This window comes from Rhizobium grahamii CCGE 502, assembly GCF_000298315.2.
Lineage (GTDB): Bacteria > Pseudomonadota > Alphaproteobacteria > Rhizobiales > Rhizobiaceae > Rhizobium > Rhizobium grahamii.
In genome coordinates this window covers 1-111642 of record NZ_AEYE02000008.1, presented here as the reverse complement: position 1 = coordinate 111642, position 111642 = coordinate 1, and the positions used below count along the sequence as shown (strand labels likewise).

Sequence of the window (111642 nt, the reverse complement as noted above, 5' to 3'; positions counted from 1 at the left end):
ACTCGGCGCTCATCACGCGATCGATCACGCGCAGCCGATCGCGGCACAGGTCGCAGCGCTTGGACTTGGCGATCCCGGCTTTGTGTTTTCAACGACGAACACCGACCAGCACATCAAGGAGATCGTGGAAGTGATCGCGCCGCAGGGCCGCTTCGCGCTGATCGACGATCCGAAGACGCTCGACATTATGCCGTTCAAGCGCAAGGCCGCATCGATCCATTGGGAGCTGATGTTCACACGGCCGTTGTTCGGCACCCCCGACATGATCGAGCAACACAAGCTGCTCGGGAAGGTCGCCGAGCTCGTCGATGCCGGCAAGATCCGCACGACGCTTAGCGAGACGCTAGGCCCGATCAATGCCGCGAACCTGAAGAAGGCGCATGCAATGATCGAAAGCAGGCGGACGAAAGGAAAGCTTGTCCTCGAAGGTTTTTAACACCAGTCGTCGACCGGCGGACAGTGCCAAACCGGGTGCCGCGCCTAGGGTGCGGCATTCTGGCACCAAGCACCTCAAGCGCTTGACTTTTTTGCCGATTGAGACCACCTACAACCTTACGCGGATTACGTCCGTTTTCCGCGGATATCAACGGAGCCATCATCACGATGCCAAGCGACAGTAGCGGTCGATTGCCTTTGCCGTACGCGGCCCTCGTGCGCTGACCTGACTCTGTCTGCTCGCCCGTTGGACGCTACGGCGGATCGACGGAAAGGCGAGCTTATGAACATCAATCGCTTCCCATTGCGGGCGGGCCATGCCGCTCGTTTCTTCAGCAGCGACCACCTCGGACTGATCACCACGGCCGAGCGTGTCGAGCAGCTGAACACACTCGAAATATCCGAAGCAGCAGCAATCCTGGTTACGCTGCCGCAGCAGAAGGCCGTGCGCATTCTCGGCCGTCCCGAGTTGCATCACGCAGCTACGATCCTTGCCGACATGCCGGCCGAGCACGCCGCGCGCCTCTTGAACGCCTTGGCGAACGACCGTGTCGCCGACCTCTTTCAGGAAATGAACGAGGAAGCTCGGGCCCATCTCTTTTTACGGCTCGACCGCACGACCTGTCTCGCCGTCCAGCATCTGATGGGCTACCCGCCCCGCACGGCTGGCAGCATCATGACGACGGAGTTCGTCAGCGTACCGGAAACCTGGACGGTCGAGCAGACGCTGGAACATGTGCGCAAGGTCGAGCGGTCGCGCGAGACGGTCTATGCCATCTATGTGCTCGATGCCGTCAGCCGCGTGCTGACCAGCGTCGTCACGCTCCGCCGCCTCATCACCGGCGATCCCGGTGAATCCGTGCTGACTGTTGCACAGAAGGAAGGGGTTGTGCGTGCCGATCCGCTGATGACGCAGGAAGATGTCGCCCGGCTGATCCGCAAGCACAATCTGCTCGCCCTGCCCGTTGTCAGCGATGATGGCCACATGCTCGGCATCGTCACGGTCGACGACGTCATCGACACGATGATCGCCGATCAGACCGAAGACGCCCAGAAGTTTGGCGGCATGGAAGCGCTCGGTAAGCCCTACATGAAGATCGGCTTCGCCGGCATGATTCGCAAGCGTGCAGGCTGGCTCTGCGCCCTGTTCCTCGGCGAAATGCTGACGGCAAGCGCCATGCAGCATTTCGAAGGCGAGCTGGAGAAGGCGATCGTGCTGACCCTGTTCATTCCGTTGATCATGAGCTCCGGGGGGAATAGTGGGTCGCAGGCAACATCGCTGATCATCCGCGCACTCGCGCTCGGCGAACTCAAGCTCTCCGACTGGTGGCGGGTACTGCTGCGAGAACTGCCGACCGGCATCGTGCTCGGAGCGATCCTCGGTCTCGTCGGCTTCGTCCGCATCCTGCTCTGGCAGAATATCGGGCTCTATGACTACGGCGAGCACTGGGTCCTGGTCGGTGTGACGATCTTTGCGGCATTGATCGGCATCGTCACCTTCGGCTCGCTGGCTGGCTCGATGCTGCCCTTCATCCTGCAAAGGCTGCGGCTTGATCCGGCAAGCGCTTCGGCTCCGTTCGTCGCGACGCTCGTCGATGTGAGCGGGCTGGTGATCTATTTCTCGGTCGCGCTGCTGATCCTCAGCGGGACGCTGCTGTAAGAATGAAGCGGGGCCCGATCGGCCCCGTTTTTATTTCGGCTCCGGCAACTTCAGCGCTCCGTGGGTTTTCATGCTTCGAATGGCGAAGTTCGAGCGGATGTCGCTGACATTCGGCAATGTCAGCAGCGTGTCGGTCAGCAACCGCTCGTAGGCCGCCAAATCCTCGACCACGACCTCCGCCAGGAAGTCTGCCGTTCCAGAGATCAGAAAGCACGAAACCACTTCCGGGATGGCGAGCAACGCCGCCTCCTGCGCTTGCGCGTTCTCGCGGCTGTGGTGGGCGACCTTGAGTTCGACAAAAACCGTCAAGCCGAGACCGACTTCCTTGCGGTCTATGTCCGCACGGTAGCCGCGGATAACACCCGCCTTTTCGAGATTGCGGATTCGACGCAGACACGGTGACGGCGACAAATTGACCTTCTCGGCAATCTCGACGTTGGTTGCCCGCGCATCCTCCTGCAGGCACTTGAGGATCGCCAGATCGAATTTATCCAGATTTGGCATGATCGACAAAATCCTCGTATCATTTTGGCAGATAGTTGCTCAGCGTACTATTTTGGCGGCATAGATAGCAAGGACATGCCTCGCCATTTCCGCCTATCTTTCTCTCAACCGGACAGCCTCCGGACGATCATGAGAGGAGAGATCGATGAGCGCCGTAACCTTCACCAACAACGAGAAATCCACCTCGACGACAGTCGGATATACCGGCGCCGTCGTCACGGTTCTGATCTGGGCCGCATGGATCCTCGCGACCCGCCACAGCGCAGCAACGCAACTTACCACGATCGATATTGGTCTAATCCGCTACGGCATTCCGGCATTGGTTCTGGCACCTGTCTGGTTGAAGATGGGACTGCTGCCGAAGGGCGTGCCGGTCGGGCTGCTCGCCACGATGGTCGCCGGCGCGGGCGCGGTGTTCTTCCAGCTGACCACGTCCGCCATTCACTCCACGCCGGCTTCGGCTGCGGGTATCCTGCTCGGCGGCTCGATGCCGCTCGCCACCGCGCTCATTGGCGTTCTTGTCTTCCGGGAACGGCCGGACCCCATGCGTGTACTCGGTCTTGTCGCAATCGTTGTGGGCGTGGCCATCCTGCTGGTCTGCAGCCTCGCCGGCGCGGCTCTACCCTGGAGCAGCTTTGCCCTCTTGCCGATGGGAGCAATTCTTTGGGCAAGCTACACGCATGCCTTCCGCCGCTCCGGTCTGACGGCTCTGCAGGCCAGTGCGCTCATCGCCATCTGGTCCTTCCTGATCCATGTCGGCCTCGCGGTCATGTTCGGCACCTCGATCGCCAGCGCTCCATTAACCGAAGTCGGCCTGCAGATCCTGAGCCAAGGCATCCTGTCCGGCCTTGTTGCGACTGTCGCCTATGGGCTTGCTGTTCATGCACTGGGCGGCACACAGGCTGCCGCCTTTACGGCGATCACACCGGTGCTCGCAACGATCGGCGGCGGCATGCTGCTTGGGGAGGAGATCGGTACCGCAGAGATTGCAGCTGCCGTTATCACAGGCTTCGGCGTGGCACTCTCGACCGGCATCGCTTCGCGCCGGTAGCTCGGCGCACATTCGGGTCGGCGATCACTCCGCCGGCCCGTCTCCGGTTTTTGGCAATGCACTTGCCTCTTCGCGCTGGCGATTGTCGCCTCAAAGCGCAAGAACCATCGCAACCCGCCGTTCCGGATCCATCCCGACGGCGAGTTCGTGATCCAGCTTTTTCTGCAGGAACTGCGGCACGGCCTCCGCCGTCGACAACGTAAAGCCGAGAGAAGCGTAGAAGGGAGCATTGAAGGGAACGTAGCGATCCGTTGTCAGCGTCAGAGCCGGCAGCCGGCGCGCCTCGGCGATCTCGACTGCAGCCCCCATCAAACGCCGCCCAATTCCCTTACGCTGCCATTCCCGGCAGACGTCCAGTTCGATGACATAGAGCGTACCTTCGATCTCCTCCGCCGCTAGAAAACCGACCGGACGATCACCATCATCGACGGCAACGAGCAGCAGGCCCGCATCGAGCGACCCTTGCAGCACATCCGGCGGTAGCGCGTGCGCTTCCCCGACCACGCCAAGCGCCTCCGCCAGCGTTGCGAAGGCGTCGATTTCGACCTCGGTCAGGCGCGGCAGTTCATCGAGACGCGCCCGCCGTATGATGCAGGCGCTGCTCATGCCGGCCTCTTACATATTCGGGTAAACAGGGCCCTCGCCGCCCTGCGGCGGCACCCAGTTGATGTTCTGGTTGGGATCCTTGATGTCGCAGGTTTTGCAGTGGACGCAGTTCTGGGCGTTGATGACAAAGGTTTCCTTGCCGTCCTTCTCCACCCACTCGTAAACACCGGCCGGACAGTAGCGGGTCGAAGGACCGGCATAAATGTCGTGCTCGGACGAGACCTGCAGCGCCATGTCCCTTACCTGCAGATGCACCGGCTGATCTTCCTCGTGGTTGGTGTTCGACAAGAACACCGAGGACAGACGGTCAAAGGTGAGAACGCCGTCGGGTTTCGGATAGGCGATCGGCTTGTGCTGAGAGGCCGGCTCCAGCGACGCTGCGTCCGTCTTGCCGTGCTTGAGCGTGCCAAAGATCGAAAGGCCGAAGAGCTGGTTGGTCCACATATCGAGACCGCCGAGCGCCACGCCGACCGCCGTGCCGAACTTTGACCACAGCGGCTTGACGTTACGCACTTTCTTCAGGTCCTTGCCGATGTCGCTTGAACGCCAGTCGTTCTCGATCTCGACCACCTCATCATTGGCGCGACCAGCGGCGATCGCGGCGGCGATCCGGTCCGCCGCCATCATGCCCGACAGCACCGCGTTGTGGCTGCCCTTGATGCGCGGCACGTTGACGAAGCCGGCCGAACAGCCGATCAGGGCGCCGCCGGGGAAGCTAAGCTTCGGCACCGACTGATAGCCGCCTTCGGTGATGGCACGCGCGCCGTAGGAAAGCCGCTTGCCGCCCTCGAAAGTGGTGCGAATGGCAGGATGCGTCTTGAAGCGCTGGAACTCCTCGAAGGGATAGAGGTAGGGGTTCTTGTAGTTCAGATGGACGACGAAGCCGACGGCAACGAGATTGTCTTCCAGATGATAAAGGAAGGAGCCACCACCGGTCTTCATGCCGAGCGGCCAACCGAAGGAGTGCTGCACGAGGCCTTGCTTGTGGTGCTCAGGCTTCACCTGCCAGAGTTCCTTGATGCCGATGCCGAACTTCTGCGGCTCATGATCCCGCGACAGATCGAACTTGGCAATCAGTTGCTTGGCGAGCGAACCGCGCACGCCTTCCCCGATCAGCACGTACTTGCCGAGCAGTGCCATGCCGCGGGTGTAGTTCGGGCCAGGCTCGCCGTTCTTCTCGATGCCCATGTCGCCGGTGGCCACGCCAATGACCGCACCGTCGTCGCTGTAGAGCACTTCGGTCGCGGCAAAGCCCGGATAGATCTCGACGCCGAGCTCTTCCGCCTTGGAGGCGAGCCAGCGACAGACGTTTCCGAGCGAGACGATGTAGTTGCCGTGGTTGCTCATCAGCGGCGGCATCAGGATGTTCGGCAGCCGCACAGAGCCGGCCGGACCGAGCACCAGGAAGTGATCATCGGTCACCTCGGTCTTGAACGGGTGGTCGGCTTCACTGCGCCAGCCGGGCAGCAGACGATCGATGCCGATAGGATCGACCACGGCACCCGACAGGATGTGCGCGCCGACTTCAGCCCCCTTTTCGAGCACGACGACCGACAGCTCCGGATTGACCTGCTTCAGACGGATCGCGGCCGACAATCCTGCAGGACCGCCACCGACGATCACAACGTCGAATTCCATGCTTTCGCGCTCGGGCAGCTCAGTCGTATCGGTCATCATCCATCTCCGCTTGGCCGACATTGCGGCCATATTCCCCGTGATGGGGTTATCTCTTGTCAAAACAGGGGCGTATTGTCGAGCCGGGAAACGACAGCGAATCCCCCAATTCGCGCAACAGCATTTCTAGGACCAAATAATTATATGCCGTTTACGTAAACGTCAAACGATAAACAAATGACGGACACCGCTTTCGTCTCCGGTTGTAGCGCCGTATAGAGAGAGGAACGATTGGAGGAATTTGGGCATGGATCTCGGCATCAAGGGTAGACGCGCGCTGGTGCTGGCGTCGTCGCGCGGATTGGGTTATGGCATCGCCGTGGCTTTGGCGCGGGAGGGGGCACACGTTCTCCTATGTGGCCGCAGCGGCGAGACGCTGGAGGCGAACTGCCGTGCCATCAATGCTGAAGGAAACGGTAAGGCCGATTGGATTTGGGCTGACCTTTCCGATGAGAATTTCGTGGAAACAGTGACCGCCGCAGTACAAGCCAAGCTTGGCGGGGTCGATATTCTAGTCAACAACAGCGGCGGCCCGACGCCGGGAACGACGCAGGATATGACGTCCGAGAAGCTGGAAACCTATTTCTTTTCGATGGTTCTGCGGGTCATTGCGCTCACCAACGTGCTTTTGCCATCCATGAAGGAACAGGGCTGGGGACGTATCCTCACCGTCGCATCATCGGGTGTCATTGAGCCCATCGGCAATCTGGCCCTTTCAAACACGCTACGCCCCGCTCTCGCCGGCTGGAGCAAAACGCTGGCAACAGAGGTCGCGCGCTTTGGAATCACATCGAATCTCCTGCTTCCCGGCAGCATTCTGACTAGCCGGACCGATGACCTCGATGGAGCCGCCGCCAAAAGAACCGGCAAAAGCCTCGAAGAAATCCGCGCGGTAAAGCAAGCTGCGATCCCCGTCGGCCGCTACGGAACGGTCGAAGAGTTTGCTGCAACCGCCGCTTTCCTCTGCAGCCAGCAGGCGAGTTACATCACCGGCAGTCTTGTGCGCTGCGATGGTGGGGCGGCGCGATCCGTCTGATCGAAAAGAAGAAATAGCAAAAGTGTGGGCAGCGGCACATCGCTGATGCTCAATAAATGTCCTTCAGCACATTCTTTCATTACAAAAATTTAAGCCATTATAACCACTTAGTGATGGTCGGTTCGGCAATTGTGTCTTTTTTGCGCCGTAATAAGCGTGGTTCAATAGAGCCTCGATTTCCGCGCAATTTGCCCCAACCCGGTCTCGCTTATGAAGAAACTATTTGTCACGGTCTGCATCCTCGCTGCTGCCAGCGTCGGCGCATGGCAATACAGGGAGCGCATCCCTTATCTTTCGCAATTTTTACCCAAGGCCGATACCGCCGATGGTGGTCGCCAAACGACAGGCGATGCATCGCAGAAGTCCGGTGATCAGAAGAACGGCGGCAAAGGCCGCAATCGCAACGGCGGACCAACATTGGTCAAGACGGTCGCAGCGGTGAAGACTACCCTGCCCCGGGACGTAACGGCTTCTGGCTGGGCCGACGCGGATGACAACACGACGATCGCCGCCCAGGAACAGGGCATCGTTACAAAGATCCTCGCGTCGGATGGAGCCACCGTCAAACAGGGAGATCTGATCGTCGAGCTTGATGCCCGCACCGCCCAGGCAACGGTCGACAAGGACAGCGCCATGGTCGTCCGTGACCAGGCAACCCTGGCGGAATCCGAAACCGCGCTGGCACGCGCCAACGACTTGCTGACGTCAAAGGCCGGCACGCAGCAGAGCTATGATCAGGCAAAGGCGGCACGCGACACGGCAGCGGCTACTGTCGAGGCCGACAAAGCAGGACTGGCCGCCGATCAGGTACTGCTGGAGCATACGGATATCCGCGCTCCGTTCGACGGGCGCCTCGGCGATATCTCGGTAAGCCCTGGCGCCTTCGTGAACGCCGGCTCGGCGATCGTAACGATCGCAAAATATGATCCGATCTATGTGAAGTTCCACCTGCAGGAGCGCGACCTCCGGCAACTGAAGCTTGCCCTCGCCGCAGGGCCAGTGGACGTCAGCACAGTTCCCCAGTCCGACAAGGCAAAACCGCGCCAGGGCCATATCAGCTTCTACGACAACACCGTGGATCCGGCATCTGGCACTATCCTTGCCAAGGCAAAGTTCGAGAATGCTTCCGGTGCGCTGTGGCCCGGACAGTCAGTCAACATTGTGGTCCACTTCAACAACAACGAACAGCAGGTCGTAGTCCCGACCGTTGCGGTGAGCCCCGGTGCGGACGGCTTCTTCGCAATTGTCGCCCGCGATGGGAAGGCGCGCGTGACGCCTGTCACCGTGGCGCGTGCAAACGGCGGCTTCACGGCGATCTCGGACGGCCTCTCGGAAGGCGACCACGTCATCATCGAAGGACAGGCGCAGCTCGTCGATCAGCAGCCGGTCAAGGAACAGTTCGACGACAAGGCATTGAACGTTGCCTCCGCGGCCCGAGCCGCAGGCAAGACCGAAATCATCACAGCGGGCATGGAAGAATGATACCGAATTTCTGTATCCGACGTCCTGTCGCAACGACGCTGCTTGCCATCGGCGTCGTGCTTGCCGGCCTTGCCGGCTATCAGCTCGTGCCGGTGGCAGCACTGCCGCAGGTCGATTTCCCGACGATCAATGTGTCGGCCGCGCTGACCGGCGCTTCGCCGCAGACGATGGCGACGTCGGTCGCCACGCCGCTGATCAAGCAGTTCCAGACCATTCCCGGCATCAGCGAGATCAGTGCAACCAACTCGCTCGGCAACACCAGCATCGTTCTGCAGTTCGACCTCAACCGCAGCATCGATGCAGCGGCGGCAGACGTTCAAGCGGCGATCTCGCACGCGACCCGCCAGCTACCGGATAACATGACGACTCCGCCGAGCTATAGGAAAACGAACCCCGCCGACGCGCCGGTCATGTTGCTTGCGGTGCAGAGCGACACCATGCCTCGTAGCAAGCTAGACGAGATCGCCGAGGACATTATCTCCCCGTCCCTTTCGACGCTTCCCGGCGTCGCTGAGGTTTCGGTCTTCGGCGCGCAAACCTACGCGGTGCGAGTTGAAGTCGATCCCAACAAGCTTCTCAACCGCGGCATTGGTATCGATACCGTCAACAAGGCGCTGGTCGCGGCCAACAGTCAGGTTCCTGTCGGCTCTCTGCAAAACGATACACAGAGCATGACGATCAATGCGAATACTCAGCGGACCAATGCCGATGAATTCCGGACACTCGTCATTGCCAACCCGAACGGCGCGCCGATCCACCTCGGCGATGTCGCCGACGTGCAAGACAGCGTCGAGAACCAAAATACCGGCAGCTGGTATGACGGCAACCGCAGCATCATCCTCGCCATTCAGCGCCAGCCCGATGCCAATACCGTGGAGGTCGTTGACGCAATTAGAGCGAAGCTGCCGGGTCTGCACGCAGAGATTCCCGCCTCTGTTTCAACAAAGGTCATGAACGACTCCGCCCAGCCGATCAAAGATGCGATCAGCGACGTGAAGTTCACGCTGATGCTGACGATCGGCCTCGTCGTCCTAGTCATCTACCTCTTCACCGGCCACCTGACGGCGACGATCATTCCCGGCCTTGCCGTGCCGCTATCGCTCATTACCACCTTCGGCATGATGTATGTGCTCGGCTACAGCATCGACAACATTTCGCTGCTCGGATTGACGCTTGCGGTCGGCCTCGTCGTCGATGACGCGATCGTCATGTTGGAAAACATCCTCCGGCACGTCGAGGAAGGCATGCCCGTACTCGACGCGGCGATCAAAGGTGCCGGCGAGGTCAGCTACACCATCATTTCGATGTCGGTGTCTCTGATAGCCGTCTTTATCCCGATCCTGTTGATGGGCGGTGTCGTCGGCCGCATCTTCAACGAGTTCGGCATGGTCGTTGCAATCGCGATTGTCGCCTCTGCAATCGTTTCCCTCACGGTGACGCCGATGCTAGCATCACGGCTAGGCAGCGGCCACGATCGGCCGCCCTTCTTCATCCGCTGGTTCGATGCCGGTTTTGAACGAACCCTCCGAGGGTACGAGCGATCGGTCGGCTGGTGCCTGAAGCATCGTCCAGCCATCCTCGCCCTGTTCGTGGCGTCCATCGGCCTGACCGTTTATCTCTTCATGACGCTGCCATCGAGCTTCTTCCCCACCGAGGACATCGGTCGCCTGAACATCTCGACGCGCGCTCGTCAGGACATCTCCTATCCCGCCATGCAAGCTCTGCAGAACCAGGCGGCAGAACTTGTGAAGCAAAACCCTGCCGTCAACCACGTGATGTCGATCGTCGGCGGCAATGCACGCAGTCCGCTGAACAATGGTACGATGTTTGTCGAGCTCAAAAACAAGGATCAGCGTCCGCCGCTTGACCAAACGTTGCGGGAGTTGCGGACGAGCATCGGCAAGATCCCTGGCCTTCAGGCGTACATAACGCCTCAGCAGAGCCTGCGCTTCGGCGGTCGCCAAACGGCGAGCCAATATCAGCTGGTCGTTCAGGCGCTCAGCGCCGATCAGACGAACGTCTGGGCGAACAAGATCCAGCAGGCAATGCGTGCCGACCCGCGTTTCACCGATGTCGCTTCGGACGCGCAGAACAATGCGCTGCAAGCCAATATCGTTGTCGATACGGAGAAGGCGGCGGCCTACGGCATCACAGACGGACAATTGCGGACGACGCTGCAGGAAGCCTTCGGCGGTTATACCGCTGCACAGATCCAGTCGACCGGCGACAGCTATGATGTGATCGTGGAATACGACACGAGCAAACCGTGGGACGATCAGAAGCTTCAGGAAATCCGCGTTGCCTCCGACAGCGGCGCTCTGGTTCCACTGTCGAACTTCGCGAAGGTGCAGCGCACGACGGGACCGGTGACGATCAACCAGACCGGCCAGCTTGTCTCGACCACCATATCTTTCAACCTGCCGGCCGGCGAAGCGCTGGGCGATGCCACAGCGGCAGTCGATCAGATCAAAAGGGACATCAACATGCCAGCGGACGTCTTCACGTCCTATGGCGGCACCGCGCAGATTTTCCAGCAGTCTCAGGGCAACACTCCACTGCTGATCCTGGCGGCCGTCCTGACGATCTACGTCGTGTTGGGTGTCCTCTACGAGAGTTTCATCCACCCGCTGACAATCCTTTCCGGTCTGCCGGCAGCGGCACTCGGCGCGTTGCTGGCGCTGAAGGTGATGCGCTTCGATCTTTCGATCATCGCGCTCATCGGCCTGCTGATGCTGATCGGCATCGTCAAGAAGAACGCGATCATGATGATCGACGTGGCGCTGGAGAACCTGCGCTCCGGCAACGGCATGTCACCATCGGAGGCGATCCACGAAGCCTGCGTGCGGCGTTTCAGGCCGATCATGATGACGACCTTCTGCGCCCTCCTCGGCGCGCTTCCGATCGCGCTCGGGACAGGCGCAAGTTCGGAACTGCGTCAGCCGCTCGGCATTGCCGTCGTCGGCGGTCTTGTCGTGTCGCAAGCGCTGACGCTCTTCATCACCCCGGTCATCTTCGTCGAAATGGGCAGGCTGAGCGATTGGCTGCTCAGCTTCGGACGCAAGAAGACGACCGAGCACGACGAAGAAATGCCTCAGGCGCTGGCCGCCGAGTAACAGAAATGCGGGCGCCAATGGCGCCCGCAGCATTTTTCGTTTCAAGCCTTGAATAACGACGCCCCCTGTGGCATCACGCGCCTCCTTGAATTCGGGCGCGCCATTTCCGCGCCTTTGCGGAGGCTGGCCTCCGATCTCAAAACACAATCGGCAAGATGAGGTGCGAGCATGGCTCAGGCGCTGGGATTCGACTTCGGCACAACGAACACGGTATTGGCCACGGCCGACGGGCAGACAACACATTCGATGGCCTTCACCAGTGCCGCCGGCAGTGCCGACAGCATGCGCACCGCCCTATCCTTCATGAAGGATCGGCAACTCGGCGCGTCCGCGTTGAAGGTCGAGGCCGGCCACGCCGCCATCCGCCAATTCATCGACAATCCCGGCGATTGCCGCTTTCTACAGTCGATCAAGACCTTCGCGGCAAGCGCTCTCTTCCAGGGCACTCTGATCTATGCGAAACGTCACAGCTTCGAGGATCTGATGGAGGTGTTCATCAGGCGCCTGCGCAACTATGCCGGCGACAACTGGCCGTCCGAGGTCAAACGCATCGTTACCGGTCGTCCCGTGCATTTCGCCGGTGCGAATCCCGATCCTGCGCTGGCGACCGAGCGCTACAACGAGGCCCTATCGCGCTTCGGCTTCCCGGAGGTTCACTACGTGTATGAACCCGTCGCTGCCGCATTCTATTTCGCGCAGAATCTCAAGTCCGACGCCACGGTTCTCGTTGCCGACTTCGGCGGCGGTACGACCGACTATTCTCTTATCCGGTTTGAAACCGTGGCCGGTAAGCTGACCGCCACCCCGATCGGTCATTCGGGTGTCGGGATCGCCGGCGATCATTTCGACTACCGCATGATCGACAACATCGTTGCCCCGCAGATCGGCAAGGGGAGTCATTTCAAAAGCTTCGACAAGATCCTTGAAGTTCCAACCAACTACTATTCAAGCTTCGGCCGCTGGAACCAGCTCTCCATTTTCAAGACATCACGGGAATTCGAGGATCTGAAGAAGCTGGTGCGCACAGCCCTTGAGCCCGAAAAGCTCGAGACCTTCATCGATTTGGTCGACCACGACGAGGGTTATCCGCTCTATCAGGCCGTATCGGCGACGAAGATGGCGCTGTCGGGCGCGGACGAGGCCGCATTTGATTTTGCACCTCTCGGTCGCGGTGGTCACCGGACAATCCGACGGGCTGACTTCGAAAGCTGGATTGCGGATGACCTCGCAAGGATCGAAGCTGCGCTCGATGACGTCCTGGAAAAGACAAACACGACGTCTGATATGATCGATAAGGTGTTCCTCACCGGCGGCACGTCGTTTGTGCCCGCCGTGCGCCGCATCTTCACCGAACGCTTCGACAATGGCCGGATCGAGACCGGCGGCGAGCTTCTGTCCATCGCGCACGGCCTGGCACTGATCGGCGAACGCGAAGACATCATGCAATGGACGGTGCAATAGCTCTGCTTGCGGCCCGCGTGCTCTTTCATTGACACCTTGGCTTCGCTAAGGTTGGCATCATGATCTCCGTCAACGAACTCTCTCCAGGCGAACTCGCGGCGCTCCTGCATTTCCATGCGGAAGCCGGTGTGGAATGGCTGCTCGAGGAGGAAGCTGTCGATCGCTTTGCCGAGTTCGATGCGATGAAGGCGGCACGACGGAACGCAGCCGCCGCCCCACGGTCCGAATCACGGGAGGCCTTGCCGCGTGCAGTTGCTCAAACGGCACAGAAGAGCACCCTCGCTCCAGAGCGCCCCGCGCCGCGGCCGCAACCTTCGATTCCCGACGGCGAGGCCGTGCAGCAGGCACGCTTTGCGGCTGAGAGCGCCCGCTCGCTGCCGGAGCTGAAAACGGCAATCGAGGCATTCAACGGTTGCAATCTCAAGCACAGCGCCCGCTCGACGATCTTCGCCAGCGGAGACGCGACAAGTGGGATCATGGTGATCGGTTCGGCACCTGGAGCCGACGATGACCGTGAAGGTCAACCCTTCGCCGGTCGACCGGGGCAACTGCTGGACAAAATGCTCGCGGCGATCGGCTTGCAGCGTGATGCCATCTTGCTGACGCAAGTTATTCCTTGGCGCCCGCCGGGCAATCGCATTGCGTCCACCGCTGAGATGGATATCTGCCGTCCGTTCATCGAGCGGCAAATTGCGCTTGCCGCACCGAAGGCAATTCTCGTGCTTGGCAATTTTGCAGCGCGGGTGTTTTTCGGCGAGAGCGACACGATTCACGGGCTGCGCGGACAATGGCGGGAGATCGCGGCCGAAAACCGCACTATCCCTGCGATCGCTACGTTGCATCCGCAGGATCTACTGACGGCACCGGTCAACAAGCGCTTGGCCTGGAACGATCTTTTAGCTTTTCAAGCGAAGCTTGCCGAACTCTAATATGCTTTCAAAATAGGCAAATCTAAATCTTTTATGAATAACCCATGCGATTTTCACATACCTGTTGTTCATTCTAATCCATTGAAAAGCTCATGCTGCAGTGCAATATTTCAGTGTGTCTTGGGAGGAATCAACAGGAACCAAGGCAATGACTACACGTTTTCGTCCTATCCACTGTGGGTTTGAAACCCTTCGCCTTGCCACCGAGCAGGGCCGCACAACGCAAAGCTACAGCCGCATCGGCTTTGCCACGAACGAGCAAATGGTTGCTCGCGGCACTGGTGCGAGCGGACGCATCGCCCGTCCCGCCGCGATCTTTGCGGATTTTCAGCAGTACTAAGGTCGAGGCTGGCATCTGCTGGCCTCGTGCCCTGCTGTCTGACGACGAAGCTTTTCGTTAGCCCTTCGCAGCAGGTTGCGACTTATTGTGTCTACTGCGTCGCCCAATGGAACGCCTCATCGACATACGCGAACTTGATGGCCTGCCACTGGCTGTACTGCTCCAGGAACGAGCGCGAGATCCAAAGCACGGGCTTTTTGCCGCCAGCCTCCCATCCGAGGCATCCCTGCTGTGCTGCCTTGACAAGAAGTCGCTGCAGGTGTGTGCGCGAGATCAGAAAATCGGCTGCCAGGGCGCGGCTGTCAACATGACCAACGACCAAACGCTCCGTATCATTTCCCGCCAGATCGACACGTGAAATAAAGTGGTCGACGATCAGCCCGCCAGCATCGTTCCACAAGAAAAGCGCCACATGCTCCGCGGGCTCCCTCCATCGCGGATCCTGAAGGCAGTTGCGCGCGATCCGCGGCTGAAGAATCCGAATCAATTCCGGACGGGCTTCAACATGCGCCACCCGGCTCCCACCATCGAGCAGATCAAGCCCCCCCAGGTTCGATAGCAGCCACCCAAACATTGCCTGATGACTGATTTCCGCCGGCTCGAACTGGCGGGGCCGCCGTCGCTCCGCACCAGGCTCGTAGGCGATGAAGCGGTACGTGAAGAGTTCGTCGATGAAGCTCAATACAGTGTTGCGGCTCGCTACCTTGCGGGAGGTGATCTCGCGCGTCAGCCGGACAGCGGTAAAGCCAGACGTCGAGTCCGCAGGATCTCGCTCCATTGCAAGGGCGTAAGCAGTTTGCGTCAGCAACCAGCGCTGCTGGGACGCGAGCAGTCGCGCCACTCGCGGACCGGCGTCGAACATGCCGCGCATGCGCCCCGCGTGAAAGCGGATGGCGTCAATGAATTTCGGGTTCGCGACCAAGTCTTCTGCACTGAAAGGCATTTCTCTCCCGACGCATGCTCATTCGACGTCGTCACTGCTCAGGACAAGGCGGGACGGTCAATTCGTAACATGCGCATTCGCGAATAAATGAAGCTTCGTCAAGTTCATAACGCACGATAAGCGTTCGAATAGCGTTCGAATTTCTCGCGCATTGCGAGAAAATCTCAGCTCGGCGGCCGCAATGTTGAGACGAAGCTGTCCTCATGAACCGGCTTGCCGCGCCGCCCGTCGCTCCAGATTTAGCTGGTGTTCGCGGTAGATGATGAATATCCCCGCAGCGACGACAATCGCCGTGCCAAGCAGCGTGGCGCCACTCGGCACATCACCAAAGACAAAATAGGCAACAACGCCGCCGATGACGATTGATGTGTACTCGAATGGCGCAACCGTCGAGACGTCCGCATGCCGATAGCTCTCAGTCAGCAGGATCTGCGCTACACCACCGCAAAAGCCGGCCGCAACGAGAAACAATTGCGGCTTCATATCAAGAACCTGCCAGCCGAACGGAACCGTTACGAGTGAGAATACCGTGGCTGTGATCGAAAAATAGAGAACAATTGTTGCCGTTTTTTCTTCCTCGACCAATCGCCGCACCTGAATCATCGCCATGCCGCCGAGTACCGAGGCCAGCAGAACGGTGATCGCCCCGATCGCCTGTTCGGCGTGAATGCCCCCCTCGCGAAAGAGCGTGAGCTTCGGCCAAGATATGATGGCCACGCCCACCATACCGAAAAGCACTGCGCTCCAGCGGTAGATTCGCACAGTCTCCCCGAGAAACAGCGCCGCAAAAATCACCGCGACAAGCGGCATTGCGTAGCCGAGTGCAATGGCTTCCGGCAGTGGCAAGTGCAACAGCCCGTAGAAGCCTAGCCCCATCGATATGATGCCGAGCGTTCCCCGCTTCAAATGTCCGATAGGATTGGCCGTGTAGAACGCCGACCGCAACTGCCCTTGATAGGCGAGGTATCCCATGATCGGAAACAGCGCGAAAAACGAACGGCAGAAGGTCACCTGCCCCGGCTGGATGTCGCTGCCTGCAAGCTTGATGAAGGTCTGCATTGCCAGAAAGACGATGACCGAACCGACCTTGAACGCAATGCCCCTCATCGGGTTTCCGATAGCCGATCGCATGTCTTGAACTCTTGGATTGCTATTTTGATGCAGGAGGACGCGCCAGACTCGACGCACCGAGACTGTGACAGCCGTCGCATTGAATGAACAGACAGAAAATTGGAAAACTTGCGAACCTCCCATGAAGCAATGCCCTGCGACGCCGCGCTCGCACCCGTAGTGACCTCAAAATCCCGTTTGTCGATTCACCCAAATATAGCCGGCTCCAGGGCTTTCAAATCTTCCTTTGCCGCGATTTCGCTTTAAGTTTGGTTCAGACTTTAATGTAATCATGCCCGTCAAAATTTGTGGCGGAGTACTTACTCTGCATACGAAGCACTCACCCGCTCAAGGCCTTCAGGGAACACCATGCGTACAGATACCGGCCAGGTCATCAATCTGGCAGACTACCAGCCCACCGACTTCGTTCTGGAACGCGTGGATCTTACCTTCGAACTCGATCCCACTGAAACCAAGGTTGAGGCGCGACTAATTTTCCATCGCCGAGAAGGCGTCGATCCCAAGGCGCCGCTCGTACTCGACGGTGATGAGTTGACGCTCTCCGGGCTGCTGTTCGACCAGATGGAAATGCCGGCAGATCAATACACCGTCACGCCTGAAAGTCTGACCGTCCGCGCCCTGCCGGCATCCGAGCCCTTTGAACTGACGATCACCACGATCATCAACCCCGAGGCCAATACCCAACTGATGGGTCTCTATCGCACCGGCGGTATCTATTGCACCCAGTGCGAAGCCGAAGGGTTCCGGCGCATCACCTATTTTCCCGACCGCCCCGACGTTCTCGCGCCGTACACCGTCAACATCATTGCCGACAAGGCCGCCAATCCGCTGCTGCTGTCGAACGGCAATTTCCTCGGTGGCGCCGGCTATGGCGAAGGTAAGCATTTTGCCGCCTGGTTCGATCCGCACCCCAAGCCAAGCTATCTATTCGCACTGGTCGCTGGCGATCTCGGCGTCATCGAAGACACGTTCACGACGGTGTCCGGCCGCGAGGTAGCCCTGAAAATCTATGTCGAGCACGGCAAGGAGCCACGCGCCGCCTACGCGATGGACGCGTTGAAGCGCTCTATGAAGTGGGACGAGGAGGTCTTCGGACGCGAATATGATCTCGACATCTTCATGATCGTCGCCGTCTCCGATTTCAACATGGGCGCCATGGAGAACAAAGGTCTCAATGTCTTCAACGACAAGTACGTCCTGGCCGATCCGGAAACGGCCACCGACGGGGACTATGCCAACATCGAAGCGATCATCGCCCACGAATATTTCCACAACTGGACGGGCAACCGCATCACCTGCCGCGACTGGTTCCAGCTGTGCCTGAAGGAAGGACTGACCGTCTATCGCGATCACGAATTCTCGGCCGATCAGCGCTCACGCCCCGTCAAGCGCATCGCGGAGGTCCGCCACCTGAAGTCCGAGCAGTTCCCGGAGGATGCGGGTCCGCTCGCTCATCCGGTGCGGCCCACGAAGTATCGCGAGATCAACAACTTCTACACTACCACTGTTTACGAGAAGGGTAGCGAAGTCACGCGCATGATCGCGACGCTGCTGGGCAGGGACACCTTCAAGCAGGGTATGGACCTCTATTTCGACCGGCACGACGGCCAAGCCGTGACGATCGAGGACTTCGTCAAGTGCTTCGAGGACGCCAGCGGGCGCGACCTCACGCAGTTCTCGCTCTGGTACCATCAGGCCGGCACGCCGCTGGTCACGGCGTCGGGCGCCTATGATGCGGTCGCGAAGACTTTCAGCCTTTCGCTGGAGCAGATGATCCCGGCGACGCCCGGTCAGTCTGACAAGAAGCCGATGCACATCCCCTTGAGCTTGCAGCTCTTCGCTGAGGACGGAGCGGCGATCACGCCGACTTCCGTTGACGGTGCGGAATATACCGGCAGCGTCCTGCATCTCACAGAGCGTACGCAAACGGCAGTATTCCACGGCACCAAGACGCGGCCTGTAGTCTCGATCAATCGCAGCTTCTCGGCGCCTATCAATCTCCATTTCGATCAGTCGCCTGCCGATCTGGCGCTGCTTGCCCGCTACGAGACGGACCATTTCTCGCGCTGGCAGGCCCTGACTGGCCTTGCCCTTCCGAACCTCCTCAACGCCGCACGTGATGCCCGAGAAGGAAAGTCAGTCAGTTCCGAAACAACCTTCATCGACACGCTCGTTGCCGCAGCCGCCGACGAAAGCCTTGAGCCGGCCTTCCGCGCCCAAGCCTTGGCCCTGCCGAGCGAAGCCGATATCGCCCGCGAGCTTGGGGGCAACAACGATCCAGATGCGATCCATGCCGGGCGCCAGGCGGTGATGAAGCAAGTCGCTGACGCCGGACGTGATACGTTCCTCGCGCTCTATGACTCCATGACAACGCCGGGTGCCTTCAGCCCGGACGCGACCAGTGCCGGTCGCCGCGCTTTGCGCAACGCCGCGCTGACCTACCTGTCATATGCCGAAAGCTCGCCGGCACGCGCGAAGACTGCTTTCGATGCTGCCAACAACATGACGGATCTGTTACATGCATTGACGCTTCTTGCGCATCGCTTCCCGGACAGCCCGGAAGCTGCCGAAGCGCTGTCGGCCTTCAAGGATCGTTTTTCAGAGAACGCACTGGTCGTCGACAAGTGGTTTTCTGTCCAGGCCACCATACCGGGTGCCGACACGCTCGACCGGGTGCAAAAGCTGACGGAGAACCCGCTGTTCAAGAGGACCAATCCCAACCGCGTCCGCTCGCTGATCGGCACCTTTGCTTTTGCCAATCCAACCGGCTTTGGCCGGGCCGACGGCGAAGGCTACGCCTTCCTAGCCCGTGAGATCCTCGACATCGACCGGCGCAACCCTCAGTTGGCGGCCCGCATCCTGACATCGATGCGGTCCTGGCGCTCTCTGGAGCCAGTTCGACAGGACCACGCCCGCGCCGCCCTGTTGGAAATTGAACGGACCGCGGAGCTCTCGACCGACGTTCGCGACATCGTCGAGCGCACCCTCAAGGGATGATTTGCCGTCGGATTGCCGCTGCGACGCTCGCAGCGGCAATCCGGCCGCTATAGAAAATTCAGCATCTTGAATCAGTTAACAAATTTTTACCTTTTCCTCTGGACAAGGCGAATCACCAGTGATTCATTGAGTTAGTTCCAGCGAGCGGCGCTGCGAATCACACGAGGGATCAAGGCTGAAGAGATGATGAACGTGCGGCGGGCAACCGCAGCCGAGGGACGGCTGCGTGTCGATTTCGACGGCCTCCTGGCCTGGCGGGACAGCTTTTCAGCTCGACGCTCCACCGTTTCTTCCTCGTCCTCGCGCAACCTGTCACAGGTCGAAATCGTCCTGAAGCGAATTATTCCGATCCTGATCGTAGCCTTCCTTACGGTTGTAGCGGCATCGCACTTCTTCGGAATGGTTTCCGAATACGGCCGCACGGAAGCCGCCGCCCGCCATTCCACAGCGCTTGCCGCCGCAACCGCTGCTGCGGCTTTCGCCGACGCCAACCAGATATTCGAGACTGCGGATGTGATGCAGGCCCAGGCGCGCCTAGCACGGTTCCTGCCGCAGGACCGGCTGGACGACGACGCCTTCGTGCTGCTGGTTCAGCCAAGCGGCAAGGTGTTTGCGGCAACCGCCGCCGGCTCGGCTTACCTCGGTGCCAGCGTCGGTGATTTCTTCGCCGAAGTCTCGGCAGTTCGCCGGTTCGGCGATCGCGCCGGCGTCATCGAGACAACGATCAGCGGGCTTCCGCACTATGCGGAAATCACCCTCATCGGAAACTCCGGCGGATATGTCATAGCGGCGACGTCCCTTGAACGGATCAGCCAGCTTTGGAGAGATGAGGTTACGCTCAATGTAACTCTATTTGCTGGCATCTCGTCGATTCTGCTCGTCATTCTCTACGCCTACTACATGCAGGTGAAGCGCGCCCGCGACGCCGACGACATTTTTCTGGAGTCGAACCTCCGCGTCGAGACCGCACTGTCTCGCGGCCGCTGCGGGCTTTGGGACTTCGATTTCGACCGCCGCGAGTTCTACTGGTCGCGCTCGATGTACGAGATGCTTGGCCTTTCCGGCTCCGACCGAACAATGTGCTTCAGCGATGCAGCCCGTCTGATGCACCCGGATGACGGCGGCGTCTACGAAATCGCCCGGTCGATTGTCCGCGGCGATGCCGGTCAGGTCGACCAGATCTTTCGCATGCGCCACGCCGGCGGTCATTACGTCTGGATGCGCGCCCGCGCCCAAGTGATCCGCACGAATTCCGGCCGCGTCCACATGATCGGCATTGCGATGGACGTGACCGAGCAGCATCGTCTCGCGCAGCGTTATGCCGAGGCCGATCAGCGGCTGGCGGACGCCATCGAGTGCACATCGGAAGCTTTCGTTCTCTGGGACAAGAACGACCGCCTCGTGATGTGCAACGCGCACTTCCAGCAGGCCTATGGCCTCCCCGATAGCGTCCTGGTTCCCGGCACCGAGCGCAGCGTCGTCAACGCCGCCGCCGCGCGTCCCGTGATCGAACGCCGGATCGCCGATGCGGATGGCTCCGGCTACTCGCGGACGACCGAGGTGCAGCTTGCCGACGAACGCTGGCTGCAGATCAACGAGCGCCGTACGCGCGACGGCGGCATGGTTTCGGTCGGCACCGATATCACGCTGTTGAAGCGCAATCAGGAACGCCTGCGCGATTCCGAACGCCGGCTCATGGCAACGATCGGTGACCTCTCCTCGTCCCGCCAGACTCTGGAAAGTCAGAAAGCAGCGCTCTCTGTCGCGAACTCCAACTATCTGGTCGAGAAGGAACGCGCCGAAGCGGCCAACCGGGCAAAGAGCGAGTTCCTGGCAAACATGTCCCACGAACTTCGCACGCCGCTCAACGCCATCCTCGGCTTCTCGGAGATACTTCAAGACCAGATGTTCGGCCCGCTCGGCTCATCGAAGTACAATGAGTATGCCCGCGACATCCACGACAGCGGCAAGCATCTTCTCAACGTCATCAGCGATATTCTCGACATGTCGAAGATCGAAGCCGGTCATATGAAGCTCGAGTGTGAAACGATCGATCTTGCGCCGCTGATCGAGGAAAGCCTTCGTTTCACGGCAATCCCTGCCGCACAGAAGAACATCTTCGTGGAACAACGCATTTGTGATGGCATGCGCCTGACCGCCGATCGCCGCGCAATGAAGCAGATCCTGCTTAACCTGCTTTCCAACGCAGTGAAGTTCACCAACGAAGGCGGTCGCATCGCCGTGCGGACGCGCCGCACCAACAGCGGTGTCATGCTGACCATCGCAGACACCGGCATCGGCATCCCCCGCGCCGCACTCGGCAAGATCGGCCAGCCTTTCGAGCAGGTGCAAAACCAGTACGCGAAGAGCAAAGGCGGCTCTGGCCTCGGCCTTGCGATCTCGCGGTCGCTGACGACGCTGCACGGGGGCAAGATGAAAATTCGGTCGCGCGAAGCGATCGGCACCGTCATTTCGCTGCACATCCCGAACGACGCCCGCTAAGACTTCACCACCGTCTGGAATATCTTCCTGACGGCTTTCGAGAGCCGTTTGATCTCTCCCTCCAGCGTCTTGATATCAGGGCAATCGCCGGCCCGGGCAACAAGATCAATGAGGCCGGCCGGTGCCTCCTTCGGGTCGAACAGGCCGTCGATGCAGAGCCGAATGAGCTGTGAAATATCGGTGTAGAGCGAAAGCGCCGCCAGGCAGAGTTCCATTTCGCCGCGGTCCATCAGTTCCGCGCCGATAAGCTTCACCTGTCCCGCGGTATTGAAATCATCGTCCTCAATAGCGATGCCTTTGGTGGAGGCCATCAGCCGCAGATATTGCGCGATGAATTCGATGTCGATCAGTCCGCCCGGGATAAGCTTCAGATCCCAGATGCTCGCCGGCGGCTTTTCCTGCTCGATCAGGGCCCGCATCTCGGACACATCCTTGGCAATCTTCTCCGCGTCGGCCTTCGAAAGGAGCACCTCAGCGATGATCCGTTCGGCCTCCTTGATCAATTCTTTGTCGCCGCACACAAGGCGGGCCCGCGTCAACGCCATGTGCTCCCAGGTCCAGGCTTCCTCACGCTGATACTTCTCGAAGGAATTGATGCGTGTGGCGACCGGCCCCTTGTTTCCCGAAGGTCTGAGGCGCATGTCGACCTCATAGAGCACGCCCTCGGCCATCGGCGCCGAGAGCGCCGAGATCAGCCGCTGAGTCACGCGGGTAAAATAGCGTGTCGCGTCGAGCGGCTTGGGACCGGAGGATTCAGCGGCCTCGTCGTCGTAGTCGTAGAGCAGGATGATATCGATGTCGGAACCGGCAGTGAGTTCGAAGCTGCCGAGCTTCCCCATGCCGACGACAGCCACGCGGCCACCCGGGAAATCTCCGTGGGCCGCCCGGATCTCCTTCATGACGGCATCGAGCGCAGCCTCGATGACGAGGTCGGCCAAATGCGTGAAGGCGCGGCCGGCCATGGCGCCCCGGATCGCACCGGTTAGCAGCCGGATGCCTATGAGAAAACGCTGTTCGTCGGCGAAGATGCGCAGCCGATCGAGCACCTCTTCATAGTATCGCGCAGGCGCGAGGAAACTGCGGATGCGTTCGGCAAGGTAGGCGCGCGTCGGCAGTTCCGCCATCAGACCGGGATCGAGCATACCGTCGAAGACATGCGGCTTGGCGGCAATCACTTCCGCCAGCTTCGGAGCCGAGGACATGATGTTGACGATGAGCGACAACAGCGCCGGATTGCTGCCGAGAAGGGAAAACAGCTGAATGCCTGCGGGTAGGCCCGAGAGAAAGCTGTCGAAGCGCAGGATCGCCTCATCGGCGCGTTTACTTTCGCCGAATACGCGGAGCAATTGCGGCGTTAGTTCCGTCAACCGTTCGCGCGCCTCCACGGACTGCGTCGCCTTGTAGCGACCGTAGTGCCATGTGCGGATGACCCGAGAGATGTCGGAGGGCCGTTCGAAGCCTAGATTGCGCAGTGTCTTCAGCGTATCGGGATCATCGCCCTGGCCGGTGAAAACCAGATTGCCGGTTTCCGTGGAAAGCTTGGTCTCCTGTTCGAACAAGCGCGCATAACGCCGCTCGACCGTCCTGAAGACCTCAACCAAGCGGGCGGCGAAACTCGGCGTATCGTCGAACCCCATCATGAAGGCGATGCGCTTCAGATCAGTCTCGCTCTCAGGGAGGAGATGCGTTTGTTCGTCGTGCACCATCTGAATCCGATGCTCAACGTCACGGAGGAACCAATAGGCCTCTGTCAGTTCATCGCGCGTGTCCTCATCAATCCATTTCGCCTTTGTCAACTCAGCAAGCGTCTCTTCGGTGCCGCGGCAACGCAGCGCCGCCATCCGGCCACCGGCGATCAGCTGTTGCGTCTGCGCGAAAAACTCGATCTCGCGGATGCCGCCGCGGCCGAGCTTCACATTGTGCCCCTTCACCGCTATCGCGCCATGCCCCTTGTGAGCATGAATCTGCCGCTTGATGGAGTGAATGTCGGCGATTGCCGCGTAGTCGAGATATTTGCGAAAGACGAACGGAACCAACCCGCGTAGAAACTGCTCGCCCGCGTGGATATCGCCTGCCACGGCGCGCGCCTTGATGAAAGCGGCACGCTCCCAGTTCTGCCCCCTGCCCTCGTAGTAAATCATCGCCGCGTCGACTGGGATCGCAAGCGGCGTCGAGCCTGGATCAGGCCGCAGTCGCAGGTCGGTACGGAAGACGTATCCATCCGCTGTGCGCTCTTGCATGATCCTTACCAGCCGTCGCATCAATCGCGGGAAGATCTCGATCGCGTCGTCGGGATCCGGGACGATCCCTGCCTGTTCGTCGAAGAACACGACCAGATCGATATCGGAGGAGTAGTTGAGCTCCGAGGCTCCAAGCTTGCCCATGCCAAGGACGATTACCCCTGACCCCTCACTCGGAGCGGCGACATTCTTAAGCGTGACCTTGCGGCTTTCGTGAGCCGCGAGCAGGAGGTGGTCGATCGCCGCGGCAACGGACGCCTCTGCAAGCCGACTCAGCCACGCGGTGGTCACCCGACCGTCGAATATCCGGGCGAGATCCACGAGGGCGACAAGAAAAGCGACCTTGCGTTTGATGACCCGCAAACGGCTCATCACGTCGGCTTCGGTCGGCAACTCACCAGTTGCTCCCGGCTTCCAGCAGGCCCTCGCTTCAGCGATCAGCGCTTCGATCTGCGGTTCCAGAGGTTCCGAGATCGCGGCGGAAAGGATCGCGGTGTCGATATTCGCAATGTCACGCAGATAGGGAGACAGGGTGAGCGCGGCTGTGATGAAGTCGCGAAGGGCGCTGTCCGCTTTAAGGATCTCGGCCACGCTGGGCTCGCTTTTGCCGATCCGTTGGAGATCAGCCTGCGCGAGCTTAAGTTCGCTCTTGTTCAGCGGCTTCAAGAGCCCTTGGGAGACATCAACGAGGCTATGCTTGGAACTCGTCAGCATGCACCCTCCTGGCGACCAGATCGGAAAAACGCCGGGGAGAATCACAGCAACTTCCGGCAATTACGATCTAAGGTAGGGCCTGCGGAGGCGATGGCCAACACCGAATTCGATCCGCAGCGGTCGTGCTCCGGTGATGTTACTTCGCTGGAAAGATCATGCTGACAGTGAGACCTCGCCTCTCCTGATTTTGCGGATCGGTATCGGACAGTTCCAGCTTCCCGCCGTGCAACTCCATAACAGCTTCGACCAGGGAGAGGCCGAGGCCGGTGCCGGGCTTGGAGCGGCTCTCATCCAGCCGCACGAAGCGCTTCAGCACATCTTCCCGTTTTTCCGCGGGAATGCCTGAGCCACGATCGGCGACGGAAAGGCAGACGCCGTCGCTACGGCGGAGTAGCTTCAGCGTGATATCGCCATGGCCCTCCGCGTCCGAGGAATACTTGATGGCATTGTCGATCAGATTGAAGATCGCTTGACCAATCAGTTCGCGGTTACCCTGTACCTCGATATCGGTCTCGATCGATGACGTCAGTGCCAGCCCCGCCTCGTCGGCGACCGGTTCGTAAAGTTCGGCGCTATCTGAAACGATGGCCGAGAGGTCAACCGGCGACATTTCAGCGGCGACAGAACCGGCTTCGACGCGCGAAATCATCAGCAGGGCATTGAAGGTGCGGATCAACTGGTCGGACTCGGAGATGATCCCCTCAAGCGCGACACGTCGAACCTCGCCGTCCGTGGTGTCCAGCGCATCGGCAGCCTTATTGCGCAGCCGGGTCAGCGGCGTCTTCAGATCGTGCGCAATATTGTCGGATACCTGCCGTAAGCCTTCGTTCAGCTTCTCGATCCGCCCAAGCATCGCATTGAGCGAGGCCGACAGGCGATCGAACTCGTCGCCGGAGCCGCCGACGGGAAGACGCTGCGAGAGATCGCCGGCCATGATCTTCTTGCTCGCATCGGACATGCGGTCGATCCGCTTCAGGGCGTTTCGCCCGATACCGAACCAGATGATGATGGCGCCGAGGCCCATGATCGCCAGCGCGATCATCAACGCCTGCCGCACCAGTCCGCGGAAGGCCTCCGGCTCGCCGAGGTCGCGGCCGATCAGCAGCCGCAATCCATTGTCCAGCACGAAGATGTTGGCGACTGCCATGTGTCGTCGGCTGAGACCGCTCTCGGCGTAGCGCTGGTACATGAAGGGCAAGGATGTCCACCCCTCCTCATCCAGCACGCCAGGCTGCACGGATGCGACGTTGCCGGCGAGGATATCTCCGGAAGGGCCGGCGATGATGTAGAGATTGGCGCCCGGCTGGCGGGCACGGCGTTCCATCGTCCGCAGGAGGAGGTTCATGCCGCCGGCGTCATAGGCCCGCTTCACCTGATCGACTTCCTGCTGAACTGCTTCGCGGATCTGGTTCGTCAGAAGCCGCTCGGACATTGCCGTGACATAGAAGACCAGCGTCGCGGCGCAGATGGCGAAAAGCAGGATATAGAGTGCCGAAAGGCGGACTGCCGTGGACTTGAAGAGAAACCAGAAACGGTTCATCCCTCGTCCTTGATCATATACCCCGCGCCGCGAATGGTCTTGAGAAGCGGCTGGCTAAAGTCCTTCTCGATCTTCGACCGCAGCCGCGAGACGTGGACGTCGATGACGTTGGTCTGCGGATCGAAGTGATAATCCCAGACGTTCTCGAGAAGCATCGTGCGAGTGACGACCTGGCCGGCGTTCTTCATCAGATATTCGAGAAGACGAAACTCGCGCGGCTGCAGCGGTATTTCCTTGCCGCCGCGGCGAACCTCATGCGCAAGTCTGTCGAGCTCAAGGTCGCCCACACGATAGACGACGTCCTGGTCCGGCGTGCCCTTGCGGCGGCCGAGCACCTCGACACGGGCGAGAAGCTCACTGAACGCGTAGGGCTTTGGCAGATAGTCATCGCCACCTGCCCTGAGGCCGGTCACACGGTCGTCGACCTGACCGAGAGCGGAGAGAATGAGAACGGGCGTATGGATACCCTTGCGGCGCAATTCGCTGATGACGGAGAGACCGTCCCGACGCGGCAGCATGCGATCGATGACGATCACATCGTAGGTGTTTTCCGAGCCCATGAAGAGCCCGCTTTCGCCATCGCTTGCGTGATCGGCCACGATGCCAGCCTCACGAAACGCCTTGGTGAGATAGACCGCTGCTTCCAGGTCGTCTTCTATGATCAGAATCTTCATGCGGCCGACATTACCCGCCGGTTGCGTTTCGGCAAGGCTCAAAGCTTCGTCCTGTCGTACAGAGGTCATTGCAATCATCCCAGGGATATTGGCGAAAGGAGCCGCGCCCAGAAGGCGCGGCTCCCACTCTGTCAGGGTTGGGAGGATTAACCCTGGCCGTTGATCGGAAGGGCGACGAAGCGGCTGCCGTCCTTCGACTGGATCTGGAAGAGCGCACGAGTGCGGCCATCCTTCTTTGCCTGGTTCAGGACCTTGACGACATCGTCGGCATTCGAGACTTCCTGGTTGTTGACCGAGGTGATCTTCTCGCCTTCCTTGATGCCCTTGTCGGCAGCGTCGGAGTCCGGATCGATACCGGTGATCTGCAGACCCTTGCCGTCTTCGGCAGGACCAACCGTCAGGCCGAGATCAGCGAGCGCCTTTTCCGAAGCCGGAGCCTGGCTTTCCGGTGCCTGATCGCCGTCATCAGCGGAAGCATCCTTCTGTTCAGCAGGCAGGGTTCCGAGTTCGACCGTCAGGGACTGCGCCTTGCCGGAGCGCCAGACGGAGAGTTCGACCTTCTTGCCGGGCGTCATCGCGCCGATGCGGCGGCTGAGATCACGGGCATCCTTGATGGTTTCGCCGTTAACCGCAGTCACGACGTCACCTGCTTTCATGCCAGCCTTCTCGCCAGGAGTACCCGCCTGAGCGGAAACGACCAGCGCACCATTCGCCTCGGAAAGGCCGAGCGAGTCAGCGATGTCCTTGGTCACCGGCTGGATCTGCACGCCGAGGTAGCCACGGGATACCTGGCCGTCCTTCATCAGGTCAGCAACGACATCCTTGGCTGTGGAAGCCGGGATGGCAAACGCAATACCTACACTGCCACCGGACGGAGAGAAGATCGCGGTGTTGATGCCGACGACTTCGCCGTTGAGATTGAAGGTCGGGCCACCGGAGTTACCGCGGTTCACCGCAGCGTCAACCTGCAGATAATCATCATACGGACCGGAGCCGATGTCGCGGCCACGGGCCGAAACGATACCAGCGGTCACCGTACCACCGAGACCAAACGGGTTACCGACCGCGACAACCCAGTCGCCGACGCGAACGCCATTGTCATCCGCCCAGTTGACGTAAGTGAACTTTCGGCCCTTGCCATCGACCTTGAGGACGGCGAGGTCAGTACGCGGATCCTTGCCGATCAACTTGGCATCGAGCTCAGTGCCGTCCTTCATCACTGCAACGAATGCGGCGCCGTCGGAAACGACGTGGTTGTTGGTAACGATGTAACCATCCTCAGAGATGAAGAAGCCGGAGCCCTGTGCGACCGGGCGCAGACGACCCTTGCCATCCTGCGGGCCATGATGGCCCTGCGGACCGCGGCGACCCTGCTGGCCCTGCTCACCGAACTGGCGGAAGAACGGCTTCAGAGCATCCGGAAGATCATCGAAGCCTCGGCCGTTGAAATCGAACGCGAAGCCATTGGCGTCATCATCGGACACCGGGTTGACACGGTTTTCAACACGCACGGAAACAACTGCCGGCGAAACGGCATCGACGACGTTCGCGAAGCTCGGAACGGACGGCGCCTGAACCTTTACGGCTTCTGCATAAGAACGTGTGATTTCGAGGGGAATACCGGTCGCAAGCACCGCAGCGGCAAGACCCGCGACGGTCGAAGCCTTCAGCGCGGTATTGAGCGACGGAGCTTTGATATTCTTGAACATGAGTGGCACCTTCTTTGACTTCAACATCTACAGGATCGTTAGTGATCGGATCGGTTGATGACCAAAGATATAGGACGACACACCTTACTGCGAACTGTCCGAGCGATGAAAAATTCGTAATGTGCAACAGAGGCGCTGCGATCGGAAGCAGCACTCTCGCCCTCGACTAATGCGCCCGAAGCCGATAATCCTCCTTCCTACAACCGGGAGGACGAGACAATGACCCATGTGGTCACGGGGGAAGATTTTGCGCCGGATACCGCCGCACTTGCCGCCGTCATCTTCGGGGTCACTGCGTTTGCCGTTGCGCAGGGCCTGACCTATCCGCTGATTTCCCTTGTCCTCGAGCATCGCAATGTTTCGCCGAGCCTTATCGGCTTCAACGCAGGTTGTTTCGCGGCCGGCCTTGCCGTTGCAACCTTTGCGGTGACGTGGCTGTCGCGAAAGGTGCGCGGCGATCGCCTGATCGTCGCCGGCTTGATCGGTTGTGCCGTCAGCCTCTCCACCTTCGCGACTTTCGATATTTTCTGGGTGTGGTGCATCGCCCGCTTTTGTCTCGGCTTCTTCGTCAGCCTGATTTTCATGCTCAGCGAGGCCTGGCTCAATACCGCCTGCCCCGATCGCCTGCGCGGGCGCGTTTCCGGCCTTTACGGCGCCGGCATGTGCGGCGGCTTTGCAGCCGGCCCGCTGGTAATCCCGATCTTTGGCACGGAGCAGGGCTTTGCCTTCGCGCTGCTTGCCGTCTACGTCGCCTGCGTCGCCTTCCTGACGATCATCCTCACTCGGAGAGCCCGGACACTTCCCGAGCAGGCGGCATCGGGGGCGCTCTTCACCTTTGTCAGAAGCGCGCCAATGCTAATCTGCATGGTGGTCGCGTTTGCTTTCGCTGATATTGCCGCGATCTCGGCCATGCCTGTTTATTTCGTCCGCCTCGGCTATTCCGAGGCGTTTGCCGCGATCAGCGTGACCGTGCTTGCGCTGCCGACCGCCCTTGCTCAGCCGGTCGTCGGCTGGTTTCTCGACAAGACCTCGCGCTTCGGCGTCGCCATCTGCTCCGGTGTGCTTGCGGGGCTAAGTTTCATCGCCATCCCGTTTCTTCAGTCGCAGGCGGCGATTTTGGTGATGTTCGGCATCATGGGTGCGGCGAGCTTTTCGCTTTACACCTGCGCCTTGACGCTCCTTGGCGAGCGCTATGCCGGCGACACGCTTGTCGCCGGAAGTGCAGCCTTCGCCCTTGCTTATGCCGTCGGCAGTGCTGCGGGCTCATCCTCCGTCGGCGCGGTGATGGACCTATATTCCCCCTCGGCAGGGCCAATCGCGGCCGGCAGTGTGGTTCTGGCGTTCACAGCGGTGCTTGTTGCGTCCGTGGTGCGTAACCGCCTGCGCGGACGGCTCTATTCGTCGAGCAATTGACTCAGGCGAGCCTGCTCTTCGGCGGTCAGCTTGGAGCCCGTCGGTCTGCCTGCCCTCTTTCGCGCGAAGACGATCAGCGAGATACCGCCTGCGATAACAAGCAGGATCGGCGCGCCCCAAAGCAGGATCGTTTTCGTTTCAAAGCGCGGCTTCAACAGCACGAACTCGCCGTATCGCGAGACGATATAGTTCACGACCTGCTCGTCGGTATCGCCACCGGTCAGCCGCTCACGTACCAGCAGGCGCAAATCCTTGGCAAGCTCGGCATTGGAGTCGTCGATCGACTGGTTCTGGCAGACCATGCAGCGCAGTTCCGCCGAAATCGCACGGGCCCGCGCCTCGAGCTTCGGATCGGCGAGAACCTCATCCGGATTGACGGCAAAGGCCGGAACGGAGGAAAGAAGCACTGCCAGCACGAGCAAGATACGCCGGATCATTCTGCCGGCTCCATCCCCGGACGCGCGGGCTTTGCTCTTCGGCTGGGCGCGCCGACGCGCAACCGGCGATCGCTCAGCGAAACGAACCCGCCGATCGCCATGATCACTGCTCCACCCCAGATGCAGAGGATGAAAGGCTTCCACCAGATGCGCACGACAATGCCGCCATCGTTCGTCGCGTCCCCGAGCGACATGTAGAGTTGGCTAAGGCCGAAAGTCAGGATCCCGGCCTCGGTCGTCGGCATCTGGCGCGCTGTGTAGACCCGCTTCGACGACCAGACATCCGCGACCTCGACACCGCCACGGCTGACGGTGAAGTGACCCCGCTCCTCGCTATAGTTCGGTCCGGTCGCCGGCTTCATACCGTCAAAGCGCACGGAGTAGCCTCCGGCCTCAACGGTCTGGCCGGGCTTCATCTCGACGACATGTTCGCTTTGGAAGGTGGTGACCGTGACGATGCCGAGGACTGCAACGCCGAGCCCGGCATGAGCGAGCGCCGTCCCGAACGCCGAGCGTGGCAGGCCGGCCAGACGCTTCCAAGCAACGGACGCAGCAACCTTGCCCACGCCAGCCCGATACCAAAGATCAGCAATCGCCCCGAAGACCAGGAATAACCCCGCGGCCAGCCCAACCGCGGCAAGCACCGGGCCGCCGTGCTCGACATAGAAGAACGCGACTGCGGCAACGAAGGCCAGGATCGCGACCAGATAGAGCCGCTGCAGAACAGCGAGCAAGTCACCGCGCTTCCAGGCCATGAGCGGTCCGAAAGGAACGATGACCAGCAGCGGTGCCATCAGCAAGCCGAAGGTCATATTGAAGAAAGGCGGTCCAACCGAGATCTTATCGCCGGTCAGCGTCTCCAGCAGCAGCGGATAGAGCGTGCCGGTCAGGACGGTGCCGCAAGCGACCGTCAGAATGAGATTGTTCAGGACAAGCGCCCCTTCGCGAGAGATCGGCGCAAACAGGCCGCCCGCCGAGAGCAGCGGCGCGCGAAACGCGAACAGTGATAACGCCCCGCCGATGAAGATCAACAGGATGCACAGGATGAAGACGCCACGCGAGGGATCGCTGGCAAAGGCGTGCACCGAGGTCAAAACGCCCGATCGCACAAGAAAGGTGCCCATCAGCGACAGCGAGAACGTCAGGATGGCGAGCAGAACCGTCCAGATCTTCAGGGCCTCGCGCTTTTCCATGACAAGCGCCGAATGCAACAGCGCCGTCCCGGCAAGCCAAGGCATGAACGATGCGTTCTCGACTGGATCCCAAAACCACCAGCCGCCCCAACCGAGCTCGTAGTATGCCCAGTACGAGCCCATTGCGATGCCTAGCGTCAGGAACGTCCACGCGGCCAGTGTCCAGGGGCGCACCCAGCGCGCCCAGGCTGCATCGATCCGTCCTTCGAGGAGAGCTGCCACGGCAAAGGAAAAGCAGACCGAAAAGCCTACGTAGCCGAGATAGAGCAGCGGTGGGTGGATCGCGAGGCCAACGTCCTGCAGAACGGGATTGAGGTCCTTGCCCTCGGCAGGCGCCGGATCCAGCCGCATGAACGGGTTGGAGGTGAGAAGGATGAACAGAATGAAGGCGACCGATATCCAGGCCTGCACAGAAAGCACATTCGCCCGTAGCGTGTCGGGCAGGTTGCGCCCAAAGGCGGCAACCAATGCGCTGAACAGCACCAGGATCAGCAGCCAGAGCATCATCGAGCCTTCGTGATTGCCCCAAACCCCGGAAAACTTGAAAAGCAACGGCACCAGCGAGTGCGAATTTTCCCAGACGTTCGCTACCGAAAAGTCGGAGACGACGTGAGCGTAGGTCAGCACAACGAAGGAGAAGGCCACCAGCGCGAACATTGCGAGGGAGCCGACGGAGGCCACATCCATCATCGCGCGGTCAAGGCGCTTTGCACCGATAATCGGAACGACGGAAACGATAAGTGCTGTAGCAAGCGCCAGGATGAGCGCGTAGTGGCCGATCTCGATGATCATTGCACTGCTTCCCCTTCTTTCCAAAGGCCTTGCGCCTTCAGCTTGTCGGCGACTTCCTTCGGCATGTATTTCTCGTCATGCTTGGCGAGGACCGTATCGGCCGTGAATACGTTGCTGCCGGTTTCGAAGCGGCCCTCGGTTACCACTCCCTGCCCCTCGCGGAAAAGATCCGGGAGAATGCCGGTATATCGCACCCAGACGAGATCGCCGGTCGCGTCGGTTACCGCAAACTGTACCGTCGATCCGGCGCCGCGGATGATGCTGCCCTCGCCGACCAGACCGCCGAGCCGGATCCGGGTTCCCGGCGGCACCGGGTTCTTGGCTATATCTGCCGGCATGTAGAAATAGGCGACAGACTGGCTAAAGGCGAACATGACGAGCAGCACGGCGGCAATGATGAAACTCATCCCGCCACCGATGATTGCCAAGCGCTTTTGCTTGCGCGTCATTCCGTCGTCCCTTCCGTCGCGATATCGAGCTCTCGCGCGAGCGCCAGCAGTTGTTTTCCCTGCTCGCTGCTGGCCGGAAACGCTGCCAAGCCGCGTTTCAAGGCTCCAACCGCACGATCCTTGTCCTTCAATACGACATAAGAGCGAACGAGCCGCAACCAGCCTTCCAGATTGTTCGGGTCTTCGGTGAGCTTGGCATCGAGACCTTCCACCATGCCCTTGATCATTTGCTGCTGATCGCCGGCGTTCATACCCTCGGCAGCCGCAACGTCTGCCGCAGTCGGATTGCCCGGAGCGTTCGGGGCCGCGCCGCCGTTCTTGGCGATATGCTCGGCGACCAGCGGCAGCCATGGCGCATCGTCGGGCGACTGCTTGGCGAGCGCCTCGAAGGCTGCCTTGGCATCAGCGGTCCGACCGGCCTGTTCCAGGCCGAGCGCCAGATAGAACCTTGCCTTCGGATTGTCCTGCTGCAGCTGAAGCGACTGCTCGAGCACCTTCCGCGCATCCTCGGTGACGACGCCGTTTGAGGTCGCCATCAGCGTTTCGGCAAGCCCGTCGAGGCGCGCGGCGCTTGGGCCGAGCAGGCGGATGGCATTCCGATACGCATTCTCGGCATCGGCAACGCGCATGGTGTTGAAATAGATCGGGGCCAGAACGTCCCAGCCCTTGCCGTCATCGGGATTCTCCGCCAAATGCCGCTCGGCCTTGGCGACCAGGATCGTCATGTCGTTGCCTGGGTTCTCAAGTCGGGCTTCCAGCGGCTGAGACGGCAAATCCGGTCGCCCCACCAGAACGTAAAGACAGAGCCCCACGATCGGCAGAAGAAGCAGGACAAAGGCTTCTGCCAGACGGTGATGCTTTGAGAGCTTGCGATCGTCGGTCGGGGCGGCCGAAACGGTAATCAGGCGCCGGCCGATTTCGGCACGGGCATAATCCGCTTCGTCGGCCGAAATCAGCCCGCCAGCGAGGTCGCGATCGAGTTCCCGCAACTGATCGCGATAGACGGCAGCCTCCCCCGCGCGCGCGTCATCGACCGCTTTTGCTCCACGCAAAAGCGGATAAAGCAATATGGCGGCAACAACCGCCGTCAGAACGGCCACAAGAATCCAGAAAAGCATAGCCGCCAAATACTCGAAGCAAACGTCTATTCCAATAAGCAAAGCCGCAATGACAATTATTTGAGGCGTTTGGCCGCAACTTATCGCGAGCCATCAATTCTACAGCAGCTTAGCCAAGGGGCGACCAGCTGCCGTTATCGTTTCGGCAGGCCACACCTCGCGCGACCGTCTCCTTGCCATCGATGGTGACGCTGTGGGTATATTGACGGCAATTTTGCGAGCCCACCTGGTAGGGCGCAGCCGCGACCACCCTGCCACTGACGTTGCGTCCGCTCCAGACGACCGGCTGCCCCACAGCGGCGCCCTCCAGAGCGCGATATTCCGCCTCAAGCGCACGCTGACGGTCGCTGCTGCTGAGTTCCACACCGCTGCGAGCGATGATACCGCCTTGCAAGGCTGAAATATAGGTCGCCGAAGCTGGCGGCTTCCTCGAGAAAAGACCGCCCGAGCTGCTTTTCGTCGACTGGCACCCGGAAAGCGTCATGGCGACGAGAAGCGAGGAAACGATCATGCCTTGCGAACGTAGCATCATTCAGCCGAACCAGAACCAGGTGTCAATCAACGCAGCCACACGCGCACCACGCGGTGTCGGCAACAAGGCAAAGCATGCTATGCAAAGGCCTGGGTCTATGTGACATCAAGCAGTTGCTCACGCAACATCCTTTGTGATGCCCGGCAAAATAAGGCGGGCCTTCAGCCCCTGCCATTCGCCGCGGGACAATTCGAGCCGCCCTTGGTACTCGTTGGAAATCTCCGTCACGATCGAAAGTCCGAGCCCCGTACCGGGTTTGCTTTCATCCAGCCGCTTGCCACGCTTCAGCGCCTCGCGAATCTGATCGGGCTCCAGCCCCGGTCCGTTGTCCTCGACGACGAGCTCGACCCAATGGCGACGTCCGCTGCCGTCCGCGCCCTTCACCTCATCAGGCGCCTCTGAAACGGAGAGGCGAACCTTGGTGGCAGCAAAGCGAGCGGCGTTCTCAAGCAGGTTGCCGACGACCTCTTCAAGGTCCTGCTGTTCCATCGCGACCGCGAGGTGCGGCGGTGTCACGGTCAGTTCGAATTCCTTGTCGACGTTCAAACGTCGCATAACGCGCACGAGCCGTTCAAGGGCGGGCTCGGCATCGGTGCGGGCGAGCACGGATTCGCGCTGCGCTGCAATGCGGGCACGGTTCAAGTATGATTGCACTTGCCCTTGCATCGCCTCCGCCTGGCTGCGCACCAGATCTCCGTGCGAGCGCTCCAGCACGCGTGCCTCGTTGAGCAGCACCGCGATCGGTGTCTTCAGAGAATGCGCAAGGTTGCCGACCTGCATGCGCGCCCGCTCGACGATACGGCGGTTGCTGTCGATCAGAGCGTTGACTTCGTTTGCCAGCGGCAGGATTTCGCGCGGAAAATCGCCCTTCAACGCCTCGCTCTCACCGGCGCGAATACGCTCAAGCGCCGCGCGCGCCTTGTCGAGCGGCTTCAAGCCATAGAGAATGGCCAAAGCGTTGACGATCAGACTGCCGACGCCGAAGCCAGCCAACGCCAGGTAGAGACTGTGGGAGAAATTGCGGACGTCATCCTCGACCACGTCGACGTTGCCGCTGACGCGGAAGCGCGCGGCACGACCGTCGGTATCTAGCACAACCTCGGTTTCAGCAACCTGAATCCGGTTCCCCGAGGCATCAGTCACCTGATAGTAGCGCTCATAGTTCTTGTCGAAGGGCGCTTCGAGAACGGACGGAACAGGGATCGAAGCCGAACCAAGCGAGGGTGAGACCAGTGGTTGCGCGGTGTAAGTGCCGAGCGGCTCTACGAGCCAATACCAGCCGGTCTTCGGCTGCGCGAAGCGGAGGTCGCCGAGCTGCGGACTGCCGTTCAGCGCCCCTTGGTCGCCGATCGTCACGGAATTGACGACGTTGTAAAGCTGGGCGCGCAGCAGGTCTTGAAAGCCGCGCTCAGCGCTTTTCCGGTAAAGCGTCGAGATCAGCAACCCGATGACGACAAGCGCGACGGTCGACCAGATCGTGGTCAGCAGCAGAACGCGCGCAGTAAGCGACTTAATTCGCATTTTTCGGCGCTTGGATGCGGTAGCCAAGCCCGCGCACCGTTTCGATCAGATCAACGCCCATCTTCTTGCGAAGGCGCCCGACGAAAACCTCGATCGTATTGGAATCGCGATCGAAATCCTGGTCGTACATGTGCTCGACCAGCTCGGTGCGCGAAACCACTTCGCCCATATGGTGCATGAGATAGGAAAGCAGCCGGTATTCGTGCGAAGTGAGCTTCAACGCGACGCCATTGACTGTCGCCTTCGAGCTCTTGGTGTCGAGGCGCACCGGGCCGCAAATGATCTCGGAGGACGAATGCCCCGCCGCGCGGCGGATCAAGGCACGGATGCGCGCCAGCACTTCCTCGACGTGGAAAGGTTTGGTGACGTAATCGTCGGCACCGGCGTCGATGCCCGCGACCTTGTCGCTCCAGCGGTCGCGCGCGGTGAGGATCAATACCGGCACGCCGCGCCCTGCCCCGCGCCACTTCTCGAGCACCGTCACGCCGTCCAGTTCCGGCAGGCCGATATCGAGAATGATTGCGTCATAAGGCTCGGTATCGCCGAGGAAGTGGCCCTCCTCGCCGTCAAAGGCCTGATCGACGACGTAGCCGGCTTCCTTCAACGTGTCGCTGAGCTGCCGGTTCAGGTTGACATCGTCTTCGACTACCAGAATGCGCATCGGTCCGCTTTGCTCCGCTTGATCTCTTAGGCGTCTAGATAGGGCGATTCTGCCTACATCGGAACCTTGACGGTCACTTTACGCGGGCGCTGTCCGTTGCCTTGGACGAGGACGGTGATAATGCAGCTATCGCCCAGAGGCTGGACGGAAAGGAGCTGTCCTCCCGTTTTCTCCACAACCTCGCGTGCGGCCTCGCTGCAATCGCCTGCAACGCGCACCGTCAGGGTACGCGGATTATCCGGTGAGGGCGACGTTACCGCCAGCCCTGCGGCTAGCGCTGCGACGCTCAAGGGAGAGGCCATGTGCAATGCTTTCAATGGATACCAACTTGGCCCAGACTATGTACTCAAGCCACCTGAATGGCAAATGAATGCCTTGTAATCCCTGATGTTTAGAACAGTTTTGAATTCGCGCCACGCGTGTTCAAAAATGTGGGTCGGCGAACGATGTCTTCCGCTCGCCGCGCCGGCTTTAAGGGGCGGATTTGATCGCCGCCTTGGCAGTGACACGCCCGTAAACGGCAAGCAGGCCACCCAGCGCGCCGGCTATGTTGACGACCGAGTCGACCAACTGGCTCTTGTCTGCCGCAGCAAGGTCGATGCCGGCAAAATGCAACACGGATGCGACGATCGAGATCAGCGCGCCCCAAATGGTCTTCGAACTGTACCAATCCTTCAGATCTATCATCTTCTCTCCTTCACGATGAAATTTAGAAAGCACATGTCACGCGTGCAGGAATGCCGAGCGGCACGCGTTCGCCCAGTTGCCGAATGCGCAGGCTGAGACTGTTTTGCGGTTGTCCGAAATCGGCAAGTTCGTAGGCGGACGGATAGATCCACTGCGCCCTGTCGGATTCGTTCACTCTCAGAACGACGTCGCCATCCAGAATTTCGACGCGGTACCGCTCGAACGGCTCGTCGAGGGGAATATCGGCTGCGAGCCAACTGTCGGCGCTGTCGCGCCCGCGCCTGATCCAGGTGATCTTCACGCCGTTGTCGCCGCGTGCGCATCGGATGTGGACGGGGGCAAGCGGCGTCTGCGCCCGCAAGCCGCCCTCGAAGGCGAAGGGACCTGTCTTCCCCGTTGATGAGGCCGTTTCGGCGATCCAATTCAATCGCAGGCCCATTTCGTCGCTGCCGAGGCCAAGCGGTTTCACCGCCTCGTCGAGCAGCACGACGGCCGATCCGGCTGCTGCCCCGGAAAGCATCGCGTCCTCTGTGCCGGCAAGCGCTCGCAACAGGCCGCGCAGCGCCCAACGCCCGCTCGCTATCTCCTCGGCCTCGCGAAACGCGAGGACCTCCCAGGCACCGCTCGCCGACAGGGCCGCCAGAAGGTTAGCGCCGTTCAGGACTGAAGTCGCAGGTGCCGAGGCGAGGCCGCCATAGGGCAGATCGAGTTCAAGCGGTCGCGACCAGTCAAAGCGGCCGAGAACCCCTGCAGCAAGCGCACTTGTCAATGTGCCGATCCGCGCCGGCCGATCGAGCAGCACCCTACCCTTGTAACCTTCGCTCGTAGGAGACGACGACAGCCCGACCGTTGTCCACGGTTTTGCAAAGACTGCGCCCCGCGCATAGCTCGACGGATCGTTGCCATCGAACCGCGGCAGGTCAATCAAGTGGACGATCGGGGAAAACAGGTTCGAGCCGCCCTCGCCGCTCGGCTTTCCGGCGGCAATCGTCCCCGCCGTAATGCCGAAAGACGAGGCGAATTCGCGCGCCTCCACCCGGCGTGCCTCACCATCCTCGACGCGGCTGATCAGGAACTGGCCCGGTAGTCCGGGCAGCGCAATTACGTCGCCAGTCTGGATACGCACCTCATTCGGCGGCAGGGAGAACCGGATGGACCGCCGGGCAACGCGATTGTCGCGCAGCAATGCCTCGGCGGCGGCAAGCGCCGTCTCCTCGGGCATGACGGCATTGAGGTCCTGCTGAATGATCCGATTTGTCGATTGCGACACGCGATGGGAGCGAGCGCTTGCCTGCTCGTAATCGAGGTCGGGATTGTAGAAGCTCAGCAGGGCTTCAGCCGCAAAATCACTGTCATGACCACGCGCTTCCTGCCATAGCGGCTCGTCTTCGCGGTCCACAAGAATTTCGACCGGCAGCGCCGGCAGGCTCGCCCGCATGCGCGACCGGAAGCGCAGACGCCCCGCATCCTCGATCGCATCGATCTGAAACGCTTCCAGGAGCGGTTCGATCAGCCTGCGCGCGGATGCGATATCCCCCTGCACATATCCCAACAGATCGCCGCTCACCTCAGACACGTCGAAATCGTCAAAGCCGTGATCTCGCAGCAGAGCAGCCACCACCTCAGCCAGCGTGCCGCTGCCGAGCCTGCCGTTCAGCCAATGTCCGATACGCCAGTTGGCACCGTCGTTCCATGTCGAGGTATTCTGTGGAAAGGCCGGAAAGGGCCGCGCGTCCCACGACCAGACGAAAAGGTGCGCCGGATCGACCATTCCGGCCGGAGGACCGCCACTGCCCCACCACGTGTGATGGGCCTCCAGAAAACGCCGCTGCATGGTGTCGGCGCGCGTTCGGTTGGAAAAGTAGGGGACAGCACTTTCCGCCGACTTCGGATCGGCAAAGATGTTCGGTTGGTTCGCGCCCTTATCGATGGCACCGCAGCCTAATTCGGTGAACCAGACAGGTTTGCTGCGCGGAAGCCACTTTGTCGGCGTCGGGATTTCCACGCCGCCGATCCGCTCATGATGCGGATCGGACCACCAGCCCGCGATATCCTTGTAGCGGAAAACCCAAGGCTTTCCGACAAACCCGTCCGAAATCGGACTACGCTGCCTCGCCCGGCGAGCCGCATCGCTCGCGTAATACCAATCGAAACCCTCGCCTGCAGTGATCGCGGTGGTCAGCGCCTGGAAGTCATCGCCGGTCCGGAAACCATCAGGATTGGCGTTCGCGAGATCGTCGTCCCGCCAGTCCGCCAGTGGCATGTAGTTGTCGATGCCGATGGCATCGATCGCCGGCGACGACCAGAGCGGATCGAGGTTGAAATAGACGTCGCCGCTTCCATCCTGCGGATGGTAGCCGAAGTATTCGCTCCAATCGGCACCGTAAGTCAGCCTCGTCGCCGGCAGGAGCGACTTCACATCGGCTGCGAGAGCCGTTAGCGCCGCGACGAACGGGAAGCCGTTGGCTCCATCGCGCACCTGCGTCAGCCCGCGCAATTCCGATCCGACAATGAACCCGTCGACACCACCAGCCGCCTTGGCCAGTTGCGCGTGGTGCAAGATAAAGCGGCGGTAGCTGGCCTCGCCGCCACTGTAGGCAACACGCTGCCCGTCGACGGAAAAATCTGTTGCCTGCGTCGCCCCTGTGAAGGCAGACAGCTGGCTTGCGGCTTCGCTCGTTCGGTCCACAGTTCCCGCTTGGCCAATCGCCGGATGGCAGGTGATCCGTCCGCGCCAGGGATAGGCAGGCTGAGCCGAAGCCCCATAGGGATCCGGGAGGCTGTTGCCGGCTGGAATATCCATCATCACAAAGGGATAGAGGTAGACAGCAAGCCCGCGAGCCTTGAGATCGGCAATTGCCGAGACAACACTCGCGTCGTCGGGCGTGCCGCCGTAGGCGGGACCGCCGCCGCTCCTGCTGACCAGGTGGGCGGTTCCGCGCGAGTAGCCGGAGAGCGACCATGGGCTGCTTTCGTTGCGCGCCGACACTTCCACGCCCGGCAGGATCTGACATTCGCCCGCACGCAGGTCGGTCCCGAACCATGAGACGACAAGCGCAACACGCTCGAGATTCGGGCAGAGCGCCGTCAGCTCGTCGATCGAGACCTCCCAGTCGGTCAGCCCCTGCAGGCTGTTGCGGTTCAGGACTCGCGCGCTGCCTGCCCCGGTGCTTTCGGAGACGGCGACGGTGCGATAGCCATGCTCGGTCGCGCCCGGGATGATACAGACAGCCTTGATCTGGTTTTCCAGCGTGCCGATCGGGCGGACCACCTCGAACTGCAGCAGCGGGATGCGGTTGCCATAGGCATCCAACGGCAGCCGCTCGAAAACGACGTATGCAAGTCCACGATAGGCCGGCGCCATACCCGCGCCCTGCTTGGCCTCGATCAGGGGATCCGGCTGCTGCTCGCGGTCGCCGGAATAAAACCGCATTTCGATCCGCGTCAGATCCAGTTCCTTGCCATCCGCCCAGACGCGGCGAACCCGGGCGACGGGTCCCTCGCAAAGCCCGATCGCCAGATTGGCAAAGTAGCGAAAGGTCTCGACCCGCGGTCCGCTCGACGACTTTCCGCCCCTGCGCTCGCTGGTCACCTGCTCCTCGAAACGCGTCGCCCAGATCAGTGTGCCGCCAATCCGGGCCGTTCCGTAAGCCCTGTTGATCGCCGTCCCTTCGTCTGCGCCGGGAATGCGCGCGGTCGATAGGTGTGCCCCGCGAACGGTCGATCCGCGCGAAAGCAACGCATGATCGACAACGCTTCCGGCGAGCGCGCCGGCTGCGCGGCCGATGATGGCGCCAACCGGGCCGAAGACGCTGCCGAGCGCCACGCCGGCCGCCTGAAACAGAAGTGTTGCCATGAACCACCGGAAAATGAAGAGGAATTGCCGGCTTCAGCCGGATACGGAGCAACGTTCGGGAAAGCGAAATACAGCCACAATCCGCCTGCGCCAGCTCGGCACCAGCGGCGAACAGACGACCGAAGCCTGCTCATAGGCATGGATGAATTGCCGTTCGCCGGCCAGAATGCCGGCATGCTTCGCCGCCATATCCGGCCGCCAGCGGAACAGCAGCACATCGCCCGGCTGCGCTTGCGTCAGCGGCAGCGGCGTTCCGAAGTGCTTCAGCGCCGCCGCCACCAAGCGATCCGTGCCGCTTCGCTCGGCCCAGTCGGGCGCATAGGGCGGCGGGAGCTCTGGTTCCCCGCCATAGACCTCCCGCCACACGCCACGGATCAGGCCGAGGCAATCGCATCCAACGCCCTTGGTCGACGCCTGGTGGCGATAGGGCGTTCCGATCCAGCTCTCGGCGGCGTTCACCACATTCTCTGCAACGGGTCTCATTTGAACAGCGGGCTCCCGTCGTGAACGGTCTCGCCATCGGCGTAGGTATAGGCGAAGTCGGCGCCGGGTATGTGGGGGAATCCTTTGAAATTCAAATGGTTGGAAAACTTTGTTCGGCAGGTGGCAAAAGCCTTGTCGCATCCTGCCGTCAACCGGACCCGGTCGCCGACGTCAGGCAGGACGGTCAGCGGCAGCCACAATGTCACCTCGCCTTCCGTATCAGAATACGACTCGGCGATCCCGCCTTGCCCCTCGGCTACGCCATCAAGAAAAGCCAGTTCCCCGAAACGGAAGAAGCCGTCGCCCATGCTGCCGATACCGGACACTTGGATGTGGCTTTCATCGCGCACCAGCGCCACGATGCCTTCAGCGCGAAATTGCGGTTGGGCCAGATCGACATCGCACCTGCCGTCCCCAAGCGCCGCATCACAACGCCTGCCGTAGACGCGCCCCTGCGGCTGGTTCAGGCGATGAGCAAAGCTTCGAAGCTCGGCACGAAACTGACCGGCATCGCGAACGACCTCGCCGATTTCCTGTACCTTGATCAGCAAGTGTTGCGCCGGCACCGACCAGTTGACGAGGAACACTTCGACGCGGGCGCCGTCATAGGCGCCGCGTTGAAGGTCGTCCTCTGTGATCGCACCGCTGGAGAAGCCGCCCGCAACGTCGCTGGTCGCCGCAGGGAGACCGGCCTCCTCCTCAGTCGCACTTGCGGAAAAACCGCTCGCGGCCGTGAAGCCGGTATCGGCGAATGCGAGGTCATGATCATGGTCGGTGAAACCAAGAACAACGCCATCCCGCCTCGTTACGCGCCAGGCATGGCAGAGCGTCGTCGCGTCACTATTGAGGTGTATCGCCAGAGAGGGGTCGATGGTTCTCACGGCACAATCTCCGTCAGCGGAATTGTCGGAATACGGCCGGCGTTGAAGGCCGACAGGTTGACGTCGATCCGGCCGGTCGCGAAGCGAACCGGCACATCGAATTCGAACCCTGCGGTGACGAGCGCGCCCGCCGCTGGAATATGACCGGGAGCGAAGCTGACGAGGCCCGTCGCCGTATCGCAGGCAAAGGCCGAAGGACCCTGTCCAACGCCACCCACGGCAATGATCAAGGAGCCCGCCGCCGGCTTGCGAATGGCTCGAATGCTGCTGGCGGCCGTATCCCCGTAGGTCTTAACGAGCTGGAAGCTTGCCGTCGCACCGTCCCCAGTGCCGATGAGCTGATCAAATGCCGTTACCGGCATATCCGGTCGCCCGGACCTGCAATCGACCGGATCACGAAAGCGGAAACCATAGAGTTCGCCGCTGCGCGCCTCGAAGAACTCGAGCACCTCATAGAGGTCGGCGACGGAGCGCAGGCCCGAGCCGGCATCATAGCTGCGCCGCGCGTCGCGCCAGCGGCTGTTGCGGCTCTCGCGGCCGTTGGAAAGGTTGACAATATCGGTGCGTCTGACTGGGCCGCCGCTCGTCGACAGCGACAGGCGCAGCGGAAAGCGCACCTCGTGGAAGCCGTTTGCCATGATTGCCTCAGAGGTTGCGCTGGCCGCGCATCGCCGTGCGCGCCAGCATCGCAGAGATCTGCGCTTCGCTCTTCTGAAAGCTCTGCGCATCCGAAGTCGTAACGTTGAAGACGATCTGCGGGCCGGCGGATTCGCCTGACGCGGCAACACCGAGCGCCCCGTCCGCACCCCGTTTCAGCGGCAGGATCGCCTCGCTGCCGGCTTCGCCCATCAGGCCCATGTTGCCGCCCATCGGGAAGTAGGTCGGTTGCGAAACCACGCCGCCATCGGCGAAAGGCAGGAGCTTGCCGAAACCGCCGAGCAAGCTCGACGCAGCGCCCGAGATCATCGTCTCCAGCGGCTTCAATCCGGCCGACAGCGCGATATCGGCCAGCCGATTGCCGAGGCTGCGCAGCACATCGTCGAGACCCTTGCCGCCATCGGCAGCACTGCGCAAGGCGCTCGACAGGGCCGAGCCGAACGAGCGCGAGCGGGTTTCGAGACCGTCGAGCGTGCGTTGCAGCGTCTCGGCCTGCACGGCCATGGCGGAGAGGTCGGTATCGTCAGTCTCCATGATCGTTCCTTGGTTTCGAGGGTGTCAGACTGTCCGGAAACTGCGCCATCAGCGCGCCGAGATCGGCCCTGGCCACGGTGCTGCGCGGCGTCAATCCGCCTGCAACGGCATGAAATTCAACCGGCGTCATCGCCCAGAAGATCGCGGGAGGCAGCCGCAGCAGACAGAGGCCGACGTGGAGGACACGCGCCCAGGGGAAAGGCGTCGCGCGATCGGTCTCGATATCTGCTGCGGCTAGAGGGGGCACGCGGCAATCTCCGCGCTTTCCCCCATGAAGGTCGCGGCGAGCAGCTTGCCGACGACGACAGCGCAACCGGCGATGCCGCCATCGATGCTCGCCTCCGCCACTTCCTGATCGGAATACAGATTACCGCCGCCGCGAAGGCCCGCGCCGATGATGCGGATCATGTCGGCCGCCTTCAGCTGCCCGCCCGAAAAGCGCTCGGCCAGACCGACGAGATTGTCGGCGGAAAACGCCGTCTCCAGTTCCGCCAATGCGCCGAGTGTCAGGCAGAGAATGCGCTGTTCGCCATCGATGACAGCCTCGATCTCGCCACGGCGCCGGTTCGCCCTTGCTCCCGCCGCCCGCATCAGAGCGCCTCGAAGCTGATGGCGCCTGCCGATTCCAACGCCAGCTCGAACATCACCTCGCCGTTGTACTGGCCGGAATATTCGAGCGCGCTCGCCTGGAACGGCCCCGTCACCATGCCGAAGTCGGGGACGATGATCTGCCAACTCAGGATCGAAGCATTGAAGAAGGCGTTCCGCACCAGGCCATCGGAGACTGCATCCTTGAAGATGCCGGCGCCCGAGACCGACGCACGCTGTACACCCCCGCCGCCCAGCAGCTCGCGCCAGCGCCCGGCGCTCTCGGCGTCAGTGACGTCGACCGTTTCGGTATTGAAAGCAAGCCGTTTCGACCGCAGCCCCGCCACCGTTTCGTAAGCCGTTCCGTTGAATATCTTCAGGAGCAGGTCCTTGCCCTTCTGCGCCACCATTGTCCGATCCCTTCGTGAAAACTGGCGCAGCCGGCGCCGTTGGTGTCATCCACTTGTCACTTTCAACCGTCAGGCGAAGCTGCTACGACCTTGCTCGCCCCTACCCCACTCGCGTCAAAGCCCGCCATGTCTCGATCCATCCCCCTGCGCTCGGTGCAGACAATTGCAGTGATTGCCGTCACGCAGTTGATCGGCTGGGGCACCACCTTCGACATGCTCGGCGTCATGGGCCGCGTCATCGCGCCGGATCTCGACTTGCCGAACGAGGTGGTCTTCGGCGGGCTGAGCATCATGATGGTCGTCAGCGCCCTTGTCGGCCCCGCGACGGGCCGCCTGCTCGCCCGACATGGAGCCGCGCGCGTGCTCGCTGCCGCCTCGATTACCTTCACGATCGGCCTGCTGGTGTTGTCCGCCGCGCACGGCCTCATCCTCTACGGGCTTGCCTGGATTGCCATCGGCGCCGGCGGCGCCTTCGGTCTTTCCGCTCCGGCCTATACCGCCGTCGTCGAGCGCGCCGGACCTGACAGCAAGCGGGTGATTGCCATCCTGATGCTGTTTACCGGTCTTTCGAGCGCGATCTTCTGGCCGATCCTCAGTGAGCTCAACACGAGCGTCGGCTGGCGAATGACGTTTCTCATCTGCGCGGCGCTACAGTTCTTAGTCTGCCTGCCTCTGCATCTTTTCGCCCTGCCGAAGCCGATCGCCTTTGCCGCGGATGGCAGTGCCGCACAGGAAACGCCGGTGCCGCTATCGCCTGCGGGACAGCGCAAGGCGTTCCTGCTAGTTGCCGCGGCAACGACGATCTCGCCCTTCGTCACCTTCGGCGTATCGCCCTCGCTGCTCGAAATATTCCGCCAGTGCGGCGCCTCGCCTGTGCTGGCGCTGCAGCTCGGCTCGGCGCGCGGCGTGATCGGCATTTCCGCCCGCTTCCTCGACATGCTCCTCGGCCGTCGCGGCAATCCGATCCTCAGCGCCGCAATGGGCGTGAGCCTGATGGTATTCAGCTTCGTGATGATGCTGGTGGTACCGCCGTCGACGCCGCTGCTGATTACCTTCATCCTGCTCTACGGCTTCGGCTCCGGTGTCATGACCGTCGCCCGCGCGCTGCTGCCGCTCGCGCTGTTTTCGCCGCGCGAATTCGGGCTGCAATCGGCCCGCCTGTCGCTGCCGCAGAACCTCGCCAACGCCATCGCACCCGTCGTTTTCACGGCGATCCTCGATCGCGCCGGTGCCGGAACCGCAATCGCGACCTGCGCCGGGCTCGCCGTCATCTCGCTCGGCTTCGTGCTGATGCTGGCTGCGCAGGTCAAGGCAGCGAACCGGGTATACGAACCGGCTTGAGATGCAGGCAGCTGCGGCAACGGGCGGGACATCTGAGATCACTGCCCCATCTTCAAACCAAGCAGTCCATCGCTTGATCCTGGAGGAGAAGCAACATGAACCGGTTCACTGGCGGCTGCCGTTGCGGGAATGTCCGCCTCGTGGCAACTGGACACCCCTATCGGGTCGGTATTTGCCATTGTCTCGACTGCCGCAAGCATCACGGCGCGCTTTTCCACGCGTCTGCGATCTTTCCTCAGGATGCGGTGACGGTCGAAGGCGAGACAGGCGATTACGACGGGCGGTTCTTCTGCCCCCGCTGCGGCTCCCCGGTTTTCGGACGCTCCGCCGATGAGGTCGAAGTAAACCTCGGCTCGCTCGATGCGCCCGATCAGTTGAAGCCAACCTACGAACTTTGGACCATTCGCCGCGAAGCGTGGCTACCGCCGTTTCCCTTGTCGAGACATTACGAACGTGATCGCGACGCCACGAGCCGCTTCGAGGAGTAGGCGCTACGCAGCGCCGATCGGCTCCGTCACGGCCCGGAAGCGCAGCTCGGCGACATGGAGTTTCGTCTTCGCTTCGCGCCGGCTCTGTGTCTTGACATGCAAAAGGCTGACGAGGTGGTGCTGACCAAGATCGAGTGCCGCATCCTGCAATAGGGAATGAAGACGCGAGGCGACCAGTTGCGCCCGTTTTCGCCCACCGGCATCGCTCCAGATTTCGAGCGAGAGCAGATGCTCTTCGCCTCCTTCCGTCGAGGTCGAATAGTCGTTGCTGACGAGTTCGCCGATCAGCACACAAGGGAGCTTTCGTCCGGTCACCAGCCGATCGCGGATACCGTCCTCGCCGATCATGCCGAGAAGCTCGGCATCTCCGGTCAGGCGGGCATGGATCGCCGTCAGCAATTCATTGGCTGCGCTCATGGCTCTCGCCCCCCTTTGCCTGCGCCTTACCCGCAGCGTCTCGCGCCACCCGCGCCAGGATCTCCGCCAGATCGCGGAGCGTAATCGCCAAAGCGGGGCTCATCGTCCTTCCTCCTCGCAGAGGCAGCAGAGGTAACGGGCGGTTTCGTCAGGATCGCGCCAGATGCCGATGGCAAACAGCCGGTCGCCATTGCGCAGCCGCATCCCGGCCCTGATGTCGCTGCGAAACCGCAACCAGATACGGTGCGTCAGCGTGAAGACATCAGCGCCCGCCCGCTCCTCGCGGACCTCGCTCAGCGGCTCGATCCGCGCCCAGACGGAGGCGACCGATGCGAAGACAATGCTCGCGCCACCCTGCCCGTCCGGCGTCTCTTCCGGCGCCTCCAGCTCGAGCCGCGCGGTCATCTGGCCGGGATCGAAGAAGACGGACCGCATCAGAGCCTCCGCATCAGGAATGGCGCAACCAGCCGGTCGTAACCAACAGGTATGTCCGCCGGCTGATCCTCGACGGCCACCGCGCCCCGGAAGGCAAACATCTGGGCGACATGCATCAGCATCGCCCGCTTCAGCGTGTCGGGAACTTCCGCACCGCTTTCTCCGAAACCGGCGGAAAAATCGATCTCGATGCCGTTCGCGGCGATAGCGGGATTCGTACTTCGATCGAGCACCAGACGCGCCGGCCGGGCATTGCCGTCGAGCACATGGCCGCTCGCGGGCAATACCACTTCCGCACCCGCCTCATCGTAAATGCTCAGGCTTTCAATGGCTTGCACCGGCCCCTTGGCAATCTGAATCACGCGGTCCTCAGGTATCGATTCAAGATGGAGGCGCCACACCTGAGTGATCAGGCAGAGGCCCGTCGCGCGTTCCAGATGCTCGCGTGCGACGCGGATCAGCGAGGATAGCAGCCCATCTTCGTTGCCTTCGTCAAGCCGCAGGTGAGCCTTCACCTCGGCAAGCGTCAGGGCTTCCGCCACCGGTGGGGTAATCAGTGCATAAGTCATGGACGATCCTGAATTGGTGTGACGCAGGCATGTTCGGCAGGCGGATGCGGATGTGATCGCACCCGCCCTGCCTCGGTCAGCTCACGGCGAACTTGATGAGCTTGATCGCCTCGAAGTTCTGCACCCCGCCGCCAACGCGCTTGGTCGTATAGAACAGCACGTAGGGTTTGGCGGAATAGGGATCGCGCAGCACGCGCACGCCGGTGCGGTCAACGACGAGATAGCCGGCGCGGAAATCCCCGAAGGCGATCGACAGCGCATTGGCCGCGATATCGGGCATGTCCTCGGCCTCGACGACCGGGAAGCCGACCAGCGAAGCCGCCTCGCCCGCGGTCGCCGGCGGCTGCCAGAGATAGCGCCCATCACCGTCCTTGAGCTTGCGCACCTCGGCCTGGGTCTTGCGGTTCATGACGAAGTTGGCGTTCTGGCGATGACCCGCCTTGAGCGAATAGATCGTATCGATCAATGTGTCGGAGGCGCCCGTCGTCTTGAAGGCGCCGGCAGCACCCGTTGCTATATAGCCGAGATTACCCCAACTCCAGGCGCTGTCGGCGACCGCGGTATAGGCAAGAAAGCCCTTCGGCTTGTTGGTGCCGTCTCCGTTCACGAAGGCGGTGCCCTCCTGTTCGGCAAAGACGGTGTCAACCTCGCTCGAAATCCAGCCTTCGATATCGACCGCGGCATCGTCGAGCAGCGCCTGCGTTGCCGCCGGCATGGCATAGAGCTCCATTGTCGGGAAGGAGAGTTCGGCAAGCTGGGCGCTCGATGTCTGCGGACGGGCCGCCGTTTCGGCCACCCAGCCGGCCGCCATGCCCGAGGTCGCGAACGGCTTCTTCAGCACCGAGCCCGAGACCTGGCGCACGGTCGCGAGCGAGCGGATTGGCGAGACGACGGAGAGCCGGCGGCCGATCTCGGTATCGGTTTCCGGCGGCACGAGATACCCGCCATCGCTCCCCGTCCCCGCCGACATCGCCTTCGCCTCGAGCTCGCGCAAGCCGGCCTCGTCGCCGCGGCGGATATACTGCTCGAACGCCGCCTTGTGCTCGTTCGCCTCAATGCCGTTGCCGCCGCCTCGACCGAGCGGCGGGCGCGCCTTCTTCAGCGCCAGCTGGTCGAGCACCTTCTTCTGCTCGTCCATCGCCCTGCTGATGCGGTCCATCTTGTCGCGGGTGACGACATCGGCCGTCAGCTTTTCCTCAATCTCGCCGAGGCGGCGGTCGTTGGTGTCCTTGAAGGCTTCGAAGGCCTCCATGAATTCGTCGAAGGCCGCCGTCATTTCGGGCGCCGCCTTGATCTCCGGCGCGATCCTCGAACCTGTCTCATGCATGTCGGTCATGTCCCGTTTTTCCTATCTGAAGGTTTCTGTCAGCATCATCCGGGCGGCCCGGCGCATGGCGCGGACCAGCTCGGTCTCCTTGTCGCGGAACCACCGCGCATTCTTGATGTTCTGGACGCGCGCCGAAGGCAGCATCGGGAAGGTGACGATCGAGATTTCCCAGAGGTCGGCTTCGAGAATGCGGCGCACCCCCGACTTGGCGTCGGTCTTTGCCCGCACCGTGCGGAACCCGATCGAAAGCCCGTCGAGCGCGCCGTTCTTCAGGAGCTGATGCACCTCGCGCGCCCGGGCCACGCCGTCGGCAAGCATGCCCTCGACATAGAGGCCGCGACTGTCCTCGCGGATCGTCTTCCAGGCGCCGATCGGCTCGGCCGGGTCATGCTGGAAGAGCATACGTACCCCGCCCGCGCCGCGCTCGGCGAGCGATTTACGAAAGGCACCGCGTTCGATCGCATCCTTGCCGAGATCGACTTCACCGAAGACGCTGGCATAGCCGGAAAAGCTGCCGTCGCGCCTCAGCCCCCGGAGCTCGAGATTGGCGAACTTGCGCGTATCCGCGCCCATGGGTGATCGCGCCAGCGCGCGGCTTGCGGTCATGATGCTCTCCTCGTTGTAGATTGTTATGCCCGGGCTAGCGTCCGCGTGCGCCGTATCGTCCGGCGATGCGCGACAGGATGCCGAGGCCCCACCAGGCGCAAAGGCTTGCCGCCGCCGATCCCGACAGCACGACCTCCGAGGCCGAGAGGCGATCCGCCAGCGCCAGTCTTTCGGCGATCCAGATGCCCGTCGGCCCGCCGAAGATCGTGCCGCAGGCAAGGCCGGTGAAGAAGCGGCTCGCAGCCTCCCGCCGGCTTTTCGGCAGGAGATAGACGAGCGACACCGCCGCCCCAGCCGATGCACCGAGCGCCCTGGTCGCCCAGAGCCCGGCATCGTTGGAAAGGTCTGTCATCGCAGGGATCCTTGGTTGACGAAGAAGGACACCCCAGCCGGCGATCACGCTTCGCAGCGCCGATTTCAGGGTGTCGTCCTCGCGCTTCAGCGAATCTTTTGAATCGCTTGTTTGCTTTTGCTCGAACATTGAGTCCGGGCGCTCAGAGTTTGATTCATGCGGCGGTGCAGGTTTTCAGTACCCCACCGCCTGCCGCTTCTCCTCGTCGCTGAGGAATGCAGCGCTTCCCACCCGCGTCCACAGCTGGTCACGCTCGGCAGCAAGCCCGGCGACCCTGTCGAGATCGGGCTCCAGCCGCAGGCGGTCCTCGTAGTGGCCGGAGAGCCAGGCGGAGAGCGAGGCGGCGGTGCGCGTCAGCATTGGCAGCACGGTCAGCCGGTAGAAGGCACGGTTCGCCTCCTGGTAATTGGCATAGGTGTTGTCGCCGGGAATACCGAGCAGCATCGGCGGCACTCCGAAGGCGAGCGCGATGTCGCGGGCAGCACCATTGCGGGCTTCGACGAAATCCATGTCCTTCGGCGACAGTCCCATCGACTTCCAGTCGAGGCCGCCTTCCAGGAGCAGCGGACGTCCGGCGCGCATCGGGCCGGAATAGCCTTCGTCGAGTTCCTGCTTCAGCCGCTCGTACTGGTCGGGCGAGAGATTGCCGCCCTCCTTCGGCTGGTAGACCAGAGCGCCCGATGGACGCGCCGAATTGTCGAGCAGCGCCTTGTTCCAGGTCGCGGCCGCATTGGAGAGATCGAGCGCCACCTGCGCTGCCGCCAGCGGCGGGAAACCGAGATGATCGTCGAGGGGATGGAAGAGTTTCAGGTGCAGCAGACCAAGCCCCTCCGTCTCCGCCGGAAAGCGGCGCACGGAACCGCCGGCGCGATAGTCGTAAGCCTCGGGCCAACCATCCCTGCCCTCGACGATACCGATGCGATCAGGCCGCAGCAGATGCAGTTCGCGCAGGTTTCCGCCGACCAGCAGCGGCTCGACATAGGCATTGCCCGACAGCAGCAGGTGCCCATAGAGCGCCTCAAAGAAATCGGGGCCACCCATGCGTCCGTTCGGCTGGCCGAGCAGCGAGAGGATGGCATGATCCGGCCGCTCGCGATCGCCCTCGTAGAGCAGCCACGGCACCGAGGCCGCGGCTTCCGCGACCAGCCGGACACTGCGATGCGCGACCGGGTTTTTCATGAAGCCCTCGCGCGACAGCGCGGCATAGGAGCGGCCGGTCCAGCTCGCCCGCCCTTCCGCGGTCAACGACATGAAGCCGCCAGCGGCCTTTTTCTCAGGCACGGCTTTGCGACCCGCCGCGGAGCCCCACGGCAGCAATGATCTCAATCTCATGGTTGGTATCCTGGAGTTAGGCGGACTCTCAAGCCTGCGGCGTGATGGCAGCCAATCGCAGGTGAAAGCCCGATCAGGCCTTGAAGGCGACTTCTATGGTTTGCCGGTCCTGCGCCACGATCCGGCATTTGGTCTCGAAACCCTCGCCCTTGATCATCAGGACGAATTCCGGAGGTATGCCAGCGGAACTGGAAACGGAGAGCCCCGCGCTGTCGGTGCCGAGCGACCTTATGGTGCAATCGATCGTCGAGCGGTGGTCGTTGAAAATGATGGACCCTGCTTTCAGAACGCGACGGCGAGAGCCGGTCGGACCATCAGCACCGATGGAGTTCCACGATACGCATCGGTTTCGGCCGTTATGCTTGGCGTGGTACATCGCGGCATCGGCCTGGGCCAACATCGTCTCGATGTCCTTGGTGATGATCGAAAGCGCCGAAATGCCGAAACTTGCCGTCACGTTCAATTCGCCGAAGGTTCCTCGGATCGGCCGGGACGCGACAGCAATCCTTACCTTTTCGGCGACGGCGGCTGCCCCTTCGCGATTGATGTGCGGAAGGAGGATGGCAAATTCCTCTCCCCCGAGCCGGCCGAACAGATCCCCCGCCCGCAGGTTCGCCTTGCAGGTTTCTGTGACCGCGTGAAGCACCTGATCGCCCGCAGCGTGGCCATGGGTGTCGTTGACGCTCTTAAAGTGGTCGATGTCCAGAACAACGCAGGACAGGTCATGCTGGTGTCTCAAGGCAAGCGACAGAAGTTGATCGGCCTCCTGCCGAAAGGCGCGGCGGGTAAGCGTGCCCGTCAGGCTATCGGTTGCTGCCGACTGCAGCAGCTCGATCCGGTCCATCGCGACGCCCGCCATCTCGTGCAGAACAGAAAGATCCCTGGAACTGAATGATCTGGGGCGGCGATCAATCGCACATACCGTTCCGATAACGTGGCCAGCCTTGGTTTTCAAAGGCACGCCGGCGTAAAACCGTATGTGGCTTTCTCCCGTTACGGCCGGATTGTGCGCGAACCGCGGATCGTGGGTCGCATCCTGCACGACAATCGGCTGCTCACGGTCGACCACATATCGGCAGAACGTATCTTCAAGCGGAACCTCGTCGGCAGTCAGCCCGGAACACGCCTTGTACCATTGCCGATGCGCGTCGATAAGGGACACCAGGCCGATCTCGACCGCGAAGATCTCCTTGATCAACCGCACGATGCGCTCAAAGCCTTCGTCTTTCGGGGTATCGAGGAGGTCAAGCTGCTCCAGCGCCGCGAGACGCTCGATTTCCCGCTTTTTCGCGTCCAAGGACGACGTCCCGAAAGCCCTCACAACCACCATGCAGCATCGCTCCTAGCCCAGCTGAGATAGCATGCGTCTCATACATTCGTGAAGAAATTCAATACCGCTTTCCCCATCACATTATCGATGGCTTGTCAGAGTGGGACGGGAGATGCAGCCTCCTCGGCCATAGCCTAGCCAGATTTACGCGAGACGTCCGAGTCCTTTCACGCTATGAAGGTGACCCTAGATCCCGCCTGTCAGATACCGAGGTTTCCAGATGGCTTTGAAAGTCCTTTTCATTGGCGGCACCGGCCAAATCTCTTACCCATGCGTCGAGCGCGCCGTTGCCGAGGGTCATGATGTCAGCGTTTTCAACCGCGGCTTGAGACAAGACCCTTTGCCCGCGGGGGTGACCTCGATCGTCGGTGAACTTGGATCGACCGCCTACGCGGATCTCGCCAAGGCCAATTTTGACGTCATATGCCAGTTCATCGCCTTCACGCCCGACCAGATTGCACGCGACATCGAGGTGTTCGCCGGCCATTGCGGTCAGTACATCTTCATCTCTTCGGCCTCGGTCTACGAGAAGCCGCCGCGTCACTATGTGATTACCGAGAAGACACCGGCGATCAATCCGTACTGGCCCTACAGCCAGGCCAAGATCGCTTGCGAAGAGCTACTAGCGAAATCCGATCATTTGGCCTGGACGATCGTCCGCCCCAGCCACACCGTCCGTACGGGACTGCCGATCATGATGGGCGACAGTGACATCATGGCAAGGCGCATGCTGGACGGCGAGCCCACCATCGTTGCCAGCGATGGCCACACACCCTGGACCCTGACCCGCTCGGTCGATTTCGCAGTGCCTTTCGTCGGGCTTTTCGGCAAGCAGGCGGCGCTTCGCGATGTTTTCCACATTACATCCGACCGCGCTCATATCTGGAACGATATCCAAAGGGCGATCGGCAGATTGCTTGGCGTGGAAGCCAAGATCGTTCACGTACCGACCGACACCCTGATCAAGTATAATCCGGCCTGGGAAGGTCCCCTGATCGGCGACAAGGCCTGGACTGCGATCTTCGACAACTCGAAGGTCAAGCAAGTGGCGGGTGACTTCACCTGTGCCGAAAGCCTCGATGAGATCCTCGCAGAGCCCATCATGCACCTGAAGCAGCGCCTCGCCAAGAATCGCCCGCCAAAGGGCGAACTCGACGCCTTGGTCGACAGGATCTGCACCGCGCAGAGCGCTCTCGGCTAGGCATGGTGTCTAAGCTCCATCCCCGACGCGCGCGTTGGAGGGGCAGGCTACAGCATCACCGCAGCGGCCGCTTCACCGCCCCATCGCTCTCGTAATCCGCCGCCATCCGCATTTCGCGGATCGGGCGCACGAGGGCGATCGATCGCTGATAGTCTGGATGCGCCTTGTAGGCGGCAAGGGCGGCCTCATCGTCGAACTCGCCGTAGACCACGAGGTCGACATCCGTGCCGAGCTGGTCGGTCTTGAGGTTGGTGCCGATCTCCAGCAGGCGAGCGTGCGGGATCGCCGTCAGGATCGACAGGCCGGCGCGCACCTTTTCCAGTTGCTCCGCGGGCGCTGTGAAGAAGACGATGTGGCGGATCACGCGGAACTCCTGTCAGGGTCTAGCCTAAGACCCGCGCGATAGCACGCAGCAGCCAGGCCTTCAACCGCGCAAGCCACCCTGCCGGCTGCTCGCGGCGGATGGCCGCAAGGAAGGTCTTGCCGTAGCCGGCGAGCTTTTCGGCCCGGTCTGTGCCGTTGACGATGCGGCGGGCATTGACCCAATCGTCACTCGTCTCGTTCAGATGATCGGCAAGCTTGTGATTGGCAAAGGAGCCCTGCACCATGCCTTCGATCAGGATCGAAACGGCGGCGTCCATCTCCATCGCCCGGTCCGGCTCGGCAACGAGGTCGATACCGGTCAGCTTGCTCATGGCCTCGTAATTGCGCTTGTGGGTCAGTTGCACCAGGCCGCGGCCGAGCCAGCACTTGCCGTCCTCGTCAGGACGCCAGTAGGGCGTCTTCACCCAGGAGAGCTTGCCCGATGCATAGGCGTTCTCCAGGATCTCGATCGCCCGGGCGTCGGTGGTCGCCAGCGTCTCGCGCACCGGCTGCATCGTAAAGGCAGTTTCGTGGTAGGCCGTCGCCAGGATGTAGGCGAGCCAACGCGGATCGGCATCCGGCATCCGCGATTCCCAGAAATCGAGAATCGCCGTCATGCCCTCCACCTGCGGCTGATTAAGCACTCCCTTGAACAGCGCGTCGCGCACCCTGTCGAAGAAGAAGGGCCTGTCGATGTGGATAACCATGAATGTCAGCCTCAAAAGTGGTACGGCGTTCTGCGCCTCAATCGATTAAAATTAGTTCAATCGTTTAAAGTGTTTAAGCGCCTGATTTACAGATAGTTTAAGCCGTGCCAGTGATTAACTCACCGTTAAATCCAGCCCTCGGAGGAGAGCATGCAGCAGCCGGCCAACAGCAATCAGCCGACCATTCCCCAGCATGTCGTCGACCAGCTCGAAAACGAGTGGCGTCAGGTTCGCCCGGAACAGCAGACGCCGCGCCCGTCACAACAGCAACCTCAACGCTAGTCCTCAAATACCCCTCACCCGGGGTTCTCCATTTCCCTCCAACATCAGTGCCGTCAACGCCCAGACCAGCGCGTCCAGCCGGTCGGGCGAACGGCCTGATGAAAGTCCGTCCGGGCCGAAGTCGCACATCTGGTCTTCCAGCGCGACGAAGCGTCCGGCATGGGCGACCCGCCCCTGCTCGTAGAGGGCCGCGACCGGTTCGGCTCTCAAGTATTTACCGCGCGTCGCGCGCACGGTCGAGACCGGCAGGCTTTCGTCGATGCTCTTCAGCATCGACGCCACCATGTCGCCGCCCTGGTTGATTTCGGCGACCACCCGGTCCGCCGAAAATCGTCGATAGGCGCGCACCACCGCACCCGCCCAACCGGCCGGGCTCGTGCCCTGAACCGAACAATCGGCAAGCACAACCGCACGCCCCGACGCCTCCAATCCCGCCACGACGATGCCGCAGCAGGACTGCGCGCCGGCCGCCGCCGGCGGATCGACTGCAACGACGATGCGCCTCAACTCGCCCGTGAAGCGAATCGCGGCGGCCTCGATCATCTCGCGCCGCCAGAGCGCGTCTTCGCGATCCTCTATCAGCTCGCCGTCGAGTTCCTGACGCCCGAGCCGCGTGCCGCCGTAGCGATGCGCCAGCGCATCGATGAAGCCCGGCGCCAGATTGGCCGCGTTGGCAAGCGTGCTGATCCGCGTCAGCCGTGTACCTGCATCAGCAATCAATTCCTTCAGCAGCGGCACCGGCCGCGGCGTCGTCGTCACTAGCTGGCGCGGATGGCTGCCGAGGCGCAGGCCGAATTGCAGCATGTCCCAAGTCTCCTGCCCGTGCTTCCATTTCGCCAGCTCATCGCACCAGGCGAAATGAAACTGCGGCCCACGCAGGCTTTCCGGATCCTCGGACGAGAAGATCTGCGCCACCGCGCCGTTCGGCCAGACCAGCCTGCGCCGCGAAATCTCGAACTCCGGACATCCCCGCCGTGCAATGCGGCAGATACCGGAGACGCCGTCGATCATCACCTCGCGCGCATCGCCGAGCGTTTCGGCAATCAGGGCTATCCGCAGATAGGACCGCCGCTCGGCGCTCGCCAGCGCATGGATCCATTCGGCCCCCGCCCGCGTCTTGCCGGAGCCGCGCCCGCCAAGGATCAGCCAGGTACGCCAGTCACCCACAGGCGGCTGCTGTTCGAGACGGCCGGAAAAACTCCAGAGACCGTCGAGCGGGTTCCAAAGCCCACGCTCGTCGGCAAACTGTACCAGCGGGTCGTCCATGGGCATCCGCTCCGCCGGTTCCGCAGCCCCGTCCGGCCGATCAACCTCGGTCGGACAGGAGGGCCCGGAGGTTGCGAACGGCATCGCCGCTGGGCGCATCTCCGTCGCCAGGGTCGCGCCCTGCCGCAAACCAGCCGCCACGACCGTCCGAACCGTTGTCCGTTCCGCTGCGATGACGGTGATCTCCTTGCCATGCCGCGCCATGGTTTTCTCAAGCCGGCGCCGAAGAGACCGCGACGCCTGACCCTCAGTCGGTATTGGCCTGGCGAGCGTCGCCGGCAGCGGCGTCACCTTGACCGGGAGGACCGGCAGCCTGCCACTCGGCAAGCAATTGCCGCGCCCGCTGTTCCGCCAGCTCGTCGATGCGCTCAAGAAACCGCTTCTTCGCATCCTCAAGCCCCATCGCAGCGTCGCTCTCTTCCGCGGCCAGCTCGCGATCGCGCGCGATCTGCCGCTGCAGCTGATCGACCTTCTCCAACGTCCGCACGATCAGCGACATGGCATCGGTCGCCGCCTTCAGATCGGCGCGCGCAAGCTTCGCCGCCGCCTCGTCGCCGCCTGTGGACGCCGCTTCCGCCGCCCGCCGCAATTCGCGGAAGGCACTGAACTGGTCGCGCATCTCCGCCGTCATCTCGTTGAGCAAGATCCGCAGCTCCTCGGCAGGTGAGGCCGGACCGGACTTGATCTCGAGGAAACAGGCCTTCGCCGCCACCCTCGCCTCGGCGTCGTCCGCTTCAAGATGCAGCGGATCGCCGTAAACACGCCTCCGCGGCCAGAAGCCGTAAAGCTCCGGTTCGAAACTCTCGATATCGATCATCGGGAACCCCTCAGGCGGCCAGTTTTTCCCTGGCGACCAGAAACACAAAAGCCGGGTCGAACGCCCGGCTTGCAAATCCGGAAAGCTTGGGGCCAAGCACTTCGCCACGCCCGCAACTTTCCGACTATGCCATAACCCTATCAAACGACCGTCACGCCGTCAAGGATTATTTTCCTATAATCTGAAAATTTTCCGAAAGTACCGGCTGTTTGAGTTTTTCTGATTGGCCCGCATCCATCAGCATGTGCTAATTTTATGACCATGAACCAGGAAGAGCTCATTTCCTTTGCGCTCAGCCTGCCGGAGGCGGTCGAGAGCGCGCATCACGGCACCCGCGATTTCCGCGTGCGCAGCAAGATATTCCTGACGATGCCCGAGCAGGACTACTGTGTCGTCCGCCTGACGCCGGACCAGCAGCATATGACGTTGGCGGTGGCGCCCGACGATACGGCCGCCGTCCCGGGCGGCTGGGGGCAGCGCGGCTCGACCCGGCTCTTCTACGGCAAGGCGAACGACGAACTGGTGCAGGATCTGGTACGCAGGTCGTGGCAGAACGCGGCGCCGAAAACGCTGCAAAGACAGTTCGTTATCATTCCCTCCGGCTAAACTTGTTCAACGGTAGTCGGTGGCGTCGGCGGGTTTGCCCGCGTCCATCACCTCGTCCATGTAGCGCCAGCAGTCCGGTCTCGAGCCGTCCAGGTCGTCAAAGCCGTAGACCTTCGCAAGCCCGCCGCTCGACAGCGACTGGCCGTTCCAGCGGGCGCGTTCGGGATCGGCAGCAAGGGCCGCCACCGCCCGGCCGGTGAAGCGCGGTGTCTCGGAGATGACGAAATGCGGCTGCACTGATGTCGCGTCGCGCCAGTTCTCCTCGGTGACGCTGAAGATATCGAGCATCATTTCCGAGCGCATCCAGCCGGGCGTCAGCGCCACCGCGGTTGCGCCGTGCGGCGCGAGATCCTTCGCGTGCGCCCAGGCCATGCGGATCACGCCGGTCTTGACGAGGTCGTAGTAGGGGCAGAGGCGGTAGTGCGTCGCGTTGTATTCGGCGGTGCCGTCGGTCAGTTCGACCAGAAGCCCGCCGGGACGCTCGATCATCAGGGCCAGCGCGAAATGCGCGGTGATCAGATGGGTGTCGATCGCCAGCCGCAGCATGTGCAGGCCCTTGTCCAGCGAGTGCTCCCAGACCGGCTTGTTCCATTCCGTCAGGTGCTCGCCGCCCCAGATATCGTTGACCAGGATGTCGAGCCGGCCCTGCTCCCGGCGGATGCGCGCGACCAGCGCCTCGACTTCCGCAGGCACGGTATGATCGACCCGAACCGCGATCCCCTGGCCGCCCGCAGCGGTTACCATCTCTGATGTCTCCTCGATCGTTTCCGGGCGGCCGTATTCCGACTGCTGTGCCCGCGTCGTGCGGCCGGTAACGTAGACGGTGGCACCGGCAGCGCCGAGTTCCACGGCAATGCCGCGACCGGCACCGCGCGTGCCGCCGGCCACGAGGGCAATCTTTCCTGAAAGCGCTGCCATTTGCATGTCCTCCACACCAGAGCACGCCACTGGATTTTCACCATTCAGCTTGAATATAAACGAACGTTCGTTCATATTCGTTGTGAACGCAAGAGGAAATTTCATGCCGCGCCCCCGCACGCTTTCGGACGAACAGCTTCTCGACATGGTGCTCGGGCTCGTCCATGCGGAAGGCCCCGATGCGGCGAGCTTCGGCGCGGTGGCGAAGATCAGCGGCCTCTCGGGCTCGACGCTGGTGCAGCGCTTCGGCACCAAGGCGGCGATGCTGCGGGCCTGCCTGTTGCGCGCCTGGGACCGGCTGGACATGGAAACGGCCCGGCTGGTCCAGTCTGTTCCCCAAACGCCCGAGGGCGCCATCGACCTGCTCGCCGGACTTTCCAAGGATTACGGCGAGGATGCCGCATCTTACGCGGAAGGCCTGTTGGTACTACGGGAGGATCTGCGCGATCCCGCATTGCGCTCACGCGGCGCGGCCTGGGGAAAGACACTGGCCACAGCGCTCGACCGATGCCTCGGCGCCCAAGGCAAAACTCATGTTGGACGGCTGATGCTCTCCCAGTGGCAAGGCTGCCTGCTCTGGTGGGGTTTCGAGCCGCAGGGCTCGATCGAGGACTATGTTCGCGGCGAGCTAAGGCGATTTCTTAGCTCGATCGCCTAGCTCGATGCTACTTGGCAGTCTCCGGCGCCTGCGCTTGCGCCTCGTCGCCCACCGTCAGCGGCCAATCCACCACGTAATCCTCGAAGTCGTCGACCTTGACCTCGGTTTCGCTGATCGTCCGGCCGCGCGCCGAAATACCGGCGGCATGCACGGTCTCGGGATCGCCTGAGACCAGCGGATGCCACCAGTAGAGATCGCGGCCCTCGTTGATCAGCCGATAGCCGCAGGTCGGCGGCAGCCAGGCGATGTCATCGACGTTTTCCTTGGTGAGCTGGACGCAATCGGGGACGAAATCCCAGCGGTTCTCGTAGGAAGAACAGCGACAGCTCTGGTCATCGAGCAGCTTGCAGCGGATCGAGGTGAAGTAGATATCGCCGCTATCCCACTCCTCGAGCTTGTTGAGACAACAGAGACCGCAGCCGTCGCATACGCTCTCCCACTCGGTCGTCGTCATTTCGGCGAGCGTCTTCGTCTTCCAGAAGGGTGTTTCTTCCATCATTCCGTTCTTGCAACAGCTCCGCGCAAAATCGCGTGAGAGCTTCCATTTCTCTTGTTCTTGTCAGGCAAATCAACCAATGATTCACCAAGCTCCGGTTACTCCGGGGCACTGTCGGCAGATTTGCCATAGTCCGGCGTCAGGTTCGTCCGGCGTCGAACTGATCGGGCGGGAATATAAGACGTGACGGATCCGGACAATCCAGAAAAACGGCCGCGCAAGCAACGCCACCTGCTTTTGAAGATCGACTCGTGGATCGATTCGACCATCTGGAACGCCGGTTTTCGCTCCGCCGAGATCTGGGAAGACATCACCATCTTCTTCCGCCGCTTCCGCGTTCGTGGTTGGAAGCGCATCGTCTTCGAACTGGCCGGCGAAGGCCTGACATGGGGGTCCGTCGGCGCCGTCCTGATGCTCGCCCTTGCCCAGCCTGCCTTCGAGGCTACCAAGGAAGATTGGCGCAATCGCGGCGACTACGCCGTCACCTTCCTCGATCGCTATGGCAACGTCATCGGCCATCGCGGCGTCATCCACCAGAACTCCGTACCGATCGACGAGCTGCCCGACGCGCTGATCAAATCGGTGCTGGCGACCGAGGACCGGCGCTTCTTCGATCACTTCGGCATCGACGTCATCGGTCTCTTCCGCGCCGTGGTGACCAACGCCCAGGCCGGCGAGGTCGTGCAGGGCGGCTCGACGCTGACGCAGCAGCTCGCCAAGAACCTGTTCCTCTCCAACGAACGCTCGATCGACCGAAAGATCACGGAAGCCTTCCTGGCGCTGTGGCTCGAAGCCAACCTCTCCAAGAAGGAGATCCTCTCCACCTATCTCGACCGCGCCTACATGGGCGGCGGCACGTTCGGCGCTGCCGCGGCGGCGCAGTTCTACTTCGGCAAGAGCATCACCGACGTCAATCTGGCCGAGTCCGCCATGCTCGCGGGTCTCTTCAAGGCGCCGGCGAAATATGCGCCGCACGTCAACCTGCCGGCGGCGCGCGGTCGCGCCAACGAGGTGCTGACCAACCTCGTGCAAAGCGGGTTGATGACCGAGGGCCAGGTGATCGCCGCCCGACGCAACCCGGCAACGGTCGTCGACCGCAACCAGGTGGAATCGCCCGATTTCTTCCTCGACTGGGCCTTCGACGAGGTGATGCGACTGTCGCCGCGCTTCCACCAGCATTCGCTGGTCGTTCGGACCACGATCGACATGGGCCTGCAGAGTGCGGCGGAAGATTCCGTCGAGACGTCGCTGCGTGAATATGGCGAGAGCTACCACGCCAAGCAGGGCGCGATGGTCGTGCTCGAGAACGGTGGCGCTGTGCGCGCCATGGTCGGCGGCCGGGATTATGGCGAGAGCCAGTTCAACCGCGCCACCAAGGCGCTGCGCCAGCCGGGCTCATCGTTCAAGGTCTATACCTATTCGGTGGCGATGGAGAGCGGCATGACGCCGGATACCATCGTCGTCGATGCGCCGATCTATTGGGGCAACTGGAGCCCGCACAACTACGCCAACAAATATGCCGGCCGCGTCACCATCGCGACTGCTATTGCCCAGTCGATCAACACCATCCCGGTGCGGCTTGCCAAGGAAAAGCTCGGCATCCAGCCGATCCGCGCCATGGCGAAAAACCTCGGCGTGGAATCGCCGGTGCGTGACGACGTGACCATCCCGATCGGCACCTCCGAGGTGACCGTGCTCGACCAGGCGACCGCCTATGCCGTCTTCCCGGCAGGCGGCTACCAGTCGCGCCGCCACGGCATCACCCAGGTCCTCGACTACGGCGGCGACGTTCTCTACGACTTCGACCGTGACGAGCCGCCCGCCAAACGGGTGCTCTCCGAAAAGGCCGATACCTACATGAACCAGATGCTGTCGCGCGTCCCCTACGTCGGAACGGCGCGAAAGGCTGCGCTCGACAACGGCATCCTGACGGCAGGCAAGACCGGCACGACGCAGGCCTACCGCGACGCCTGGTTCATCGGCTATACCGGCAACTACACGGCCGCCGTCTGGTTCGGCAACGACGACTACACCTCGACCAACAAGATGACCGGCGGCTCGCTGCCCGCCATGACCTTCAAGCGCGCCATGGATTATGCCCACCAGGGCATCACGCTTCGGCAGATCCCCGGCACGCAGCCGCTGCCGCCCGACAAGAACGCCAAGACCGTTGCCGCCGCCAAGCCGGAGGAAGGCAGCCCGCCTCCCCTCGTTCGGCCGCGGATGCTCTCGGTCGAGTCAACCCGCATTCTCAAGGATCTTGGGCAAGCGCTGAAGACGGCCCCGCCGCTGGCGGCGCAGAAGGTGGCGAGCGCCGACTGAGATCCACTGGCTTGACCTTGGCCGCCACCGGGCGATCCCGAACAAGCGGCGCATTGCGGCCTAGTGTCGGCGAAATCCGTGTCGAAGACACAGGCCAAGCCGATAACACCATCGTCGTTTTCACGACCGACAATGGGGCAGAGGTCTTACCTGGCCCCAGTTCGCCTCTTTGCCTTTTCGGCGCCTTGGGACCAAATAGAGACCGATGGAACCGTCCGCTTTCCGTGGATACGCATGTCCGTGTCGTCCACCTCGACGCCGGCAGCCACAAAGTAAGATGACGGCTCGATGGAGGTGGAGATCGCCCGGACATTAACTTTTACCGCTTATTGACTCACCCGCGGTTGAACAATAACTTCCTAACTCAGTCGTTAGGCTTGTCCTCACATGACGGACCAATCTCTTCAGCGTCGCCTTGCCGCCATCGTCGTTGCCGATGTGGTGGGATTTTCACGCCTGATGGAGGCTGATGAAGTCGCAACGCTGGCGAACCTCAAGGAACTCCGTTCTGGCGTTATCGAGCCGGCGGTGATGCGCAACAACGGTCGCATCTTCAAGGTCATGGGCGATGGGTTCTTGATCGAATTCGCTAGCGCGGTGCATGCGGTCGCAGCAGCATTGGAAATGCAACGGGCCACCTCTGCTGTTTCCGGAGACCGGCGCCTGCTTTTGCGTGTAGGCGTCAATCTGGGAGATGTCGTTGACGACGGTTCAGACGTCCTCGGCGACGGCGTCAATGTCGCGGCGCGCCTCGAGACGCAGGCCGCGCCGGGAGGTATCTGCATTTCAGCCAACGTTCACGGCGAGATTGTCGGCAAGATCAGCGACCGGTTCTTTGATGGAGGCGAACGCTACCTGAAGAACCTGACCCGCCCGGTTCACGTGTGGCATTGGCCGGATGCGCTGCAGAGCATGTTGCCGCTGCCCGAGTGTCCCTCGATCGCTGTATTGCCGTTCACGAACATGAGTGGGGATGAAGAGGACGTGCCTTTCGTCGACGGCTTGACCGAAGACCTGATTATCGACCTTTCCCGTACGGCTGGCCTGTTCGTCATCGCGCGCAATTCCGTGAACGGCTACAAGGGCAGACCGGTTGATGTACGGCTGGTCGCCCAGGACCTCGGCGTCCGCTACATCCTCGAGGGGAGCGCCAGACGCGCAATGGGCCGCGTCCGCATCAAAGCCCAATTGATCGACGCGCTTGGCGGCCAGCAATTGTGGGCCGACCGGTTTGACAGGACGGTGGAAGATGTTTTCGAGCTACAGGATGAAGTCAACGCAAAGATTGTTGAAGCCCTCGTCGGCCGACTGACCATCCCGGCGCAGCGCAATCGGCCGAAGAACTTTGAGGCCTACGATCTATGCGTGCGCGCCCGCCGCCTGACGGAAGAATCGCCGCAAACTGAGCGTGAGGCCTATATGCTGCTCCAACGCGCGGTTGAGCTCGAGCCATCATATGCCGAGGCCCTCGGTCTGCTCGCCTATAACCGTTGGCTTGCCTGGGCTCATTTCGGCGAGCCCGAAGATCCTAACCGTCGGATGGCGGCGACGTTCGCGCAGGAGGCAGTCGAGCTAGATCCCAACGATGCCGGCTGCCGTTACGTTCTAGGGACCATTTTGGCTTATGAGCGGCGATGGGAGGAATCGGAGGCCGCCTTCGCCAAGGCCTTGGAACTGGACCCCAACCACGCCGACACCTGGGCCGCCATGTCGGACATGTCCGTGCTGGACGGCAGGGTTGCCGACGGACTAGCGCAGATCGAAAAAGCTCTGCGGCTCAATCCCTATCCAACCTGCTGGTATCTTTGTCATCTCGGGCAGGCGCAATACGCCGCGCGTGACTATGAGGCGGCAACCGCGACGCTCCGCAGGGAAGACACGTATCGTACCAACTCACGCAAATTCCTGGCTGCCGCGCTTGCGCAGTTGGGCCAACGTGAGGAGGCACGGCGAGAAGCAGAATTGTTCCTGATCGCCCACCCTCATTTCACAATCGGCCATTGGCTCAACTCCCAGCCGCTGCGCGACGCATCTGTACGAGACCACTTTGTCGACGGCTTCCGAATGGCCGGCCTGCCGGAACTGTGACAACAGCTGGCCCGAACGGGCCGCCGGTCTACGCTCCTGGGTCTGAGCATGCATTATCGCAAAGCATCCGGCTTGCGCTGGCAAAATTTCAGCGGAAAGAGCGCCGCCCTCAGGGAACGCCCGGCGCTGCCCGCTTCTCCAGTGCCTTTCTGATCGCCGTATGGCTGCTCTCATTTCGCTGCACCATCAGCGACGTTGCCGCTGCGCTTGCCTTGTCGGGATGGCCCGCGTCAAACGGGGGTGAAGGATCATATTCGATCCCCAGCTGAATGGCCTGGGCGACCTCGGGCCCGGCAACTTCCGCAACGACGCTGAAAGCGAAATCGATCCCCGCCGTGACACCGCCTGAGGTGACAACGTTGCCATCGCGCACAATACGTCCCTCTTCGTGGATCGCACCGACCAGTGGAAGCAGGTCGACATAGGCCCAATGCGTCGTCGCCCGCCGCCCCTTCAGCAATCCGGCTGCCCCGAGCAGAAAGGCACCGATGCAGACCGACGTTACATAGGTTGCCTGCCTCCCCTGCCGCCCAACGAAATCGACCAGTTCGGAATCCGCAAGCGCCTCCATGAGGCCGGAGCCACCCGGCACGCAAAGCAAGTCGAGCGCTGGGCAAGTCTCAAATGTGTCGGTCGGCAAGAAAGCAAGACCGCGATCACTCGAGACCGGCTGCAGGGTCTTTGCGACAACGTGGGTCTTAACGTCAGGGAATTTGCTTGGGACTGAAAGCGAGGGCGGTGTTCCGAGCCTGCTCAAGACCTCGAACGGCCCGGTGAAGTCAAGCTGCGTAATCCCGGGAAAGATCACGAAACCGAGGTTGAAATCGGACATGCTGCATCCTCCCCCCATAGGCACATACAATGGCGATCATAGCACTCTAAACAAGCCTGCAACGCGGAGAATTAACCGCTCTCCCATGACATTCGGTGCGCCAGGGAACCGCGCCAGACCGTTCGAAGAGGGCCCGGGCCTTACCGCCACGGTCGGGATCGCCGGTGTGTTAGACCTGAGCATGCCGTCAAACCGCGCGGCCCGTTGCCGGAGGTGTTTGCGACAACTCGCGAAATGCGAACAAAATGCCGATGAAGCAGAGAAGAATGATGAAAAGACCAGGTCCCCATTTTGCGAACCTGAATCCATTTGTCATGCATCATCCTCCAAGCGAGGTGAACCATCCGCGTGCCTTCAGCGACACTATTTGTCCACGCGGACGACATCCGCCAGTACCCATTTCTTCTCAAAGAACTCCTTGGTCGGGCCATAGGCGCGGAACATCAGCTCGAACTTCCTTTTCGGATCCGTCGGGACCCAGTTCGCCTCTTTGCCTTTCGGCGCCTTGGGGCCAAAAAAGAGATCGATGGAACCGTCGCTATTCTTGGCAAGCTCTGGAATTTGCGACGAGCGGCTGGCACGCGACACGTTCTTGATCAAGGCGTGCGTCTGCCGGTCATAGGCCGTCACCGACCAGTACTGCTGAACAGGGACATCCGGTGGGACATTCAGCCGGTAGGTGGCGCGACCGTCGAACTCGCGTCCATCCTTGTCGCGGATCGAGATCGAATAGAATTGTCCCGCGCCAAGCCGTTTGAGACCGATATAGGCGTAGCTGTAGGCGACGCCGCGGTGATCGACCGGATAGGCATTTTCCTCGTCGAAGCCACGTCCGCCGGCCTGGATCAGGTCCGGATAGGTTGGAAAGGTCCAGCGGCTCTTCTCGCTGAAGAACGGTGGAAATCCGGCATCATACTTTGCCTCGAGCAGCAACTGCGCGTCCTTCATGCCCTTGCTCAGCAGGGATTTCATCTGCTGATCCGGTTCGAACGGTTTGCCCTTCTCGATACCGAGGGATTTCAGCTGGTCGATCATCACGCGATCGCGCACGATCCATGGTTCTTCCTGAACGACGCGGTTGAGGTTCTCGAAGAAACTCGCATCCCATTTGATCGTGGAATCGAACAGAACATCCTTTACGTCGCTGAAGACCGTTTCCGGCGGATTGCCGGAGGCCGACAGCGGATAGATTTTCAGCTTCTTGCCGTAGTCGATCGAAGCCCGAACATCCGCGTCACCGTGACTGGCAAGGTTCGAGCGAAACAGCATGTAGCCGCCGTAGATCTCCGACTGCAACGGTATGAACCCGTCCGGCAGCTTTTCCTTATAGCCCGGCGGCAGCACCACGAACTTCCCGCCCTTGCCCTTGTCGATGCCAAGCAAACCGGCGTCCTCCAAAGGCAACTGCCATGCCGTCACGATGTTGCCGTTGAACGACGCCTTATCCTCCGCAGGCGGGAGATCCAGAACCACCGGGCCATCCTTGGTGGTGAAGAACACCATGAAGTACAGCGCGTCCGGATTGGGGGTCAGGGTCTGGTTCCGCCAATCCAGCGGGCGACCCCAATAGATGACCTGCCCCACCTTGCCCGGCGTCTTGGCAAGCATCTCCTGGCGCATCAGATCGTAGTTGACCACCGGGAGCCCCCAGACGACCGCCTGAACTGCCTTCCGCTCGATCTCCTTGTCGAACACCTGCTGCGTGGATTTATCTGCTGCCAGAGCAGGAGCCCCGAGCAGCAACAGGCACAGTAGCGCGACGAACCTCATGGCATCCTTCCTCCAACACATGCTGCGGAGTAGATTCTCGGGCGGCGCCACGCGGAAGTACGTTACGGTAAATGCGGTCGTAAAATCACCGTTGATGGAATCTGCCACACGGGCTTGGCCGCAGGCCATCGCTGAGCCTCTGCCGAAACAGCCGCGCCTGTTCGTTTTGGCTGGGATATGCCGCCCCCTGCCGCCTGCGCCATTCCGCATAACTAGAATCAGTGGTAACCCTTTCAACTGATTTGTTTCTCAAGGGCGCATAGTGTTTCGGTTTCCTCTCTTCATAGCGATGACGCTGATTATCGCCTTTGGTGGCGGGATCATGATTTCGCTCTACGCGCTGAACGCGACCGCCGGTTTCGGCGCGATCAAGCTCGGCGCCTGGGAGGCTTTTCCCGAACTGCAAACCGAAAGCGCCGACCCTTACGCGAAGTCGCACCGGGCGCGCGCCGGGCGCCTGCTTTATGGAAATGCCGAAGGCCTGATGTTCACCGCCAAGGTCGACGATGCCGGCGACCGGCTGAACGCCGGCTGTAGCTACCGGATCACCGGGCAGACGCCACCCGCCCGCATCTGGACACTGTTTACCGCTGACAACAGCGGCAACCCGGCGTCGCTGCGACCTGGGCTTCCGGGCGCGATGAATTCCTGGACCGTGCTGCGGCAGGCCGACAGCAGCTTTACGGTCGAGATATCAGCGCATGCGCGCCCCGGAAACTGGCTGGCGTTGCCGGCGGCGGGCACCTTCCAGCTGGTCCTGACCCTGTTCGATACCCCGACCGCCGGCAGCTCCGGTGTCATCGACCTTGCGATGCCGAAGCTAGAGAAGACCGGGTGCGGCAATGCTTAGGATCTTGTTCGCCATCCTCGCGGGACTTTTCGGAGCGGCGCTGCTGCACCTGGTGATCATCCTGTCGCTGCCGCACTTTACCGGCAAGGATGCGGCGACCCGCGTCGCCTCCGAAGGCGATCTCGACAAGTTCTACCTGCTTGGCGCCACCGATGACGCCGCCGGCCTTTCCAACGACGATCCCTTTGTCCGCACCGCCGTCTGCTCGTTCGACATCGAGGAGGCACCGGTTCGGCTGACCGCCAGAGGCAACGTGCCGTTCTGGTCGATCGCACTCTATGATGGGGCGTCGAACGAGGTCTTCAGCATGAATGACAGGACGTCGGTGGGAGGCGCGCTCGATATTCTGATCGGAACGCCGATCCAGCTGACCGAGCTTCGCAAGGCTTTGCCGCCGGATCTGCAAAAGACCATTCTCGTGGAAAGCCCGCGCTCAGAGGGCTATGCGGTGTTGAGGACGTTGGCGCCCCAGACTAGCTTCGATGCAGCCGCGCGCAACTTCCTCGCGGAGGCCGGCTGCGACGAATATGCCGGCTCCTCGAACTGAAGCAATCTATCTATTTCTTGACCCGCGAAACCCGATCTCCAGACGCGCGCTTCGAGCTCTCGGTCAGGCGCTCGTAGCGAACGCCGGTGAAAAGCAGGATCTGCGCCTCGACTGGTTTTCTGCCCTTGCGGCGGCGCGTCTGAGACAGACGGTCCGCCAATGCGACGACTATTGCCATTCTCGTCTCCATGCACGGCCCGAGACGGATGAACTGCGAAATCTCACCCTGCCCGCCTATGCGAGCCAGCGCGTCCTATAAAGCCCGATCGGGCCCCGAGGCATCCGCGCCTTTCTCACGGCACTGTTCGAAATACCGTGATGTGAAACTCGACGACCGAAGCATTCGACCGCCGTGTTCATTTCCGAATTGAGACATATGACGGTTAACAGATGGTTAATTTCATGCGTGAACATTAGCTTCTTCTACGACACGATATAAACGCGCTGTGCCGTGTTTTGGTTTCAAACGTCGCACAAGAAGATTCGGTCCACAACGGCGCAATGATATTAGCATTAATTCATATACTTAACGCAGGTTGTGCCAGCAAGGCCGGTTCGACCTCCTTCGGCGGATTCGTGTCACGAAAATATCAATTGCGGTCGCCGACAATACCGGTATGGTTGTGGTATCGTCGGCAAATCTGAGCCGGCCGGCTGGGCACTGTTCCATTCACAGCGAACAACGAAGGGGCTGAAATGTCTTTGCTTATCGGTTCGACATTTTCCCCCGAGGACCTGGATGTGCTTCGCCATGCACTTGATGCCTGGTGCCTGGAGAAGCGGATCGACATCAAGAGCGCCGAAGCCCAGTTGGCAGCATCCGCGGCGCTGGACCTCTATCAGTCCGGAAACAACAGCGCCGAAAGACTTCTGGCGGCGCTTCGCGGGCATAAAGGGTTGTAGTTTCCCTCAGATATCGAACCTAATGGAGCCCACTGCCGCGCGCCGGTCGACGTGGCACCTTCTGGCACAATTTTAATAAAGTCTTCAGTAACCATTAACCCTGCCCGTGTAGGATTTGTTCATAACCTATGTGGGGTAAGGGGCGTCCCTCCGCGTCCAGTCCTGCGACATCCCTTTTTGCGTTTCCAGGGTGTGTTCTTGTGCGTGACCGGTTCAGAGACCTAGAGGCCCCCTCCGCCAGCCGGAAGAAGGACGTGGTGCTCATGGCGACAGTCAGCAGCTTCGAGGGCTTGCAGCCGCCCACCCGTTCGGAACTGCGCCAATTCGCCGAACTCTTCACGCCGCTGTTTCAGGCTTCCTCCGACGAGGCACGGCGGCAGGCGGTGGCTGCCCTTTCGCAATGCCCGCAGATTCCGGCAGCCGTTGCGCTCTTCGTGGGCTGCCAGGCGATCGATATCGCCGCGCCTTTCCTCACCTCCTCGCCGGCGATTGACGACGAAACCCTGATCACGATTGCGCGCACGCAGGGCAGCGCGCACATGAAGGCGATCGTCAGCAGAGAGGCTCTTTCCCCGCGGGTCATCGATGCTCTGGTCGGGTTGCGGCAGGCTGAACAGCGGCTGGCGGCCCCGCTGGAAGTCGAGCCGCCAAGTATGGCGCCGGAACCACCGGCTGCGACCTCGCTCGAGGATATCGAAGCTGCCGCACGCCGCGCCAGCGAAGAGGAAATGCGCAACCGGATCCGGGAGCTCGCCCATCACGTCGCCCGCCCGGAAGGCGATCGCCTCGGGCTGCGGAACCTTTCCCCAATCCAGGCCGCCCTCCTCGTCCGCTTTGCCCGCAATCGGGAGGCAACGCTCTTCGCCAAGGCGCTTGCCGATGGGCTTTCCGCCAGCCGCTGGCTAGCCGAGCGCATCATGCTCGATATCTCGGGACAGCAGCTTGCGACCACGCTCATCAGTCTCGGCATGGATTTCCTCGACGCTGTCTTCGTTCTCGAAAAGCTCCATCCGCACCTCGCTGAACCTCAGCATAGTGTAACGCGGGCGTGGATGGTGCTGGACGAACTCGATCCGGAAGAGTGCAATGCCCGCGTCGAAGCGTGGCGCCGCGCAGACAGCTATACCTACCTGCCGGACGAGGCAGAAACGGCCCGCTCGGGCCACGAGGTTCCTCCCGCCCGCGACCGGCGCGTTATCGGCCGTACGCGCTGATTTTGGCTATAGCGGGTTCTCGCGCCCGCCGGCGAGTGGGACGATATCTCCGAGGTCTTCGGCTTCAAGCTCGACAATCCAGAGATCCGGGTCGAACTTCCGTTCCCGCTCAAGCATTTCCCTGACCTTATCAGGCTCAGCCCGCATCAAGCGCTGCTCGAACAGCCGCTCACCGCTCGTTTCCTCGTCGAAGAGGCTTTGCGGCGCCGGACCATAGAGCGTCTCGAGACCGTCGCGGAAGTGCTGGCGGATGAAAATGGCGCCAGCTTCGTCGGCGCCCTTTGCCTCGACAGCAGCAAAGTCGCCCCTGGCGAAAACCCGGCGCAGAAGCGCGGAGACGAAAATATCGGTGCGTAATCTCATCGGCGAGCTATAGCAGACAAACGACAGGCGGCAATGCCCGGTCGCCTTGTCAGAGTGCGCCGATTTCCTTGAGCTTTTTCAGAACGGCCTCGCTGGGCTCACCATTCTCAGGCAGGTTGTAGTGCTTCTGGAAGTGGCGAATGGCGGTGCGGGTCTGTTCGCCGGGCACGCCGTCGACCCCGACGTTCGCGTAGGCCATGTTGCTCAGACCCTTCTGGATCTTCAGCACGAGATCGACGCTCTCCAGTTCCGCCGACTGTGCCATTTTCCTTGCCGGTGTCGGAGCGGTTTTGATGGTCTTCTCGGCACTGCGGATGGCAGCGGCGACCGGATCCTCGGCTGAGGCTTTCGACGTGACGTCCGCGGGCGGCTTCTCCAGCGGCACCGTCGAAGGGCCGACCAAGTCGGTCCTGAGTGCCGCCAGCACCTCTGGCGTCGCATCGCCCGTCTGTGGCATGCCGACGGTTTCTTCGAAGAACAGGATCGCCGCGCTGGTGCGCGGACCGATCACACCGTCCGGCGTGCCGTTGTAGAGGCCACGACGCACCAACTCGCTCTGGATATCCATGACGATCCGGCTCGGCTGCTGACCACCAGGGGCTACCGGTGTCGCATTTGTCTGCGTGGCGTCGGCCTCGTCCTGTCGTTCAATCTTGAAGGTGGTGACGTTGCCGCTGTGCTCCTCGATGGCCGTGCGCGCGCCGAGCACGTTCGGAAACAGCGGATCGCGTGTGCGCAGAAAGGGGTGCGGGTGCGCGCCCGGCTGATACCAGAGCGCGTTGGCGGCAACGAAACTGAAGATGACCAGGAAGGCTGCGGTGCCGCCGGCAACCGATGGGTTGCGGCCAATCACGCCGCCAAGCGCGCTTGCGCCCTGCAACCCCAATCCGCCAACGACGGACGCCCCGGTGAGAAGCAGGCCCGGCCGTTTTTGCCGACCCCGCCTTCCCTTAGGCGATTTTCGCTTGCTCGCGGCCATCGAAAAGCCCCTCTTCCAAAACACCGACCGCCGTCGGTGCAGCCTTCAGTCGCGGCGGGAACTCGACAAGATCGTTGCGGGCCGTACCCGCAGCCGGAATGCCGGATCCGTCCGCTGCAATCGAAATCGTGATGATGGTGCCGGCGCCCGGCGTGCTGGCAATTGCGAAGTCGCCGCCATGCAGCGCCACCAAGCCCTTCACCAGCGACAGACCAAGCCCCGTCCCTTCGAATCTCCGGCTATAGTCGTTCTGGATCTGGACGAAAGGTTGGCCGAGCATTTCCAGCTTGTCGCCCGGGATGCCGATGCCGGTGTCGCTGACGCAGAGGTTCAGAACGCCGTCGCGCATCGACGCATCGATCGAGATCGCGCCGCCCGCATCGGTGAACTTCACGGCATTGCCGACGAGATTGATGAGGATCTGCTGGATCGCGCGCTGGTCCGCAATCACCTCGTCGAGACCGCGCTGCACGCGGCTCGTCAGCGATACACCCTTGGTTTTCGCCTGCAGCGCCAGCATCGCCTCACAGGCGCGAACAACCGATGCAATGTCGAAGGGTTCGAGGCAGAGTTCGTAGCGACCGGCTTCGATCTTGCTCATGTCGAGCATGGTGTTCACGACCGAGAGCAGATGCGCGCCAGAATCCCGCACAAGGCCGACATACTCCCGCTGACGTTCGTTCTCGAACTTGCCGAAATACTCGCCGAGCAGGATGTCGGAGAAGCCGAGGATAGCGTTGAGCGGGGTGCGCAGTTCGTGGCTGACGGCGGCAAGAAACCGCGACTTTGCATCGTTGGCCGAGCGGGCATCGGCGGCGCGGTTCTGCGCGTCCTGTCGCAACTGCTGCTCCAAAGAGACATCGCGAAGCTGGGCAATCACGCTGAAGAGCACGCCGTCGCTATCCTGTCGCGCTGTCAGGTCGACACGCAGGTAGGCAAACTGTCTGTTGTCGCGCGAAACGGATGGCCGTTCGAGGCGCAGGTCGACGGTCGCAGCCTCCTCGCCCTGGCGGAGTTGGTCCAGCGCCTGCAGAAAGAGGATGCGGTCGGAGACATGGATCTGATCGACGAAGCCCTTGCCGATCGGATCGCGCATCCAAGCGAGGTACTCCCGCTTGTCGCGACCGCCAACAGTGGTGACGTTGCCCTGCGGATCCATGAAGAAGGCGAGACCGGCGATTGCCTCCATGAAGAAGTTTTCGGCAACGGGTGCTCCCGCCTCAGCTGTCGCCGTGCTCTGACGCGAAAGCGCGATGCTCCCCACCGCCGAGAAAAGAAAAGCCGCGCACACGGCCGCCACCCCTACGGGCAGTGCGACGGCGGGGCCGGTAACAAGAGAGAGACCAACGGGCGCCGCAACGAGAGCGGCCGACGACAGCAGAGCCAATCGGCGCAGGATCATCAGTTCGCGCTGGCGCGCGGCTGCACCGCCTCCTGTCCGGGAGAGCCAGCTTCCAGCCGCCCGGTCCACGAGGGCTGCCGCCCGCTCTGCGATCTTACTCATTACACGCACGCAATACCCGCCCCAAAAAGGCTCTTTACCAAGGCGGACAATAGGCCTTGGGCGCTTAAGGAAAGGATAAGGGAAAAGCCGCCTCCACACCTCAAAAGCGCGAAATGTCCCGTTTTCGGGCATCTGAAGGCGGCTTTGAATTTTACGGTTAATGGGCGGTAAGCGACGGATTTCGCTGACATTTCAGCTCATCGTTAACCTTTGTGGCAGCTTCGCCGCAAGGTTTGCCTGCAATTACAGGAGAAGGCCTGCCACATGCTTAACGACAGTCGCTACAATTTGACTGAAATGTGGTGCAAATCCCGTTCATTAAAATTCGAACTAAATTTGCCGCAAATGCCGACGAGTTTCGAAAACTGGCATTCGCAACTCTGCTCTAAGGTCAAAGCACACCGGAAGACCGGACCGATTCGGCAGCAAGACCGAACGGGAAAACAGGATGGGCAACGACGATGTGGTTTCTGATCAAAGGATCATTCTGGTTCGGACTTGTGCTCGTGCTCTTGTCGTTCTTCAGCGGCGAAAGCCCGACCAGTTCGCAGCCGAAATTGCAGTTTTCCGACGCCTTTGTCGCGGCGACTGGCGCCTATGACTACGTGACCGGCATGTGCGGCGAGAAGCCGGAGGTCTGCGTCAAGGGCGCCGAGACCATGGCTGCGCTCGGTCACCGGGCCCGTGAAGGCGCCCGTGTTGCCTATGAACTCCTCGACAGCCGCTTTGGCGACGACACGACAGCCAAGCTTGCTGTCGCAGCGAATACGCCGGTCGCTCCTGTCGCAGCACTGGCACCGTCCCATGCGGAAGCGCAGGTGCAGGAGCGGACGGCAGCGCTGAACCAGCCGATGCCTTACCGCCCGCCGGTTGACGATGCCGATGAAAGCCATTCCGACACCGTGACGACAGGCACGATTCCGCTGCCGACACCGCGCCCGGCCACCTGAGAATTTCGCGGGATTTCCCGCAACCAAGCTTGCACCGGCGATCCGCAAAGCTGCCTAAAGTCCCGTGCCTGACGTGCCTGCCCTGTTTATTTTCAGCTTTTGCTGCGCCGCGAGGATGCCCATCCTTCGCGGCGTTTCTTTTTAATGGTTCAAATCTGGCCGCGTTTCACCTATATGAAATCCTGATAACGAAAGGCCAGAATACATGACGTCCCTCGAGCAGATCCTCGAAGATTTCTCCTTCCTCGACGACTGGGAAGACCGCTATCGCTATGTGATCGAGCTCGGAAAGGCGCTTCCCGACCTGCCAGACGACAAGAAGACGTCGGCCAACAAGGTGATGGGCTGCGCCAGCCAGGTCTGGCTCGTTACGCACACCGAAGGGGACCCCGACAATCCCGTCATGACCTTCGAGGGCGACTCCGACGCGCATATCGTGCGTGGACTGGTGGCGATCGTGCTGGCGACCTACTCCGGCAAAACCGCCTCCGAGATCGCCGCGCTCGACGCCTTCGACGTGTTCTCGAAGATCGGCCTCGTCGAGCACCTTTCCTCGCAGCGCGCCAACGGCCTGCGCTCGATGGTCAACCGCATCCGCGAGGAAGCGCGCGTGCGCGCGGTGGCCTAGCTGCCAGCCGCACCATCACGAATAGAGTTCGGGTCGATACCCCTCGGCACCCCAATGCTCCACGCGGGCCCGACGTGCGGGCGTGGGCGGATTGTAATGCCGTGAGAGCGCCATCAGCGCGGTGCGCAGCATCAGCTTGGCGGAGCGCACCGGCCACTGACGCTCTCGTTCCACAGTCTCCAACCCCTTCATGAAGCAGCAGACATCAAGTGCCACTCCGGCAAGCTCCGGTCCCATGGCCTCGAGCGCACGATTGACCGCGACCCGCGCGGCAATTGCACTGTCGGTTAGATCGGCCATGCCGCCACGCTCTCCTTTCGCGCGGCTTGCGTGGTGCGGTTCCCAGGAAGCGGTGACCCGCGGCTGCAACTGGCCGCGCGTAAAATCCGCAAGCAGCCGTTCGCCGGCGGCGAGTGCTGCCGCCGACAGGAAGGGCCCGCCGGTCTTTTCCTTCAACCGCGCAAGGCCCGATAGCGGCGATTCCTCCCGGTTGATCCGTACTGGCTGCCGCCGTCCGTCGCTGACCTCGGCCACGGCATGGTCAATTGCGCCGTGTTGTTCGATGAAGGCTTCCTCCCTCAGGGACGCGGCCCGCCTAAGATAGGAGCGCGCGGCGGGGGCGAGGTAAATCCAACCGTCCGTCCGGCTGACGAGCCCTGCCGACACCGCCGCAGCCAACAGGGATTGAGACACGATGTGAAGCGCGCCATCGCCCAAATGCAGCGACAGGGCCGAGCCCTCGCATGCTTGCTCACGGGCCTCGCCACGCGCAAGGAACCTCAAAAGCTTCACCATGGCCTTATGCGCATCACTCATTTCCAAACACTCCATTCGATCGGAAAACAGAAACGATCGTCCGTTCGACGACCGCGACGAATTCGTCGAACGCCGGATCATCACGACGATCCTCGACCACGTGGCAGGCATGACCGACCGTCGTGCGGTCGCGTCCGAAGGCTTTCGCGATCTCGCAAAGGGGGATCTGAAGGGCGACGTGGCAAACATACATGGCGATCTGCCTGATATGGCAGAGCGTGCGGCGGCGATCCCGACGCATCTGGATGCGATGGCTGGCAAGCATGACCATCTCGGTGGTGATCTGGGCGCAGATGCGGCAGACAATGCGGACCGGCACCGTTGCGGGAGGGGGAACGAAACCGGAAGCGCTTTGACTTGTTATCGCCTCGGGGAAGGACGGCGCAGAAGCGCCCGGCAAAGTGAAATTGGCAATCGGCATATGAACACTCCCACAAAATAGGAATTAATTCATACATCCTACACGGCAATGAGGACGAACAAAAGCGCTCCTCTGCAACTTTCTGTTGATCCTCCTCGTCAATTTCCTTAAGAGGCGGAAATGAATAGGATTATTTTCCACATTCATTCCGATCCCAAAAACACAAAAGCCGGGCTTCCGCCCGGCTCTACAGGATCAAATCAATCCTTGGCAACGATCAGACGCGGCCGCGCTTGCGGCGCTGGCCGAGACCCATTTCCTTTGCGAGGCGCGAACGCGCTTCAGCATAGGCTGGAGCTACCATCGGGTAATCGACAGGAAGTTCCCACTTTTCGCGGTACTCTTCGGGCGACAGGCTATGGTGGGTCATCAGGTGACGCTTCAGCGACTTGAAGTTGCCGCCGCATTCCAGGCAGGTGATCTGCTCATCCTGAACAGACTTACGCACTGATACCGCCGGCTTCTGCTTTTCGACAATGGCCGTTGCAGGTGTTGGCGCCGACGTATTGCTCAGTGCTGAATGCACGTCCGAGATCAGGTTAGCCAGATCGCCAACTGGGACCACATGATTGCTGACATAGGCGGCAACAATATCTGCGGTAAGCTCCACCAGCAATTCCGGCCCGCTACCGGCTGCAGTATCCGTCATAATACGTTTCTCCTGTTTCAATGCTCCAAAGGTCCAAGCCTCGTCAGCCAAGACCGTCATCGTAGAGCCAACAGCAAAAAACTCAGGCTACGGCTACCTGTTTCGAAAAACTGAAATCCACCCCTAGATTCCTGAGGCCGAAACCCGTTTCTTATACTGCCCGATTTCGAATTAGTACGTTGTCACGCAGGCTACTTCCTCAATTAAACAGTGAAATGCAAAGCCAACGAGGAAATAAGCAACGTGATTCTAATTCAATATCAGAACTCTACTTGGACATCCAAATATCACCGTTTTGCGAAAACGCCAATTATTATTTCGTATATATCTACCGAAAAATGCCCAACTCGCAAGAATTGTCTGCACAAGACCCAAACATTAACCATTAAGAAATCTGCAAAAGGGTGCAAAAATCAACTTAAAATACTGAATCGGAAGCGCTCTCATCTTTCAACTAGATCATCACGCACCGATTGAGGCCCAAGACGGTACCCTGTTTGATGTGCTGCCTTCGCCAGAAGATGTGCGGCGACCGGTGCCGTTAACAGAAAAAAGACGAAACCGGCCAGCGCTCGCGCAAAGACTGCAACCTCGCCCGAGGCGATCCCCGCAGCAACCAGCAGCATGCCGGAACCGACCGTTCCAGCCTTGGAAGCGGCATGCATCCGCGTATAGAGGTCAGGCAGGCGCACGATGCCGAGAGCGGCGACAAGTGCGAAAGAGGAGCCGGCAAGCAGCAGGAATGTGACGGCAAGTGCTACCGCATAGTCCATCATGCCCTACCCTTTCTTCCGTTTGCGCGGCTGCGTTTGGCTGCTACTTGGGGCTTTTTCGGGGCACGTGCCGTTTTTTCGCTGTGCCGTTCTGCAACAGTGCCGCGAGACATCACGAAACGCGCAAAGGCGACCGTCGCCAGAAAGCCGACCAGACCTAGCGAGATGGCGATGTCGATGTAGAGGCTGAAGCCGGTCTTGACCGCCAATACAGCGATGAAGCCGATCGCCGTGCCCGAGAGCGTGTCGAGAGCCAGGATTCGATCGGGCAGTGTCGGGCCGGCAACCACCCGCCAGCCCGCCAAAAGAAAGGCAATGCCGAGGATGACGAGAGCGATCGCGGCGGCTGCAGAAATGATGGCTAGCGGCGAGATCATCGGAATGCCTCCAGGATCCGCCGCTCAAAACCGTTGGCGATGTCGTGCTTGGTTCCCTCCGGATCGGAGCAGTCCAGCGCGTGGACGTATAACGTCTTGCGGTCGTCTGACACATCGACGGACAGCGTACCCGGTGTCAGCGTAATCATGTTGGCGAGAAGCGTGATCTCGAAATCGCGGTCGACGGTGAGCGGAAAGGCAAAAATGCCGGGCTGCAGCCGCATGTTGGGCGTCAGCACCGTGACGGCGACCTTCAAGGCCGAGTGCGCCAATTCCTTCAGAAACAGCAGGCCGAGGAGCACGATCGACCGCGAGCGGCGAAGGTATCCCCGGCTGCCATAGGGTTCGCGGACCACGGACAGGCACAAGGCGGCCACCATGAAACCGAACAGGAGATTGTGCGGCGAAGCGCTGCCGGTGACGGTAGCCCAGGCGATGGCCAAGAGGACGTTCAACAGCAGTGCAATCATGGCATCCGTCCGCCCGGGAAGACTGACTGAAGATAGGGCGTCGGGTCCGTTAGGCCGGTCGCTGCTGCCTGCGCCATATCAAGCAGCTGCTCGGGCAGGATGCCGAAAGTGACGACAAGGGCGGTCAGGATGATGAGCGGCGGTCCCGCCCGCCAGCCGATGGAGGCGGCCGCCTGTGGGGCGGCTGCCGGCCGCCAGTAGGCGAGCAGGAAGACGCGCCCGAAGACGACCGTCAGCAGGAAGCCGCCGATGAGGATCGCGGCGGCCAGCCACCAGGCGCCGACGTCGATCGATGCCCTGACCAAAATCACCTTCGGCCAGAAGCCGGAAAAGGGCGGCAATCCGCACGCGGCCACGAAGAGAATGAAGGAGATCGCGGCAAAACCGCTGTTGCGACGGTAGAGGCCGCCGAGCCCGGCGAGAGAAAAACTGCCGGCAAGGGCGGCAGCCTGCCCGGCCTGGAGATAGAGCGCCGTCATCAGGACCATGGAATGCAGCGCGTAAAAAATCGCGCCGGACAGGCCGCCGGGCGTGCCGAGCGCTATGCCGACCAGCATGTTTCCGATGCCGGAGATGACGACGTAGCCGAGCAGTTTGCGGATATCGTCTTGCGCCAGTGCACCAAGCGCGCCGACGACGATGGTCGCGGCCCCGGTTGCCGCGATCAGCAGGCTCAATTGCTCGCGCTCGACCGGCAGCAGCATGACCATGATGCGAATGAGGGCGTAGACACCGACCTTGGTCAGCAGACCGGCAAACAGTGCCGACACGACGATGCGCGGCGTATGATAGGAGGCCGGCAGCCAGAAATTGACGGGAAAGGCCGCAGCCTTCATGGCGAAGGCGAGCAAAACGAGCGCCGCCAGCGTCACCAGCGGCGCCCTGTCGCGCACACTCTCCACCTTGCCTGCGATATCGGCCATGTTGAGCGTGCCGAAGACCGCGTAGACGATACCAACCGCGATCAGGAACAGCGTCGTGCCGATCAGGTTCAGCACCGCATATTTCATCGCCCCGTCGATCTGCCCGCGCTCCGAGCCGAGAATCAGCATCCCGAAGGACGAGATGAGTAGCACCTCGAACCAGACATAGAGGTTGAAGACGTCGCCCGTCAGGAACGCGCCGGAAACGCCTGCCATCAGAAGCAGCAGGAAGGGGAAGAAACCGTATCGCCGGCCGCTTTCCGTAACGTCCTTCAGTGCATAGAGACCGCCCGCAAACGCCGCGACGGCAGCGGTCAGCGCCATCAGCGCGCCGAAGAGATCGACGGTGAACGCGATGCCGAAGGGGGGAAGCCAGCGTCCCATGACCATGGTCAGCGGACCATGCGCGACGACCTTTGCCAGCAGCGCGGCATCGAGCAAGACCAGGACGCCGAGGCCCGGAATGGCGACCTGCGCCTGCAGCCGCAGCGAGCCGCGCATCATCAGCAGCACGGCGCCAAGCGTGATGCAGAGCGCGACAGGTGCAATGACGAGCCAGTTCGCCAACGGCACGGGCGCTGTGACCATCGCAGCCGAGAGATCGGTGATCGTGTTTGCCGGAGCCGCCATCTAATACCCCATCGGCGGCAGCGGTGGATCGACGGGCTCGGCGACGCGCATCTCGTCGGTGTTATCGGTGCCGATATCCTGATAGGCGCGATAGGTCAGCACCAGCAGGAAGGCGAGGAAGGAAAACGAAATGACGATCGCCGTCAGGATCAGCGCCTGCGGCAGCGGATTGGCGGCGCCGTCGGGGAGCGTATCGAGGTTTGCCGGGATGATTGGCGGCACCTCGCGCGTCAATCGTCCGGCGGTAAACAGCAACAGGTTCACCGCGTTGCCGAGGATGGCGATACCGAGCATGATGCGGATCGAGAATTTCGACAGCATCAGATAGATCGCGCCGGCGAAGAACAGGCCGACGAGGATCGCAAACAGCGGCTCCATCACTCGACCTCCCTTTCTTCAAGCGCCAACGCGATCGAGGTGATGGCACCGACAACCACCAGGTAGACACCGATATCAAACAGCATGACGGTCGAGAGCGGCACCTCGACGCCTGCGATCTCCGGATAGATCCACAGCCCGGTCATGAACGGTACGGAAAAGACGATCGACAGCAGGCCGGCACAAGTCGCCATAAGAAGACCGGTGCCCGCGATCGACAGCGGATGGAAGATGATGGCGCGGCGCACGGCACCGACGCCGCGGGCAATGCCGAAGATCGCCAGTGCAGAGGCCGCAATCAGCCCGCCGATAAAGCCACCGCCCGGCTCGTTGTGGCCACGCAGCAGAACGAAGACGGAAAACAACAGCATCAGAGCTGTCAGCACCGGAGCGATGGTCCGGAAGATCAGCGTATTCATGGGCGCTCGACTCCCAAATCCTCGGGCGCATCGGGATCGTTTTCCGCAAGCTTGCGCTCGGTCTGCGCGCGGATGCGAATGAGGGCGAGGATCGCGAGGCCTGTGATGGCAACGACGGCGATCTCGCCGAGCGTGTCGGTGCCGCGAAAATCGACGATGATGACGTTCACGACGTTGGCGCCGTGCGCGATGGTCTTCGAGTAAGTGTTGAAGAACTCCGTCAGCGCATTGTTGAAGGGCCCTTGCGTGGCTTTCATCAGAAGCAGGGCGAAGCCAGAACCGCAGGCAATCCCGATGCAGCCATCCAATATCTTCTGACCAAGCGGTCGTCGATCGATGGGCGACAATTGAAGGCGCGTCATGACCAGCGCCAGAATGACGACCGACAGGGTCTCCACCATGAACTGCGTGAAGGAAAGATCCGGCGCGCCGAACAGCAGGAAGATGATGGCGACCGAGAAGCCCTGGATGCCGAGCGAGACGATCGCCGTCAGGCGGTCACGCGCAATGACGACGCTGAGGAGGCCAAGAACGGCGAGCAGGAAGATGGCCCATTCGTGGATCTGGACCTGATGCGGCCAGACCGGCAGCGCCGGCATTTCGCCGTAGAGCCAGAGTGGAACGAGCAGGATCGCGGCGACGCAGAGGAAGGTGCAGGTGATATAGAGTTCAAGTCGCCCCGGCTGGACGAACCGCGTTACGCGCACAGACAATCTGATCAGGCCGACAATGAAGTAGTCGAAGCCACGATCCGGTCCCGGGCCGAGCCTGGGCAATATCGTCGCCATGGCCAGACGCGCCTCGTCTATCCGCCAATAAACGAGCGTGCCGAGCGCAATCGTAAGAGCGGACAGAAGCAGCGGCACGCCGACATGCGGGATCAGAGAAATCTCGATCACGCTCGACGATCCACGAATAGCGGACGCCGTCGGAGACGAGATGTAGTGATGCGCCGTTGCGGAAAACACCGCACCGACCAGGCCCAAGAGCGCCAGCACGACGGGACCGACCCACAGCAACGGCGGTGCCTCGTGCGGGTGCTTGGGCGTTGCAAGGACTGGCCCGAGGAACGGCTTCAGCGCCACGGCGAAGCCGACCGCGAACATCAGCGTATTGCCTGCCACCGCAACCAGCGTAAAGGCGATCGATCGCGGGTCCGGATGTGCCAGCGCGGCGTAGATTTCTTCCTTGGCGAGGAAGCCGAAGAACGGCGGCAGGCCACCCATGGAAATCGCCGCGGCAAGTGCAGCCGCAAAGGTCAGCGGCATCGCCGTCCTCAAGCCGCGCAGTTTGGTGATGTCGCGCGTGCCGGTCTCATGGTCGATGATGCCGGCAACCATGAACAGCGCACCCTTGAAGAGGGAATGCGCCACGAGGTAGAGCGCCGCCGCCTCGATGGCATAGGGCGCGCCGAAGCCGGTCAGCAGCACGAGAAGGCCAAGCGACGAAACGGTCGTGTAGGCGAGTTGCAGCTTGAGGTCGGTCTGGCGGATTGCAAGCAGTGTGCCGACGATCAGCGTCACGCCACCGAAGAGCGGCAACAAGGTTTCCCAGGCCGGTGTCCCGCCCATCACGGGATTGAACCGCATCAGCAGATAGACGCCCGCCTTCACCATTGTTGCCGAGTGCAGGTAGGCCGAGACTGGCGTCGGCGCCTCCATCGCGTTCGGCAGCCAGAAGTGAAACGGGAACTGCGCTGATTTGGTGAAAGCGCCGCAGAGGATAAGGATTAGGATCGCCAGATAGTATGGATTGGCGCGCAAGAGATCGCCGGACTGAAGCAGCGTCGAGAGATCAGTCGCGTTTGTTGTGCTCCAGATCAGGAGCAGGCCTGCCAGCAGCAGGAGGCCGCCGCCGCCGGTGACGACGAGCGCCTGCAGGGCGGCGCGACGGGCAGCCTCGCGCTCGTGGTCGAAGCCGATCAAGAGGAAGGACGTGATCGACGTCAGCTCCCAGAAGATGAAGAGCATCAGCAGGCTGTCCGAGACGACGAGGCCGAGCATGGCGCCCATGAACAGGAAGATAAAGGAGAAGAAACGCCCCTGATCCGGGTGCCCCTTGAGGTAACCACCAGCGTAAAGGACGATCAACGTGCCGATCCCGGTAATCAGCAGCGCGAACGTCAGCGAAAGACCGTCGAGCAGCCAGGAAAAGCGGAGGTCGAAGCTCGGCACCCAGGCATAGCCACCTGTTATCACCTCGCCGCCTGCTATGACGGGCAGCAGGCTGGCGAAGTGCACAAAGGCAAGCAATGGCACGAGTGCCAATGGCCAGGCGGCGTTTGCACCAAAGACGCGGACAGCAAAGGGAGCAAGGACGGCGCCGAGAAGTGGCAGACACAAGGCCGCAAATGTCAAAGCCGTGACACCGGCCATGTGCCCTCCCCTGCTGGCAATGCTTCGTGGAGCCGGCGAACGCCGGAAGTTCTGTCAGGTGTACGAGAACAGAAGCGCGGTCACAAGTCTTGTTCGCTCGGGAGCAACCGCCAGCGGTGGATACTCACAGGGAACCGGTCATCCGTGTCGATAGACATCGCTTCGAGCGTCATCGAGGCATTTGTTGAAGCGATTTCACCCTGGAAGGTACGGGACGCTTTACACCTTCGCGCACGACCGGCCTTCTTAAACACAACAAAGGGATTGCCGTTTCGCTAGGCCGGGTGCCGCCTCACGCTGATCCGCATCCCCTTGATCCATCCGGCATTCCGCACCACATTGCTGGCGAAAAAACCATGCCGTACCCCCCGGCACGAAAGGAACAAGCCATGGCCGATACGACAATCGCCAAAGTTCACAAGACCGACGCGGAATGGAAGGAACAGCTGACGCCCGAGCAATACCGGATCACCCGGCAGCATGGCACCGAGCGTGCCTTCACCGGCCCCTACTGGGATTCGTTCGAAACCGGCCTCTACCGCTGTGTCGGCTGCAATTCACCGCTGTTCCGCTCGGACACGAAGTTTGATGCTGGTTGCGGATGGCCGAGCTATTTCGAAGCGGTCTCACCCGACGCTGTAACCGAACATCGCGACACGACCTACGGAATGGTCCGCACGGAAATCCGCTGCGGCACCTGCGATGCCCATTTGGGCCACGTTTTTCCCGACGGCCCGCCGCCGACCGGCCTGCGCTACTGCATCAATGGCCATGCGATGGTGTTCGAGCCGGAAAAATAAGGCGCCGTCCGAGGGTCCGCCGCCACTGACCGTCCTAGAAGCGTTCGACGACCGCGCGGACGCTTTCATCCAGCGACAGGCGCGATGTATCCAATGTTGCGCATTTTTTCGCCAAGGCCTCGCGGCGGAGGAAGGTCGCCCAGATCATCATTTCGGCGTTGGCAAGCTCCGGCTGCCGGCGCTCGACCGACAGGCGATGCGTTCGTGTTTCGTCATCGCAATCGATAAGCAGCGGCAAATAGGCAATGCCCGTTGCCGTCGCCGCCTCTTCGAGAAAAGCAAGGCGCATCTGGCCCTCGAGCAGCTGATTGCGGCCGTCGTGCTGAGCCTCCGCGAGGCTCTCAAACCACTTGAAGGTCATGGCCCGCTGCCAGCCCGCCGGCGAGCCGTAGTCGGCCGTCATCCGGGAAAGTGGGGGGACGCCGATGTCATCAAAATGGTAGACGTCGATCTCACCCCGGTCGGCGATTGTCTTGGAGATCGCCGTCTTGCCCGATCCGGAAGCGCCAGTGAGAACGATGAGGCTCACTTCGTGACCCTAAGCTCCATGCAGGTCAGATCCAGCCAGCGGCCGAACTTCGTGCCCACCTCAGAAAAGGTTCCGGCAACGCGGAATCCCAGCTTTTCATGCAGCTTGATGGAGGCAGCATTCTCCGCCTCGATGCCGGCGATCATCACGTGGATGTTGGCCCCGGCCGCCCGCTCGATCAGCGCCCGCATCAGCAGTTCGCCGATGCCGGCACCGCGGCAATCCCTGTCAACGTAGACCGAGTGCTCGACCGTGTGGCGGTAGCCGTCGAAGGCCCTCCAATCGCCATAGGAGGCATAGCCTGCGACCTTGCCATCCTTTTCCGCTACGATGACCGGAAAGCCTCTTGCCTTGCGCGCCTTGAACCACTCGACGCGGTTGTCGAGGTCAACCAGCGTTTCGTTCCAGATCGCCGTAGTGTGCTCGACGGCGTGATTGTAGATATCGCGGATGATAGGGAGATCGGCTTCGGTGGCGTCGCGCACGAGAACGGCGTCGGTCATGTCGTGTCCAGTTTCAGTTCGGTTCCGTCAAGCGGCATACGCCCCGCAATCGGCGTTGTAAACCAGCGAAATCGTGCGGCCGAAGCCATCCCGCCCGAGGGGATTGAAGCGCCGCTGTCAGGGGAAACCAGTTGGTATTGGCTCAGAGCCCGGCGTTCGCCATGCTGAAGCAGGTAAGCACGGCCGAATAGTGCACGGCCGCCGCGGCCACCACGAAACCGTGCCAGATGGCGTTCTGGAAGCGCAGCTTTTCCCAGACGTGAAAGATAACGCCGAGAGAGTAGATAACACCACCAACGATGATCAACAGCATCGATACGAACGGGATACGCTCGGCCACCGGTCCGGCCACGAAGATGCCGCTCCACCCCATCCCGAGATAAAGCAGGATGGTAAGCTTGTCGAAACGACCGGGAAAGGCACATTTCAGGAGGATGCCAAGCGCCGCAATCACCCAGATGCCGATCAGCATCCCGAATAGAAGCGGACTATCGGCGCCGCGCTCCAGGAAAGGAGTGTAGGTGGCGGCAATCAGGATGAAAATCGACGAATGATCGAGGCGGCGAAGGTACCACTTCGTGCGTGAAACAGGCCAGGCATTGTAGGAGAACGAGATACCGATCGTCAGAACCAGTCCGACGCTGTAGATCCACGCGGCGGCGAGTTCGCCGTGGGAACTCCAGACCGTAGCGTAAAAGATCAGAACGGTTGCACCGATAAGCGCGAACGCCAAGCCGACACCGTGGACGACGCCGTCGGCAATCAGTTCGTACTTGTCGTAAGCCCAGCGGATGCCGTTGAACTCTGCCATGCCGGGAACCCCTCACCTCTCCACCAGATCGTCGCACCGAAACGGTCTCCGGGCAACACAACAGCGATGGCACGCCGTTAAATCTTCGTGAGCTTCCGACGCCTTCCGGTTTCAATGCGGAGATATACAGACGCGAAGCAAAAAGGTAGTCCCAAAGACGGCCATCCCTTGACGACGCGGCAGACAAATCAGCTCATGCAATCCTCGCAAAGAGGGGCGTACGGCACCGCGCCCAGACGCTGCTTGGAAATCGGCTCGCCGCAGCGAACGCAGATGCCATACGTGCCTTTCGCGATCCGATCGAGGGCGGCGCCGATGGCGCGCAGCTCTTCCTGGCCGGCCTGCCCAAGCCCTTCCAGCACTTCGTCGTTCTCGCTCTCGGTCGCGCGGTCGTCACTATCCTGCTCCTTGGTGCGTCCAAGATCGACGTCGATGCGGGTCAGCCGTGATTCAAGCTCGCGCTGGCGGTCGCGTAGGATTGTCTCGTAGGTCTGCGTGTCAGTCATGGAAATTCCTCCATCGGTCCTGTGCCGTATTTCTCCCTAGCGCTGCCTGTCGACCAGCACAGAGCATTTGGCATGCCTGACGACACGGTCGGCGGTGGCGCCGATGAAGTAGTTGCTGAAGTCGGGGATATGCGAAGCGACGATGATGAGATCAGCACCATGCGCTTCCGCGGCTGCGAGGATGCTGTGCGCCGGGCGGCCGTGGCCGATTTCGATGGATGCTGGAATGCCGCTGGTGCGGATCAACATGCCAAGCTTTTCCTCGGCATCATCGATCGCGTTCTGGATCATTTCGGCGGGCAAATCGATCGCGACATAAGTGGGAACGTCCTCGACGACGTTGAGCAAAACGATCTCGCCGCCCGTATCAAGGAGCGTGGAGGCTTTGCGGAAAGCCCGCTCGCCACTGTCCAACGCGCCTATTTCGATCGGAACGATGATTTTCTTATACATTCAGGCCCTCCAGCACAGTCGTTTCTAACGGGCACATCCTCTCAGGAGATAAATAAGGCGCTTTGATCAAGATCAAGATGGACGCGGATTTTCGTCAACAATCGTCGAACGCTGAATCGCCAAAATAAGGACTTCTGTGAACAATTGGAATCCGCCATATAGAACCCAAGTACAGCGACCAGGGGGACTTCTGAGGCAAATGGACCGGCGCAAATTCCTTGGTTTCGCTACGGGCGGCGCTCTCGTCGCCACCGCCGGTGCGCCTCTCCCATCCACGGCAGGAGATACAAGCATGACTACCGAAACGTCCTACGCTCTGACACGCCCTGCCTATGTCGACCAGTCGCAACTCGTCGTCACCGACCTGCCGCTGGTTTCCAACTTCTATCAGTCCATGCTCGGCCTTGATGTCATCGAGAAGAGCGCCAGCGGCGAGGTCCTTGGCGTCGATGGCACGCGGCTTCTGACGCTGACAACGGGCAAGGATGTCCGCGTCGCGCCGCGCAATGCCGCGGGCCTCTTCCATACGGCCTTCCTGATGCCCAGCCGCACCGAGCTTGCCCGCTGGCTACGCCACGCCGCACACCACAACGTCGTCTTGGAAGGCGCATCCGATCACCTCGTCAGCGAGGCAATCTACCTCTCCGACCCCGAGGGCAACGGCATCGAGATCTATGCCGACCGACCGCACGACGAGTGGAAGTTCCACCCGGACGGCCAAGTGGAAATGGCCACGCATCGACTTGATTTGCAGGCGCTTTACAACAGCGCGCCCGATGACGCCTGGAACGGCATGGCTGACGGCACTGCAATTGGTCACATCCACCTGCAGGTCGGCGACATTCCGGAGGCAGACGCCTTCTACCGGGATGTGCTCGGCCTGAAGCTGATGGCGCGTTATCCCGGTGCCAGCTTCTTTGCGACGGGCGACTATCACCACCACGTCGCCGCCAACATCTGGAACAGTCGCGGCGCCGGAACCCGCGCCGACGGCATGACCGGACTTTCCGACTACACGCTTCGCTTCAACGACAAGGCCTCGCTCGACAAGGCAGTAGCCAAGCTCGACGAACTCGAGATCAAGAGCGAGAAGCGCAATGGCGGTACCTTCCTGCACGACCCCTGGGGTATCGGTCTGACGCTGTCCGCCTGATCTACCGACTGCCCGCGACAACATCACCCAGCTGACAGGGCCGCGACGCCGCTGAGAAGCAGTCCGGAAGCGGCCCTGCCTACCCGCCGAACTTTGCCCAAGATGCCGTGAAGATACGGCAAGATCGGGGCAGCCCGAGCGATGGCGTAACGGAACTCCAATCGGCTGTCGCGCGTTGTCTGCGCGAAGCATTTGGGCTTCCGGGGCATCGTATTTCCATGGGAATTGCCAACGGCATCCGCAAGAAGGCAAGCAAGATCGCAATGGGCGAACGCCATGTCAGCGCTTGGGCCGAAAAACTGACGCAGGCGACAGAAGATCTGCCACCGCAAGCGCCGGTCCGCCGCCTCGAAAAGGACGGCCTTGATATCAGCATGGCCTGGGCCGTGATCGGCATCTTCGGCGTGCTCGCTTTTGCGGCCATTTACATGATGTCGCTGATCCTCATTCCGGTAACGCTTGCCATCGTCGTCGGCATGATCCTCGGCCTGCTCGCGGAAAAGCTCAGCAAGCTGGGCGTGCCGCGCATTACCAATGCTGTCATCCTGTCGACTGCCGTTGCGCTGGTCATCGCCCTCGTTGCCAATTCACTTTCCGGGCCGGTAGCGACGCTCGTCAACGAAGGGCCGGCCTTCGTCGAAAAGACCTTCAGTCGCCTGATGCCGTATCTCGAACGGATCAAGTGGCTGCACATCACGCCCGAAACCTTCCAGAGCGGGCCGATGTCGACCGACAAACTCCTGGAGAATACCGGCAACGTGCTGCACTTGGTCAGCGCCAATCTGACCCCCGCCCTTGTACAAGCACTGATCTTTTTTGCCGCGCTGCTGCTTTTCTTGGCCGGGCGGGTCAACCTGCGCAAATCGATCATCATGGTATTCCGCTCGCGGCCGCAGCGACTGGCGGCCATCCGCGTGATCAACGGCGTGGAACAGGTGCTCGGCTTCTACTTTGCGACGGCATCGTTGATCTACGCCTGCCTTGGTATCACGATGATGATCATCGCGTATGTGGGCGGCCTGTCGGCTCCCGTGCTTTGGGGTTTCTTCGCCTTCCTGTCGAGTTTTGTCCCCTATCTCGGCATTACGATGATGACGCTGGCCGTCGCGATCGCCGGCATCATCACACACGACAGCCTTGTATTTGGCCTGATGCCGGCTGCGGCCTTCTTCATCGTGCACCTCGTCATGGAAAACCTGATCTTCCCGGCCGTGATGGGAAAACGCTTGGAAATCAACCCCTTCGTCGTGTTCCTCGCAATTCTGTTCTGGACTTGGATGTGGGGCGCGGTTGGTGCTATGCTGGCGCTACCACTATCGCTGATTGTCATGACCATCATCGATGAACTTTTCATCGAAGAGAGACTGCAACCGCAATTGCCGAAATAATTGAGGTAAGACGCGTCAGATGGCAGAAATCGATCTTGCAGAATCCCGCCAAAGCCGGCTGAAAAGCGGTATCCCCCCTTGGAGCCACGCCGGCCCGAAACCCACCTACCAACCACTTCAAGACAATCTCAAAGTCGACGCCATGGTGATCGGCGGCGGGATTACCGGTGCGTTGATGGGCCAGCTCCTTTCGGAACGCGGCCTTTCCGTGGTCATCATTGACCGCGAGACGCCCGGCCTCGGCAGTACGGTTGCGAGCACAGCCATGCTGCAATGGGAAACCGACCGGACGCTGGGCGAACTCGAGCACGTCTATGGCTTCGAGCGCGCCGTCGGTATCTACAGGCGCAGTGCCGCCTCGGTCGCCGGTCTCTCCAAGCTGATCGTCGCCAACCGGATCGCCTGCAATTTGCTGCCGCGGCAATCGCTGTTTCTGACCAGCAACCAAGAAGGCGCTGGTGATCTCCTCCGGGAAGTCGAGCTTCGTCGCCGGGCGGGCCTGCCAAGCCGATATCTGGAGCACTGCGATCTCTTCACCGAGTTCGAACTCGATCGCGATGCGGGCATCCTGTCGCGCGGCTCCGCGGAGGCCGATCCGCTGCTCCTGACCTGGGGGTTGCTGGACATTGCCGTGAAGCAGGGCGCACGTCTCATCGGAGCCTCGGTGACTAAGCTCCATTGCGAAGGCGGGCATGTGACGGCCGAGACCGACGGCCCGTTCGTCATCGAAGCGGAAACTGCAGTGCTTGCCACCGGCTACGCCATGCCGGGCATCGACATGCCGAAACTGCACCGGACGACGTCGAGCTGGGCTCTGGCGACGATCCCGCAAGATCCGGCAGCACTCTGGCGCGACCAGGTGCTGATCTGGGAAGACAGCCACCCCTATCTCTACATGCGGACGACGCCTGACGGGCGGATCATCGCCGGCGGCGAGGATGACGACACCGTCGATCCAGCCACCCGCGACGCCAAGCTTGCCGCAAAGGTCGCGACGATCCGGGAAAAGATGAAACGGCTCTGGTCGAGGGCCGATACGAGCGTTGCGACTGCGTGGTGCGGCACCTTCGGCGAGACGTCGGACGGGCTGCCGCTGATCGGTCCGGTTCCCGCGATGCCGCAGGTCTATGCCGCCTATGGCTACGGTGGCAACGGTATCACCTTCTCCTATCTTGCGGCCCAGGTCATCGGCGCAATGATCGGCGGCGGATACCGCGACTGGTTCGATGATTTCGCCCTCGATCGCGACGCACCGGCGTACGTTGAGCGTCCGAGCATCAGCGAGGAGCGCCGGCAGGTCGCCCTTAGCTAGCTTACTGTGTCGTCTGGTCGTCGCCCATGTCCTCGACGTCCTGCAGCCGGACGAATTCGACGCCCTTGGCCTTCAGGTCGAGGATTGCTTTGGCCACACCCTCGCCAGCCGCATGGGTCGGCTGGTTGATGTGGGAGATCACCACGTCGCCGTCTTTGGCCGACGCAATCCGCTTTTCCGTGACGTCAGCGCCGAGCAGCGAGCCGCCGTCGCCGTTCACGGAATAGCCGGCAATGCGGTATCCCATGTCGCGAATTTGGACGATCGCGGAGCGATCGTATTTGGCGGTCGAGCCGCGGAACCAATGCGGTGGGGCAATGCCGGCCGCGACCATTGCGTCAGCACCGCCCTGCACTTCCTGGCGCACCGCTTCCGGGGAACCGGCCGACGCAATGCCGTAAATCGATACCGGCTTGTCGACCGCAGGAACATGGTTCTGGCCGTGGTTCTCGAGTTCGAAGAGATCGGGATTCTGCAGGAAGACCTGCAGCGCCTGCGGATTGTGCTTCAACCAGCGGGCGGTAACGAAGATCGTTGCCGGAATCCGCTCGCGCACCAGCACCGAGAGAATGCGGTCGTCAGCCTTGCCCATGCAGGCATCGAAGGTGAGCGCCACCCGCGCATGACCCTTGATGCCAGAACTGGCAATACGCAGATGCGGCTCCAACAGCCTCGGTCCGGGCGCCGTCCCTGGTGCCTGCACGACCTTCGAGGGCGTAGTTGCCGGAGCATTCTCAAGCGGAAGCGCGGCAGCTGCGGCGACAGAGGCGGAAGCGATCAGCAACGCCGGAACGAGAAAAAGACGATTCATACCAAAGAGAAGCCGTTCGTGGTTCAAGCGCTGCTTAATGCACATGGCGTTCGGACGCCATGTGGTTTGATGCCGCTTGCGGTCGCTTCTGCGATTCGCCGCCAGCTTCACCGACAGAGCTGATGCCCGAGGACTAAGGCCTCACAAAGGCAACGCCTGCAAACCCTGCCGGCCTGGCCTCGCATCAATCATAGAGATAGTATTTTTCCCACTTTTCACGCGGGACCTTGTCGCCGATCTTGTAGGAAAGCTCGCGGACATTCATGTGCTGCGGACCGGTGATGCAGGTATAGGAAAGGTGATACCAGTCGCCCTTGCTGCGGAACACCGCACCTGGCGCCTCCAGCTTGTCATCGCCGGGAACCGGATCCTTGAACGTGTAGGCTATGACTTTATCGGGTCTGTAGCCTGTTTCGTCCTTGTTGATTCGGCTCATTGCCTCAGTGTCGCAGCTCTGTTCGAGACGGGTCGCGGGATCGAGCTTTTCGAGCTGCTTCTTGATTGCGGGATCAACTGCGAAGGCCGGAACAGCAAGGCTAAATGCGGACAGAAGCAACACGAGACGTTTTGGCATTACGGTGGGATTCCTTTGCATTCTCATTCCGGAATCACCTGTGAAGAACCGAGGTTTTGACGGTCGAACAAGGTGCAAATTCCGGGCGACGTAGCGGACTTTCTTAAACAATATGGTGACATCAAGGCAACGTGAGCATTCCTTCGGTTTTGCCACAGGGCTGTCTTCGACGCTTGATCAGAGGCATCCGCGCCTCTATCTCTTGCCCACCTGACATCACCTATCCGGAGCTTTCCTTGACCGTCTTCAAGAACCTGCCGAACCCGCCCGCTGCCGCCAAGAAGCCGATCTCGGATACGCGCCACGGCATCACGCGCACCGACGACTACGCGTGGCTGCGCGCCGACAACTGGCAGGCGATGTTCAAGGATCCGGCGATCCTCGACCCTGCTATCCGCCAGCATCTCGAGGCGGAGAACGTCTACTTGAACGCGGCGATGGAAGACACCAAGGCGCTGCAGAAGACGCTGTTTGCCGAGATGCGCGGCCGCATCAAGGAAGACGACAGCTCCGTGCCGATGAAGGACGGCGACTACGCCTACGGCACCTTCTTCGTCACCGGCGGCGAACAGCCCCGCTACTTCCGCATTCCACGCAACTCCGACGTCAAGGACGAGACGATCCGCACCGTGCTGCTCGACGGCGACAAGGAGGCCGCCGGCAAGGCATACTTCCGGCTCGCTGGCCTCGACCATACGAGCGACCACAGCCGTGGCATCTGGGGCTATGACGACAAGGGCTCCGAGTTCTATACGCTGCGCGTCCGCGACCTTGCGACCGGCGAGGACATGGCCGACGTGATCGAGAACACCGGAGGCGGCGGCGTCTGGGCGCCCGACGGCAAGAGCTTCTTCTACTCGGCACTCGACGAGAACCACCGCCCCTCGAAGGTGTTCCACCACATCCTTGGCACGCCCCAGGCGCAGGACCGACTTGTCTACGAGGAGAAGGATGCCGGCTTCTTCATGGGCGTCGGCGGTTCGCTGCTCGACGACTTCATCTACATCGACATTCACGATCACGAGACCTCGGAATACCGCCTGCTGTCCACCAAGGACCTGACGGCCGAACCGAAGCTGGTGGCCGAGCGCGAGGAAGGCATCGAATATTCGATGACGGAAGGCGGCGACGTCTTCTACATCCTGACGAACGACGGCGACGCCAAGGATTTCAAGATCATGGAAGCGCCGGTTGAAAACCCGGGCAAGGCGAACTGGCGCGAGGTCGTGCCGCACAAGCCGGGCACGCTGATCATCAGCCACATGGCCTATGCCCGCCACCTGCTGTGGCTGGAGCGCAAGGATGGCCTGCCGCAGATCATGATCCGCGACCGCAAGACCGGCAAGGAACACGCGATCGCCTTTGCCGAGGAAGCCTATTCGCTCGGCCTGCAGGGTGCCGCGGAATACGATAGCGACATCATTCGCTTCTCCTATTCCTCGATGACGACGCCGTCGCAGCTCTACGACTACAACATGGTGACGCGCGAGCGCACGCTGTTGAAGACCCAGGAAGTGCCCTCTGGCCACAATCCTGATGACTACGTCACCCGCCGCGTCTTCGCCCCGGCCTGGGATGGCGTTGAAGTGCCCGTTACCCTGCTCTATCGCAAGGACACGCCGCTCGACGGTTCGGCGCCCTGCCTGCTCTATGGCTATGGCGCCTACGGCATCACCATTCCAGCCGGCTTCAACACCAACTGCCTGTCGCTCGCCGATCGCGGCTTCGTCTATGCCATCGCTCACATCCGCGGCGGCAAGGACAAGGGCTTTGCCTGGTACGAAGACGGCAAGATGGAAAAGAAGACCAACACCTTCAAGGACTTCATATCAGCCGCTGACTATCTGAATCAGCAGAAGTTCACCTCCTACGCCAACATCATCGCCGAGGGCGGCTCGGCCGGCGGCATGCTGATGGGCGCCGCTGCCAACATGGCGCCGGAGAAGTTCGCCGGTCTGATCGCCGCCGTTCCCTTCGTCGACGTGCTGAACACCATGCTCGACGACACGCTGCCGCTGACCCCGCCGGAATGGCCGGAGTGGGGCAATCCGATCGAGAGCAAGGAAGAGTACGAGCAGATCGCCGCTTATTCGCCCTACGACAATGTCGAGGCGAAGGCCTATCCGCCGATCCTGGCGCTCGGCGGACTCACCGATCCGCGCGTCACTTATTGGGAGCCGGCAAAGTGGGTGGCGCGCCTGCGCGAAAAGACCACCGGCTCGGCACCGATCCTGTTGAAGACCAACATGGATGCCGGCCATGGCGGCGCTTCGGGACGCTTCCAGCGCCTCGAGGAGATCGCCTTCGAATATGCCTTCGCGATCAAGGTCGCGGGGAAGATGTAACGGCTGGGAGGAGCCCGTGACGGTCTATGTGGCGCTCCTGAGGGCGATCAATGTCGGCGGCACGGGCAAGCTGCCCATGACGGAGCTGAAGGCGGTCTGTGAAGAGCTCGGCTTCAGCGATGTGAAGACCTACATCCAGAGCGGCAACGTGCTGTTTCGCTCCGATGCGGCAGAAGCCGAGGTCGAGCAGCGGCTGGACGATGCGCTCGGAAAGCTGCTCGGCAGGAAGCCCGGCGTGATGCTGCGAAGCCGCAAGGAACTGGAGGCGGTCGTCGCCAATGCGCCCTTCCCCGACGCCAAGCCGAACTATCTGCTGGTGACCTTCCTGCCCAAGGCCGCGCCCAACGACGCTCTCGTAGGGATGGTCGCGCCTGATGGCGAGGAGGCCTTCCTCGCCGGGCGCGAAATCTACGTCCATTTCCCTATCGGCTCCGGCAAATCGAAGCTCAAGCTGCCGGCCCTGAAGCCGGGAACAGCGCGCAATTTCAACACCGTGCGCAAGCTCGCCGAAATGGCGGCTGCGATGGAGGGTGGCAGCTAGCGGCTGATCACTGGCGGACGATCGGTGGTTGGAACAGGAGCTTCACGAAGCTGCGCAGCACAAGAACCTGGTCGGCGAGCCCCTGCGGCTCCTTCAGCGCCTTCGATAGCACGATGCCGCCCTCCAGCACCGTCGAGACCATGTCGGCCAGCTGGTCGATCTCGATCGGTTCGCGCGGCGTGTAGACCACCATAATCTCCTCGAACATGCCGCGGAAGCGCCGGCGCCAGGCGAGCACCGCCTGCTTGTTGGTTTCCTGGATGTCGCGGTCGAACAGGCGCTCATAGTAGCAGACGGTGGCGACGAGGCAGCCCGGATGGCCGTTCGGCAGGTCCGACAGCAGTTCGGCAAGCAGCTTCAGACCGAGCAAGAAAGATTGCAGCGGATCGTCGGCCAATTCGCGGGCGCGGGTGAAGATCTCGTCGTATATCCGTTCGTCGTTTTCGATGTAGCGTTCGAGCAGCGCCTTGGCGAGCGCATTCTTGTCCCGGAAATGGTAGAAGAAGCCGCTCTTGGTGATGCCGGTTTCGGCGATCAGTTCGTCGATCGAGGTGCCGCCGAAGCCCTTCTGCAGGACGGCGGCTTCGGCCACATCCAGGATGCGGGCTCTGGTCTCCTCGCCCTTGCGCATCAAATCCCCTGTACCGCCGGTACGGTTTTCGCCCGCCCGCTCTGGTGGATATGGAGGCCCTTTTGTCAGCCGCTCACCGGAAGCGGTTGAAATCAAAGGCAAACATCATGCTATGCCGAACTATACCGCAAGTCGCCTAGTTTCGCAGCCCGGAAGCGGAGAACCTATTGTCCGGGATTGCCCGAACAGAGGGATTGTCATGGTCAAATACCGACACAGCCTGCCGCAGCTCAAGGGCGGCGCGTTCGTCACCGACGGTGGCATGGAGACGACCTTCATCTTTCACGACGGATTGCAGCTGCCGCACTTCGCATCCTTCGTGATGATGGCGTCCGAAGAGGGCCGCGACCGGCTGCGCGCCTACTATCGCCGCTACCTCGACATCGCCCGCAAGCATGGCGCCGGCTTCATTCTCGACAGCCCGACATGGCGGGCGAGCCCGGATTGGGCGGAAAAGCTCGGCTACACGCCGGAGGCGCTGCACGACGCCAATGTTCAAAGCATGGCGCTGCTTGCGGGCTTGCGCGAGCGGCACGAAGAATCGGGGCGGCCGATCGTGCTCAGCGGAGCGATGGGGCCGCGCGGCGATGGATACAAGGCAGGCCACATGAACGCGGCCGAAGCCGAGGACTATCACAGCATCCAGATCGGCAGCTTTGCCGAAAGCGATGCCGATATGATCTCCGCCGTCACGCTGAACAACATCGACGAGGCCATCGGCGTCGCGCGGGCCGCCGTTGCCCGGGATATGCCCTGCGCGATCTCCTTCACCGTCGAGACCGACGGCAAGCTGGTGACCGGCTGCAGCATGCAGGAGGCGATCGAGACGACGGATGCGGCGACAGGCGGCTCAGTGGCTTATTACATGATCAATTGCGCGCATCCGACGCACTTTGCCGAGGCGCTGGATCACCGCGCCGGATGGACGAAGCGCATCCATGGGCTGCGGGCCAATGCTTCGCGCATGAGCCATGCTGAGCTCGACGAGAGCGAGACGCTGGATGCCGGCGATCCCGCCGATCTCGGACAGCGGTACAGGGAGTTGATGCAGAGAATGCCGCAAGTCAGGATTGTCGGCGGCTGCTGCGGCACCGATCACCGGCATGTCGCGGCCATCTGCGAGGCTTGCCTGCCCGACCTTCCGCGCGCCGCCTGACGCTCAGTGCTCGGAAGCGTGCGCGGCCTTGCCGGCATCGTGGCCACTGATGTCGGCGCCGGCGCTTCTGGAGAATCGCAGGTTCCAGAACGTCGCGGTGATCGAGATCGCGGTGACGAAGAGGAAGGCGGCGGAGAAATCGCGCAGCTGTGGCGTCTGACTGCCATTGGCCACCATCGAGGTGTGCAGCGCCAGCGCGCCAACGCAGATCCCGAGCGACAGCATCAGCTGCTGGAATGTCGTGTAGAAGCTGGTGGCCGAGCTCATGCGGTCGCGGTCGATCTCGTCGTAGGCCACCGTGTTGTAGGCTGTGAACTGGAACGACATGAAGAAGCCGCACATGACGAGGATCGCGAAGATCAGGCCGAGCGGCCAGTCGGGCCGGAAGGCGGCGCAGAGCGCATAGCCGAAGGTGGCGACGATGCCGTTCGCGACCAGGCTGCTGCGGAAACCGAAGCGGCGCAGCACCCGGGGCGCTACGGCCTTCATCGCCATCGAGCCGAGGGCTGCGGCGGTGACGAGCTGACCGGCCTTGGCCGCAGACAATCCGAAACCGAGCTGGAAATAGAGCGGCAGCAGGAAGGGTTGCGCGCCCTGCGTGATGCGGGTCAGCGATCCGGCGATGACCGAGGTGCCGAAGCTCGGCACCTTCATCAGCGAGAAATCCATGATCGGCGCCGGATGGCGGCGGGCATGCTTGAGATAGGCAACGCCGAAGAGCAGGCCGACTGCGATCAGGAACAGCGAGAAAGCACCCTCGCCCGGGCGGCTCGAGCTTTCGAAACCGAACAGCAGGGAGCCGAGCGCAATACCGGAGAGGATGAAACCAATCGTATCAAACCGGCGCTTCGCCTCGCCTTTGAAGTCTTCGATGAAGATCGAGACCAGCGTGAAGCCGATGATGCCGATCGGTACGTTGATGTAGAAGATCCAGCGCCAGTCGAGATAGGTGACGATCAGGCCGCCGACCGGAGGGCCAAGGATCGGGCCGATCAGCGCCGGCACCAGCAGCCACGACATGGCGTTGACCATGTCCTTGCGGGAGACGCTGCGCAGCAGCACGAGGCGGCCGACCGGCAGCATCATCGCGCCGCCTAACCCCTGCAGCAGTCGCGCCAGCACGAGACAGAGCAAGGTCGGCGACAGCGCGCAGAAGATGGAGCCCGTCACGAAGACGGCGATCGCCGAGCGGAAGACGGTGCGCGAGCCGAAGCGATCGGCAATCAGGCCGCTTGCCGGAATGAAGATCGCCAGACTGAGGAGATACGAAGTCAGCGTGATACTCATCGACGGGGCGCTGACGCCGAAATCCCGCGCCATGGTCGGCAGCGCCGTTGCCAGGACGGTTGCGTCTAGCTGCTCCATGAACATGGCGCTCGCCACGATCATCGCTATCACGCGGAAATTAGGCTTGGCGCGCCCGACGGCAGCCGCCTGGTAGATCTGATCCGACATCGTCAGGGATCACTCGCAGTGGCGTGGCCGGCGCGGAAGCGATGGCCGCAGTATGGTATGGCTTGATGCCAAAAGAGGATTAGAGGTCTTTGTATACGCCCGCAAATGTGGCGTCGTTATGCTGATATGGCAGGGCAGCCGTGCCGTCAGGGAATGGCTGCGGTGCTGGAACGCTGCACGACCAGCCGAAAGGCTCGGGCACGCATGACGCAAGCGTCCCCAGCTTGCGTCATGCGTGCCCGAGCCCTACCTAAGACTCATGACCTTAGCTTCGAACGCATCCACCTCCCGGCCCTTCTCCTTCGACAACAGCTATGCGCGGTTGCCACAACAGTTCTTTACGCGCCAGGATCCCTCGCAGGCCGCCGAGCCGTGGCTGATCAAGCTGAACGAACTGCTTGCGGAAGAACTCGGCCTCGATGTCGAGGCGCTAAAGCGCGACGGCGCGGCGATCTTCTCGGGCAACCTCGTACCTGAAGGCGCCGATCCCTTGGCGATGGCCTATGCCGGGCACCAGTTCGGCTCCTTCGTGCCGTTGCTCGGCGACGGGCGAGCGATCCTCCTCGGCGAGGTGATCGATCGCAACGGTCAGCGTCGTGACATCCAGTTGAAGGGTGCCGGCCAGACGGCCTATTCCCGCCGCGGCGACGGCCGCGCCGCGCTCGGTCCGGTGCTTCGGGAGTATATCGTCAGCGAGGCAATGTATGCGCTCGGCATCCCGGCGACCCGGGCGCTTGCTGCGGTTTCGACCGGGCAGCCCGTCTATCGCGAAAACATTCTGCCCGGCGCTGTGTTTACCCGTGTTGCCGCAAGCCATATCCGCGTCGGCACCTTCCAGTTCTTTGCGGCGCGCGGTGATACCGACGGCGTGCGGGCGCTGGCCGACTATGTCATCGACCGGCACTATCCGGAACTGAAAGATAGGGACAATCCCTACCTGGCGCTCTACGAGGCCGTCTGCGAGCGGCAGGCTGCCTTGATCGCGAGGTGGCTGCACATCGGCTTCATCCACGGCGTCATGAACACCGACAACATGACCATTTCGGGCGAGACGATCGATTTCGGCCCCTGCGCCTTCATTGATGAATACCATCCCGGCACTGTCTTTTCCTCGATCGACCAGGGCGGCCGCTATGCCTATGCCAATCAGCCCGGCATCGGCCAATGGAACCTGGCGCGGCTTGGCGAAACGCTGCTGCCGCTGTTCGATACGGATGCCGAAAAGGCCCTCGAACTCGCCAATACCGTGATCCAGCAATATGGCGAGCGCTTCCAGATCCATTGGCTGCGCGGCATGCGTGAGAAGATCGGCCTCGCGACCGTCGAGGACGGCGATCTTGAGCTCATCCAGTCGCTGCTCGCCGCGATGCAGGCGCAACAGGCCGACTTCACCCTCACCTTCCGTCGGCTTTCCGACGCTGTCACTCCCGGTGATGGCGAGGCTTTGTTCCTCTCGACCTTCCGCGAACCGGATGGCGCGCGCGAATGGCTTGGCCGCTGGTGCGACCGCCTGACCCGCGACGAAGGCCGGACGGAGGCGGATCGCAGGGCGGCGATGCGCGCGGTCAATCCCGCCTTCATTCCGCGCAACCATCGCATCGAGCAGGCGATCAGCGCGGCCGTCGAGGAAGCGGATTTCTCGCTCTTCGAAGCACTGCTTGCGGTTCTCGCCAAGCCCTATGAGGACCAGCCCGCATTTGCGGCGTACATGGAGCCGCCGAAGCCGGAAGAACGCGTGCTGCAGACCTTCTGCGGCACGTGATCGGGTGAAAGTCTCGCAAGTCTGACACCTATGGTCGCAGTTGACGCTGACTGCGGTCGCTCTATCTCGCTGATTAGCAGGCGTTTTTTCGCGTTTTCGTCGCACCCGACTATCCTCCGCGAGAGTTCCCCATAATGGCAATTGTCATAACCTCCATCCTTTTCATCCTGCTCGGGCTGGCGCTCGGCGGTGGCGGCCTCTGGCTCGTCATCCTCGGCGGCAGCTTCTTCTATCTGTTCTCCGGCGTAATGTTCCTCGTCATCGCCATCCTGCTTCTCATGCGCCGGGCGGCGGCCCTGTGGGCCTATGCGCTGCTGGTCATCGTTGCGCTCGCCTGGGGGATCTGGGAAGTCGGCTTCGATTGGTGGCAGCTCGGGCCGCGTGGCGGGCTGATTATCCTGCTTGGCCTCTGGCTGCTCACGCCCTGGATCCGGGGGCCGCTTGGTTTCCTCAGCCCGACCGGGATTTCCTACGGCGCCAATCCATGGCCGCTCGCCATTCCCTTGCTTATCGCAATCGTCGTCGCCGGCTACTCGATGACGACGGATCCGCACGACATGCACGGGACCTTGCCGACGCAAGTGTCGGGCACACCGACCTTCGGCGGCACGGTCCAGAACCGCGAATGGCATCAATATGGCCGCACCCCATTCGGCCAGCGCTACTCGCCGCTCGACCAGATCAACGTCGGCAACGTCAAGGATCTCAAGGAGGTCTGGCGTTATCAGACGGGCGACGTGAAGCGGCCTGACGACGTCGGCGAGACGACCTATCAGGTGACGCCGCTGAAGGTTGGCGACACCCTCTACCTCTGCACGCCGCACAACTGGGCAATCGCGCTCGATGCGAAGACAGGCAAGGAGAAATGGAAGCACGACGCCAATTCAGGCATGAATCCCGACCGCCAGCACCAGACCTGCCGCGGCGTGACCTACTACCATGATACATCGGTCGCCGCTGGCCAGCCCTGCGTCGATCGCGTCTATCTGCCGACCTCGGATGCCCGCCTGATCGCGCTCGATGCGCTCGACGGCAAGGTCTGCACGAGCTTTGCCGAACAGGGCGTGCTGCACCTTGAGCAAGGCATGAAGTACAATCCGGCCGGCTATTACTACTCGACCTCTCCGCCGGTTGCAGTCGCCGGCAAGCTGATTATCGGCGGCGCCGTCAACGACAACTACTCGACGCAGGAGCAGTCAGGGGTCATCCGCGCCTTCGATATCAATTCCGGCGCGCTGATCTGGAACTGGGACTCGGGCAATCCCGATGTGACCACGCCCCTACCCGAGGGCCAGACCTATACGACCAATTCCCCGAACAGCTGGTCTGTGCTCAGCGTCGATGACGGGCTCGGCATGGTCTATATCCCGCTCGGCAACCAGGTGCCGGACCAGCTCGGCATGAACAGAAGCGAAAATGTCGAGAAGTTCTCGTCATCGATCGTGGCACTCGACATCAACACCGGGCAGCTGAAATGGGTCCAACAGTTCGTCCATCACGATCTCTGGGACATGGACGTGCCGGCGCAGCCTGTTCTGTTCGACATGAAGAAGCCTAACGGGACAGTCGTTCCGGCGCTGGTTGGCCCGACCAAGCAGGGCGACATCTACGTTCTCGACCGGCGCACCGGCGAGCCGATCATTCCCTTCAAGGAAATCCCGGCACCATCGGGCGCAATCCCCGAGGATCGCACAGCACCGACGCAACCGATCTCCGACCTCACCTTCTCGCCGCCGCCGCTGCAGGAGAAGGACATGTGGGGCGTGACGCTGCTCGACCAGCTCGCCTGCCGCATCGATTTCCATCGCTACAAATACGAGGGCCGCTACACGCCGCCGTCGCTTGAAGGTTCGATCATCTATCCCGGCAACTTCGGTACTTTCAACTGGGGCAGCGTCGCGGTCGATCCCGAGCGGCAGATCATGTTCGGGATGCCGACCTATCTCGCCTTCACCTCGCGGCTGGTTCCGGCCGCCGACATTCCACCGAAGAGCCAGGATGAAAAGGGCAGCGAACAGGGTCTCAACCGCAACGACGGCGCGCCCTACGGCGTGTTCATGGGGCCGTTCCTCGGACCGCTCAAGATCCCGTGCCAGGCGCCGCCTTGGGGCTATGTCGCCGGCGTCGATCTCCTCACCGGCAAGACGGCCTACAAGCTGAAAAACGGCACTGTGCACGACATGACGCCGCTGCCGCTGCCCTTCAAGGTCGGCGTGCCCGGCATCGGCGGCCCGATGCTGACCAAGGGGGGCGTCGCCTTCCTCGGCGCTGCGGTCGACAACTATCTGCGCGCCTATGACGTGACGAATGGCAATCAGCTTTGGCAGGCCCGCCTGCCGGCCGGCGGCCAGGCGACGCCAATGACCTATACGACGGACAACAAGCAGTTCGTCGTCATGGTCGCCGGCGGGCACGGCTCGATCGGAACCAAGCCCGGGGACTATGTGATCGGCTACGCGCTGCCCTGAAGCCTTGCCGGATGGCCGCCGGTTGACGACGGCCATCCGAGTCCTGGCGCCGCAAGCTCCAGGCAGGACTGCTGCGCCATTCTCCTGCGCATTGTTTAAAGGAGAAATTTTCATGAAGATCGGCAGCAGCATTTCCAGCACCTACGGACTGAGCAACCTCTTTTCCCAATCGGGCCAGCGCAGCAAGCAACAGTCCAGTGATACCGAGGTCGGCGTTCGCCAAAGCGGCGCGGCGCTGCAGCCAAGCAGCACGCCGACCTCGATCTCCAGCACGATGTGGGCGCTGCAGGCGAGCGCCACCGTGACCATGGACGGCACGGAAGATCCCGCGAAGGCACGCCATGACGCTGTTGTCTCCGAGTTTACCGATCTCGCCAACAAGACTCCGGCGGAGCGGATCCGCGACAGCATTCTCAAGAGTCTTGGGATTACCGAAGATGAGCTGGCGTCGATGCCGCCGGAACAGCGCGAGGCCATCGAAAAGCAGATTGCCGATGAGCTGAAGCGGCAGCTGACCGGCGATGACAGCAAGGACAAGCCAAGCGCCGACACAATTGTCAGCGCCTAGACCTTTCAGGGTAGAGAGGCGATCGACTCGGACGTAATTTCGAGTCCCCTGCGCCGATCGCCTCGGCCTTGTCGAAAACACAGATGGCACATACCGTGAAGGCGGCATTGGCCCGATGCGGACGTTGCCTTGCAACTTCGAGCCCAAAGCGCACCTGGGCACCGGATCCCCTCTGTTCAAGGTGCCTTACGTTGACGCGGGGGGGACGAGGGACACGGAATGTCTGCACCGCTGCCGAGGGAACTGTCCGCGATCACAGCCGCTTGGCCATCCAAAGGTGCGGCTGGCCCTCGTCCTCGTAATCGACATCGCTGATCCGCGTATAGCCCTGCTTGGCGTACAGATCGTGCGCGTACTCCTGGGCATGCAGCTTCACCAGTTTGGCGCCGACCTCGCGCGCCGCCTCGTCGCTCGCAGCGATGATCACACTCGCCAGGCCCCGGCGGCGAAACGCCGGCATCACGGCTACGCGGCCCAGCAGGTACGTCTCCCCTGCTGTCACGCCCTCGTCGAAGATGCATGTCGGCGACTGCGGGCTCTCGGGCGCAAGTGCTCGCTCGATTTGCTCGGGGAACAGGCGTGAGCAGCCGGCAAGCTCGCCATCGATATAGAGCGTCACGTGCACGCAGGAGGGGTTGTCGTCGATGCCGTCGAACTCGTTCTCATAGCCCTGCTCGTCCATGAAGACAGCACGTCGCACCGCAAAAGCATCGTCGCGGGCGTCGGTCTTGATCTGCGGAGACATACAGAGCCCTTTCCACCGGTTCACTTGCGCACGATTACATAGGCAAGCAAATCATGATTGTATCGTTTGGGCGCGCCCAGTCACTTCGTATTTGTCGCTTCTGGCGCAAAGCGGTCGAGCGAAGAGGGTCAGCTGTCGGCCCTTAGCTGCCACTGGAACTAGCCCAGCACAGTCTCAGTTCAACTGGACCGTCAGCTTGTTGATCGTCCCGGTGAAGGCAAACGGCACCTGGTAGTCCTTGTCATCGACACCGGTGCGAGTATCAACACCGACATCGAAGGTCTCGTCCCACGGCATAAGAGCTGGGACAGTGTGCGGAATTTTCTGGTTGGCGACTTCCTTGCCATCCACCTTGAGGATGCCCGTACCGCCGCTGCCCATGTTGTGGCTGTCCGATGTGAAGTCGAACTCGATGGTATGCTTGCCTGGCGGCAGCGTGTCGGGGCCTTCCCACCGGAAGCGTTCGATGTCCACGAAATTATAGAGAAACACCGGCTTTTGCTTCAGGACGTATAGGCCGAAGCCGCCAAAACGACCGCCCGTCGTCGCCAGCATGCCGTCCGCGCCGGTCGCCGGAATCTCGATCTCAGCGGTGATCGTGTAGGACTTGTTCAGGATGTTCGGGGCGTTTCCGCCAGGCACGCCTGAGACGACGCCTGAATAGGTGAACAGCTTCCGTCCGGCGGTCGCGCTCGGTCGCGGGGTCATGAGCCGCTCCAGGATCGAGTTGTCGAGCGGGAACACGTTGTATTTCGCGGCTTCGAGCAGAAACAATTCCTGCAACTGATGCAGCTTGTCAGGATTGCTCTGCGCGAGGTCGTTGGCCTGAGAATAATCCTCGTTGAGATTATAGAGTTCCCATTTGTAGCCATTGACCACTTCCGGCATCGGCGCAGTGCCCATCAACCAGGGCGCTGCCGGCGGCGTGGTACAGGCGTACCAGCCGTCGTTGTAGATGCCCCGGTTTCCGAACATTTCGAAGTACTGCGTGCGGCGTGTCGAAGGCGCGTCGGCGTTTGCCTTATTCCACGTGTAGGCCATGCTGACGCCTTCGATCGGCTTTTGCGCCACACCGTTGACCATGGCTGGTGCCGGGATCCCGGTCGCATCGAGGATCGTCGGCACGATGTCGATGATGTGATGGAACTGGCTGCGAATTCCGCCTGCGTCCTTGATGCGGGCGGGCCACGCCATTGCCATGCCTTGCCGTGTGCCGCCGAAATGCGAGGCCACCTGCTTGGTCCATTTGAACGGCGTGTCAAAGGCCCATGACCATGCAACCGACATGTGCGGGTAAGTCTGGTCGCTACCCCAGGCATCGTAAAATTTCAACTGATCGGCGACGGGGACCTGAAGGCCCTCGATGGTGATCACCTCGCTCGGGGTGCCTAGCGTGCTCCCTTCCGCGCTCGTGCCGTTGTCACCCTCGATATAGATGACGAGCGTGTTGTCCAGCTTGCCCATGTCGTCTACCGCCTGGATCACGCGCCCGATCTCATTGTCGGAGTAGGCGACGTAAGCTGCGAACACTTCGGCCTGGCGGGCAAACAGCTTCTTGCTGTCAGCGTCGAGCGCGTCCCATTTCGGCAAATCATCGGGCCAGGGGGTGAGTTGCGTATTTTGCGGAATGACCCCGAGGAGCTTCTGGTTCGCGAAGATCTGGTCGCGCATGGCATTCCAGCCCATGTCGAACTTGCCCTTGAACTTCTCGATCCACTCTGGCGTCGGATGGTGCGGTGCATGTGTGGCGCCGGGTACATAGTAGACGAAGAAGGGCTTGTCAGGCGCAGCCGCGTTCAACTGCTTGATGTAGTTGATGGCGTTGTCGGCCTCGTCGGTAATCAGATTGTAGCCGGGCTTTCCGACCCAAGGAAAAATCTGCGTGTGATCCTGAAAGAGATAGGGCTCCCACTGGTTGCTGTCGCCGCCCATGAAGCCATAAAAGTAGTCAAAGCCCATGCCCGACGGCCATTGGTCGAAGGGACCGGCGCTGCTGTACTGGAACGATGGCGTGTTGTGGTTCTTGCCGAACCATGATGTGGAATAGCCGTTCTGCTTCAGAATGTTGCCGATCGTTGCGTTGTCTACGCCCAGAACGGAATCGTATCCTGGATAGCCGGTCGCCTGCTCGGAAATCACACCAAAACCGGTCGAATGATGGTTGCGTCCTGTGATTAGCGCCGCCCGCGTAGGCGAACAGAGCGCCGTCGAGTGGAACTGCGTGTAGCGGAGGCCCATCTGCGCCACCCGATCGAGCGCTGGAGTCGGGATAACGCCGCCGAACGTGCCGGCCACCCCGTAACCGGCATCGTCTGTCATGATCAAAAGGATATTGGGGGCGCCCTTGGGTGGCACGACCTGCGGCGGCCAATACGGTTTTGAGTCCTTGGCGCTCAACCCGATTTCACCGCCGAACGGCGTCGGCGGATTGGGAAGGTATCGCCCGTCAAGGGTCGTCGTCGCGTCCGGCGCACCCGGTGTCCCGGTGTTTTCCTGGGCGCTCACAGTCCAGGCTGAACACGTCAGGGCTGCCGCAGCGACCTGCGTCAAAAATGCCAATTTCATTCGCATGGTACCCTCCCGGTCGCTACCATCAGATTGAAACGGTCACATCAGCATTAAGGGGAACTCGAGTTGAACGAGTACATCAGAAGAGTTTGGAGCCTAAACCCAACTAACTACACAAAGGCCAAACAGACTTAGCAACAACCAATACCGGGCGGAGGAACATCCTCTGCCTCTACGCCGTCACCCCACCCACATTATTCATATTAGCATACGCTTGGTGACACGGCCAATTAACTCATAGGATGGAAGCTTTGGTTGTAACGACCGCGCGAGAGTGTCTGGGCGAGGCTCAACGTCGTAAAAATACAGATCAGTACGGCGCGATGACGGGCCGCTCGAATGTCCGTCTTGGAGCTTTGCCGCCGTCCGCTAATGTCCGCATTCAGCCCGAAGCGGACATCCGTCTGTCATGGCACTCGGGAATCCATTTCAGGATAAAGAACAACGCTTTCTTGCGCAGTTGGCTCGTTGCGCGCCCCGACAAATACGGCTGGTTCGGCTCCCCGATTGACGGCCACGTGCAACACGTTGGCGGGGATGTATAGATAATCTCCGGGGTGCATCAGATCCCTATGCTGGAGTTCATCGCCACTCCACAGCTCCAACTCTTCACCGCTCAACATGTAGAAGGCACTCTCGTGGCGCTCATGCACATGCGCCTTGGTGCGTCTCCCAGGCGGGATCGTAGCGGTACCGAGCCACAGTGCGGCTGAGCCAACCGACTCCGCACTAATGCCGGGCAGGTAATCAGGCCCCTGTTCAGCTTGGTATCCCGCGTCCCCTTTGGAGACCAGGGCCTTGCCCCGCGAGAAGGCCAAACCTGCATCGGTTCGTTCTTTTGAAATCGTCATTTTGATCTCCTCTGTGCTAGTTTTGGTGACCTACGCAAGAGGATCACAAGAAGACCGACCGGAGTCCTTAATGGGAGGCCAAAAAGTCCCGAATTCTTCTGAAGAAACCGTGGCCGCCAGCGTCGTGCCGCAACGGTTCGCGTTCGGGGCGTTCATCCTCGACATGCAGTGCGGCGCACTGACTTGTGAAGGACGGCGGGTGGCAATTGGCCATAAGGGCTTGTTGCTGCTGCACGCGCTCGTGCGGGCCTCCACAGAGGTCGTAAGCAAGTCCGCGCTGATGGACGCTGCCTGGTCCACCGCGATCATCGAGGAGAGCAATCTCTCGGTTCAGATCGCTGCCTTGCGCAAGATGCTTGGCCCGCAACCAGAGGGGAACGAGTGGATCGCCACCGTGCCTCGTGTGGGGTATCGTTTTACGGGCCGGGTCAATAGCCTGCATTCTGCTGCCGTTGATGCGCCCGCGGCGTTGCCCGGTTCGCCCGCGAACCCCGGCAGACCATCGATCGTGGTCCTACCGTTTGCCAATTTGAGCAATGACAAGCAACAGGCTTATCTGGTGGATGGCATCACCGAAGATGTGATCACTGCGCTCACGAGATTTCGATGGTTTCGGGTAATCGGGCGCAATTCAAGTTTTGTCTACAGGAACAAGTCGGTCAGTGCCAAGCAGGTGGGCCAGGAACTGGGTGTCGGTTATGTGCTCGAAGGAAGTGTGCGCCGGTCTGGCAGTCGCCTTCGGGTCTCTGCTCAACTGGTCGAGACCACTTCGGCCAGTGAAGTCTGGGCCGAACGGTATGACTTGGAACTGGAAGAGGCATTCGCCGTTCAAGACGCCATCGCGGAGAGGATCGCGGGTGCGATTGAGCCAGAACTGCTGAAGACGGCGTCACTTCCCGCGGCGGCGCGGCACACGGGAAATATGACGGCGTGGGAGATAGTGCGGCAGGGGACCTGGCATTTCCACCGCGTTGGCCAGCAGACCCACCTCATGGCACGAGAGCTATTCAGAGAGGCGTGCCGGCTCGACCCCGAACTTGCCGAAGCCCATCTCTGGCTTGGTCGGGTGAGCGCAGGCATCGTCGCCTATGGATGGAGCAAGCGTCCCTCCGAAGACATCAGGGAAGGTTTGGATGCCGCCTTGGCGGCAGTTCGGCTCGACGAAAAGAACCCGTACACACATTACGCGTTGGCGATCTGCAGCGCGTACGCGAATGCACCCGAACAGGCGGTCCTTGCCGCCGAAAGGGCGATCGAGATCAGCCCGAGTTTCGCCCTTGGCCACCTTGTCTTGGGAATGGCGGAGCTCTTTAGGGGTAGCGCGTCGAGTGCCATAGCGCCACTGGAACACGGCCTCATGTTGAATGCCAACGACCCACAGAACTTCGTTTGGCTGAACTTTCTGGCACTGGCCCACTTGTTTGCCGGCGACGGAGCCAACGCCCTGGCTGCCGCCGTGAGAGCCCAAAAGGTGCGCCCAGCATGGCGGCCGGTCCAAGAAACACTGGCCTGCTGCTATGCGACCGTCGGGCGTCTTGCAGAGGCGCGATCATCGCGCGAGTTGATGAGCGAAATGGAGAACCCGCCAGGCGATGCTTTAGAGCCGCTAAGACAGCGGAATCCGCATTGGCAGCAACGATTGGCAGAATTGTTGACGCAAATCCCGAGTAACCCTCTTCCGACAGGAGCCGCGCATAAGGCGCTGCGGCAGCCGACGCCCGACTAGGGCGTTCCAGATACTGCTGTCCGCTATTGGGGCGCAAAGCGGCCAAGACTGCTGTCTTGCCCGTCGCAACCATCGCAACCGGCTCGCTTAACGAGAGACGGATATTCTGCGACCGGCTATTCCGGCTTCCGGTTCATCTGCGATCCCGGCGGCATCACCTCCAGGCTTCGCCTATCCAGTTGCGCGAACACCTCGTCGAACCCAAACCGCGGGTCCAGTTCAACTCGCGGACGGCCGCGGCGGCACAATCCTTCGTCCGACCGCAGCGTCCCAATGCGGCGATTTCGTGAAATCGAATTCGCTCGATCAAGGTTTGAGCCCACCGGTTTCTGCACTCGGAGAGTTGCGCTAATATGTCTTGCCCCAGCGGAGATCGACGTCGTTGGACTTCCTTGCACACATGAAGCGTCGGGTGCTTCTTGTTGATACGGTGGAATGCTTGGCCGCAGTGGCAGCCGTAGCAATGCTGCCCGCGTGCCTTGTGTCCGAATATGCGAATGCGGCTCAAGTCGGCAATGACGACCCGCGATTGCGCACCGAAAGAGTGGCTCTCGATACGGCTTGGGGCAAACTTGAATGCTATCTTGCCCGCCCCGACAGCACCAAGCTTCACCCCGGTGTAGTGGTGGTTCATGACAAGTTGGGTCTGACGCCGCATTTCGAGGAGGTCACAAGGCGCCTGGCCCTTGAGGGATTTGTGGCATTGGCACCTGACTATGCTTCGCGTTTTGGTGGGACGCCGGCCGAACCCGGGCCTGCCCTCGAAACGGTGGGAATGGAGACAAGATCAGACATGGCTGCCGATACCCGGGTGGCCTTGGTCTGGCTAAAATCCGACGGCGTGAGCAACGGGAAGATTGGCGCAGTCGGTTTTGGATTGGGCGCGACTGCGATAGACGACCTGGTCACCAAAGGGACTGATCTCAGTGGCGCGGTTATCTTCTATGGGCACCCGCCGTCGGTTGCCGATGTGGGCCCTATCGAGACGCCACTCCTGCTCAACCTGGCTGGCAAAGACCCTTTCGTAGATCCCGAGATTCCGGCGTTTGTCGACGTGGTGAAAAAGACTGGCGTAAGGGCGGAGATTTTCACCTACGAGAACACGGAGCGCGCTTTTGATGACGACAGCAACAGCGCGCACTACTCAGCTGAAGCAGCGAAGCTAGCCTGGTCGCGCACGATTGAGTTCCTAAAGGCGACTTTAGGTTAGGTCGCCGCACCTTGGTCGGATTTCACCGAACGTGGCGATTGATCGTGGCCGTGTTGCGCATGTTCGGCCGCTCCGGCATTATTCCAAAAGGTCCGCAAAAGGCGTAGTCCGGTCATTTTGCGCCCCGGAAGGCTTCGCAAACTGATTCAGATCGATGCGACGGAGATTCACGTTTCCGTCGCATCTCTTTGCTGACAATGATCGCGTGAGTATGGCGATAAAGATGACGATAGGACTGGTGTTTGCGGCCCTTTACTGCCGTTCGAGGTCGACCCGAGGAACGTGCGGCATATGCTAGAATAAGGCCCGCAGACGGAATGCGACACATGCACTGCGAGGGCCAGTGTGATCGCACCGCAATTCGCGCGACCGCGGAGCCGACGTTGTGCTCTTGGAAGGAGACGAGGACGATGCCGACACCACAGCAACCCAGTCTAATAGTTCGACAGAAATCCCCACAGAACATCGAGTTTCCGTTTGCATCGCTCTCCGATTGGCTGATCCCAACCGAGCTGTTCTTCGTGCGAAACCATTTCCCGTCGCCCGACCTCGATGCGCGAGACTGGAGATTGCGCGTTGACGGGGCGGTGGAGCGGCCACTCGAACTTGACCTCGACACCATCAAGGCGATGCAGAGCACGACTTTCACCGCCGTCGTCGAATGCGCAGGAAACGGGCGCGTCTACTATGTGCCTCCGAGGGAGGGGTTACAGTGGCAGAATGGAGCTGTCGGCAATGCCGCGTGGACAGGTGTTCTTCTGCGCGAGATTTTGGAAATGGCGGGCGTCAAGCGAACCGCATGTGAGGTTCTGCTCGCAGGGGCCGACAGCGGCGTCGTCGACGCGAACAAGAAAACGGCTTCTCCCGGCCCCATCGCTTTTGCGCGCAGTCTACCGCTTGAGAAGGCCATCGCTGACAGCACGATGCTTGCCTATTCGATGAACGAGGAGCCGTTGACACGCGATCACGGCTATCCGCTGCGCGCGGTCGTGGGTGGCTGGTTCGGCATGGCTTGGGTCAAGTGGATCACGCATATCACGGTTGTGGAGCAACCATTCCTTGGCTACTGGCAGGCGCGTATAGCGCGGCGATCAGGATGAGACGGCGCATTGCCTCGCCTGAACTGCTTCC

General features: G+C 61.4%; 107 protein-coding genes (1 of these 107 only partly in view). 39 read left to right on the top strand and 68 right to left on the bottom strand.

Translation table 11 applies throughout. The features are described 5' to 3' along the window. Together RGCCGE502_RS06305 and mgtE are read left to right on the top strand one after the other, a co-directional pair. Positions 1 to 436, top strand: the 3' end of a protein-coding gene (locus RGCCGE502_RS06305) for a zinc-binding alcohol dehydrogenase family protein (RefSeq protein WP_016553334.1). The gene continues 578 nt to the left of window position 1, outside the view; only the last 436 of its 1014 coding nucleotides appear in the window; its start codon lies beyond the left edge, outside the window; it ends in the stop codon at positions 434 to 436. A gap of 282 nt (positions 437 to 718) precedes the next feature. After that, positions 719 to 2095: a magnesium transporter gene (gene mgtE, locus RGCCGE502_RS06300; RefSeq protein WP_016553333.1), complete on the top strand. Its 1377-nt coding sequence runs from the start codon at positions 719 to 721 to the stop codon at positions 2093 to 2095. Positions 2096 to 2125: 30 nt separating this feature from the next. Here the strand turns inward: mgtE and RGCCGE502_RS06295 are convergent, their stop codons facing one another. Continuing rightward, complete coding sequence (locus RGCCGE502_RS06295; RefSeq protein ID WP_016553332.1) at positions 2126 to 2599, bottom strand: Lrp/AsnC family transcriptional regulator; 474 nt, start codon at positions 2597 to 2599, stop codon at positions 2126 to 2128. Positions 2600 to 2744: 145 nt separating this feature from the next. On the opposite strand from RGCCGE502_RS06295, the gene RGCCGE502_RS06290 reads away from it, so the two are divergent. Beyond that, positions 2745 to 3650 (top strand): DMT family transporter, encoded by a 906-nt coding sequence (locus RGCCGE502_RS06290; RefSeq protein ID WP_016553331.1) that lies wholly within the window; start codon positions 2745 to 2747, stop codon positions 3648 to 3650. A gap of 90 nt (positions 3651 to 3740) precedes the next feature. Here RGCCGE502_RS06290 and RGCCGE502_RS06285 read toward each other — a convergent pair whose 3' ends face one another. Beyond that, entirely contained in the window at positions 3741 to 4256 is a 516-nt protein-coding gene (locus tag RGCCGE502_RS06285; protein ID WP_016553330.1) for a GNAT family N-acetyltransferase, read from the bottom strand. Between the two features lie 9 nt (positions 4257 to 4265). Continuing rightward, positions 4266 to 5930 carry an electron transfer flavoprotein-ubiquinone oxidoreductase gene (locus tag RGCCGE502_RS06280; protein WP_016553329.1) on the bottom strand — a complete coding sequence of 555 codons (1665 nt, stop codon included), beginning with the start codon at positions 5928 to 5930 and terminating at the stop codon, positions 4266 to 4268. A gap of 247 nt (positions 5931 to 6177) precedes the next feature. Here RGCCGE502_RS06280 and RGCCGE502_RS06275 point away from each other — a divergent pair, with 247 nt between their 5' ends. The 6 genes from RGCCGE502_RS06275 (at position 6178) to RGCCGE502_RS06250 (ending at position 14291) form a co-directional block, all read left to right on the top strand. Continuing rightward, complete coding sequence (locus RGCCGE502_RS06275; protein WP_016553328.1) at positions 6178 to 6966, top strand: SDR family oxidoreductase; 789 nt, start codon at positions 6178 to 6180, stop codon at positions 6964 to 6966. Between the two features lie 210 nt (positions 6967 to 7176). Then, on the top strand, positions 7177 to 8448 hold the full coding sequence (locus RGCCGE502_RS06270; protein WP_016553327.1) for an efflux RND transporter periplasmic adaptor subunit: 1272 nt from the start codon (positions 7177 to 7179) through the stop codon (positions 8446 to 8448). Beyond that, positions 8445 to 11561: an efflux RND transporter permease subunit gene (locus RGCCGE502_RS06265; protein WP_016553326.1), complete on the top strand. Its 3117-nt coding sequence runs from the start codon at positions 8445 to 8447 to the stop codon at positions 11559 to 11561. The genes RGCCGE502_RS06270 and RGCCGE502_RS06265 overlap by 4 nt, the downstream gene beginning before the upstream one ends. A 168-nt stretch (positions 11562 to 11729) precedes the next feature. Then, on the top strand, positions 11730 to 13022 hold the full coding sequence (locus tag RGCCGE502_RS06260; RefSeq protein WP_016553325.1) for an Hsp70 family protein: 1293 nt from the start codon (positions 11730 to 11732) through the stop codon (positions 13020 to 13022). A 59-nt stretch (positions 13023 to 13081) separates the two neighbouring features. After that, positions 13082 to 13951, top strand: a complete 870-nt coding sequence (locus RGCCGE502_RS06255; protein WP_016553324.1) for a uracil-DNA glycosylase — start codon at positions 13082 to 13084, stop codon at positions 13949 to 13951. Positions 13952 to 14099: 148 nt separating this feature from the next. After that, a complete protein-coding gene (locus RGCCGE502_RS06250; protein WP_016553323.1) occupies positions 14100 to 14291 on the top strand; it encodes a hypothetical protein in 192 nt (63 codons plus the stop codon). A gap of 91 nt (positions 14292 to 14382) precedes the next feature. On the opposite strand, the gene RGCCGE502_RS06245 is transcribed toward RGCCGE502_RS06250, so the two are convergent. Further along, positions 14383 to 15234 (bottom strand): hypothetical protein, encoded by an 852-nt coding sequence (locus tag RGCCGE502_RS06245; RefSeq protein WP_016553322.1) that lies wholly within the window; start codon positions 15232 to 15234, stop codon positions 14383 to 14385. 201 nt (positions 15235 to 15435) lie between these two features. Next, the gene (locus RGCCGE502_RS06240; protein WP_016553321.1) at positions 15436 to 16365 is read right to left on the bottom strand and encodes a DMT family transporter; all 930 of its coding nucleotides are present in this window, start codon (positions 16363 to 16365) and stop codon (positions 15436 to 15438) included. A 348-nt stretch (positions 16366 to 16713) separates the two neighbouring features. Between RGCCGE502_RS06240 and pepN the strand changes: the two genes are divergently transcribed. After that, positions 16714 to 19362, top strand: a complete 2649-nt coding sequence (gene pepN, locus RGCCGE502_RS06235; RefSeq protein WP_016553320.1) for an aminopeptidase N — start codon at positions 16714 to 16716, stop codon at positions 19360 to 19362. 183 nt (positions 19363 to 19545) lie between these two features. Next, positions 19546 to 21864 carry a PAS domain-containing sensor histidine kinase gene (locus tag RGCCGE502_RS06230; protein WP_016553319.1) on the top strand — a complete coding sequence of 773 codons (2319 nt, stop codon included), beginning with the start codon at positions 19546 to 19548 and terminating at the stop codon, positions 21862 to 21864. Here RGCCGE502_RS06230 and RGCCGE502_RS06225 read toward each other — a convergent pair. The 4 genes from RGCCGE502_RS06225 to RGCCGE502_RS06210 form a co-directional block, all read right to left on the bottom strand. Then, on the bottom strand, positions 21861 to 24818 hold the full coding sequence (locus RGCCGE502_RS06225) for a bifunctional [glutamine synthetase] adenylyltransferase/[glutamine synthetase]-adenylyl-L-tyrosine phosphorylase (RefSeq protein WP_016553318.1): 2958 nt from the start codon (positions 24816 to 24818) through the stop codon (positions 21861 to 21863). The two genes, RGCCGE502_RS06230 and RGCCGE502_RS06225, sit on opposite strands and share 4 nt — an antisense overlap. 136 nt (positions 24819 to 24954) lie before the next feature. Beyond that, entirely contained in the window at positions 24955 to 26358 is a 1404-nt protein-coding gene (locus tag RGCCGE502_RS06220) for a sensor histidine kinase (protein WP_016553317.1), read from the bottom strand. Beyond that, positions 26355 to 27032: a response regulator transcription factor gene (locus RGCCGE502_RS06215; RefSeq protein ID WP_016553316.1), complete on the bottom strand. Its 678-nt coding sequence runs from the start codon at positions 27030 to 27032 to the stop codon at positions 26355 to 26357. Before RGCCGE502_RS06215 ends, RGCCGE502_RS06220 begins: the two co-directional genes overlap by 4 nt. Before the next feature lie 146 nt (positions 27033 to 27178). Beyond that, positions 27179 to 28741, bottom strand: a complete 1563-nt coding sequence (locus RGCCGE502_RS06210) for a Do family serine endopeptidase (protein WP_016553315.1) — start codon at positions 28739 to 28741, stop codon at positions 27179 to 27181. 219 nt (positions 28742 to 28960) lie between these two features. On the opposite strand from RGCCGE502_RS06210, the gene RGCCGE502_RS06205 reads away from it, so the two are divergent. Next, a complete protein-coding gene (locus RGCCGE502_RS06205; protein WP_016553314.1) occupies positions 28961 to 30154 on the top strand; it encodes an MFS transporter in 1194 nt (397 codons plus the stop codon). Here RGCCGE502_RS06205 and RGCCGE502_RS06200 read toward each other — a convergent pair. The 17 genes from RGCCGE502_RS06200 to RGCCGE502_RS06120 form a co-directional block, all read right to left on the bottom strand. Next, positions 30136 to 30591: a cytochrome c-type biogenesis protein gene (locus tag RGCCGE502_RS06200; protein ID WP_016553313.1), complete on the bottom strand. Its 456-nt coding sequence runs from the start codon at positions 30589 to 30591 to the stop codon at positions 30136 to 30138. The genes RGCCGE502_RS06205 and RGCCGE502_RS06200 overlap by 19 nt on opposite strands. Continuing rightward, positions 30588 to 32576 carry a heme lyase CcmF/NrfE family subunit gene (locus tag RGCCGE502_RS06195; protein ID WP_016553312.1) on the bottom strand — a complete coding sequence of 663 codons (1989 nt, stop codon included), beginning with the start codon at positions 32574 to 32576 and terminating at the stop codon, positions 30588 to 30590. The genes RGCCGE502_RS06200 and RGCCGE502_RS06195 overlap by 4 nt, the downstream gene beginning before the upstream one ends. Further along, positions 32573 to 33025, bottom strand: coding sequence for a cytochrome c maturation protein CcmE (gene ccmE, locus RGCCGE502_RS06190; protein WP_016553311.1), 453 nt, complete (start codon positions 33023 to 33025; stop codon positions 32573 to 32575). Before ccmE ends, RGCCGE502_RS06195 begins: the two co-directional genes overlap by 4 nt. Then, complete coding sequence (ccmI, locus tag RGCCGE502_RS06185; RefSeq protein WP_016553310.1) at positions 33022 to 34143, bottom strand: c-type cytochrome biogenesis protein CcmI; 1122 nt, start codon at positions 34141 to 34143, stop codon at positions 33022 to 33024. Before ccmI ends, ccmE begins: the two co-directional genes overlap by 4 nt. A 109-nt stretch (positions 34144 to 34252) precedes the next feature. Further along, complete coding sequence (locus RGCCGE502_RS06180) at positions 34253 to 34675, bottom strand: RT0821/Lpp0805 family surface protein (RefSeq protein ID WP_016553309.1); 423 nt, start codon at positions 34673 to 34675, stop codon at positions 34253 to 34255. A 117-nt stretch (positions 34676 to 34792) separates the two neighbouring features. Further along, positions 34793 to 36196 carry a sensor histidine kinase gene (locus RGCCGE502_RS06175; RefSeq protein WP_016553308.1) on the bottom strand — a complete coding sequence of 468 codons (1404 nt, stop codon included), beginning with the start codon at positions 36194 to 36196 and terminating at the stop codon, positions 34793 to 34795. After that, a complete protein-coding gene (locus tag RGCCGE502_RS06170; RefSeq protein ID WP_016553307.1) occupies positions 36186 to 36857 on the bottom strand; it encodes a response regulator transcription factor in 672 nt (223 codons plus the stop codon). The genes RGCCGE502_RS06175 and RGCCGE502_RS06170 overlap by 11 nt, the downstream gene beginning before the upstream one ends. A gap of 53 nt (positions 36858 to 36910) precedes the next feature. Beyond that, positions 36911 to 37159 carry a hypothetical protein gene (locus RGCCGE502_RS06165; RefSeq protein ID WP_016553306.1) on the bottom strand — a complete coding sequence of 83 codons (249 nt, stop codon included), beginning with the start codon at positions 37157 to 37159 and terminating at the stop codon, positions 36911 to 36913. Between the two features lie 169 nt (positions 37160 to 37328). Further along, a complete protein-coding gene (locus RGCCGE502_RS06160) occupies positions 37329 to 37544 on the bottom strand; it encodes a hypothetical protein (protein ID WP_016553305.1) in 216 nt (71 codons plus the stop codon). Positions 37545 to 37566: 22 nt separating this feature from the next. Then, complete coding sequence (locus RGCCGE502_RS06155) at positions 37567 to 41400, bottom strand: baseplate multidomain protein megatron (protein ID WP_016553304.1); 3834 nt, start codon at positions 41398 to 41400, stop codon at positions 37567 to 37569. 33 nt (positions 41401 to 41433) lie between these two features. Continuing rightward, complete coding sequence (locus RGCCGE502_RS06150) at positions 41434 to 41883, bottom strand: C40 family peptidase (protein WP_016553303.1); 450 nt, start codon at positions 41881 to 41883, stop codon at positions 41434 to 41436. Next, complete coding sequence (locus tag RGCCGE502_RS06145; protein ID WP_016553302.1) at positions 41880 to 42764, bottom strand: phage/gene transfer agent baseplate hub protein; 885 nt, start codon at positions 42762 to 42764, stop codon at positions 41880 to 41882. The genes RGCCGE502_RS06150 and RGCCGE502_RS06145 overlap by 4 nt, the downstream gene beginning before the upstream one ends. Further along, on the bottom strand, positions 42761 to 43402 hold the full coding sequence (locus RGCCGE502_RS06140; RefSeq protein WP_016553301.1) for a TIGR02217 family protein: 642 nt from the start codon (positions 43400 to 43402) through the stop codon (positions 42761 to 42763). The genes RGCCGE502_RS06145 and RGCCGE502_RS06140 overlap by 4 nt, the downstream gene beginning before the upstream one ends. Before the next feature lie 7 nt (positions 43403 to 43409). Continuing rightward, positions 43410 to 43955 (bottom strand): phage tail tape measure protein, encoded by a 546-nt coding sequence (locus RGCCGE502_RS06135; RefSeq protein WP_016553300.1) that lies wholly within the window; start codon positions 43953 to 43955, stop codon positions 43410 to 43412. Beyond that, positions 43945 to 44202 (bottom strand): rcc01693 family protein, encoded by a 258-nt coding sequence (locus RGCCGE502_RS06130; protein WP_016553299.1) that lies wholly within the window; start codon positions 44200 to 44202, stop codon positions 43945 to 43947. Before RGCCGE502_RS06130 ends, RGCCGE502_RS06135 begins: the two co-directional genes overlap by 11 nt. After that, positions 44190 to 44546: a gene transfer agent family protein gene (locus RGCCGE502_RS06125; RefSeq protein ID WP_016553298.1), complete on the bottom strand. Its 357-nt coding sequence runs from the start codon at positions 44544 to 44546 to the stop codon at positions 44190 to 44192. The genes RGCCGE502_RS06130 and RGCCGE502_RS06125 overlap by 13 nt, the downstream gene beginning before the upstream one ends. Beyond that, the gene (locus RGCCGE502_RS06120; protein ID WP_016553297.1) at positions 44546 to 44953 is read right to left on the bottom strand and encodes a phage major tail protein, TP901-1 family; all 408 of its coding nucleotides are present in this window, start codon (positions 44951 to 44953) and stop codon (positions 44546 to 44548) included. Before RGCCGE502_RS06120 ends, RGCCGE502_RS06125 begins: the two co-directional genes overlap by 1 nt. 126 nt (positions 44954 to 45079) lie before the next feature. On the opposite strand from RGCCGE502_RS06120, the gene RGCCGE502_RS06115 reads away from it, so the two are divergent. Together RGCCGE502_RS06115 and RGCCGE502_RS06110 are read left to right on the top strand one after the other, a co-directional pair. Further along, entirely contained in the window at positions 45080 to 46294 is a 1215-nt protein-coding gene (locus RGCCGE502_RS06115; RefSeq protein WP_040674057.1) for an MFS transporter, read from the top strand. Positions 46295 to 46389: 95 nt separating this feature from the next. Next, on the top strand, positions 46390 to 46782 hold the full coding sequence (locus RGCCGE502_RS06110) for a GFA family protein (RefSeq protein WP_016553295.1): 393 nt from the start codon (positions 46390 to 46392) through the stop codon (positions 46780 to 46782). 3 nt (positions 46783 to 46785) lie between these two features. Here the strand turns inward: RGCCGE502_RS06110 and RGCCGE502_RS06105 are convergent, their stop codons facing one another. From RGCCGE502_RS06105 to RGCCGE502_RS06070, 8 genes are all read right to left on the bottom strand, one after another. After that, the gene (locus tag RGCCGE502_RS06105; protein ID WP_016553294.1) at positions 46786 to 47199 is read right to left on the bottom strand and encodes a DUF3168 domain-containing protein; all 414 of its coding nucleotides are present in this window, start codon (positions 47197 to 47199) and stop codon (positions 46786 to 46788) included. Positions 47200 to 47298: 99 nt separating this feature from the next. Beyond that, entirely contained in the window at positions 47299 to 47634 is a 336-nt protein-coding gene (locus RGCCGE502_RS06100; protein ID WP_016553293.1) for a phage head closure protein, read from the bottom strand. After that, on the bottom strand, positions 47634 to 48203 hold the full coding sequence (locus RGCCGE502_RS06095) for a head-tail connector protein (RefSeq protein WP_016553292.1): 570 nt from the start codon (positions 48201 to 48203) through the stop codon (positions 47634 to 47636). Before RGCCGE502_RS06095 ends, RGCCGE502_RS06100 begins: the two co-directional genes overlap by 1 nt. A gap of 76 nt (positions 48204 to 48279) precedes the next feature. Beyond that, positions 48280 to 49539, bottom strand: a complete 1260-nt coding sequence (locus RGCCGE502_RS06090) for a phage major capsid protein (protein ID WP_016553291.1) — start codon at positions 49537 to 49539, stop codon at positions 48280 to 48282. Positions 49540 to 49551: 12 nt separating this feature from the next. Further along, positions 49552 to 50136, bottom strand: coding sequence for an HK97 family phage prohead protease (locus RGCCGE502_RS06085; RefSeq protein ID WP_016553290.1), 585 nt, complete (start codon positions 50134 to 50136; stop codon positions 49552 to 49554). A gap of 34 nt (positions 50137 to 50170) precedes the next feature. Continuing rightward, the gene (locus RGCCGE502_RS06080; RefSeq protein ID WP_037134447.1) at positions 50171 to 50488 is read right to left on the bottom strand and encodes a DUF6107 family protein; all 318 of its coding nucleotides are present in this window, start codon (positions 50486 to 50488) and stop codon (positions 50171 to 50173) included. 174 nt (positions 50489 to 50662) lie between these two features. Beyond that, complete coding sequence (locus tag RGCCGE502_RS06075; RefSeq protein WP_040674055.1) at positions 50663 to 51820, bottom strand: phage portal protein; 1158 nt, start codon at positions 51818 to 51820, stop codon at positions 50663 to 50665. 73 nt (positions 51821 to 51893) lie between these two features. Continuing rightward, positions 51894 to 53150 carry a sensor domain-containing diguanylate cyclase gene (locus tag RGCCGE502_RS06070; protein WP_016553287.1) on the bottom strand — a complete coding sequence of 419 codons (1257 nt, stop codon included), beginning with the start codon at positions 53148 to 53150 and terminating at the stop codon, positions 51894 to 51896. A gap of 220 nt (positions 53151 to 53370) precedes the next feature. Here RGCCGE502_RS06070 and RGCCGE502_RS06065 point away from each other — a divergent pair, with 220 nt between their 5' ends. Beyond that, positions 53371 to 54351, top strand: coding sequence for an SDR family oxidoreductase (locus RGCCGE502_RS06065; protein ID WP_016553286.1), 981 nt, complete (start codon positions 53371 to 53373; stop codon positions 54349 to 54351). Between the two features lie 55 nt (positions 54352 to 54406). Here the strand turns inward: RGCCGE502_RS06065 and RGCCGE502_RS06060 are convergent, their stop codons facing one another. Together RGCCGE502_RS06060 and RGCCGE502_RS06055 are read right to left on the bottom strand one after the other, a co-directional pair. Further along, complete coding sequence (locus RGCCGE502_RS06060; protein ID WP_016553285.1) at positions 54407 to 54715, bottom strand: Dabb family protein; 309 nt, start codon at positions 54713 to 54715, stop codon at positions 54407 to 54409. Between the two features lie 19 nt (positions 54716 to 54734). After that, complete coding sequence (locus RGCCGE502_RS06055; RefSeq protein WP_016553284.1) at positions 54735 to 55421, bottom strand: glycoside hydrolase family 19 protein; 687 nt, start codon at positions 55419 to 55421, stop codon at positions 54735 to 54737. A 150-nt stretch (positions 55422 to 55571) separates the two neighbouring features. Between RGCCGE502_RS06055 and RGCCGE502_RS38705 the strand changes: the two genes are divergently transcribed. Then, positions 55572 to 55703, top strand: coding sequence for a hypothetical protein (locus tag RGCCGE502_RS38705; protein WP_016553283.1), 132 nt, complete (start codon positions 55572 to 55574; stop codon positions 55701 to 55703). Between the two features lie 3 nt (positions 55704 to 55706). On the opposite strand, the gene RGCCGE502_RS06050 is transcribed toward RGCCGE502_RS38705, so the two are convergent. Both RGCCGE502_RS06050 and RGCCGE502_RS06045 read right to left on the bottom strand, forming a co-directional pair. Further along, complete coding sequence (locus RGCCGE502_RS06050) at positions 55707 to 57173, bottom strand: DNA-packaging protein (RefSeq protein ID WP_016553282.1); 1467 nt, start codon at positions 57171 to 57173, stop codon at positions 55707 to 55709. A gap of 43 nt (positions 57174 to 57216) precedes the next feature. Next, positions 57217 to 57786, bottom strand: a complete 570-nt coding sequence (locus tag RGCCGE502_RS06045; RefSeq protein ID WP_016553281.1) for a hypothetical protein — start codon at positions 57784 to 57786, stop codon at positions 57217 to 57219. A 261-nt stretch (positions 57787 to 58047) separates the two neighbouring features. On the opposite strand from RGCCGE502_RS06045, the gene RGCCGE502_RS06040 reads away from it, so the two are divergent. Continuing rightward, entirely contained in the window at positions 58048 to 58392 is a 345-nt protein-coding gene (locus RGCCGE502_RS06040; protein ID WP_040674090.1) for an MmcQ/YjbR family DNA-binding protein, read from the top strand. Between the two features lie 6 nt (positions 58393 to 58398). Here the strand turns inward: RGCCGE502_RS06040 and RGCCGE502_RS06035 are convergent, their stop codons facing one another. Then, a complete protein-coding gene (locus RGCCGE502_RS06035; RefSeq protein WP_040674089.1) occupies positions 58399 to 59310 on the bottom strand; it encodes an SDR family oxidoreductase in 912 nt (303 codons plus the stop codon). A 103-nt stretch (positions 59311 to 59413) separates the two neighbouring features. Between RGCCGE502_RS06035 and RGCCGE502_RS06030 the strand changes: the two genes are divergently transcribed. Continuing rightward, positions 59414 to 59968, top strand: coding sequence for a TetR/AcrR family transcriptional regulator (locus tag RGCCGE502_RS06030; protein WP_016553278.1), 555 nt, complete (start codon positions 59414 to 59416; stop codon positions 59966 to 59968). Between the two features lie 7 nt (positions 59969 to 59975). On the opposite strand, the gene RGCCGE502_RS06025 is transcribed toward RGCCGE502_RS06030, so the two are convergent. After that, positions 59976 to 60464, bottom strand: coding sequence for a YcgN family cysteine cluster protein (locus tag RGCCGE502_RS06025; RefSeq protein WP_040674087.1), 489 nt, complete (start codon positions 60462 to 60464; stop codon positions 59976 to 59978). Positions 60465 to 60647: 183 nt separating this feature from the next. On the opposite strand from RGCCGE502_RS06025, the gene RGCCGE502_RS06020 reads away from it, so the two are divergent. Both RGCCGE502_RS06020 and RGCCGE502_RS06015 read left to right on the top strand, forming a co-directional pair. Continuing rightward, on the top strand, positions 60648 to 62786 hold the full coding sequence (locus tag RGCCGE502_RS06020) for a transglycosylase domain-containing protein (RefSeq protein ID WP_016553276.1): 2139 nt from the start codon (positions 60648 to 60650) through the stop codon (positions 62784 to 62786). Between the two features lie 387 nt (positions 62787 to 63173). Further along, a complete protein-coding gene (locus tag RGCCGE502_RS06015; protein ID WP_016553275.1) occupies positions 63174 to 64874 on the top strand; it encodes an adenylate/guanylate cyclase domain-containing protein in 1701 nt (566 codons plus the stop codon). 109 nt (positions 64875 to 64983) lie between these two features. On the opposite strand, the gene RGCCGE502_RS06010 is transcribed toward RGCCGE502_RS06015, so the two are convergent. Both RGCCGE502_RS06010 and RGCCGE502_RS06005 read right to left on the bottom strand, forming a co-directional pair. Then, on the bottom strand, positions 64984 to 65706 hold the full coding sequence (locus RGCCGE502_RS06010; protein WP_016553274.1) for a DJ-1/PfpI family protein: 723 nt from the start codon (positions 65704 to 65706) through the stop codon (positions 64984 to 64986). Between the two features lie 363 nt (positions 65707 to 66069). Further along, a complete protein-coding gene (locus tag RGCCGE502_RS06005; RefSeq protein ID WP_016553273.1) occupies positions 66070 to 67476 on the bottom strand; it encodes a DUF1254 domain-containing protein in 1407 nt (468 codons plus the stop codon). A gap of 262 nt (positions 67477 to 67738) precedes the next feature. Here RGCCGE502_RS06005 and RGCCGE502_RS06000 point away from each other — a divergent pair, with 262 nt between their 5' ends. Then, positions 67739 to 68326 (top strand): DUF1214 domain-containing protein, encoded by a 588-nt coding sequence (locus RGCCGE502_RS06000; RefSeq protein WP_016553272.1) that lies wholly within the window; start codon positions 67739 to 67741, stop codon positions 68324 to 68326. Further along, entirely contained in the window at positions 68319 to 68873 is a 555-nt protein-coding gene (locus RGCCGE502_RS05995; RefSeq protein ID WP_016553271.1) for a DUF1254 domain-containing protein, read from the top strand. The genes RGCCGE502_RS06000 and RGCCGE502_RS05995 overlap by 8 nt, the downstream gene beginning before the upstream one ends. 10 nt (positions 68874 to 68883) lie before the next feature. On the opposite strand, the gene RGCCGE502_RS37135 is transcribed toward RGCCGE502_RS05995, so the two are convergent. Further along, the gene (locus RGCCGE502_RS37135; protein ID WP_016553270.1) at positions 68884 to 69051 is read right to left on the bottom strand and encodes a hypothetical protein; all 168 of its coding nucleotides are present in this window, start codon (positions 69049 to 69051) and stop codon (positions 68884 to 68886) included. Between the two features lie 518 nt (positions 69052 to 69569). Between RGCCGE502_RS37135 and RGCCGE502_RS05990 the strand changes: the two genes are divergently transcribed. After that, the gene (locus RGCCGE502_RS05990; RefSeq protein ID WP_016553269.1) at positions 69570 to 69776 is read left to right on the top strand and encodes a hypothetical protein; all 207 of its coding nucleotides are present in this window, start codon (positions 69570 to 69572) and stop codon (positions 69774 to 69776) included. A 200-nt stretch (positions 69777 to 69976) separates the two neighbouring features. Next, positions 69977 to 70990 carry a DUF2336 domain-containing protein gene (locus RGCCGE502_RS05985; RefSeq protein WP_040674052.1) on the top strand — a complete coding sequence of 338 codons (1014 nt, stop codon included), beginning with the start codon at positions 69977 to 69979 and terminating at the stop codon, positions 70988 to 70990. A 6-nt stretch (positions 70991 to 70996) separates the two neighbouring features. Here the strand turns inward: RGCCGE502_RS05985 and RGCCGE502_RS05980 are convergent, their stop codons facing one another. From RGCCGE502_RS05980 to RGCCGE502_RS05970, 3 genes are read right to left on the bottom strand one after another with little or no spacing between them, the layout of a single operon-like run. Next, on the bottom strand, positions 70997 to 71353 hold the full coding sequence (locus tag RGCCGE502_RS05980; RefSeq protein WP_016553267.1) for a DUF1491 family protein: 357 nt from the start codon (positions 71351 to 71353) through the stop codon (positions 70997 to 70999). Between the two features lie 49 nt (positions 71354 to 71402). Then, the gene (locus RGCCGE502_RS05975; protein WP_016553266.1) at positions 71403 to 72332 is read right to left on the bottom strand and encodes a peptidoglycan-binding domain-containing protein; all 930 of its coding nucleotides are present in this window, start codon (positions 72330 to 72332) and stop codon (positions 71403 to 71405) included. Further along, positions 72304 to 73836: a sensor histidine kinase gene (locus RGCCGE502_RS05970; protein ID WP_016553265.1), complete on the bottom strand. Its 1533-nt coding sequence runs from the start codon at positions 73834 to 73836 to the stop codon at positions 72304 to 72306. Before RGCCGE502_RS05970 ends, RGCCGE502_RS05975 begins: the two co-directional genes overlap by 29 nt. A 461-nt stretch (positions 73837 to 74297) precedes the next feature. Between RGCCGE502_RS05970 and RGCCGE502_RS05965 the strand changes: the two genes are divergently transcribed. Together RGCCGE502_RS05965 and RGCCGE502_RS05960 are read left to right on the top strand one after the other, a co-directional pair. Further along, positions 74298 to 74786 (top strand): DUF5330 domain-containing protein, encoded by a 489-nt coding sequence (locus RGCCGE502_RS05965; protein ID WP_016553264.1) that lies wholly within the window; start codon positions 74298 to 74300, stop codon positions 74784 to 74786. A gap of 205 nt (positions 74787 to 74991) precedes the next feature. Next, on the top strand, positions 74992 to 75414 hold the full coding sequence (locus tag RGCCGE502_RS05960; protein WP_016553263.1) for a SufE family protein: 423 nt from the start codon (positions 74992 to 74994) through the stop codon (positions 75412 to 75414). A 15-nt stretch (positions 75415 to 75429) separates the two neighbouring features. Here RGCCGE502_RS05960 and RGCCGE502_RS05955 read toward each other — a convergent pair whose 3' ends face one another. The 10 genes from RGCCGE502_RS05955 to RGCCGE502_RS05910 form a co-directional block, all read right to left on the bottom strand. Continuing rightward, positions 75430 to 76230: a DUF6456 domain-containing protein gene (locus RGCCGE502_RS05955; RefSeq protein ID WP_016553262.1), complete on the bottom strand. Its 801-nt coding sequence runs from the start codon at positions 76228 to 76230 to the stop codon at positions 75430 to 75432. Further along, complete coding sequence (locus RGCCGE502_RS05950; RefSeq protein ID WP_016553261.1) at positions 76223 to 76651, bottom strand: helix-turn-helix domain-containing protein; 429 nt, start codon at positions 76649 to 76651, stop codon at positions 76223 to 76225. The genes RGCCGE502_RS05955 and RGCCGE502_RS05950 overlap by 8 nt, the downstream gene beginning before the upstream one ends. A gap of 217 nt (positions 76652 to 76868) precedes the next feature. Further along, positions 76869 to 77300 carry a Ros/MucR family transcriptional regulator gene (locus RGCCGE502_RS05945; RefSeq protein ID WP_016553260.1) on the bottom strand — a complete coding sequence of 144 codons (432 nt, stop codon included), beginning with the start codon at positions 77298 to 77300 and terminating at the stop codon, positions 76869 to 76871. 443 nt (positions 77301 to 77743) lie between these two features. Beyond that, positions 77744 to 78076 (bottom strand): monovalent cation/H(+) antiporter subunit G, encoded by a 333-nt coding sequence (mnhG, locus tag RGCCGE502_RS05940; protein ID WP_016553259.1) that lies wholly within the window; start codon positions 78074 to 78076, stop codon positions 77744 to 77746. After that, a complete protein-coding gene (locus RGCCGE502_RS05935) occupies positions 78073 to 78450 on the bottom strand; it encodes a cation:proton antiporter (protein WP_016553258.1) in 378 nt (125 codons plus the stop codon). Before RGCCGE502_RS05935 ends, mnhG begins: the two co-directional genes overlap by 4 nt. Beyond that, entirely contained in the window at positions 78447 to 78920 is a 474-nt protein-coding gene (locus RGCCGE502_RS05930) for a Na+/H+ antiporter subunit E (RefSeq protein WP_016553257.1), read from the bottom strand. Before RGCCGE502_RS05930 ends, RGCCGE502_RS05935 begins: the two co-directional genes overlap by 4 nt. Beyond that, entirely contained in the window at positions 78917 to 80473 is a 1557-nt protein-coding gene (locus RGCCGE502_RS05925; RefSeq protein ID WP_016553256.1) for a Na+/H+ antiporter subunit D, read from the bottom strand. The genes RGCCGE502_RS05930 and RGCCGE502_RS05925 overlap by 4 nt, the downstream gene beginning before the upstream one ends. After that, positions 80474 to 80851: a Na+/H+ antiporter subunit C gene (locus RGCCGE502_RS05920; RefSeq protein WP_016553255.1), complete on the bottom strand. Its 378-nt coding sequence runs from the start codon at positions 80849 to 80851 to the stop codon at positions 80474 to 80476. It abuts the gene before it with no gap. Continuing rightward, positions 80851 to 81270, bottom strand: coding sequence for a Na+/H+ antiporter subunit B (locus RGCCGE502_RS05915; RefSeq protein WP_016553254.1), 420 nt, complete (start codon positions 81268 to 81270; stop codon positions 80851 to 80853). Before RGCCGE502_RS05915 ends, RGCCGE502_RS05920 begins: the two co-directional genes overlap by 1 nt. Further along, positions 81267 to 83645: a putative monovalent cation/H+ antiporter subunit A gene (locus RGCCGE502_RS05910; RefSeq protein ID WP_016553253.1), complete on the bottom strand. Its 2379-nt coding sequence runs from the start codon at positions 83643 to 83645 to the stop codon at positions 81267 to 81269. The genes RGCCGE502_RS05915 and RGCCGE502_RS05910 overlap by 4 nt, the downstream gene beginning before the upstream one ends. 389 nt (positions 83646 to 84034) lie before the next feature. On the opposite strand from RGCCGE502_RS05910, the gene msrB reads away from it, so the two are divergent. After that, positions 84035 to 84445 (top strand): peptide-methionine (R)-S-oxide reductase MsrB, encoded by a 411-nt coding sequence (gene msrB, locus RGCCGE502_RS05905; protein ID WP_016553252.1) that lies wholly within the window; start codon positions 84035 to 84037, stop codon positions 84443 to 84445. 34 nt (positions 84446 to 84479) lie between these two features. On the opposite strand, the gene RGCCGE502_RS05900 is transcribed toward msrB, so the two are convergent. The 5 genes from RGCCGE502_RS05900 to RGCCGE502_RS05880 form a co-directional block, all read right to left on the bottom strand. Beyond that, positions 84480 to 84974: an ATP-binding protein gene (locus tag RGCCGE502_RS05900; protein ID WP_016553251.1), complete on the bottom strand. Its 495-nt coding sequence runs from the start codon at positions 84972 to 84974 to the stop codon at positions 84480 to 84482. Beyond that, the gene (locus tag RGCCGE502_RS05895) at positions 84971 to 85477 is read right to left on the bottom strand and encodes a GNAT family N-acetyltransferase (RefSeq protein WP_016553250.1); all 507 of its coding nucleotides are present in this window, start codon (positions 85475 to 85477) and stop codon (positions 84971 to 84973) included. The genes RGCCGE502_RS05900 and RGCCGE502_RS05895 overlap by 4 nt, the downstream gene beginning before the upstream one ends. Before the next feature lie 142 nt (positions 85478 to 85619). Beyond that, positions 85620 to 86288: a PAQR family membrane homeostasis protein TrhA gene (trhA, locus tag RGCCGE502_RS05890; protein ID WP_016553249.1), complete on the bottom strand. Its 669-nt coding sequence runs from the start codon at positions 86286 to 86288 to the stop codon at positions 85620 to 85622. Between the two features lie 188 nt (positions 86289 to 86476). Continuing rightward, complete coding sequence (locus RGCCGE502_RS05885) at positions 86477 to 86794, bottom strand: TraR/DksA family transcriptional regulator (RefSeq protein WP_016553248.1); 318 nt, start codon at positions 86792 to 86794, stop codon at positions 86477 to 86479. A gap of 36 nt (positions 86795 to 86830) precedes the next feature. Continuing rightward, the gene (locus RGCCGE502_RS05880; protein ID WP_016553247.1) at positions 86831 to 87247 is read right to left on the bottom strand and encodes a universal stress protein; all 417 of its coding nucleotides are present in this window, start codon (positions 87245 to 87247) and stop codon (positions 86831 to 86833) included. Positions 87248 to 87539: 292 nt separating this feature from the next. Here RGCCGE502_RS05880 and RGCCGE502_RS05875 point away from each other — a divergent pair, with 292 nt between their 5' ends. The 3 genes from RGCCGE502_RS05875 (at position 87540) to RGCCGE502_RS05860 (ending at position 91100) form a co-directional block, all read left to right on the top strand. Then, positions 87540 to 88400: a VOC family protein gene (locus RGCCGE502_RS05875; protein ID WP_016553246.1), complete on the top strand. Its 861-nt coding sequence runs from the start codon at positions 87540 to 87542 to the stop codon at positions 88398 to 88400. 218 nt (positions 88401 to 88618) lie between these two features. Further along, positions 88619 to 89788, top strand: coding sequence for an AI-2E family transporter (locus RGCCGE502_RS05865; RefSeq protein WP_016553244.1), 1170 nt, complete (start codon positions 88619 to 88621; stop codon positions 89786 to 89788). 19 nt (positions 89789 to 89807) lie between these two features. After that, complete coding sequence (locus RGCCGE502_RS05860; protein ID WP_016553243.1) at positions 89808 to 91100, top strand: NAD(P)/FAD-dependent oxidoreductase; 1293 nt, start codon at positions 89808 to 89810, stop codon at positions 91098 to 91100. Between the two features lies 1 nt (position 91101). Here the strand turns inward: RGCCGE502_RS05860 and RGCCGE502_RS05855 are convergent, their stop codons facing one another. Both RGCCGE502_RS05855 and RGCCGE502_RS05850 read right to left on the bottom strand, forming a co-directional pair. Further along, the gene (locus RGCCGE502_RS05855; RefSeq protein ID WP_040674084.1) at positions 91102 to 91911 is read right to left on the bottom strand and encodes a polysaccharide deacetylase family protein; all 810 of its coding nucleotides are present in this window, start codon (positions 91909 to 91911) and stop codon (positions 91102 to 91104) included. A gap of 184 nt (positions 91912 to 92095) precedes the next feature. Continuing rightward, on the bottom strand, positions 92096 to 92485 hold the full coding sequence (locus RGCCGE502_RS05850; protein ID WP_016553241.1) for a DUF930 domain-containing protein: 390 nt from the start codon (positions 92483 to 92485) through the stop codon (positions 92096 to 92098). A gap of 236 nt (positions 92486 to 92721) precedes the next feature. Between RGCCGE502_RS05850 and RGCCGE502_RS05845 the strand changes: the two genes are divergently transcribed. Together RGCCGE502_RS05845 and RGCCGE502_RS05840 are read left to right on the top strand one after the other, a co-directional pair. Continuing rightward, on the top strand, positions 92722 to 94830 hold the full coding sequence (locus RGCCGE502_RS05845; protein ID WP_016553240.1) for a S9 family peptidase: 2109 nt from the start codon (positions 92722 to 92724) through the stop codon (positions 94828 to 94830). Positions 94831 to 94846: 16 nt separating this feature from the next. Beyond that, on the top strand, positions 94847 to 95371 hold the full coding sequence (locus RGCCGE502_RS05840; protein WP_016553239.1) for a DUF1697 domain-containing protein: 525 nt from the start codon (positions 94847 to 94849) through the stop codon (positions 95369 to 95371). Between the two features lie 7 nt (positions 95372 to 95378). On the opposite strand, the gene RGCCGE502_RS05835 is transcribed toward RGCCGE502_RS05840, so the two are convergent. After that, entirely contained in the window at positions 95379 to 96002 is a 624-nt protein-coding gene (locus RGCCGE502_RS05835) for a TetR/AcrR family transcriptional regulator (RefSeq protein ID WP_016553238.1), read from the bottom strand. Between the two features lie 199 nt (positions 96003 to 96201). Between RGCCGE502_RS05835 and RGCCGE502_RS05830 the strand changes: the two genes are divergently transcribed. Beyond that, the gene (locus RGCCGE502_RS05830; RefSeq protein ID WP_016553237.1) at positions 96202 to 97158 is read left to right on the top strand and encodes a homocysteine S-methyltransferase family protein; all 957 of its coding nucleotides are present in this window, start codon (positions 96202 to 96204) and stop codon (positions 97156 to 97158) included. Between the two features lie 3 nt (positions 97159 to 97161). On the opposite strand, the gene RGCCGE502_RS05825 is transcribed toward RGCCGE502_RS05830, so the two are convergent. Further along, a complete protein-coding gene (locus RGCCGE502_RS05825) occupies positions 97162 to 98613 on the bottom strand; it encodes a DHA2 family efflux MFS transporter permease subunit (RefSeq protein WP_016553236.1) in 1452 nt (483 codons plus the stop codon). Between the two features lie 259 nt (positions 98614 to 98872). Here RGCCGE502_RS05825 and RGCCGE502_RS05820 point away from each other — a divergent pair, with 259 nt between their 5' ends. The 3 genes from RGCCGE502_RS05820 (at position 98873) to RGCCGE502_RS05810 (ending at position 103411) form a co-directional block, all read left to right on the top strand. Then, positions 98873 to 100375 carry a protein adenylyltransferase SelO gene (locus tag RGCCGE502_RS05820; protein ID WP_016553235.1) on the top strand — a complete coding sequence of 501 codons (1503 nt, stop codon included), beginning with the start codon at positions 98873 to 98875 and terminating at the stop codon, positions 100373 to 100375. 134 nt (positions 100376 to 100509) lie between these two features. Then, the gene (locus RGCCGE502_RS05815; protein WP_016553234.1) at positions 100510 to 102843 is read left to right on the top strand and encodes a glucose/quinate/shikimate family membrane-bound PQQ-dependent dehydrogenase; all 2334 of its coding nucleotides are present in this window, start codon (positions 100510 to 100512) and stop codon (positions 102841 to 102843) included. A gap of 112 nt (positions 102844 to 102955) precedes the next feature. Beyond that, entirely contained in the window at positions 102956 to 103411 is a 456-nt protein-coding gene (locus tag RGCCGE502_RS05810; RefSeq protein ID WP_016553233.1) for a hypothetical protein, read from the top strand. A 253-nt stretch (positions 103412 to 103664) separates the two neighbouring features. Here RGCCGE502_RS05810 and RGCCGE502_RS05805 read toward each other — a convergent pair whose 3' ends face one another. The 3 genes from RGCCGE502_RS05805 to RGCCGE502_RS05795 form a co-directional block, all read right to left on the bottom strand. Continuing rightward, positions 103665 to 104156, bottom strand: a complete 492-nt coding sequence (locus RGCCGE502_RS05805) for a GNAT family N-acetyltransferase (RefSeq protein ID WP_016553232.1) — start codon at positions 104154 to 104156, stop codon at positions 103665 to 103667. A gap of 174 nt (positions 104157 to 104330) precedes the next feature. Continuing rightward, entirely contained in the window at positions 104331 to 106721 is a 2391-nt protein-coding gene (locus tag RGCCGE502_RS05800) for an arylsulfatase (RefSeq protein WP_016553231.1), read from the bottom strand. A 410-nt stretch (positions 106722 to 107131) separates the two neighbouring features. Continuing rightward, a complete protein-coding gene (locus tag RGCCGE502_RS05795; protein WP_016553230.1) occupies positions 107132 to 107575 on the bottom strand; it encodes a cupin domain-containing protein in 444 nt (147 codons plus the stop codon). A 70-nt stretch (positions 107576 to 107645) separates the two neighbouring features. Here RGCCGE502_RS05795 and RGCCGE502_RS05790 point away from each other — a divergent pair, with 70 nt between their 5' ends. The 3 genes from RGCCGE502_RS05790 to RGCCGE502_RS05775 all read left to right on the top strand — a co-directional run bounded on the left by RGCCGE502_RS05790 (position 107646) and on the right by RGCCGE502_RS05775 (position 111611). Then, positions 107646 to 109301 carry a winged helix-turn-helix domain-containing tetratricopeptide repeat protein gene (locus tag RGCCGE502_RS05790; RefSeq protein ID WP_016553229.1) on the top strand — a complete coding sequence of 552 codons (1656 nt, stop codon included), beginning with the start codon at positions 107646 to 107648 and terminating at the stop codon, positions 109299 to 109301. A gap of 382 nt (positions 109302 to 109683) precedes the next feature. Beyond that, complete coding sequence (locus tag RGCCGE502_RS05780; protein WP_016553227.1) at positions 109684 to 110511, top strand: dienelactone hydrolase family protein; 828 nt, start codon at positions 109684 to 109686, stop codon at positions 110509 to 110511. A 410-nt stretch (positions 110512 to 110921) separates the two neighbouring features. After that, positions 110922 to 111611, top strand: coding sequence for a molybdopterin-dependent oxidoreductase (locus RGCCGE502_RS05775; protein WP_016553226.1), 690 nt, complete (start codon positions 110922 to 110924; stop codon positions 111609 to 111611). Positions 111612 to 111642 lie beyond the last annotated feature (31 nt).

What these genes read in the sequence shown, in the direction of transcription:
- RGCCGE502_RS05910 (WP_016553253.1), bottom strand. Translation starts at nt 83,645, where the DNA reads ATGGCCGGTGTCACGGCTTTGACATTTGCGGCCTTGTGTCTGCCACTT.
- ccmI (WP_016553310.1), bottom strand. Translation starts at nt 34,143, where the DNA reads ATGCTTTTCTGGATTCTTGTGGCCGTTCTGACGGCGGTTGTTGCCGCC.
- RGCCGE502_RS06105 (WP_016553294.1), bottom strand. Translation starts at nt 47,199, where the DNA reads ATGAGCGCAGCCAATGAATTGCTGACGGCGATCCATGCCCGCCTGACC.
- RGCCGE502_RS05960 (WP_016553263.1), top strand. Translation starts at nt 74,992, where the DNA reads ATGACGTCCCTCGAGCAGATCCTCGAAGATTTCTCCTTCCTCGACGAC.
- RGCCGE502_RS05815 (WP_016553234.1), top strand. Translation starts at nt 100,510, where the DNA reads ATGGCAATTGTCATAACCTCCATCCTTTTCATCCTGCTCGGGCTGGCG.
- RGCCGE502_RS06050 (WP_016553282.1), bottom strand. Translation starts at nt 57,173, where the DNA reads ATGGCGCGGCATGGCAAGGAGATCACCGTCATCGCAGCGGAACGGACA.
- RGCCGE502_RS38705 (WP_016553283.1), top strand. Translation starts at nt 55,572, where the DNA reads ATGCAGCAGCCGGCCAACAGCAATCAGCCGACCATTCCCCAGCATGTC.
- RGCCGE502_RS06260 (WP_016553325.1), top strand. Translation starts at nt 11,730, where the DNA reads ATGGCTCAGGCGCTGGGATTCGACTTCGGCACAACGAACACGGTATTG.
- RGCCGE502_RS06230 (WP_016553319.1), top strand. Translation starts at nt 19,546, where the DNA reads ATGATGAACGTGCGGCGGGCAACCGCAGCCGAGGGACGGCTGCGTGTC.
- RGCCGE502_RS05950 (WP_016553261.1), bottom strand. Translation starts at nt 76,651, where the DNA reads ATGCCGATTGCCAATTTCACTTTGCCGGGCGCTTCTGCGCCGTCCTTC.
- ccmE (WP_016553311.1), bottom strand. Translation starts at nt 33,025, where the DNA reads ATGACGCGCAAGCAAAAGCGCTTGGCAATCATCGGTGGCGGGATGAGT.
- RGCCGE502_RS06215 (WP_016553316.1), bottom strand. Translation starts at nt 27,032, where the DNA reads ATGAAGATTCTGATCATAGAAGACGACCTGGAAGCAGCGGTCTATCTC.
- RGCCGE502_RS06195 (WP_016553312.1), bottom strand. Translation starts at nt 32,576, where the DNA reads ATGATCATCGAGATCGGCCACTACGCGCTCATCCTGGCGCTTGCTACA.
- RGCCGE502_RS05920 (WP_016553255.1), bottom strand. Translation starts at nt 80,851, where the DNA reads ATGGAGCCGCTGTTTGCGATCCTCGTCGGCCTGTTCTTCGCCGGCGCG.
- RGCCGE502_RS06065 (WP_016553286.1), top strand. Translation starts at nt 53,371, where the DNA reads ATGGCTTTGAAAGTCCTTTTCATTGGCGGCACCGGCCAAATCTCTTAC.
- RGCCGE502_RS05775 (WP_016553226.1), top strand. Translation starts at nt 110,922, where the DNA reads ATGCCGACACCACAGCAACCCAGTCTAATAGTTCGACAGAAATCCCCA.
- RGCCGE502_RS05810 (WP_016553233.1), top strand. Translation starts at nt 102,956, where the DNA reads ATGAAGATCGGCAGCAGCATTTCCAGCACCTACGGACTGAGCAACCTC.
- RGCCGE502_RS05800 (WP_016553231.1), bottom strand. Translation starts at nt 106,721, where the DNA reads ATGAAATTGGCATTTTTGACGCAGGTCGCTGCGGCAGCCCTGACGTGT.
- RGCCGE502_RS05795 (WP_016553230.1), bottom strand. Translation starts at nt 107,575, where the DNA reads ATGACGATTTCAAAAGAACGAACCGATGCAGGTTTGGCCTTCTCGCGG.
- RGCCGE502_RS05830 (WP_016553237.1), top strand. Translation starts at nt 96,202, where the DNA reads ATGGTCAAATACCGACACAGCCTGCCGCAGCTCAAGGGCGGCGCGTTC.
- RGCCGE502_RS05885 (WP_016553248.1), bottom strand. Translation starts at nt 86,794, where the DNA reads ATGACTGACACGCAGACCTACGAGACAATCCTACGCGACCGCCAGCGC.
- RGCCGE502_RS06200 (WP_016553313.1), bottom strand. Translation starts at nt 30,591, where the DNA reads ATGATCCGGCGTATCTTGCTCGTGCTGGCAGTGCTTCTTTCCTCCGTT.
- mnhG (WP_016553259.1), bottom strand. Translation starts at nt 78,076, where the DNA reads ATGATGGACTATGCGGTAGCACTTGCCGTCACATTCCTGCTGCTTGCC.
- RGCCGE502_RS06280 (WP_016553329.1), bottom strand. Translation starts at nt 5,930, where the DNA reads ATGACCGATACGACTGAGCTGCCCGAGCGCGAAAGCATGGAATTCGAC.
- trhA (WP_016553249.1), bottom strand. Translation starts at nt 86,288, where the DNA reads ATGGCAGAGTTCAACGGCATCCGCTGGGCTTACGACAAGTACGAACTG.
- RGCCGE502_RS06095 (WP_016553292.1), bottom strand. Translation starts at nt 48,203, where the DNA reads ATGACTTATGCACTGATTACCCCACCGGTGGCGGAAGCCCTGACGCTT.
- mgtE (WP_016553333.1), top strand. Translation starts at nt 719, where the DNA reads ATGAACATCAATCGCTTCCCATTGCGGGCGGGCCATGCCGCTCGTTTC.
- RGCCGE502_RS05860 (WP_016553243.1), top strand. Translation starts at nt 89,808, where the DNA reads ATGGCAGAAATCGATCTTGCAGAATCCCGCCAAAGCCGGCTGAAAAGC.
- RGCCGE502_RS05855 (WP_040674084.1), bottom strand. Translation starts at nt 91,911, where the DNA reads ATGAATCGTCTTTTTCTCGTTCCGGCGTTGCTGATCGCTTCCGCCTCT.
- RGCCGE502_RS05970 (WP_016553265.1), bottom strand. Translation starts at nt 73,836, where the DNA reads ATGAGTAAGATCGCAGAGCGGGCGGCAGCCCTCGTGGACCGGGCGGCT.
- RGCCGE502_RS05790 (WP_016553229.1), top strand. Translation starts at nt 107,646, where the DNA reads ATGGGAGGCCAAAAAGTCCCGAATTCTTCTGAAGAAACCGTGGCCGCC.
- RGCCGE502_RS05945 (WP_016553260.1), bottom strand. Translation starts at nt 77,300, where the DNA reads ATGACGGATACTGCAGCCGGTAGCGGGCCGGAATTGCTGGTGGAGCTT.
- RGCCGE502_RS06220 (WP_016553317.1), bottom strand. Translation starts at nt 26,358, where the DNA reads ATGAACCGTTTCTGGTTTCTCTTCAAGTCCACGGCAGTCCGCCTTTCG.
- RGCCGE502_RS37135 (WP_016553270.1), bottom strand. Translation starts at nt 69,051, where the DNA reads ATGGCAATAGTCGTCGCATTGGCGGACCGTCTGTCTCAGACGCGCCGC.
- RGCCGE502_RS06225 (WP_016553318.1), bottom strand. Translation starts at nt 24,818, where the DNA reads ATGCTGACGAGTTCCAAGCATAGCCTCGTTGATGTCTCCCAAGGGCTC.
- RGCCGE502_RS06080 (WP_037134447.1), bottom strand. Translation starts at nt 50,488, where the DNA reads ATGACAGACCTTTCCAACGATGCCGGGCTCTGGGCGACCAGGGCGCTC.
- RGCCGE502_RS06045 (WP_016553281.1), bottom strand. Translation starts at nt 57,786, where the DNA reads ATGATCGATATCGAGAGTTTCGAACCGGAGCTTTACGGCTTCTGGCCG.
- RGCCGE502_RS06085 (WP_016553290.1), bottom strand. Translation starts at nt 50,136, where the DNA reads ATGACCGCAAGCCGCGCGCTGGCGCGATCACCCATGGGCGCGGATACG.
- RGCCGE502_RS06245 (WP_016553322.1), bottom strand. Translation starts at nt 15,234, where the DNA reads ATGCCTTTCAGTGCAGAAGACTTGGTCGCGAACCCGAAATTCATTGAC.
- RGCCGE502_RS06285 (WP_016553330.1), bottom strand. Translation starts at nt 4,256, where the DNA reads ATGAGCAGCGCCTGCATCATACGGCGGGCGCGTCTCGATGAACTGCCG.
- RGCCGE502_RS06295 (WP_016553332.1), bottom strand. Translation starts at nt 2,599, where the DNA reads ATGCCAAATCTGGATAAATTCGATCTGGCGATCCTCAAGTGCCTGCAG.
- RGCCGE502_RS05805 (WP_016553232.1), bottom strand. Translation starts at nt 104,156, where the DNA reads ATGTCTCCGCAGATCAAGACCGACGCCCGCGACGATGCTTTTGCGGTG.
- RGCCGE502_RS06275 (WP_016553328.1), top strand. Translation starts at nt 6,178, where the DNA reads ATGGATCTCGGCATCAAGGGTAGACGCGCGCTGGTGCTGGCGTCGTCG.
- RGCCGE502_RS05820 (WP_016553235.1), top strand. Translation starts at nt 98,873, where the DNA reads ATGACCTTAGCTTCGAACGCATCCACCTCCCGGCCCTTCTCCTTCGAC.
- RGCCGE502_RS06165 (WP_016553306.1), bottom strand. Translation starts at nt 37,159, where the DNA reads ATGGCCTCTCCCTTGAGCGTCGCAGCGCTAGCCGCAGGGCTGGCGGTA.
- RGCCGE502_RS06155 (WP_016553304.1), bottom strand. Translation starts at nt 41,400, where the DNA reads ATGGCAACACTTCTGTTTCAGGCGGCCGGCGTGGCGCTCGGCAGCGTC.
- RGCCGE502_RS06135 (WP_016553300.1), bottom strand. Translation starts at nt 43,955, where the DNA reads ATGGAGACTGACGATACCGACCTCTCCGCCATGGCCGTGCAGGCCGAG.
- RGCCGE502_RS05825 (WP_016553236.1), bottom strand. Translation starts at nt 98,613, where the DNA reads ATGTCGGATCAGATCTACCAGGCGGCTGCCGTCGGGCGCGCCAAGCCT.
- RGCCGE502_RS05875 (WP_016553246.1), top strand. Translation starts at nt 87,540, where the DNA reads ATGACTACCGAAACGTCCTACGCTCTGACACGCCCTGCCTATGTCGAC.
- RGCCGE502_RS06090 (WP_016553291.1), bottom strand. Translation starts at nt 49,539, where the DNA reads ATGACCGACATGCATGAGACAGGTTCGAGGATCGCGCCGGAGATCAAG.
- RGCCGE502_RS05895 (WP_016553250.1), bottom strand. Translation starts at nt 85,477, where the DNA reads ATGACCGACGCCGTTCTCGTGCGCGACGCCACCGAAGCCGATCTCCCT.
- RGCCGE502_RS05930 (WP_016553257.1), bottom strand. Translation starts at nt 78,920, where the DNA reads ATGATTGCACTGCTGTTGAACGTCCTCTTGGCCATCGCCTGGGCTACC.
- msrB (WP_016553252.1), top strand. Translation starts at nt 84,035, where the DNA reads ATGGCCGATACGACAATCGCCAAAGTTCACAAGACCGACGCGGAATGG.
- RGCCGE502_RS05925 (WP_016553256.1), bottom strand. Translation starts at nt 80,473, where the DNA reads ATGGCGGCTCCGGCAAACACGATCACCGATCTCTCGGCTGCGATGGTC.
- RGCCGE502_RS05935 (WP_016553258.1), bottom strand. Translation starts at nt 78,450, where the DNA reads ATGATCTCGCCGCTAGCCATCATTTCTGCAGCCGCCGCGATCGCTCTC.
- RGCCGE502_RS05980 (WP_016553267.1), bottom strand. Translation starts at nt 71,353, where the DNA reads ATGAGATTACGCACCGATATTTTCGTCTCCGCGCTTCTGCGCCGGGTT.
- RGCCGE502_RS06070 (WP_016553287.1), bottom strand. Translation starts at nt 53,150, where the DNA reads ATGGTGGTTGTGAGGGCTTTCGGGACGTCGTCCTTGGACGCGAAAAAG.
- RGCCGE502_RS06010 (WP_016553274.1), bottom strand. Translation starts at nt 65,706, where the DNA reads ATGTCCGATTTCAACCTCGGTTTCGTGATCTTTCCCGGGATTACGCAG.
- RGCCGE502_RS06040 (WP_040674090.1), top strand. Translation starts at nt 58,048, where the DNA reads ATGAACCAGGAAGAGCTCATTTCCTTTGCGCTCAGCCTGCCGGAGGCG.
- RGCCGE502_RS06140 (WP_016553301.1), bottom strand. Translation starts at nt 43,402, where the DNA reads ATGGCAAACGGCTTCCACGAGGTGCGCTTTCCGCTGCGCCTGTCGCTG.
- RGCCGE502_RS06160 (WP_016553305.1), bottom strand. Translation starts at nt 37,544, where the DNA reads ATGATAGATCTGAAGGATTGGTACAGTTCGAAGACCATTTGGGGCGCG.
- RGCCGE502_RS06180 (WP_016553309.1), bottom strand. Translation starts at nt 34,675, where the DNA reads ATGATGCTACGTTCGCAAGGCATGATCGTTTCCTCGCTTCTCGTCGCC.
- RGCCGE502_RS06210 (WP_016553315.1), bottom strand. Translation starts at nt 28,741, where the DNA reads ATGTTCAAGAATATCAAAGCTCCGTCGCTCAATACCGCGCTGAAGGCT.
- RGCCGE502_RS05835 (WP_016553238.1), bottom strand. Translation starts at nt 96,002, where the DNA reads ATGCGCAAGGGCGAGGAGACCAGAGCCCGCATCCTGGATGTGGCCGAA.
- RGCCGE502_RS06015 (WP_016553275.1), top strand. Translation starts at nt 63,174, where the DNA reads ATGACGGACCAATCTCTTCAGCGTCGCCTTGCCGCCATCGTCGTTGCC.
- RGCCGE502_RS06240 (WP_016553321.1), bottom strand. Translation starts at nt 16,365, where the DNA reads ATGCGATCGGCTATCGGAAACCCGATGAGGGGCATTGCGTTCAAGGTC.
- RGCCGE502_RS06055 (WP_016553284.1), bottom strand. Translation starts at nt 55,421, where the DNA reads ATGGTTATCCACATCGACAGGCCCTTCTTCTTCGACAGGGTGCGCGAC.
- RGCCGE502_RS05965 (WP_016553264.1), top strand. Translation starts at nt 74,298, where the DNA reads ATGTGGTTTCTGATCAAAGGATCATTCTGGTTCGGACTTGTGCTCGTG.
- RGCCGE502_RS05880 (WP_016553247.1), bottom strand. Translation starts at nt 87,247, where the DNA reads ATGTATAAGAAAATCATCGTTCCGATCGAAATAGGCGCGTTGGACAGT.
- RGCCGE502_RS06035 (WP_040674089.1), bottom strand. Translation starts at nt 59,310, where the DNA reads ATGGCAGCGCTTTCAGGAAAGATTGCCCTCGTGGCCGGCGGCACGCGC.
- RGCCGE502_RS06175 (WP_016553308.1), bottom strand. Translation starts at nt 36,196, where the DNA reads ATGCGAATTAAGTCGCTTACTGCGCGCGTTCTGCTGCTGACCACGATC.
- RGCCGE502_RS06120 (WP_016553297.1), bottom strand. Translation starts at nt 44,953, where the DNA reads ATGGTGGCGCAGAAGGGCAAGGACCTGCTCCTGAAGATATTCAACGGA.
- RGCCGE502_RS06170 (WP_016553307.1), bottom strand. Translation starts at nt 36,857, where the DNA reads ATGCGCATTCTGGTAGTCGAAGACGATGTCAACCTGAACCGGCAGCTC.
- RGCCGE502_RS06115 (WP_040674057.1), top strand. Translation starts at nt 45,080, where the DNA reads ATGTCTCGATCCATCCCCCTGCGCTCGGTGCAGACAATTGCAGTGATT.
- RGCCGE502_RS05955 (WP_016553262.1), bottom strand. Translation starts at nt 76,230, where the DNA reads ATGAGTGATGCGCATAAGGCCATGGTGAAGCTTTTGAGGTTCCTTGCG.
- pepN (WP_016553320.1), top strand. Translation starts at nt 16,714, where the DNA reads ATGCGTACAGATACCGGCCAGGTCATCAATCTGGCAGACTACCAGCCC.
- RGCCGE502_RS06150 (WP_016553303.1), bottom strand. Translation starts at nt 41,883, where the DNA reads ATGAGACCCGTTGCAGAGAATGTGGTGAACGCCGCCGAGAGCTGGATC.
- RGCCGE502_RS06005 (WP_016553273.1), bottom strand. Translation starts at nt 67,476, where the DNA reads ATGAGGTTCGTCGCGCTACTGTGCCTGTTGCTGCTCGGGGCTCCTGCT.
- RGCCGE502_RS06030 (WP_016553278.1), top strand. Translation starts at nt 59,414, where the DNA reads ATGCCGCGCCCCCGCACGCTTTCGGACGAACAGCTTCTCGACATGGTG.
- RGCCGE502_RS05975 (WP_016553266.1), bottom strand. Translation starts at nt 72,332, where the DNA reads ATGGCCGCGAGCAAGCGAAAATCGCCTAAGGGAAGGCGGGGTCGGCAA.
- RGCCGE502_RS06265 (WP_016553326.1), top strand. Translation starts at nt 8,445, where the DNA reads ATGATACCGAATTTCTGTATCCGACGTCCTGTCGCAACGACGCTGCTT.
- RGCCGE502_RS06250 (WP_016553323.1), top strand. Translation starts at nt 14,100, where the DNA reads ATGACTACACGTTTTCGTCCTATCCACTGTGGGTTTGAAACCCTTCGC.
- RGCCGE502_RS06290 (WP_016553331.1), top strand. Translation starts at nt 2,745, where the DNA reads ATGAGCGCCGTAACCTTCACCAACAACGAGAAATCCACCTCGACGACA.
- RGCCGE502_RS05990 (WP_016553269.1), top strand. Translation starts at nt 69,570, where the DNA reads ATGTCTTTGCTTATCGGTTCGACATTTTCCCCCGAGGACCTGGATGTG.
- RGCCGE502_RS06205 (WP_016553314.1), top strand. Translation starts at nt 28,961, where the DNA reads ATGACCCATGTGGTCACGGGGGAAGATTTTGCGCCGGATACCGCCGCA.
- RGCCGE502_RS05915 (WP_016553254.1), bottom strand. Translation starts at nt 81,270, where the DNA reads ATGAATACGCTGATCTTCCGGACCATCGCTCCGGTGCTGACAGCTCTG.
- RGCCGE502_RS05995 (WP_016553271.1), top strand. Translation starts at nt 68,319, where the DNA reads ATGCTTAGGATCTTGTTCGCCATCCTCGCGGGACTTTTCGGAGCGGCG.
- RGCCGE502_RS06025 (WP_040674087.1), bottom strand. Translation starts at nt 60,464, where the DNA reads ATGGAAGAAACACCCTTCTGGAAGACGAAGACGCTCGCCGAAATGACG.
- RGCCGE502_RS06255 (WP_016553324.1), top strand. Translation starts at nt 13,082, where the DNA reads ATGATCTCCGTCAACGAACTCTCTCCAGGCGAACTCGCGGCGCTCCTG.
- RGCCGE502_RS06075 (WP_040674055.1), bottom strand. Translation starts at nt 51,820, where the DNA reads ATGAGATTGAGATCATTGCTGCCGTGGGGCTCCGCGGCGGGTCGCAAA.
- RGCCGE502_RS05850 (WP_016553241.1), bottom strand. Translation starts at nt 92,485, where the DNA reads ATGCCAAAACGTCTCGTGTTGCTTCTGTCCGCATTTAGCCTTGCTGTT.
- RGCCGE502_RS05865 (WP_016553244.1), top strand. Translation starts at nt 88,619, where the DNA reads ATGGGAATTGCCAACGGCATCCGCAAGAAGGCAAGCAAGATCGCAATG.
- RGCCGE502_RS06110 (WP_016553295.1), top strand. Translation starts at nt 46,390, where the DNA reads ATGAACCGGTTCACTGGCGGCTGCCGTTGCGGGAATGTCCGCCTCGTG.
- RGCCGE502_RS06125 (WP_016553298.1), bottom strand. Translation starts at nt 44,546, where the DNA reads ATGCGGGCGGCGGGAGCAAGGGCGAACCGGCGCCGTGGCGAGATCGAG.
- RGCCGE502_RS06270 (WP_016553327.1), top strand. Translation starts at nt 7,177, where the DNA reads ATGAAGAAACTATTTGTCACGGTCTGCATCCTCGCTGCTGCCAGCGTC.
- RGCCGE502_RS06100 (WP_016553293.1), bottom strand. Translation starts at nt 47,634, where the DNA reads ATGCGGTCCGTCTTCTTCGATCCCGGCCAGATGACCGCGCGGCTCGAG.